Raw genomic sequence first — 115,343 nt, forward strand, 5'->3', positions numbered from 1 at the left:
AATCCCGAACTTTATCAGGAGAAAGTGACGGAAGCCTTCTTTAGCGCCCTGCCGCTGATGTTGAAAGGCGATCCGGTGATTACTATCGCGCCGCTAAGCTGGAAAAACAGTCAGGGTGAAAGTGCGCTGAATCTGTCGCTGTTCCTGAAAGATCCGGCAACGACTAAAGAAGCGCCGCAAACGCTGGCGCAGGAAGTAGATCGTTCGGTTAAATCTCTGGATGCGAAACTGACCATTCCGGTGGATATGGCAACTGAGTTTATGACTCAGGTAGCGAAGCTGGAAGGTTATCAGGAAGATCAAGCGAAAAAACTGGCGAAACAGCAAGTTGAAGGTGCATCAGCAATGGGGCAGATGTTCCGTCTGACCACCTTGCAGGACAATACCATCACCACCAGCCTGCAATATACTAACGGTCAGATAACGTTAAACGGGCAGAAAATGCCACTGGAAGATTTCGTTGGTATGTTTGCGATGCCAGCTCTTAACGTTCCGGCTGTACCGGCAATTCCGCAGCAGTAATTCACGGCCAAAACGCCGGAGAATTTTCACTTCGGCGTTTTCATCTGAAAACAAACCAGAGATTGCCTGATGCGCTACGCTTATCAGGCCTACCTTTTCCTGCAACACTTTGAATTTATGAGTTTTTGTAGGCTGGATAAGGCGTTTACGCCGCATCCGGCATAAAAAACGCGCACTTTGTCAACAATCTGAAACGCCGGAGGTTTTTCTCTCCGGCGTTATTTCTGACTTCAGCATAAAGTCATACTGAATACTCATTTTCACATCCCAGTAATTCAGGCGATCGCCCAGCGTACTGCCATCGCGCTTTTCCCGCCCTTTATCGGCAGCAAGAAAGAAATTCATCCCTTGTAACGGCCCTTCGCTGACCCGATAGTTCATACCACCTAAGATACCCGCGCCTTCAATCCGCACATCTCGTTTACTGGATTCATAGCCGCGAGTCACAATCTGTGCAAATGTCAGTGTAAATTGCGGCGTTAAACGATAGTTGACGCCCAATTGCCAGGACTGCATTCCTTCACGGTTACGATCAAGACTTAATGAAAAGGGATAGCCAATGTCGGTATCCACCACGGCACCATTCATTGCATGGCGCAAATAACCACCACTGCCAAATACGCTTCCCCACGGCGCATTCCAGGTCAATTGTCCACTAACCAACGCCGTTTCATTGGGCTGGCTGGTATTACGACTTAAACCTTCGAGCTGCGCGTAAAAGCCGAGCAACTCCCCTTTCAACGTATAATTCGGGTCGAGCGGTATGCTTTTCTCGAGAATACTTTGTATCTGATTGGAAACATCTTTCTGTACCGATGCCCCCAGAGAATAGCGACTGGTATCATCATGCCAACTGGCGGCTAAAAAAGAACGTGCGCGATGTTTATCGTATTTTCCCGTCTGGCTGTTATACACCCCTTCATCACGAATACCGGTTGTTGAATCAGTCCATAAAAATACTCGTGAACGCCACATTCCCCACAGATCAATATTTGGTGTTAAAGCCCAATAACCTAATGCTCCTTCAGAAACTGTCGGTAATGTACGTTGCGAACTGCCAGCCATTAACGGAATACGATAAGGTAAGCTACCATAACTATAATCCGTCCCGAAGCGACCTGATTTAAGCAGGCTATTTTCACTGGGTTTTATTTTTACTGCCCCTAGGGCAAAGCCAAAACTTTTATCACCATCAAGATACCACCGGGTACTCATATCAGCACGAGCACCTAATTTATAAACATAATATGCCCCGCCTTCAACGCCAATAATATTGGAATAATAACCACTATTGAAATCGAGCAATCCTCCCTGTACCCATGCGTAAATATCTCTTCCCGCGCCAGCACTGGGCTTATCCGCCCTGCGCAATTCGTTTTTCAGTCTGATGCGTAGTCCCGCCTCATCGTCAGCCAGTTGCGCCGCATAAGCAGAGATAAGGCCAGAGGCAGCCGTCAGGCAAATAACGGCCATGGCCACTATTTTTCTCATAGTTGCACCTTTGATGTTCTGATTATTTTTATTGATTATTAATTAGTGATATCGCTGATTAATTGCTGCTGCACTTTTTTACGATTATCAATTTCAACCACGATTTCTTTGAATTTTTTATCCGTAAGCGGATAAAACCAGATAATAACGAATGCCAGTAGCATAAATCCGCAAGGTACTAAGGCAATTGATGTGCGGATGCCCATAATAACTTCCGGCGTTTGCACCTGATTGGCAATATATCCGCTTAACCCCAAAATAAAGGCAGGAATTGAACCTCCGATTGCCTGACCGCATTTACGGGTAAATGAGAATAGTGAATAGGTGAGCCCTTCAATTCGCACGCCGGTCAGGTATTCACCGTATTCTACGGTATCAGCTTCCAGTGCCCACATCACTGTCATAGTAACGCCCTGACCAATTGAAGCGATGGCCAACGCAACCAACGCCACCGGCAGTGACCAGACGGAAACCCAGAAGAATAGCAGATAACCGCAGGTTCCCAGCAAAGCGCCAATCAGGAAGGTATTCTTTTTACCGATCCTCGCGACCATCCCCGGCACAAGCGGTGCCGATGCCACAGTACCAACCAGGTTTTGCACCAGTACCAGCACAGTGAACAGCCCGGTATCATTTAACACATAGCGCACGTAGAACAACGACGAGGCGCTGACCGCAAAGGTCGAAATCAGCACACACAGCGCACCGATGCACAACATAAACAGCGGGCGATTCCGTTTCAGGGTTTGCAAACTGATCTTCAATGACGGCTGCGCAACGATACGTACCACATTCTCACGCGTCGATTTGAAGCAGATGAAGTAAAGCACCATTCCGGCAATCGCCAGCACAATCGTCCAGAAATGGTATACCGACACCATCTCTTCCGGGCTGGAGTTCTTAATGCTCGGCCCTATCAGAAATGCCAGGCAGACAAAGGTCAATGAAGCGGCAATCCCACGAGCCGCGCCCAGACGGGCGCGGGATTGTGGTTGTTGGGTCATCGCGGTAGCAAGTGAACCATAAGGAATATTCACCAGGCTGTAGCAAAGCCCGAGGCCCATGTAGGTCAAATATGCATACACTACTTTGCGGCTATGGCTCCAGTCGGTCGGTACCCAGAATACCAGCACGCTGAAGATCATTAACGGCGCAGTACCGAAGAGTAAAAACGGGCGGAATTTTCCCCAGCGGGTATTCACACTGTCCACCACTCGTCCGGCAAAGACGTCGGCGAAGGCATCGAATACCCGCACCAGTAACAGCATGGTGCCCGCCGCAGCGGCACCGACGCCAGCGACGTCGGTGTAGTAACTCAACAGGAAGAGCACCCCCATTGCGAAGGCGAAGTTATTGGCGACGTCACCGAGGCTGTAGCCGACGATGGTGGGCCAGGAGAGTTGTTGATTCATTGTTTGCCTCCCTGCTGCGGTTTTTCACCGAAGTTCATGCCAGTCCAGCGTTTTTGCAGCAGAAAAGCCGCCGACTTCGGTTTGCGGTCGCGGGTGAAGATCCCCTTCTTGTTACCGCCAACGCGCAATATGCCTTGCGAGGTCGCAAAATCGGCGAAATTCCATACCTGTTCACCGACGACGGCGCTGACGCGATCAAAGACGCGGTGATACATATCCAGCCATGCACACTGATACTCTTCACTCCACATGTCGGTGTACATTGAGTGCAGCCCGGCTAACGTATCCACGCCGTATTCGGTGATGATAATCGGCTGATGCAGTTTCTCCTGCCAGGCCAGAAGTTCTTTTTCCAGTACCTTCTCTGCCGTTTCCAAATCGCCGCTTTGGACATACCATCCGTAATAACGGTTCAGGCACAGCACATCAAAGAGATCGCTGATGGTATCGGTGTGAGCGTCGCAGAACATTACATTGACGCAGGTGATCGGACGCGTCGGGTCGAGTTTACGCGTTGCTTCCGCCAGTGGCGCGAAATATTCCCGTGCACCTTGCGGACGGGTATCCGGTTCGTTGGCAATACTCCACATCACCACGCTTGGGTGGTTTTTGTCACGCGCTATCAGCTCTTTAATCGCCTGTAAGTGCGCTTGCTGAGTTTCCCCGTTGACTGCCTCTTCGCTGTACAGTTCTTTCGGCTTGTTGCCCGCTTCGAAACCAATGCCTAAAGAGAGGTTAAAGCCGACAGCAGCAGTTTCATCAATCACCACGATGCCATGTTCATCTGCCCAGTCGAGCATCTCTTCAGCGTAAGGGTAATGCGAGGTACGGTAGGAGTTGGCCCCAATCCAGTCCATTAATGCGTGGTCGTGCACCATCAGCACGTTATCGAATCCTTTGCCACGCAAGTCCGCATCTTCATGACGACCAAAGCCAGTAAAGTAGAACGGTTTGTGGTTAATCAGGAACTGTTCGCCCTTCACTGCCACTGACCGGATGCCGACGCGAAGCGGGTAGATATCACACTCTGTCTGGCTTTTGGCTGTGACGCACAGTTCATAGAGATAACCTTCACCCGGTTGCCAGAGGTGCGGATTCACCACTTGCAAAGTCCCGCTAGTGCCTTGTCCAGTTGCAACCACCTGTTGATCCGCATCACGCAGTTCAACGCTGACATCACCATTGGCCACCACCTGCCAGTCAACAGACGCGTGGTTACAGTCTTGCGCGACATGCGTCACCACGGTGATATCGTCCACCCAGGTGTTCGGCGTGGTGTAGAGCATTACGCTGCGATGGATCCCGGCATAGTTAAAGAAATCATGGAAGTAAGACTGCTTTTTCTTGCCGTTTTCGTCGGTAATCACCATTCCCGGCGGGATAGTCTGCCAGTTCAGTTCGTTGTTCACACAAACGGTGATACGTACACTTTTCCCGGCAATAACATACGGCGTGACATCGGCTTCAAATGGCGTATAGCCGCCCTGATGCTCCATCACTTCCTGATTATTGACCCACACTTTGCCGTAATGAGTGACCGCATCGAAACGCAGCACGATACGCTGGCCTGCCCAACCTTTCGGTATAAAGACTTCGCGCTGATACCAGACGTTGCCCGCATAATTACGAATATCTGCATCGGCGAACTGATCGTTAAAACTGCCTGGCACAGCAATTGCCCGGCTTTCTTGTAACGCGCTTTCCCACCAACGCTGATCAATTCCACAGTTTTCGCGATCCAGACTGAATGCCCACAGGCCGTCGAGTTTTTTGATTTCACGGGTTGGGGTTTCTACAGGACGTAACATAAGGGACTCCTCATTAAGATAAAAATACTGGTCAACCTTTAATCTGATTAGTTAACCAATTCTGTGTTGCACACAGTTATCTGTGAGAAACCCATGGAAGAGAAATGGAAATAAAAAGAACTGACACCGCGATCAAAAAACCAAAAACTGCAATACCCACAGCGTGATATTGATCGCATTAATCTTTAAAACGGCGTTGACAGAAGCCATAAAATAAGCAACCGAACGTTCGTTCGAGCATATTGGGAACGATAAACTCTCATGACATATGGCTACGGTGAATATTTTTGGGGGGGAATTCTCCGATCCCGGCTAGATTGTATTTTGTACAGGGAAATTAAAGTATGAAACGCGGGCACAGTTATCACCAGCCCGCGAAATGAGAGGATCAGGATGCGGTTAAGATACCGCCAATCATCGCGCGTAATCCCTGAGCAAACGACGCTTCACGCGCCAGATCTTCCGCTTCGATATCGGCCAGTACACCGTAGGTCAGATCCAGCAGTAAACGTGAAGTCATTGACGTGTTGATGTCTGGGCTTATCTCGCCTTTTTGCTGGGCATCACGCATCCGCTGGGCAACAAATTCCGTGATCGTCATATGCTTATTTTTAAGCATGGCGGCGACCTGTGGGTTACGCATCCCTTCCGCCATAATTTCGACCACCAGCGCCCGTTGCCCAAAGGCTTCATGGGTGAGAGAGACAATAGACTCGACCATATAGTCAACAAAATGAATCCCTTTAATCGGTTCCCGGAAACGAGCCAGCGCCCTCTCCTGGTCCTGTAAGATAATCGCCTGAATCAAGGCTTCTTTGGAGATGAAATGGTGATAGAGCGTCCCGGGACTAATGGCGCAAGATTTACAGATGGCTTTCATCGAGGCACTGTGAAATCCATTTTCTGAAAAAATCTCTCTGGCAGCATTGAGGATCCGGGTCCGTGTCGGTTGTGCTTCAGTCTGCATGTTATCCATCATTAAACCATTATAGTTAGCGTGAATAACTAGTTTACCGCGTTGTCAGGTGAGCGCCTATCATTGCTGTTGAATAGTGCGAAGGCACACTCTATTCGTATACTTTTCACTCTGAAATTGGTTAACCAATAGCCGTGATTTGGCTGCCAGTTATTTAGCAGAGACGTTGATGAGTTTATCCCGGTAAACAACACGCACGGTTGTTTACCGGTCCGTTAGTGTATTAATTGAGCTCCTGTACCCCACCACCGGAGACGGTGAGAATTTGTCCGCTTACCCAGCTCGCAGCAGGCGAGCAAAGGAACAGCGCTGCGTTAGCAATATCTTGCGGTTGGCCCAGACGTCTGATCGGCGTGTGCTGTAACATTTTTTGTTCAATTTCTGGTGTAATAACGGATTTCAGGGCATCGGTTAATATTGCCCCCGGCGCAATGCCATTTACCCGAATATTTTTTTCACCCAGGTCAAACGCCATATTTCTGACCAGATGACTGGCTGCAGCTTTAGATGATGCATAGGAAGTCATGTTTATATTTTTATTTTCTGCCGCCATAGAAGTGATGGTCAGAATAACGCCACCGCCATTTTTTTCCATTTCTGGCGCAACAAGTTGTGACAGATGGAAAAAAGAAAACACATTCAGTTCATAAGCACGGCGAAAATCCGCCATTGGCATATCAAACGGTTTAGGTCCACCGCCACCGGCGTTGTTAACCAGAATATCAACTTTACCCAGCTTACTGATAGCAAAGTCTGCCAGTGCAGAGAGTTCCTGTTCGGAAGTAATATCACAACGGCAGGCAAATGCCTGACCACCCAGTTGTTGAATTTCGTCTACAACATGGTTAGCTGCGTCGGCGTTAATATCACTGACCACCACAGATGCGCCAGCTGTCGCGAATGTAATGGCGATTTCTTTACCAATACCTGCACCCGCACCTGTGATGATGGCGCATTTTCCGTCGAGTGAGGTGTACTGGCAATAGCGGACACTACCATTTGTTCTTTTTTTAAGCAGCCATCTGATGATATTTTTCCCTGAAGGCTGCCGGGGAGATATTCCCCAGACGAGAGTGACGACGCTGACGATTGTAGAAAATCTCAATGTATTCCCGTATTACTGAGATGGCTTCATCCCGGTTATTAAAACGATAGTGGCTCAGGCTCTCATTTTTCAGCGTTCCCCAGAAGCTTTCCATCGGAGCGTTGTCGTAACAGTTACCTTTACGCGACATTGATGTTTTCAGACCAAACTGCTCCTGTATGACCCGGTAATCGTATGCGCAGTACTGTGAACCTCGATCAGAGTGGTGGATTAGCCCGGCAGGTGGGCGCTGGCTCCTGAGCGCCATAAACAGGGCTTTACCTGTCAGCTCTTTTGTCATGCGCTCTCCCATGGCGTAGCCGACAATTTCGCACGTATAAACATCTTTGATGCCAGCGAGGTACAACCATCCCTCCTGTGTGGCAACATACGTCAGGTCCGCCACCCAGACCTGATTTGGTGCTGTAGGAGCGAACGTCTGGTTCAGCAGATTTGGCGCAACTGGCAGATTGTGGTTCGAGTTCGTAGTCGCTCTGAACTTGCGTTTCTGCTTACAGCGTAGCCTTAGCTCCTTACGAAGACGTGCCAGTCGGTCACGACCAACGATGATGCCATTCTCTGCCAGCTCCGTCTGGAGCCGCCGGGTTCCATATGTTTCGCGAGTGCGGATATGTGCCACCTTAATCTCCAGTTTTAGCCGCTCATCACTTTGTTTTCTGTCTGAGGGTTCATGCTGTACCCAGTTGTAATAACCGCTCCTGGATACACCAAATACCTGACACATCGCTTCAATGGGAAATTGTTGTCGCCATTGTTCGATTAACGCGTATTTTTCAGCGACTCCTGTGCAAAATACGCTGTTGCTTTTTTTAATATATCTCGCTCAAGGCGAGCTTCATTTAACGCCTTACGCAGTTGCAGAATTTCAGATTCCAGTTCAGCCACCGTGCGGGAACCAGGAGTACCGAGCCCTTTTCTGGCGGCGGTAACCCATTGTCCTAAAGTGCCTTCAGGAAGAGATAATCGGGAAGCGCCTTCACTGATCGAAAGTTGATTTTCAAGAACCGTTCTGACAGCTTCGGCTTTGAACTCTTTAGAGTAACGTTGGGTTTTTCTGCTCATTATTAGCTCCTTCTGATGCCATTCTATTTCAGGAAGGAGTGTCCGTTAAACTCAGGCTACCTCAGAGTCTCAAGTTGTCAGAATTAAACACATAAACCTCCTGTGAACTTCAGTAAAAATAAAAGGCACCGCCTGTGTGTAATGCCAGTCAGTTAAGCAACTGACTGGCTCTTTTTCGGGGCTGTGGGGTATTTCCAGGGCCTCTCCTTTACCACTCTCGGGAAGGCCCTTTCCCTTCTCGTCGGTAATTTCACAAGTTGTCCCATACTTGCAAGATCGCGCATCAGCTCCGGTATACGTCCCGGTGAAGCGCCCTGCAATGTCATCAGCATTCTCATCACCATTCCGCATGATTCTGAGAAACTCAGTTGATTCGGCCAGTAACCTTTCAGATGTTCCGCCATTTTAATCATCTGATATCTCACCAGATTATAAGCCAGTAAGACACCCCACAGCTCTTGCTCCACAAGCTCCGGCTTTTTACTTCTCAGCGTCAGCCTGCTCAGTTGCATCGTCTGTTTTATCTCCCTGTATCCCAGTTCGATTTCCCAGCGATGACTGTACAGATCCGCCATTTCTCCTCCGGGGAAGCGCATGGCGTCCGTCATCGACGTCAGCAGATGGCAGACTTTTCCTTTGCGCGTCACGGTCAGCAGGCGGGCTGTCACTTCATTTCCCAGTCCCGGCCACTTTTTTCGTGCCTGCGGGCTGGTTTTCAGCTTCACCAGATGATCGCCTTTACCCAGTTTTCTGAGCTCTTCATATTGCGCTCCCTTTCTGAGAGGTATCATCCAGTGGCGGTGTTCTCCCGCCAGGCTCCAGGCATTTAACAGTCCCAGTGAGTAATAACCTTTATCCATTAACGTCAGAGTGTTATCGCCGGTTTGTTCTATAAGTTGCTCAGCAAGCTCATTTTCGCTGTTCTTCATCGTGCCGAAGGCTGCAGCCGTCAGCAGATGGCTGGTCAGTTCCATCTGGCAGACCATTTTGACCTGCGGGTAGAGCGCCGGGTTCCCGGCATGTGTCTGGCGGGGGAAGGCTGCATCGTTCTCTAGTGTATCCGGTGTGCGCCAGAACACACCATCGATGGCCAGCAGGGTCAGGCCGCACCAGTGCGGATGCGGCGTGGCGTTATGCCAGAGCTGCGCTGTTTTCGTGAACACGCGGCGGACAGCCTCACTTCCCAGGCGCTGGCGGGCCTGAATAATGGCACTGGGGGCAACGAAGGGGCGATTGCCCGGCAGCATGATGTCCAGGCGATTCACAATCTGGTGAAGAGGTTCTTTACGCTCAAGCGCCATGCCAACAATACACCAGACCATCATTTCGAGGGGAAGACGGCGCTTGCGTAGCGTTACAGTACCTGATTCGGCAAGGCAACGAGAGATGAGTTCGGGGTCGAGGTAATCCCCCAGAGAAGTCAGTGGGTTACGCAGAGAATCGTAACGGGATACCAGATCAAGAGCCTGTCCAATGTGCATAAAAAAATCCGGAAACAAGTGAGCGTTTCCGGATTCTTACACAGCCACTGGATCGGTCAACTGATCCTTAACTGATCGGCATTACACCGCCTGTGTGCCACATTTTTTATCATTAACCTTGAGGAAAGGACACTACCAGGTATAGCAGATAAAGAGAGGATTATTTCGCTGCAATGAGCCGGGCGGGAATAATAAGATTGCGTGAATGCGTCTCTTCATGGGTGATTTTTTGCATCATGCGATCCGCAAGTGTGGTACCAAGTTCCCGCGCAGGCGTGCTGGCCCAGGTAACGGGTATATCATCAAGTGTGGTTGGTGTCGCATCGGTAAATGCCGCCAGCGAAACTTGTTGCTCAAAGTAACGATCGACTCCGCTTTCCCCGCTTTGCCGCCCTGCTTTCAGCAAACCAAACCATGCCCCCATCGCAATAGTTTCGTTATAGCAAACCACAGCACTGATGGTCGGGTTATGACGTAAAAGCGCCGTGATAGCTTCCGCGGCTTGCTTCTGGCTGGATGTGCACTCCAGCACCCAATCGCTGTGAAACGGCAGGCCAAATTTTAGTAGAGTTGCACAATAGCCTCCCACCCGTTCTGCCCGGGTTAATGAGGAACTTTGCCCTCCCAGCCAGGCGATCCGCTGATGCCCATTGCGAATGAGATGCTCCGTCAACAACTGTGCAGCCTGCATGTTGTCCGGGCGAACCGTATCAACATCATCAAGATAACTGGCACGGGAAGCGAAAATCACCGGGATAGCTTTTTCTTCTGCCATCCGTCGCAGGTCATCGCTGCTTCCTGCAGCCCCGGCAATTACCACACCATCGACACCCTGATTCAGTAACAGTGAAAACCGCTGTGCCAGCTGCTCGCCGTCTTTACCGCCGTGAAGCAAAAAAACCATCCGTCCCTGCGCTTCCAGAGCTTCCGTCAATCCGGCCGTCAATTCGGCGTAAAACGGCGCAGATAAATCACGGACGATCAAACCAATGACGCCGCTTTGCCCGCCGCGCAGCGCCGACGCCTGGCGATTGCGCACAAATCCCAGCTCTTCAATGGCGGCGTTAACGCGTTCTCCTGTGGCGGTAGAGATTCGCCCTTTGCCACTAAGCACCAGCGAAACGGTACTTACCGACACGCCCGCAGCCAGCGCAACATCATGAATGGTTATTTTTTTGGCGGTAGCCATGCAGATGACCTACTCCCTGATTATGTGACAGATAAAACGTTTTACCTTTTATTTATCTTATACCCGCTATTATCGTTGCGTAATGTGATTTATGCTTCACTAAAATTTGATAAAACGTTTTATCTTCTCGCGCAATTTACTGAATCCAGATTGTTCTCTACGAGGAGTCGTTTTATGACGGCGAAAACAGCACCGAAAGTCACGCTGTGGGAGTTCTTCCAGCAGTTAGGCAAAACCTTCATGTTACCCGTGGCATTATTGTCGTTCTGCGGCATTATGCTCGGCATTGGTAGTTCTCTTAGTAGCCACGATGTCATCACCCTGATCCCGGTCCTGGGCAACCCCGTGTTGCAGGCTATCTTTACCTGGATGAGTAAGATTGGCTCGTTTGCTTTTAGTTTCCTGCCAGTCATGTTCTGTATCGCCATCCCGCTGGGTCTGGCACGCGAAAACAAAGGCGTAGCGGCATTCGCTGGCTTCGTCGGTTATGCGGTAATGAACCTCGCGGTAAACTTCTGGTTGACCAATAAAGGCATTCTGCCAACCACGGACGCCGCGGTTCTGAAAGCCAATAACATCCAGAGCATTCTTGGGATCCAGTCGATCGACACCGGGATCCTCGGTGCGGTGATCGCCGGTATTATCGTCTGGATGCTGCATGAGCGATTCCATAATATCCGCCTGCCGGATGCGCTTGCATTCTTCGGCGGTACGCGCTTCGTACCAATCATCTCCTCGCTGGTGATGGGCCTTGTCGGCCTGGTGATTCCATTAGTCTGGCCGATTTTCGCGATGGGTATTAGCGGCTTGGGCCATATGATAAACAGCGCGGGTGATTTCGGACCGATGCTGTTTGGTACCGGTGAACGTCTGCTGTTGCCGTTTGGTCTGCATCACATTCTGGTGGCATTAATTCGCTTTACCGACGCAGGCGGCACGCAGGAAGTCTGCGGTCAAACCGTCAGCGGCGCATTGACCATCTTCCAGGCGCAATTGAGTTGCCCGACCACTCACGGTTTTTCTGAAAGCGCCACGCGTTTCCTTTCGCAAGGCAAAATGCCTGCGTTTCTCGGCGGTCTGCCAGGTGCAGCGTTAGCGATGTATCACTGCGCGCGCCCGGAAAATCGCCATAAAATTAAAGGGCTGCTGATTTCTGGCCTGATCGCCTGTGTCGTTGGCGGCACGACCGAACCGCTGGAATTCCTGTTCCTGTTCGTGGCGCCAGTTCTGTATGTCATCCACGCGCTGTTAACCGGCCTCGGCTTCACTGTCATGTCTGTGCTCGGCGTCACCATCGGTAATACCGACGGCAATATCATCGACTTCGTGGTGTTCGGTATTTTGCATGGTCTGTCAACCAAGTGGTACATGGTGCCAGTGGTGGCGGCAATCTGGTTTGTCGTTTACTACGTCATCTTCCGTTTCGCTATCACCCGCTTCAATCTGAAAACCCCGGGGCGCGATAGCGAAGTGGCCAGTTCAATCGAAAAAGCCGTTGCCGGTGCGCCGGGTAAATCAGGTTACAACGTTCCGGCAATCCTCGAAGCCTTAGGCGGTGCCGACAATATTGTTAGCCTCGATAACTGCATTACCCGTCTGCGTTTGTCTGTGAAAGATATGTCGCTTGTTAATGTGCAGGCACTGAAGGACAATCGGGCAATTGGCGTAGTACAACTTAATCAACATAACCTGCAGGTTGTTATCGGGCCACAAGTTCAGTCAGTAAAAGATGAAATGGCCGGTCTGATGCATACTGTCCAGGCATAAGGATAAGATATGTTCGATTTTTCAAAGGTCGTGGATCGTCATGGCACATGGTGTACACAGTGGGATTATGTCGCTGACCGTTTCGGCACTGCTGACCTGTTACCGTTCACGATTTCAGACATGGATTTTGCCACTGCCCCCTGCATTATCGAGGCGCTGAATCAGCGCCTGATGCACGGCGTATTTGGCTACAGCCGCTGGAAAAACGATGAGTTTCTCGCGGCTATTGCCCACTGGTTTTCCACCCAGCATTACACCGCAATTGATACGCAGACGGTGGTGTATGGCCCTTCTGTCATCTATATGGTTTCAGAACTGATTCGTCAGTGGTCTGAAACAGGTGAAGGCGTGGTGATCCACACGCCCGCCTATGACGCATTTTACAAGGCCATTGAAGGTAACCAGCGCACAGTAATGCCCGTTGCTTTAGAGAAGCAGGCTGACGGCTGGTTTTGCGATATGGGCAAGCTGGAAGCCGTTTTGGCGAAACCAGAATGTAAAATTATGCTCCTGTGTAGCCCACAGAATCCTACCGGGAAAGTGTGGACGTGCGATGAGCTGGAGATCATGGCTGACCTGTGCGAGCGTCATGATGTGCGGGTTATTTCCGATGAAATCCATATGGATATGGTCTGGGGCGAGCAGCCGCATATTCCCTGGAGTAATGTGGCGCGGGGAGACTGGGCGTTGCTGACGTCGGGATCGAAAAGTTTCAATATTCCCGCGCTGACCGGTGCTTACGGGATTATAGAAAATAGCAGCAGCCGTGATGCCTATTTATCGGCACTGAAAGGACGTGATGGGCTTTCTTCCCCTTCGGTACTGGCGTTAACTGCCCATATCGCCGCCTATCAGCAAGGTGCACCGTGGCTGGATGCCTTACGCGTCTATCTGAAAGATAACCTGACGTATATCTCAGATAAAATGAACGCCGCGTTTCCTGAACTCAACTGGCAGATCCCGCAATCCACTTATCTGGCCTGGCTTGATCTACGTCCGTTGAATATTGACGACAACGCGTTGCAAAAAGCGCTTATCGAGCAAGAAAAAGTCGCGATCATGCCGGGGTATACCTATGGTGAAGAAGGTCGTGGTTTTGTCCGTCTCAATGCCGGCTGCCCACGTTCGAAACTGGAAAAAGGTGTGGCTGGATTAATAAACGCCATCCGCGCTGTTCGCTAACCCCAATTGCGCAACGTAAAAAATCGTTGCGCAATCGTGGATTTTTACCCTGCTTTGTTTTTATAATGGTGCGCACTTTTATATCCAGAAAAAGAGTGCGACCATGATTGATACCACCCTGCCATTAACTGATATCCATCGCCACCTTGATGGCAACATTCGTCCCCAGACCATTCTTGAACTTGGCCGCCAGTATAATATCTCGCTTCCTGCACAATCCCTGGAAACACTGATTCCCCACGTTCAGGTCATTGCCAACGAACCCGATCTGGTGAGCTTTCTGACCAAACTTGACTGGGGCGTTAAAGTTCTCGCCTCTCTTGATGCCTGCCGCCGCGTGGCATTTGAAAACATTGAAGATGCAGCCCGTAACGGCCTGCACTATGTCGAGCTGCGTTTTTCACCAGGCTACATGGCAATGGCACATCAGCTGCCTGTAGCGGGTGTTGTCGAAGCGGTGATCGATGGCGTACGTGAAGGTTGCCGCACCTTTGGTGTGCAGGCGAAGCTTATCGGCATTATGAGCCGAACCTTCGGCGAAGCCGCCTGTCAGCAAGAGCTGGAGGCCTTTTTAGCCCACCGTGACCAGATTACCGCACTTGATTTAGCTGGTGATGAACTTGGATTCCCGGGAAGTCTGTTCCTTTCTCACTTCAACCGCGCGCGTGATGCGGGCTGGCATATTACCGTCCATGCAGGCGAAGCTGCCGGGCCGGAAAGCATCTGGCAGGCGATTCGTGAACTGGGTGCGGAGCGTATTGGACATGGCGTAAAAGCCATTGAAGATCGGGCGCTGATGGATTTTCTCGCCGAGCAACAAATTGGTATTGAATCCTGTCTGACCTCCAATATTCAGACCAGCACCGTAGCAGAGCTGGCTGCACATCCGCTGAAAACGTTCCTTGAGCATGGCATTCGTGCCAGCATTAACACTGACGATCCCGGCGTACAGGGAGTGGATATCATTCACGAATATACCGTTGCCGCGCCAGCTGCTGGGTTATCCCGTGAGCAAATCCGCCAGGCACAGATTAATGGTCTGGAAATGGCTTTCCTCAGCGCAGAGGAAAAACGCGCACTGCGAGAAAAAGTCGCCGCGAAGTAACAAAAATGGATGGTGCAATTTGCACCATCCATTTTTCACGCAAGGCACAACGTCGCGCGATGTTTGGCGGATTCGATGCCCAGCTCAATCAACTCCATTACCTGGATTGCCTAGCTTGCCGGAACCGGATTTTCACCATCGCCATTTAACGCATCACGAATCGCCGCATAGTAAGCCGGATAATTCCCAGGCACCGTCAACAGCGTTTCTTCGACACGTTCCTCACCTTCCACGCGGGTAAGTACGCCATCACGCATATCGTAGCCCCAGTCTTCCTGCGGCAGACGCTCGCCATTTTTCAGACGTTCTTCCTGTGGATCGAGGCCATATTTCACATAACTGCCTCGGGATCCATGCACGATATACCGTGCTGACTCAGCGGCTGCCAGCATGGTACCGTGTAAAATGACTCGCCGCTGTGGATAGGACAAGATGGCGTGGAAATAATCGGTCGACTGCGCTCCGGGCCGTAACTGTGCCAAATCTACCGTCATGCTGACCGGTAAACCAAATAGCGTAATGGCCTGATCAAGAAGATGCGGTGCTAAATCGTACCAGATACCGCTGCCTGGGCCGCCCTGTTCACGCCAACGATCGCGCACCTGCGGACGGAAGCGGTCAAAATGAGACTCAAAGTAAGCAACTTCACCCAGCACGCCTTCCGCGAGCAAACCTTTTAGCGTCAAGAAATCGCTATCCCAACGACGGTTATGGAATACAGACAGCACACGCCCCAGGCTTTTTGCCAGCGCATCCAGCTCTCGCGCTTGTGACAGTGTCACGGTAAAGGGTTTATCAACGACCACATGTTTACCCGCCTCAAGCGCCGCTTTGGCTAACGGGAAATGGGTATCGTTGGGTGTAGGAATGACAATCAGGTCTATGTTGGGATCGTTAAACAGATGCTTCGGCTCAGAGACAACCGTAACCGTTGGCCAGTCGGCTTTTACTTTTGTTTCATCACTGCTGGAGATTACCGCCAGTTCCAGCCCGGGCGTGCCCGCAATCAGGGGCGCATGGAAGGTTTTGCTCGCATAACCATACCCAATCAACCCAACACGGATGTTGTCGCTCATGTCATTGCCTCTCATTGAAGTATGATGGCTATTTGACACTATCCTTTACCCACGCTCAACAGTTTAATAACCTGCCAGCAATAAGGGATGTTGTTTAACTTAAGTCAAAAAAAATAGCGAATTTTCCAACGACAAAAGCTAAATATCGCAAAAACCTCAGTAAAAATCTTGCTGGAGCTATTATTGCTAAGTAACATTTACCCCCTGAAGTTAATGGATCAATCAAGAGAGATGTGGGCTGTAATGAATCGTCTTATTGAATTAACAGGTTGGATCGTTCTTGTCGTTTCAGTCATTCTTCTTGGCGTGGCGAGTCACATTGACAACTATCAGCCACCTGAACAGAGTGCTTCGGTACAACACAAGTAAGCTCTGCACTTGTGGAGCGACATGCTGCCCGTCCGGGTGCATGTTTTCACTTGTCGGATATTAAACCAGGAATTTATTATCTTGTTCGATGTTGTTGGTGATTGTCAGGGATAGTAAAGCGCGTTACTCTTTTCAGAGCAGTTTTTCATCCCTGAATATTTGCCATCAGCGCATTCTTATTATTGTAATAACACAAGCGTTCACTTTTGGTGAAATTTTATCATCACTCTACCCCTTTGGTATTAATTATTTTATGGACCTTTTATGACTGTTCAGGACTACTTATTAAAATTTCGCAAAATCAGTTCACTCGAAAGTCTGGAAAAACTCTACGACCATCTTAATTACACCCTGACGGACGATCAGGAACTGATCAATATGTATCGTGCTGCCGATCACCGTCGCGCAGAGCTGGTTTCTGGCGGGCGTTTGTTTGACCTCGGCCAGGTACCGAAGTCCGTCTGGCACTATGTCCAATAAAGAAAGTAGCGATCGGTTATAAAAGCCTTATAATAACGCCCCTAAAATTAGATTTGCCTGTTTGCGTCGCTATTCTGGAGAACCTATGACCACCACAACGCCACAACGTATTGGAGGCTGGTTGCTTGGCCCGTTGGCTTGGCTTTTAGTCGCTCTGTTGAGTACGACGCTGGCGTTGTTGCTGTATACCGCTGCGTTATCTTCTCCGCAAACATTTCAAACGCTCGGCGGACAAGCACTGACGACACAAATCTTATGGGGCGTTTCTTTTATTACCGCTATCGCCATGTGGTATTACACACTGTGGTTGACCATCGCTTTCTTTAAACGTCGGCGTTGTGTTCCTAAACACTATATTATCTGGCTGCTTATTTCCGTATTGCTGGCAGTAAAAGCATTCGCTTTTTCACCCGTGGAAGATGGCATAGCCGTTCGCCAGTTGCTGTTTACTTTGTTGGCAACCGCATTGATCGTCCCCTATTTCAAACGCTCGTCGCGGGTAAAAGCGACGTTTGTGAATCCGTAATAACCTTACAGTTAACCTGTTGTCGCCTGCTCTGGATTAACGGATAATAGGCGGCTTTTTTATTTCAGGCCGAAAAATGACTGACTACCTGTTACTGTTTGTCGGAACTGTACTGGTCAATAACTTTGTACTGGTCAAGTTTCTCGGTCTCTGTCCGTTTATGGGGGTTTCCAAAAAACTGGAAACCGCGATGGGCATGGGGCTGGCAACAACGTTTGTGATGACGCTGGCGTCTATTTGCGCCTGGCTTATCGATACGTGGATTTTGATCCCACTTAATCTGATTTACCTGCGCACCCTGGCATTTATTCTGGTGATTGCTGTGGTCGTGCAGTTCACCGAGATGGTGGTGCGCAAAACCAGCCCGGTGCTTTACCGTCTGCTGGGGATTTTTTTGCCGCTTATCACCACCAACTGTGCAGTGCTCGGCGTGGCGTTGCTGAATATCAATCTCGGGCACAATTTCTTGCAGTCGGCGCTGTACGGTTTTTCCGCCGCTGTCGGTTTCTCGCTGGTGATGGTGCTCTTCGCCGCCATCCGCGAACGCCTTGCTGTGGCTGATGTCCCGGCACCTTTTCGCGGTAATGCCATTGCGTTAATTACCGCAGGTCTTATGTCTCTGGCCTTTATGGGCTTTAATGGTTTGGTGAAGTTGTAATGAATGCTATCTGGATTGCCGTTGCCGCCGTGAGCCTGCTGGGCCTGGCGTTTGGCGCCATTCTGGGTTATGCCTCCCGCCGTTTTGCGGTGGAAGACGATCCGGTCGTTGAGAAAATTGACGAAATCTTACCGCAGAGCCAGTGTGGTCAGTGCGGTTATCCCGGCTGTCGCCCCTACGCGGAAGCCATCAGCTGTAACGGTGAAAAAATCAACCGTTGCGCCCCAGGTGGCGAAGCTGTGATGCTAAAAATTGCCGAGTTGCTTAATGTCGAGCCGCAGCCGCTGGATGGCGAAGCGCAAGAGCTAACGCCTGCGCGGATGGTGGCGGTTATTGATGAAAATAACTGTATTGGCTGCACTAAATGTATTCAGGCTTGTCCGGTAGACGCCATCGTTGGCGCTACCCGTGCCATGCATACGGTAATGAGTGATCTCTGTACGGGCTGCAATTTATGTGTTGATCCGTGCCCGACGCACTGCATCTCGTTGCAACCGGTCGCAGAAACACCTGACTCCTGGAAATGGGATCTGAACACCATTCCCGTGCGTATCATTCCCGTGGAACACCATGCTTAAGTTATTCTCTGCATTCAGAAAAAATAAAATCTGGGATTTCAACGGCGGCATCCATCCACCGGAGATGAAAACCCAGTCCAACGGTACACCCCTGCGCCAGGTACCACTGGCGCAGCGTTTTGTTATTCCACTGAAACAGCATATTGGCGCTGAAGGTGAGTTGTGCGTTAGCGTCGGCGATAAAGTATTGCGCGGCCAGCCGCTTACCCGTGGTCGCGGCAAAATGCTGCCTGTTCACGCGCCCACCTCGGGTACCGTTACGGCTATTGCGCCCCACTCTACGGCTCATCCTTCAGCTTTAGCTGAATTAAGCGTGATTATTGATGCCGATGGTGAAGACTGCTGGATCCCGCGCGACGGCTGGGCCGATTATCGCACTCGCAGTCGCGAAGAGTTAATCGAGCGCATACATCAGTTTGGTGTTGCCGGGCTGGGCGGTGCAGGATTCCCGACAGGCGTTAAATTGCAGGGTGGCGGAGATAAGATTGAAACGTTGATTATCAACGCGGCTGAGTGCGAGCCGTACATTACCGCCGATGACCGTTTGATGCAGGATTGCGCGGCTCAGGTCGTAGAGGGTATTCGCATTCTTGCGCATATTCTGCAGCCACGCGAAATTCTTATCGGCATTGAAGATAACAAACCGCAGGCGATTTCCATGCTGCGCGCGGTGCTGGCGGACTCTAACGATATTTCTCTGCGGGTGATTCCAACCAAATATCCTTCTGGCGGTGCTAAACAATTAACCTACATTCTGACCGGGAAGCAGGTTCCACATGGCGGGCGTTCATCCGATATCGGCGTATTAATGCAAAACGTCGGCACTGCTTATGCAGTGAAACGTGCCGTTATTGATGGCGAGCCGATTACCGAGCGTGTTGTAACCCTGACTGGCGAAGCAATCGCTCGCCCGGGCAACGTCTGGGCACGGCTGGGGACGCCAGTGCGTCATTTATTGAATGATGCCGGATTCTGCCCCTCTGCCGATCAAATGGTGATTATGGGTGGCCCGCTAATGGGCTTTACCTTGCCATGGCTGGATGTCCCGGTCGTAAAGATTACCAACTGTCTGTTGGCTCCCTCTGCCAATGAACTTGGCGAACCACAGGAAGAACAAAGCTGCATCCGGTGTAGCGCCTGTGCTGACGCCTGCCCTGCGGATCTTTTGCCGCAACAGTTGTACTGGTTCAGCAAAGGTCAGCAACACGATAAAGCTACCACGCATAACATTGCTGATTGCATTGAATGTGGGGCTTGCGCGTGGGTTTGCCCGAGCAATATTCCCCTGGTGCAATATTTCCGTCAGGAAAAAGCTGAAATTGCGGCTATTCGTCAGGAAGAAAAGCGCGCCGCAGAAGCCAAAGCGCGTTTCGAAGCGCGCCAGGCTCGTCTGGAGCGCGAAAAAGCGGCTCGCCTTGAACGACATAAGAGCGCAGCCGTTCAACCTGCAGCCAAAGATAAAGATGCGATTGCTGCCGCTCTGGCGCGGGTGAAAGAGAAACAGGCCCAGGCTACACAGCCTATTGTGATTAAAGCGGGCGAACGCCCGGATAACAGTGCAATTATTGCAGCACGGGAAGCCCGTAAAGCGCAAGCCAGAGCGAAACAGGCAGAACTGCAGCAAACTAACGACGCAGCAACCGTTGCTGATCCACGTAAAACTGCCGTTGAAGCAGCTATCGCCCGCGCCAAAGCGCGCAAGCTGGAACAGCAACAGGCTAATGCGGAACCAGAAGAACAGGTCGATCCGCGCAAAGCCGCCGTCGAAGCCGCTATTGCCCGTGCCAAAGCGCGCAAGCTGGAACAGCAACAGGCTAATGCGGAACCAGAAGAACAGGTCGATCCGCGCAAAGCCGCCGTCGAAGCCGCTATTGCCCGTGCCAAAGCGCGCAAGCTGGAACAGCAACAGACTAACGCAGAACCAGAAGAACAGGTTGATCCGCGCAAAGCCGCCGTCGAAGCCGCTATTGCCCGAGCCAAAGCGCGCAAACTGGAACAGCAACAGGCTAATGCGGAACCAGAAGAACAGGTTGATCCGCGCAAAGCCGCCGTCGAAGCCGCTATTGCCCGTGCCAAAGCGCGCAAGCTGGAACAGCAACAGACTAACGCAGAACCAGAAGAACAGGTTGATCCGCGCAAAGCGGCAGTTGCCGCGGCTATTGCCCGCGCTCAGGCCAAAAAAGCCGCCCAGCAGAAGGTTGTAAACGAGGACTAAATGGTATTCAGAATAGCTAGCTCCCCTTATACCCATAACCAGCGCCAGACATCGCGCATTATGCTGTTGGTGTTGCTCGCAGCCGTGCCAGGAATCGCAGCGCAACTGTGGTTTTTTGGTTGGGGTACTCTCGTTCAGATCCTGTTGGCATCGGTTAGTACTCTGTTAGCCGAAGCTCTCGTACTCAAACTACGCAAGCAGTCGGTAGCCGCAACGTTGAAAGATAACTCAGCATTGCTGACAGGCTTATTGCTGGCGGTAAGTATTCCCCCCCTCGCGCCATGGTGGATGGTCGTGCTGGGTACGGTGTTTGCGGTGATCATCGCTAAACAGTTGTATGGCGGTCTGGGGCAAAACCCGTTTAATCCGGCAATGATTGGTTATGTGGTCTTACTGATCTCCTTCCCGGTGCAGATGACCAGCTGGTTACCGCCACATGAAATTGCGGTCAACATCCCTGGTTTTATCGACGCCATACAGGTTATTTTCAGCGGGCATACCGCCAGTGGTGGTGATATGAACACACTACGCTTAGGTATTGATGGCATTAGTCAGGCGACACCGCTGGATACATTTAAAACCTCTGTCCGTGCCGGTCATTCGGTTGAACAGATTATGCAATATCCGATCTACAGCGGTATTCTGGCGGGCGCTGGTTGGCAATGGGTAAATCTCGCCTGGCTGGCTGGCGGCCTGTGGTTGCTATGGCAGAAAGCGATTCGCTGGCATATTCCCCTCAGCTTCTTAGTAACGCTGGCGTTATGCGCAACGTTGGGCTGGTTGTTCTCACCAGAAACACTGGCAGCACCGCAAATTCATCTGCTGTCTGGTGCGACCATGCTCGGCGCATTCTTTATTTTGACTGACCCGGTTACCGCTTCTACGACCAATCGTGGTCGTCTTATTTTCGGCGCGCTTGCGGGCTTATTAGTCTGGTTGATCCGCAGTTTCGGCGGCTATCCTGACGGCGTGGCTTTTGCCGTCCTGCTGGCGAACATCACGGTTCCTCTGATCGATTACTACACGCGTCCGCGCGTCTACGGCCATCGCAAAGGGTAAACCATGCTGAAAACTATCCGAAAACACGGCATTACGTTAGCGCTATTTGCAGCGGGTTCAACAGGGTTAACTGCGGCCATCAACCAGATGACCAAAACGACGATTGCTGAACAGGCCAGTCTGCAACAAAAGGCATTATTTGATCAGGTGCTGCCAGCCGAACGCTATAACAATACGCTGGCACAGAGTTGCTATCTGGTAACTGCGCCAGAGTTAGGTAAAGGTGAGCATCGGGTTTACATCGCCAAACAGGATGACAAACCGGTAGCCGCCGTTCTGGAAGCAACCGCGCCAGATGGCTATTCCGGTGCGATTCAGCTGCTGGTGGGAGCCGATTTTAACGGCACGGTACTTGGCACGCGCGTGACAGAGCACCACGAAACGCCAGGGCTTGGCGATAAAATCGAACTGCGCCTTTCTGACTGGATCACCCATTTTGCGGGTAAAAAAATCAGTGGTGCGGATGATGCGCACTGGGCGGTGAAGAAAGATGGTGGTGATTTCGACCAGTTCACCGGCGCGACGATTACTCCCCGCGCGGTGGTTAATGCGGTAAAACGCGCCGGATTGTACGCTCAGACGTTACCGGCACAACTTTCTCAACTTCCTGCCTGTGGAGAATAAAGCGTGAGCGAAATTAAAGACGTTATTGTTCAGGGGTTGTGGAAAAACAACTCTGCGCTGGTCCAGTTGCTCGGCCTTTGTCCTCTGTTGGCGGTCACGTCCACTGCCACTAACGCTCTGGGTTTAGGACTTGCGACTACGCTGGTACTGACGCTGACCAACCTGACCATTTCGACGCTGCGTCACTGGACGCCAGCCGAGATCCGCATTCCCATTTACGTGATGATCATCGCCTCGGTGGTCAGCGCTGTACAGATGCTGATCAACGCCTACGCCTTTGGCCTGTATCAATCATTAGGGATTTTTATTCCGCTGATTGTCACTAACTGTATCGTTGTGGGCCGCGCTGAAGCCTTCGCCGCCAAAAAAGGTCCGGCGCTTTCGGCACTGGACGGCTTTTCAATTGGTATGGGCGCAACCTGCGCCATGTTCGTGCTGGGTTCACTACGCGAAATTATCGGCAATGGCACATTGTTTGACGGTGCAGATGCGCTGTTAGGTAGCTGGGCAAAAGTATTACGCGTGGAGATTTTCCACACCGACTCCCCTTTCCTGCTGGCGATGCTGCCACCAGGTGCATTTATTGGCCTGGGACTGATGCTGGCAGGAAAATACCTGATTGATGAAAGAATGAAAAAGCGCCGTACTGAAGCAGCTGCCGAACGTGCATTGCCAAACGGTGAAACAGGGAATGTCTGATGAACAAAGCAAAACGCCTGGAGATCCTCACTCGCCTGCGTGAGAACAATCCTCATCCCACCACCGAGCTTAATTTCAGTTCGCCTTTTGAATTGCTGATTGCCGTACTGCTTTCCGCTCAGGCGACCGATGTCAGTGTTAATAAGGCGACGGCGAAACTTTACCCGGTGGCGAATACGCCTGCAGCGATGCTTGAACTGGGCGTTGAAGGGGTTAAAACCTATATCAAAACGATTGGGCTTTATAACAGCAAAGCAGAAAATATCATCAAAACCTGCCGTATCTTACTGGAGCAGCATAATGGCGAGGTTCCGGAAGATCGTGCTGCGCTTGAAGCCCTGCCCGGCGTAGGTCGTAAAACAGCCAACGTCGTATTAAACACTGCATTCGGCTGGCCGACTATTGCTGTCGACACGCACATTTTCCGCGTTTGTAATCGTACTCAATTTGCGCCGGGGAAAAACGTCGAACAGGTAGAAGAAAAGCTACTGAAAGTGGTTCCGGCAGAGTTTAAAGTCGACTGCCACCATTGGTTGATCCTGCACGGGCGTTATACCTGCATTGCCCGCAAGCCCCGCTGTGGCTCTTGTATTATTGAAGATCTTTGTGAATACAAAGAGAAAGTTGACATCTGAAGAAAAGGGGTAACACCGATTACCCCATTGATAACCTTTCTTTATCCTCTTTTAAAACATCTTTTTAACGTGAATGATGCCATTGCTTAGCGTTATCATCAGGTAATCCGTTTGCGGATAACCAAAAATGCAGGTTAATTGTTTTTTTAATAGCGAAATTTTCTATTCATTCGTGATCAAGATCACGATGCTGTCGCAATGTAAAAACATTGCAAGAATCAGGTTAAAATAATTTAAATTTACACACGCAACAAATATTGACCTACAAAACATTACACTGGCTATTTTTCAGAAACTGGACTATCTCACTAGTAAAAACGCCAAATAGCAGAACATATCGCCGTTAAGCCATCACCCCCCCTCTCAGTGCAGTGAAAAAATCTGCCATTACGTTTTTTGAAAAATTTAACGCTGGATAACATTTCCCGGAATGGTTGAATTCCCCGCCTCAGTTATATGTAACAGATTATTACAAAGGACTTGTCTGAAAGTGCAAGATAGTGAACATTACCTGCCGTTTCCCCTCCCACTATAACAATTGCGCGTATGTTTTTTAGACATAACGCGAGAAAGCCCCCCCGTTAATATGGGATGTAAAAAAAGAGGTAAAAGTGTCCACTGCAAACCAAAAACCAACTGAAAGCGTCAGTTTGAACGCTTTCAAACAACCGAAGGCGTTCTATCTCATCTTCTCGATTGAGTTATGGGAACGTTTTGGTTATTACGGCCTACAAGGAATTATGGCTGTTTACCTGGTTAAACAACTGGGTATGTCTGAAGCGGATTCAATCACCCTTTTCTCTTCCTTTAGTGCCCTGGTTTATGGTCTGGTCGCTATCGGCGGCTGGTTAGGTGACAAGGTACTGGGTACTAAACGCGTAATTATGCTCGGCGCTATTGTGCTGGCGATTGGTTATGCTCTGGTTGCCTGGTCTGGTCACGACGCCGGTATCGTTTATATGGGTATGGCGGCTATTGCGGTCGGTAACGGCCTGTTTAAAGCTAACCCATCTTCTCTGCTTTCTACATGCTATGAGAAAAACGACCCGCGTCTGGACGGTGCATTCACCATGTACTACATGTCCGTCAACATCGGCTCTTTCTTCTCTATGATTGCTACGCCGTGGCTGGCCGCGAAATACGGCTGGAGTGTTGCGTTTGCGTTGAGCGTTGTAGGCCTGCTGATCACTATCGTTAACTTCGCCTTCTGCCAACGCTGGGTTAAACAGTACGGTTCAAAACCAGACTTCGAGCCTATCAACTACCGTAACCTGCTGCTGACCATTATTGGTGTTGTGGCACTGATCGCTATCGCCACCTGGCTGCTGCACAATCAGGAAGTTGCGCGTATGGCGCTGGGCGTTGTTGCCTTCGGTATCGTGGTTATCTTCGGTAAAGAAGCCTTCGCGATGAAAGGTGCTGCGCGTCGTAAAATGATCGTTGCCTTCATCCTGATGCTCGAAGCCATTATCTTCTTCGTGCTGTACAGCCAGATGCCAACGTCACTGAACTTCTTTGCGATTCGTAACGTTGAGCACTCCATTCTGGGTCTGGCCGTAGAACCTGAGCAGTATCAGGCACTGAACCCGTTCTGGATCATCATCGGTAGTCCGATTCTGGCCGCTATCTATAACAAGATGGGCGATACCCTGCCGATGCCAACCAAGTTTGCAATCGGCATGGTGATGTGTTCTGGTGCGTTCCTGATTCTGCCGCTGGGTGCGAAATTCGCGTCTGACGCTGGTATCGTGTCTGTAAGCTGGCTGGTCGCAAGCTATGGCCTGCAGAGCATCGGGGAACTGATGATCTCTGGTCTGGGTCTGGCAATGGTTGCACAACTCGTTCCGCAGCGTCTGATGGGCTTCATTATGGGTAGCTGGTTCCTGACCACTGCCGGTGCAAACCTGATTGGTGGTTATGTTGCGGGTATGATGGCTGTGCCGGATAACGTTACCGACCCGCTGATGTCACTGGAAGTTTATGGTCGCGTATTCTTGCAGATTGGTGTCGCTACTGCCATTATTGCAGTACTGATGCTGCTGACCGCGCCTAAACTGCACCGTATGACGCAGGATGACGCTGCAGACAAAGCGGCGAAAGCTGCTGTAGCGTAAAATTCAGGGAAACTCTTTTACAAGCCGCTAACTTTTCGTTAGCGGCTTTTTTTTGTTCAGCAACGCACTACCATACTTTAAACCACAGACAAAAGGAGTTACCGATGAAATTGTTCTACAAACCGGGTGCCTGCTCTCTCGCTTCCCATATCACCCTGCGTGAGAGCGGAAAGGATTTTACCCTCGTCAGTGTGGATTTAATGAAAAAACGTCTCGAAAACGGTGTAATGCCGATCAGTTAAGGATCAGTTGACCGATCCAGTGGCTGTGTAAGAATCCGGAAACGCTCACTTGTTTCCGGTTTTTTTTATGCACATTGGACAGGCTCTTGATCTGGTATCCCGTTACGATTCTCTGCGTAACCCACTGACTTCTCTGGGGATTACCTCGACCCCGAACTCATCTCTCGTTGCCTTGCCGAATCAGGTACTGTAACGCTACGCAAGCGCCGTCTTCCCCTCGAAATGATGGTCTGGTGTATTGTTGGCATGGCGCTTGAGCGTAAAGAACCTCTTCACCAGATTGTGAATCGCCTGGACATCATGCTGCCGGGCAATCGCCCCTTCGTTGCCCCCAGTGCCGTTATTCAGGCCCGCCAGCGCCTGGGAAGTGAGGCTGTCCGCCGCGTGTTCACGAAAACAGCGCAGCTCTGGCATAACGCCACGCCGCATCCGCACTGGTGCGGCCTGACCCTGCTGGCCATCGATGGTGTGTTCTGGCGCACACCGGATACACCAGAGAACGATGCAGCCTTCCCCCGCCAGACACATGCCGGGAACCCGGCGCTCTACCCGCAGGTCAAAATGGTCTGCCAGATGGAACTGACCAGCCATCTGCTGACGGCTGCAGCCTTCGGCACGATGAAGAACAGCGAAAATGAGCTTGCTGAGCAACTTATAGAACAAACCGGCGATAACACTCTGACGTTAATGGATAAAGGTTATTACTCACTGGGACTGTTAAATGCCTGGAGCCTGGCGGGAGAACACCGCCACTGGATGATACCTCTCAGAAAGGGAGCGCAATATGAAGAGCTCAGAAAACTGGGTAAAGGCGATCATCTGGTGAAGCTGAAAACCAGCCCGCAGGCACGAAAAAAGTGGCCGGGACTGGGAAATGAAGTGACAGCCCGCCTGCTGACCGTGACGCGCAAAGGAAAAGTCTGCCATCTGCTGACGTCGATGACGGACGCCATGCGCTTCCCCGGAGGAGAAATGGCGGATCTGTACAGTCATCGCTGGGAAATCGAACTGGGATACAGGGAGATAAAACAGACGATGCAACTGAGCAGGCTGACGCTGAGAAGTAAAAAGCCGGAGCTTGTGGAGCAAGAGCTGTGGGGTGTCTTACTGGCTTATAATCTGGTGAGATATCAGATGATTAAAATGGCGGAACATCTGAAAGGTTACTGGCCGAATCAACTGAGTTTCTCAGAATCATGCGGAATGGTGATGAGAATGCTGATGACATTGCAGGGCGCTTCACCGGGACGTATACCGGAGCTGATGCGCGATCTTGCAAGTATGGGACAACTTGTGAAATTACCGACGAGAAGGGAAAGGGCCTTCCCGAGAGTGGTAAAGGAGAGGCCCTGGAAATACCCCACAGCCCCGAAAAAGAGCCAGTCAGTTGCTTAACTGACTGGCATTACTCGAAAACGGTGACGATTACTTTGCCGTTAACCCTAAGGGGCAGGTGCCAGCATTGCTGCTGGATGACGGTACTTTGCTGACGGAAGGCGTAGCGATTATGCAGTATCTTGCCGACAGCGTCCCCGACCGCCAGTTGCTGGCACCGGTAAACAGTATTTCCCGCTATAAAACCATCGAATGGCTGAATTACATCGCCACCGAGCTGCATAAAGGTTTCACACCTCTGTTTCGCCCAGATACACCGGAAGAGTACAAACCGACAGTTCGCGCGCAGCTGGATAAGAAGCTGCAATATGTGAACGAGGCACTGAAGGATGAGCACTGGATCTGCGGGCAAAGATTTACAATTGCTGATGCCTATCTGTTTACGGTTCTGCGCTGGGCATACGCGGTGAAACTGAATCTGGAAGGGTTAGAGCACATTGCGGCATTTATGCAACGTATGGCTGAACGTCCGGAAGTACAAGACGCGCTGTCAGCGGAAGGCTTAAAGTAATAGCCATCGGCCCACAGGTCGTTGTGGGCCGAAATGTGATATTTCAGAGCTTTGTTGCGCTGAAGTAATGTTCTGGTTTGGCAATACGATCCTGAGCAGCCACCACTTGCAGCTCATATTCCTGCATTGCTTTGGTGGTCACCATGATTTCGTAGACTGCAGCGGTCACATGTTCCAGGACCTCCTGCAGCGTTGCCCCCTGAAGCAGTTTCACCAGCAGTAAACCGCTCGTCACATCACCAACACCTACCGGCTGGCGCATACCAAAATCCACCAGTGGACGGCTGATATGCCAGGCTTCATCGGCGGTGACCAGCAGCATTTCAAAACGGTCACGGCTGTAGCCAGCTCGCGCCAGGTGTTTAACCAACACAATTTGTGGCCCTTGCGCAATGAGTTCGCGCGCTGCCAGAACCGCTTCTTCGACGTTATTTACCGCATGCTCACAGAGTATTTCCAGCTCAACCAGATTCGGCGCAATGATATCGCTGGCAGGCAAACCGTGCCGCACATGAAACTCTGCGACACCCGGTGCAACGATACAGCCTTTTTCCGGATGCCCCATTACCGGATCGCAAAAATATTTCGCCTGCGGATTCGCTGCTTTCACCTGACGGACGATACCGAGGATATGTTCACCCTGCTCCGCCGATCCCAGATAGCCACTTAACACGGCATCACAGGTGTGTAATTTATCAATAGCGGCAATGCCTTGCACAATTTCGGTTAAATGGCTGGGCGGCATCACGCAGCCAGTCCATTTGCCGTATTGGGTGTGATTAGAAAATTGAACGGTGTTCAGCGGCCAGACGTTCGCGCCCAGGCGGCGCATCGGAAACTCTGCCGCACTGTTACCCGCATGACCATAAACAACGTGAGACTGGATAGCGAGAATATTTTTCATCATGTTCCCTGTATAAAAACCAGGGGGAGTGATTTCTCACTCCCCCTTTCCACTTAATGCATTATTTCCAGCAAATCAGACAGTAATTCTTTTTGCCGCGACGCAGTAAGGTAAAACGACCAAACAGACGATCTTCTTCTTTAAAGAAGTATTCAGGATCGGACTGTTTTTCACCGTTAATGGTGATGGCATTGGAGGCGATAGTTTTACGCGCCTGACCACGGGAAGGTTGCAGTTCAGAATCGACCAGCGCCTGCATCAGGTCTGCGCCCTTTTCCATCTCAACCATCGGTACGCCGTCCTGCGCCAGCTGTTCGAAGTCCGCTTCACTCAGCGCACTCAAGGAACCGCTGAACAGGCATTCGGTAATACGTTTTGCCGCCTGCAAACCTTCTTCACCGTGAACCAGACGAGTCACCTGCTCCGCCAGTACATACTGGGCGCGCGGTGCTTTACCGCTGTTTTTATCTTCTTCTTCCAGGGCGTTGATCTCTTCAATGCTCATAAAGGTGAAGAACTTCAGGAAGCGGTAAACGTCGGCATCCGCAGTGTTGATCCAGAACTGGTAGAATTTGTACGGGCTGGTTTTCTTCGGATCCAACCAGACTGCGCCGCCTTCAGTTTTACCAAATTTGGTGCCGTCTGCTTTGGTGATCAGCGGAACGGTCAGGCCAAACACCTGATTCTGATGCAGACGACGGGTCAGGTCGATACCAGAAGTGATGTTACCCCACTGGTCAGAACCACCAATTTGCAGCACCACACCGTACTGTTTGTTCAGACAGGCGAAGTCATAACCCTGCAACAGGTTGTAGGAAAACTCAGTGAACGAAATCCCCTGATCTTCACGGTTGAGACGCTGCTTAACCGCTTCTTTGTTGATCATCTGGTTAACGGAGAAGTGTTTGCCAATATCGCGCAGGAAGGTCAGCACATTCATATTGCCGAACCAGTCATAGTTGTTCGCCGCGATAGCAGAGTTTTCTCCACAGTCGAAATCGAGGAACGGGGCAACCTGCTTGCGGATTTTGTCCACCCACTCCTGAACAGTTTCTTCGGTGTTCAGCTTACGCTCGGCAGCTTTGAAGCTCGGGTCGCCAATCAGACCCGTCGCGCCGCCTACCAGCGCAACCGGCTTGTGGCCCGCCTGCTGGAAGCGTTTCAGGCATAACAATGGAACAAGATGCCCCAAATGCAAGCTGTCAGCGGTAGGATCGAAGCCGCAATAGAGCGCGATCGGGCCTTGCGCCAGTCGCTCTGCTAACGCTTCCTCGTCCGTCACCTGGGCTACCAGCCCCCGCTCTTGCAATTGTTTAATCAAGTTACTGCTTGCCATCAAAATCTCCATGTATATAACGACTGCACCTTTGCCGGTACACGACTTTTCGCCAGATGCGAAAGAGACATAGAATAAAGTGCCAGAATCAGGAGTACCAGCGATTAAAGCAAGATTTTTGCATCTTTTCAGGGTGCAAGACGATCAATCTTCCACGCATCATTTTCACGCTGGTACAAAAAGCGGTCATGCAGGCGATGCTCACCGCCCTGCCAGAACTCAATCTGTTCAAGGCTGACGCGAAAACCGCCCCAAAAGCTCGGCAATGGCACTTCGCCCTGTTGAAACTTCTGCTTCAGCTCCAGGAATTTACTTTCAAGGATACCGCGGGCAGAAATGCGACTGGACTGCTTCGAAACCCATGCACCAATCTGGCTATCACGCGGGCGGCTATGAAAATATTTCATCACTTCGAGAGTCGAAAGTCGTTCCGCTTTACCGATCACCATCACCTGGCGCTCAAGGGTATGCCACGGGAACAGCAGGCTAACGCGCGGATTATTTTCAATTTGATGTGCTTTACGGCTGCCGAGGTTGGTGTAAAACACCATGCCTTTTTCGTCGTAATGTTTGAGTAAAACGATGCGTTGATAAGGCTGAGCATGTTCATCCACGGTAGCGACCACCATCGCGGTAGGGTCTGCCAGTTTGGCTTCACACGCCTGAGAGAGCCAACGTTCAAAAAGGGTTAATGGATCGGCGGGAAGATCGCGACGGCGTAACCCGCCTTTGGTGTATTCACGGCGCAGATGCGCGATTTGCTGCAATTCGTCGTTATCAGACATGGTTTTCTTTACGGATTGTCAGTGGGTGACGCTATTGTGCGCCGCCCCTGGAAAAATCTCAACGCTGTGGATTTTGTAACTGACAGTTATTCAATACGATGCGGTCGCGTTTATAGACAGTCGCTTCATCGCCTTTCGACCAGAAAACATAGATTCCGTCAGTGTAACGTGCACCAGACGCTGAAATGCCCTGTTTGAGATGCAGTAGTTGATTATCGTAAACAAAACTGACTTCCTGGCGCGGATTATTCAGTTTGACCGTCAACGGTTTTTCATCACACTGGTATTCCAGCGTAGCGGTTTGCATGTGCTCAACCAGTTGATTGAACGCGCTACAGCCGGTGAGAAGCACCGGCAAACAGATCAGTAACAGTTTTTTCATAGACATTTCCCGAAGACTTTCCTGGTCTGGAGGGCAATACGCCCTCCCTAACGTTTCAAGTGTAACGGCAGACGCGGTAAGAAAAATTCAGTTAACTCTGATATCACGGGTTAGCAGGGAAAATAGCCCCCAGTACCGTCTCCTGGCTTGCGCCAGTGACGGAAGGCAGATTTCCTGGTAATCCCGCCAGCGTCCGCCAGGCAAGCCAGGCGAATGCCAATGCTTCCATGTCATCGCCACTAATGCCAACGGCATCGGTGGTGGTGACTTCTGTGCCTGGCAGTAATGCCGCCAGACGCGCCATGAGTAGCGGGTTACGACTACCTCCACCACATACCATCAATCGTTCGCAGCCACCGCTCAACAAAACTTGTTCAGAAATGGTCACGGCGGTGAGTTCTGCCAGTGTGGCCTGAACATCACGGGGATCAACACCCGGAAAATGGCGTAAATGGCGCTCCAGCCAGCCGTAGTTAAAGTATTCGCGTCCGGTGCTTTTCGGTGCAGGTTGCGAGAAATATGGGTCGCTGAGCATATTTTGCAGCAGTGGGAGAATAACTTTACCCGCCCGTGCCCACTCGGCATCTTTATCGTAAGGTTTACCGGCCTGACGCCAGATCCAGGCATCCATCAGCATGTTACCAGGACCGGTATCGTAGCCGCCAACCGGCTGCCCAGGAATGAGCAGTGACAGATTGGCGATGCCGCCAATATTGAGCACCATTCGTCGCTCGGTTGGGTGAGCCAGCAAGGCATGATGGAACGCAGGTACCAGCGGTGCGCCTTGTCCTCCCAAGGCAATATCGCGACGGCGAAAATCACCGACAACCGTAATTCCGGTGCGTGCCACAATTTGATTGTTATCGCCAATCTGTAAAGTGTGTGGTGCCACGCCCGTCGGTTCATGCCAGACGGTTTGACCGTGACAGCCGATCGCAACTATATCTCTCGCCTGCAGGTTTTGTTCCTTAAGCAAGGCATTGACCGCATCAGCAAAAAGTCGCCCGAGTTGAGTATCAAGCTGTCCAAACTGCGAAAGTGTAAGCTGCTGGCCCTGGCAAATATCCAGTACAGCCTGTTTCAGAGACACCGGGATCGGCCAGCTCAAGCTTGCCAGCTGTGCGACCCGGTGTTCATCTATTGTCGCCAACACAACATCAACACCATCAAGGCTGGTGCCTGACATAACGCCAATAAAGCGGCCCGATTTCATAGTTCATCCTTTTTCAATCTGACGTTTGCGCACCACTCAAACATAAACTTTTCGTGGATACCATGCGGAATGACCGATTTTTACCGTTGGTAGTAAAACATTATCTTCAAATCAATAATCATCATGAATGTTTTGTTTATAATTGGTTGATCCTACTTTCATTATGATTTGCTCATATTTGGTAGAACATGTAACCATGGATTCACATATGCCATATACTTTGACCATGAGGGATGCTTGCGTGGCGTTTCATGGTGAACAGGAGATTTTTCAATGATTAAACGCGTATTGGTTGTTTCAATGGTAGGTCTGTCTCTTGTCGGTTGTGTTAATAACGACACCCTGTCAGGGGATGTTTATACCGCTTCTGAAGCGAAACAAGTACAGAATGTCAGCTATGGCACCATCGTTAACGTACGTCCGGTACAGATTCAGGGCGGTGATGATTCCAACGTTATCGGTGCAATTGGCGGTGCTGTTCTTGGTGGTTTCCTGGGGAATACTGTTGGTGGCGGAACCGGGCGTTCTCTGGCTACTGCAGCAGGCGCTGTTGCAGGTGGCGTAGCTGGTCAGGGCGTACAGAGTGCAATGAACAAAACGCAGGGTGTCGAGCTGGAAATTCGTAAAGACGATGGTAATACCATCATGGTGGTACAGAAACAAGGCAACACTCGTTTCTCTCCGGGCCAACGTGTCGTACTGGCCAGCAATGGCAGTCAGGTGACCGTTTCTCCGCGCTAAATAAGTTTGCGTGTGGTCAGGTTACTGACCACACGCCCCCTTCATTTCACCCTTTGGCCTGTAACTCAATGATATTATGCTCAAGTTTTGCGATGAGCGTAATCAGTTGCTCCAGTTCCTCTGCGGAGATGCCATGTAATATTTCCGCGCGGGTTTTGTTAATAACAGCTTCCATTTCGCTGATCAGTGGCTCTGCCTTTTCCGTCAGTTTAATACGTTTAGCCCGACGATCGCTGGCACAAGTTTGACGCGAAATTAACCCTTTTTCTTCCAGTTGGTCCAGAGTACGGACCAGTGATGGCTGCTCGATGCCAATCGCTTTTGCCAGTTGAATTTGCGACTGGTCTGGAGGTAACTGATGGATATTGTGTAACGTAACCCAATGGGTTTGTGTTAACTCCAGCGGTTTCAGGCGATGGTCTATCAGAGCACGCCATATGCGCACCAACCGTGCCAGATCAGAACCTAGTGGCGATTCCAATTTCATCTCCTTATAATTAGCTTGCTAAGATATTATGCGGCTTTTAGAATAGTGTGCAGCAATTGTATTGCTAAAACAAATGTATTGCTGCATTTGGTTACCGTCAGACATATTTTTCAGAAATTGCGCGTAAATTTTTCGCACTTAAAGAATATTTATTAATCTAACGCAATATATTCGGTCGTAAAGGAATCTACTTTGTGAAGTTTATGCTCAATGCAACAGGATTGCCCTTACAAGATCTGGTGTTCGGTGCGTCCGTCTATTTTCCTCCGTTTTTCAAAGCATTCGCGTTTGGATTCGTCATCTGGCTTGTCGTACACCGCCTGCTTCGTGGCTGGATCTACGCCGGTGACATCTGGCATCCCTTGTTAATGGATTTATCGCTGTTTGCGATTTGCGTTTGCCTTGCTCTGGCAATACTGATTGCGTGGTAACTATGTCAATTAAAACAATTAAGTATTTCTCAACAATCATTGTAGCGGTAGTTGCGGTTCTTGCCGGATGGTGGCTGTGGAATTATTACATGCAATCTCCGTGGACACGCGACGGGAAAATACGCGCAGAACAGGTTTCTATCACCCCACAGGTGTCGGGACGTATTGTTGAGCTGAATATAAAAGACAACCAGCTGGTTAACGCAGGGGATCTTCTGCTCACGATCGATAAAACGCCCTTTCAGATCGCCGAGCTGAACGCACAGGCTCAGCTGGCGAAAGCGCAATCTGACCTCGCAAAAGCCAATAACGAAGCGAATCGTCGTCGTCATCTCTCACAAAATTTTATTTCTGCCGAAGAACTCGATACCGCTAACCTCAATGTTAAAGCGATGCAGGCCAGTGTTAATGCCGCACAGGCCACGCTGAAACAGACACAATGGCAACTGGCGCAAACGGAAATTCGCGCCCCGGTGAGTGGACGGGTGACTAACCTCACTACCCGCATCGGCGATTACGCTGACACCGGGAAACCGCTTTTTGCCCTTGTCGACAGCCACTCGTTTTACGTCATTGGTTATTTTGAAGAAACCAAGTTGCGCCATATCCGCGAAGGTGCACCAGCACAAATTACCCTCTATAGTGATAACAAAACGTTACAGGGTCACGTTTCCAGTATCGGTCGGGCGATTTATGATCAGAGCGTTGAAAGTGACTCAAGCCTTATTCCGGATGTGAAACCTAACGTCCCCTGGGTTCGTCTCGCCCAACGCGTTCCCGTCCGCTTTGCGCTGGATAAAGTTCCAGGCGATGTCACGCTGGTGTCGGGCACCACCTGTAGCATTGCCGTAGGTCAATAATGAACGCATCGTAATGGTCCTTGCGCAATTTGCCCTGGTTCAGGGCCACGCTGGCGCAATGGCGTTATGCGTTACGCAATACCATTGCCATGTGTCTGGCGCTGACGGTTGCCTATTATTTGAATCTGGATGAACCCTATTGGGCGATGACCTCGGCTGCAGTGGTTAGCTTTCCCACCGTTGGCGGTGTCATCAGCAAAAGCCTCGGACGCATCGCTGGCAGTTTACTGGGAGCCATTGCGGCACTGCTTCTTGCCGGACATACGCTCAATGAGCCGTGGTTTTTTCTATTGAGCATGTCGGCGTGGCTTGGCTTTTGTACCTGGGCCTGTGCGCACTTCACGAATAACGTCGCGTATGCATTTCAACTGGCGGGCTACACGGCTGCCATCATCGCCTTTCCGATGGTTAATATTACTGAGGCCAGCCAGCTGTGGGATATCGCTCAGGCGCGCGTTTGCGAGGTGATAGTCGGTATTTTGTGCGGCGGCATGATGATGATGATCCTGCCTAGCAGTTCCGATGCTACTGCCCTTTTAACTGCATTGAAAAACATGCACGCCCGATTACTGGAACATGCCAGTTTACTCTGGCAGCCTGAAACAAACGATGCCATTCGTGCAGCACATGAGGGGGTGATTGGGCAGATACTGACCATGAATTTGCTGCGTATCCAGGCTTTCTGGAGCCACTATCGTTTTCGCCAGCAAAACGCGCGCCTTAATGCGCTACTCCACCAGCAATTACGTATGACCAGTGTCATCTCCAGCCTGCGACGTATGTTGCTCAACTGGCCCTCACCGCCAGGTGCCACGCGAGAAATTCTCGAACAATTGCTGACTGCGCTCGCCAGTTCGCAAACAGATGCTTACACCGTCGCACGTATTATCGCCCCGCTACGCCCGACCAACGTCGCCGACTACCGGCACGTCGCCTTCTGGCAGCGACTACGTTATTTTTGCCGCCTTTATCTGCAAAGTAGTCAGGAATTACATCGTCTGCAAAGCGGTGTAGATGATCATGCCAGACTCGCACGGACATCCGCTCTGGCTCGTCATACCGACAACGCCGAAGCTATGTGGAGCGGGCTGCGTACATTTTGTACGTTGATGATGATTGGCGCATGGAGTATTGCATCGCAATGGGATGCCGGTGCCAATGCATTAACGCTGGCAGCAATTAGCTGCGTACTCTACTCCGCCGTCGCAGCACCGTTTAAGTCGTTGTCACTGCTGATGCGCACGCTGGTGTTACTTTCGCTATTCAGCTTTGTGGTCAAATTTGGCCTGATGGTCCAGATTAGCGATCTGTGGCAATTTTTACTGTTTCTCTTTCCACTGCTGGCGACAATGCAGCTTCTTAAATTGCAGATGCCCAAATTTGCCGCACTGTGGGGGCAACTGATTGTTTTTATGGGTTCGTTTATCGCTGTCACTAATCCCCCGGTGTATGATTTTGCTGATTTTCTTAACGAGAATCTGGCAAAAATCGTTGGCGTTGCGCTGGCTTGGCTAGCGTTCGCCATTCTGCGTCCAGGATCGGATGCTCGTAAAAGCCGCCGCCATATTCGCGCGCTGCGCCGGGATTTTGTCGATCAGCTAAGCCGCCATCCAACACTGAGTGGAAGCGAATTTGAATCGCTCACTTATCATCACGTCAGTCAGTTGAGTAACAGCCAGGATGCGCTGGCTCGCCGTTGGTTATTACGCTGGGGTGTAGTGCTGCTGAACTGTTCTCATGTTGTCTGGCAATTGCGCGACTGGGAATCGCGTTCCGATCCGTTATCGCGAGTACGGGATAACTGTATTTCACTGTTGCGGGGAGTGATGAGTGAGCGTGGCGTTCAGCAAAAATCACTGGCGGCCACACTTGAAGAATTACAGCGGATTTGCGACAGCCTTGCCCGTCATCATCAACCTGCCGCCCGTGAGCTGGCGGCAATTGTCTGGCGGCTGTACTGCTCGCTTTCGCAACTTGAGCAAGCACCACCGCAAGGTACGCTGGCCTCGTAATTACTTAATTACACCACAGGCATAGCGTTCACCGCCACCGCCCAGCGGTTTAGGTTGATCGGACATATTATCGCCGCCAACGTGGACCATCAGCGCCTTGTCTTTGATTTCATCCAGTGATTTCAGACGAGGCGCGATGACGGCATCGGTAGCTTTGCCGTCATTATTGACGACCAGTGCAGGCAGATCGCCTAAATGCCCGGTACCTTCTGGCCCTTCATGTTTACCGGTATTTTGTGGATCAAGATGCCCGCCTGCGGATTCCGCGGCGCTGGCTTTGCCATCTTTGGTGGCTGGCTGGCAGCTTCCTTTGGCATGAATATGGAAGCCATGTTCACCGGGGGGTAATGCTTTCAGATCGGGTGAAAACTCCAGACCTTTATCGGTTTCAGTAATGGTGACGCTACCAATTGACTGCCCAACCCCTTGCGACGTGACGAGGTTCATCTCGACTTTTTCACTGGCAGCTTGTGCGCCGGTCGCAACAACCAGCGCCAGAATGGCCAGACTAAAACGTTTCATAGGACCTCCGTTCATTGTGCATTCCTGAATAAGTGTAAACCAGTGACACATTTTTGAACGGCGGCTATTCCTAAAAGTGCTTACGGTACGTCGTACCCCAGTGCCGCTTTACGGATACGAAACCATTGTTGACGGGTCATTTTCAGTGTTTCTGCTTCGACAGCTGCCCGTACGCGCTCAATTTTACCTGAGCCGATAATTGGCAGCGGCTGCGACGGTAAACGTAATACCCAGGCGTAAACCACCTGTTCAATCGAGCCCGCGTTTAACTCCTCCGCCACCACAGCCAGTTCATCACGCAGCGGCTGGAAATAATCATCATTAAACAGACGACCACCACCAAGGCAGGACCACGCCATCGGACGAACACGCAGTTGTTGTAGTTGGTCGAGCGTGCCATCCAGCAGTAACGGCTGATGCACCGGGGATATTTCCACCTGATTAGTGGCAAGGGTAAACGGCAGACGTGATTTCAACAGGGCAAATTGCGCAGGCGTAAAGTTCGATACGCCAAAATGACGCACTTTGCCGCTCTGATGCAGATGTTTGAACGCGTCCGCCACTTCATCGGCATCCATTAACGGGTCTGGTCGGTGGATTAACAGCAGATCCAGATGATCGGTCGCGAGATTAATTAGCGACTGTTCGGCGCTCTTAATGATGTGATCGCGGTCAGTGATGTAATGACCAATGACGTTTTCTTCACGCGCGGTCGTCGCGATACCGCATTTACTGACGATTTCCATCCGTTCACGCAGGTGAGGTGCCAGTTTCAGTGCCTCGCCAAACGCCGCTTCGCACTGATAGCCACCATAAATATCAGCATGGTCCACGGTGGTCACGCCGAGATCCAGATGCTCTTCAATAAAACTGACCAGCTGGCGGGCGGACATATTCCAGTCCATCAATCGCCAGTAGCCCATCACAAAACGGGAAAACTCCGGGCCTTGCGGCGCAATAGTAATACGCTGAACCATAATCGCTTCCTCTTATCAGATATGAGAGGAGTATACGCAAGATTAGGTTCAAAAGAGTGATGGTTGCTCCGGTTCGTCTGATGACGCTGGCTTATTTGCGCGTAATTTGCGCATTAATCGCTGCCGACAAAGGCGCAGCACCTCTTGTTTTTCGCCATCGCTCATTTTATTCCAGTTAAAACGCTCATCCCGACTACGAAAACAGCCGCGACAAAACCCGCGTTCGTCAGACTGGCAAATTCCCCGGCACGGGCTCTGGACGGGAAAGAACTCTAATTGCTCCGCCACTTCGCCCTCCTCAAATAAGATTATTACCATTATTGAAGCTGTTAATGTCCAAAGTAGCAACTTTGCTTGCACTAGACCGACTGGTCTACTACACTCCAACGCATGAACAAACACACCGAACATGATACTCGCGAACATCTCCTGGCGACGGGCGAGCAACTTTGCCTGCAACGTGGGTTCACCGGGATGGGGCTAAGCGAATTACTAAAAATCGCTGAAGTGCCGAAAGGGTCCTTCTATCACTACTTTCGCTCTAAAGAAGCGTTTGGCGTTGCTATGCTTGAGCGCCATTACGCCACATATCACCAGCGACTGACTGAGTTGCTGCAATCCGGCGAAGGTAACTACCGCGACCGCATACTGGCTTATTACCAGCAAACACTGAACCAGTTTTGCCAACATGGAACCATCAGTGGTTGCCTGACAGTAAAACTCTCTGCCGAAGTGTGCGATCTGTCAGAAGATATGCGTAGCGCGATGGATAAAGGCGCTCGCGGCGTGATTGCCCTGCTCTCTCAGGCGCTGGAAAATGGCCATGAGAACCACTGTTTAACCTTTTGTGGCGAACCGCTGCAACAGGCACAAGTGCTTTACGCACTATGGCTGGGTGCGAATCTGCAGGCCAAAATTTCGCGCAATTCCGAGCCACTGGAAAACGCGCTGGCACATGTAAAAACCATTATTGCGACGCCTGCCGTTTAGCAGGCATTTTTTATCACCAGACGACCGGGAGCCTTTATGTCATCTGAAAAACTGTATTCCCCACTGAAAGTGGGCGCAATAACTGCGGCAAACCGTATTTTTATGGCACCGCTGACGCGTCTGCGCAGTATTGAACCGGGTGACATCCCTACCCCGTTGATGGAGGAATACTATCGCCAACGTGCCAGTGCCGGTTTGATTATTAGCGAAGCCACGCAAATTTCTGCCCAGGCAAAAGGGTATGCTGGTGCACCTGGCATCCATAGTCCGGAACAAATTGCCGCATGGAAAAAAATTACCGCTGGCGTTCATGCTGAAAATGGTCATATGGCCGTACAGCTGTGGCACACTGGACGCATTTCTCACGCCAGCCTGCAACCTGGCGGTCAGGCACCGGTAGCGCCTTCAGCACTTAGCGCGGGAACACGTACTTCTCTGCGCGATGAAAATGGTCAGGCGATCCGTGTTGAAACATCCATGCCGCGTGCGCTTGAACTGGAAGAGATTCCAGGTATCGTCAATGATTTCCGTCAGGCCATTGCTAACGCGCGTGAAGCCGGTTTTGATCTGGTAGAGCTCCACTCTGCTCACGGTTATTTGCTGCATCAGTTCCTTTCCCCTTCTTCAAACCATCGTACCGATCAGTACGGCGGCAGCGTGGAAAATCGCGCACGTTTGGTACTGGAAGTGGTCGATGCCGGGATTGAAGAATGGGGTGCCGATCGCATTGGCATTCGCGTTTCGCCAATCGGTACTTTCCAGAACACGGATAACGGCCCGAATGAAGAAGCCGATGCACTGTATCTGATTGAACAACTGGGTAAACGCGGCATTGCTTATCTGCATATGTCAGAACCAGATTGGGCGGGAGGTGAACCGTATACTGATGCGTTCCGCGAAAAAGTACGCGCCCGTTTCCACGGTCCGATTATCGGCGCAGGTGCATACACGGTAGAAAAAGCCGAAACGCTGATTGGCAAAGGGTTAATTGATGCGGTGGCATTTGGTCGTGACTGGATTGCGAACCCGGATCTGGTCGCCCGCTTGCAGCGCAGAGCTGAGCTTAACCCACAGCGTGCCGAAAGTTTCTACGGTGGCGGCGCGGAAGGCTATACCGATTACCCGACGTTGTAATCCAACATTGCGAGCGGCGTAAAGCCGCCGCTATACTAAAACAACATTTTGAATCTGTTAGCCATTTTTAGGATAAAAAGATGCGTCTTCTTCATACCATGCTGCGCGTTGGCGATCTGCAACGCTCCATCGATTTTTATACCAAAGTGCTGGGCATGAAACTGCTGCGTACCAGCGAAAACCCGGAATACAAATACTCACTGGCGTTTGTTGGCTACGGCCCGGAAACCGAAGAAGCGGTGATTGAACTGACCTACAACTGGGGCGTGGATAAATACGAACTCGGCACTGCTTATGGTCACATCGCGCTTAGCGTAGATAACGCCGCTGAAGCGTGCGAAAAAATCCGTCAAAACGGGGGTAACGTGACCCGTGAAGCGGGTCCGGTAAAAGGCGGTACTACGGTTATCGCGTTTGTGGAAGATCCGGACGGTTACAAAATTGAGTTAATCGAAGAGAAAGACGCCGGTCGCGGTCTGGGCAACTAATCTCCTGCCGGGCGTGAACTCATCGCGCCCGCATCTTTACTGCATCGACAAGTAATATTTGTCATAATGCGCGCTGCAATTTATCCGTATTAAGAGAATCAGATGTCCGATAACGCTCAACTTACCGGTCTGTGCGACCGTTTTCGTGGTTTTTATCCTGTTGTGATCGATGTTGAAACAGCCGGATTTAACGCCAAAACCGATGCGCTGCTTGAGATTGCCGCCATCACCCTGAAAATGGATGAACAAGGCTGGCTGATGCCGGACACCACATTACATTTCCACGTCGAACCATTTGTCGGCGCAAATTTGCAGCCAGAGGCCCTCGCCTTCAACGGCATTGACCCGAACGATCCCGATCGCGGCGCGGTCAGCGAATACGAGGCGCTGCACGAAATTTTTAAAGTTGTACGTAAAGGTATTAAAGCGAGCGGCTGTAACCGCGCCATTATGGTGGCGCACAATGCCAATTTTGATCACAGCTTTATGATGGCCGCCGCAGAACGCGCCTCACTGAAACGTAACCCGTTCCACCCTTTCGCCACTTTTGACACTGCTGCACTGGCCGGGCTGGCACTCGGACAAACCGTATTGTCAAAGGCTTGCCAGACCGCTGGCATGGACTTCGACAGCACCCAGGCGCACTCCGCGCTGTACGACACCGAACGCACTGCTGTGCTGTTTTGTGAAATCGTCAACCGCTGGAAACGTCTGGGAGGCTGGCCGCTACCTGCCGCCGAAGAGGTGTAATCGAGTCGATGCCTGATGACATGCAATGATTCAGGCATCTATAGTGAGGCTATTCCACGCATCAAGCATGATATTCACGGGGAATAGCGTTAATGGCAGATAATCCAGACCCTTCATCGCTCCTGCCGGACGTGTTTTCACTGGCGACCCGCGACTGGTTTCTTCGCGCCTTTAAACAGCCGACCGCTGTCCAGTCGCAAACCTGGCATGTGGCGGCGCGAGGCGAACATGCGCTGGTGATTGCACCGACTGGCTCCGGGAAAACGCTGGCAGCATTTCTCTACGCCCTCGATCGGCTCTTCCGCGAAGGCGGCGAAGATACCCGCGAGGCGCATAAGCGTAAAACCTCACGCATCCTCTATATTTCACCGATAAAAGCCCTGGGCACCGACGTTCAGCGCAACTTGCAGATCCCGTTGAAGGGTATTGCCGATGAACGGCGGCGGCGCGGCGAAACGGAAGTCAATCTTCGCGTAGGGATCCGTACTGGCGATACGCCTGCACAGGAACGCAGCAAACTCACCCGTAATCCGCCGGATATTCTGATCACCACACCCGAATCACTCTATCTGATGCTGACCTCCCGCGCGCGCGAAACGCTACGCGGCGTCGAAACGGTAATTATTGATGAAGTCCACGCGGTAGCGGGCAGTAAACGTGGTGCGCATCTGGCGTTAAGTCTGGAGCGGCTCGATGCGCTGCTCCACACCTCAGCACAGCGAATTGGCCTTTCTGCCACTGTGCGCTCAGCCAGCGATGTGGCAGCATTTCTTGGTGGCAATCGCCCGGTTACGGTAGTCAACCCGCCCGCAATGCGCCATCCGCAGATACGAATTGTCGTACCGGTCGCCAATATGGATGATGTCTCATCGGTCGCCAGCAGCACCGGCGAAGACAGCCATGCCGGCCGGGAAGGCTCCATCTGGCCATATATTGAAACGGGTATCCTTGATGAAGTGTTGCGCCATCGCTCGACCATTGTCTTTACTAATTCACGTGGGCTGGCGGAAAAACTGACGGCACGATTAAATGAGCTTTACGCCGCACGCTTACAGCGTTCCCCGTCTATCGCCGTTGATGCGGCCCATTTCGAGTCGACCTCCGGCGCAACCTCTAACCGTGTACAAAGTAGCGACGTTTTTATTGCCCGCTCACACCACGGCTCCGTCTCTAAAGAACAACGAGCAATCACCGAGCAGGCGCTGAAATCGGGTGAGTTACGCTGCGTGGTCGCAACCTCCAGTCTCGAACTGGGGATTGATATGGGCGCAGTGGATCTGATGATTCAGGTGGCAACGCCGCTTTCTGTTGCCAGTGGGTTACAACGCATTGGTCGCGCCGGACATCAGGTTGGCGGTGTATCTAAAGGGCTGTTTTTCCCTCGTACCCGGCGTGACTTAGTCGATTCCGCAGTCATTGTAGAGTGTATGTTCGCAGGCAGGCTGGAAAACCTGACACCGCCGCATAATCCACTCGACGTCCTTGCGCAGCAAACCGTTGCCGCCGCGGCGATGGATGCATTACAGGTAGACGAATGGTACTCCCGCGTACGCCGTGCCGCACCGTGGAAAGATCTGCCAAGACGTGTTTTTGACGCTACGCTGGATATGCTTTCCGGGCGCTATCCCTCTGGCGATTTTTCTGCTTTTCGCCCCAAACTGGTCTGGAACCGGGAGACCGGGATATTGACCGCCCGACCTGGCGCTCAATTGTTGGCGGTTACCAGCGGTGGCACCATTCCGGATCGTGGCATGTATAGCGTGTTATTACCCGAAGGTGAAGAACAGGCCGGTTCGCGGCGGGTGGGTGAACTGGATGAGGAGATGGTATATGAGTCGCGGGTGAACGACATTATCACTCTCGGCGCTACCTCATGGCGGATCCAGCAAATCACCCGCGATCAGGTGATTGTGACTCCTGCTCCGGGTCGTTCTGCCCGGCTCCCCTTCTGGCGTGGTGAAGGTAACGGACGTCCGGCTGAATTAGGCGAGATGATCGGCGATTTTCTTCATTTGCTGGCGGATGGCGCGTTCTTTTCCGGGACTATTCCCCCGTGGCTGGCAGAAGAAAATACGATCGCCAATATTCAGGGGTTGATTGACGAGCAACGCAACGCGACGGGCATCGTTCCGGGGAGTCGCCATCTGGTCCTCGAACGGTGCCGTGATGAAATTGGCGACTGGCGTATTATTTTGCACTCTCCCTATGGAAGACGGGTGCATGAACCCTGGGCGCTGGCGATTGCCGGGCGAATACATGCCCTATGGGGCGCTGACGCGTCTGTGGTCGCCAGTGATGACGGCATTGTTGCGCGCATTCCTGACACTGATGGTAAATTGCCCGACGCCGCGATTTTTTTGTTTGAACCAGAAAAGTTGCTGCAAATTGTCCGCGAGGCGGTAGGCAGCTCGGCACTTTTCGCCGCCCGTTTTCGCGAATGCGCCGCGCGGGCATTATTAATGCCGGGGCGCACTCCGGGCCATCGCACCCCGCTTTGGCAACAACGGCTGCGCGCCAGTCAGTTGCTGGAAATCGCTCAGGGATATCCGGATTTTCCGGTCATTCTCGAAACCCTACGCGAATGTCTGCAAGATGTTTATGATCTTCCCGCACTGGAACGTTTGATGCGTCGCCTGAACGGTGGCGAAATTCAAATATCCGATGTAACGACCACTACGCCCTCGCCTTTCGCCACAAGTTTATTGTTCGGCTATGTCGCGGAATTTATGTACCAGAGCGACGCCCCGCTGGCAGAGCGCCGGGCATCCGTACTGTCGCTGGACAGCGAGTTACTGCGCAATCTACTCGGACAGGTCGATCCGGGGGAATTACTCGACCCGCAGGTCATTCGCCAGGTGGAAGAAGAGTTGCAACGACTGGCTCCTGGCAGAAGAGCGAAAGGTGAAGAAGGATTGTTCGACCTGCTGCGCGAACTGGGGCCAATGACCGTTGAAGACCTGGCGCAACGGCATACAGGCAGCAGTGAAGAGGTTGCGTCGTATCTGGAAAATCTTCTTGCAGTAAAACGAATCTTCCCAGCGATGATTAGCGGACAGGAGCGTCTTGCCTGTATGGATGATGCCGCCAGGCTGCGTGATGCCCTCGGCGTACGACTACCAGAGTCATTGCCAGAGATTTATTTACATAGAGTCAGTTACCCGCTTCGCGACCTCTTTCTGCGCTATCTCCGGGCTCATGCTCTGGTCACGGCTGAACAACTGGCTCATGAGTTTAGTCTCGGTATTGCCATTGTCGAAGAGCAGCTTCAGCAACTGCGTGAACAGGGTCTGGTGATGAATCTGCAACAAGACATCTGGGTGAGCGATGAAGTATTTCGTCGTCTGCGTTTGCGCTCGCTGCAAGCCGCCAGAGAAGCGACGCGTCCCGTTGCAGCCACGACCTATGCGCGATTGCTGCTGGAACGTCAGGGCGTATTACCCGCCACCGATGGTAGCCCGGCGCTCTTTGCCTCAACATCGCCAGGCGTTTATGAGGGCGTAGATGGCGTGATGCGGGTGATCGAACAGCTTGCCGGAGTCGGTTTACCCGCCTCACTCTGGGAAAGCCAGATCCTGCCTGCCCGCGTACGCGACTATTCGTCAGAAATGCTCGATGAATTACTGGCAACCGGTGCGGTTATCTGGTCGGGGCAAAAAAACTGGGTGAAGATGACGGCCTGGTGGCACTGCATCTACAGGAATATGCTGCAGAATCGTTCACTCCCGACGAAGCGGATCAGGCGAATCGTTCGGCGCTGCAACAAGCGATAGTCGCTGTTCTGGCTGACGGAGGAGCCTGGTTTGCACAACAAATCAGCCAACGGATACGCGACAAAATCGGCGAATCGGTTGATCTCTCTGCCCTGCAAGAGGCGTTATGGGCGCTGGTCTGGCAAGGCGTCATCACCAGCGACATTTGGGCACCGTTACGCGCCCTCACCCGCAGCAGTTCCAACGCACGCACCTCAACTCGCCGCAGTCACCGGGCTCGTCGTGGACGTCCTGTCTATGCGCAACCCGTCTCGCCGCTGGTATCTTACAACACACCAAATCTGGCTGGATGCTGGCGCTGGCGGAAAATATGCTCGACCGCTACGGCATCATCAGTCGTCAGGCGGTGATAGCCGAAAATATCCCTGGCGGGTTTCCATCGATGCAAACGCTTTGTCGAAGTATGGAAGACTCCGGGCGAATTATGCGAGGTCGTTTTGTAGAAGGTCTGGGTGGCGCGCAATTCGCTGAACGTCTGACTATTGACCGATTGCGCGATCTGGCGACACAAGCCACGCAAACGCGCCACTATACACCAGTGGCGCTCTCTGCCAACGATCCGGCTAATGTGTGGGGAAATCTTCTGCCCTGGCCTGCACATCCGGCAACGCTGGTTCCAACGCGTCGGGCGGGTGCGCTGGTGGTCGTTTCTGGCGGCAAATTGTTACTCTATCTGGCGCAAGGTGGCAAAAAAATGCTGGTCTGGCAGGAAAAAGAGGAATTACTCGCCCCAGAGGTTTTCCACGCGCTGACTACCGCACTGCGTCGCGAACCACGGCTGCGCTTTACGCTAACAGAAGTGAATGATCTACCGGTCCGGCAAACGCCGATGTTTACGCTGCTGCGTGAGGCGGGATTTTCAAGTTCGCCACAAGGGCTGGATTGGGGATAGAGAAAGGACTGACGGATGCCCGTTCGCATCCGTCAGTATTGCAGGACGGATTATTCCGCGTCCGGCTCTTCAGACTTGTATTTAGCGGCAGTTTCTTTGATCAGCTGCTGCAGTTCGCCACGCTGATACATTTCGATCACGATATCACAACCGCCGACCAGCTTGCCGTCAACCCACAGTTGCGGGAAGGTCGGCCAGTTAGCATATTTCGGCAGTTCCGCACGAATGTCCGGATTCTGCAGAATATCAACATAGGCAAAACGTTCGCCACATGCGGCAAGCGCCTGGACTGCCTGGGCAGAGAAACCGCAGCTCGGCAGTTTCGGTGAACCTTTCATGTACAGCAGGATCGGGTTTTCAGCAATCTGGCGTTGGATTTTTTCGATAGTGGTGCTCATTGTCTTGCTTCCTCAAACTTCTTTACGGCAGTAATCTGACATTGTAGCGGGTCAGTGCGGCATCGGAAAATAACATTTTCATCACGCTTTTGCTATTTTATCCCTTTGCTCTATTTGTTGCATTTCAAATATTCGTTTCTTCTCTGATGCCGGCAAACTGGCGTATTTATAACCATTTTTAGCTTTCACTGCTGCATTTTTTTGCGCTCGCCAACGAAACGTATTTTTTAACAATAAAAGCTATTAACTTTCTCTTCTTCTATGCATTAGAATCATCAAGTTTTGTAAATCAGACGCAGGCATGATAGACCTGCCTTAACAGAGGGACGCTCAGTGGCGCGGATAAACCGTATTTCGATCACGCTCTGTGCTTTACTTTTTACCACCCTGCCTTTAACGCCTATGGCCCATGCTTCAAAGCAAGCCAGGGAGAGTTCTGCTACCACTCATATCACCAAAAAAGCAGATAAAAAGAAAAGCACGGCAACCACCAAAAAGACCCAGAAAACAGCGAAAAAAGCCGCCAGTAAAAGTACGACCAAAAGCAAAACCGCTTCTTCCGTTAAAAAATCTTCCATTACCGCTTCTAAAAACGCCAAAACTCGCAGCAAACACGCCGTCAATAAAACGGCCTCAGCCAGCTTTACCGAAAAGTGTACCAAACGTAAGGGCTATAAATCGCATTGTGTGAAAGTCAAAAATGCCGCGTCAGGAACTCTTGCCGACGCGCACAAAGCGAAGGTGCAAAAAGCTACGAAAGTGGCAATGAATAAACTGATGCAGCAAATTGGTAAGCCATATCGTTGGGGTGGCAGCTCACCGCGTACCGGTTTTGATTGCAGCGGCCTGGTTTATTACGCTTATAAAGATTTGGTGAAAATTCGTATTCCGCGTACGGCGAATGAAATGTATCACCTGCGTGATGCAGCGCCAATCGAACGTAGTGAACTGAAAAACGGCGACCTGGTCTTTTTCCGTACTCAGGGACGCGGCACAGCCGATCATGTCGGCGTGTATGTCGGCAACGGCAAATTTATTCAGTCACCGCGCACAGGTCAGGAAATTCAAATCACTTCTCTCAGTGAAGACTACTGGCAGCGCCACTATGTTGGCGCTCGTCGGGTAATGACCCCAAAAACACTTCGCTAAAACTTTACCCTGTTGTTACGGCAACAGGGTAAGTTCATCTTTTGTCTCACCTTTTAATTTGCTACCCTATCCATACGCACAATAAGGCTATTGTACGTATGCAAATTAATAATAAAGGAGAGTAGCAATGTCATTCGAATTACCTGCACTACCATATGCTAAAGATGCTCTGGCACCGCACATTTCTGCGGAAACTATCGAGTATCACTACGGCAAGCATCATCAGACTTATGTCACTAACCTGAACAACCTGATTAAAGGTACCGCGTTTGAAGGTAAATCACTGGAAGAGATTATTCGCAGCTCTGAAGGTGGCGTATTCAACAACGCAGCTCAGGTCTGGAACCATACTTTCTACTGGAACTGCCTGGCACCGAACGCCGGTGGCGAACCGACTGGAAAAGTCGCTGAAGCTATCGCCGCATCTTTTGGCAGCTTTGCCGATTTCAAAGCGCAGTTTACTGATGCAGCGATCAAAAACTTTGGTTCTGGCTGGACCTGGCTGGTGAAAAACAGCGATGGCAAACTGGCTATCGTTTCAACCTCTAACGCGGGTACTCCGCTGACCACCGATGCGACTCCGCTGCTGACCGTTGATGTCTGGGAACACGCTTATTACATCGACTATCGCAATGCACGTCCTGGCTATCTGGAGCACTTCTGGGCGCTGGTGAACTGGGAATTCGTAGCGAAAAATCTCGCTGCATAATAACTGATGGCAAATGCAGCATTGCCTGATGCGCTTCGCTTACCATGCCAACGCGGATGAGGCGTTAACAGCGCATTCGGCAAGATAAATCGCACGTTGTCAGCAACTGTAACGCAGAAGGTTATCCTTCTGCGTTTTTGTTTAATTAGCTGTTGGCAACGCAAACTGTTTCAGGTTGTTTTCTGGCTGACATAAACACCAGCAATAATGCCAGTCCCGCGACAATCGCCCCCATCACCGGCACAAAGCTGTATCCCAGCCCAGCGGAAATTACCGCACCACCAGCCGCTGCTCCCAGCGCATTTCCAAGATTAAAGGCACCAATATTGACTGATGAAGACAGACCTGGCGCTTCACTGGCGACACGCATCACGCGCATCTGTAACGGCGGTACGACCGCAAAGGTTGCTGCGCCCCACACCACCATGCTAATAGCTGCGCCGAACTCATTGCGGGCCAGGAACGGGGTTGCCAGCATAATCACCATCAGCAGCAACAAAAAGCCTTTCAACGTGCCGTTAACTGAACGATCTGCCAGTTTGCCGCCGAGATAGTTACCGATAGAGAATCCGACACCAATCAGCACCAGCATTGCCGTGACGAACACCGGTGTTGCGTGGGTAATACTTTGCAGTACCGGAGAGATATAGGTGTAGAGAGTAAACATTGCGCCAGCTCCCAGTACCGTCGTCAGCAATGCAGACAGCACCTGCGGACGCATTAATACCGCCAGCTCTTTTTTCACTTCAGGTCGTGCCCCTGTACCACCTTTAGGTAATGAGAAGAACAGACTTACCATTGAAATCACTCCCAGCCCCGCCGTTGCCAGAAATGACATCCGCCAGCCGATGGTTTCACCCAACCAGGTCGCCGCCGGCACGCCACCGATATTTGCCAGGGTTAACCCCATAAACATAGTGGCAACTGCGCTGGCCTGTTTATGTTTTGGCACCACGCTTGCGGCCACGACTGAACCCAAACCAAAAAATGCTCCGTGATTCAGGCTGGTCAAAATGCGTGAAAGCATCAGGGTCATATAATCCGGCGCGATGGCGGAAAGTACGTTGCCGAGCGTGAAAATTGCCATCAGGAAAATCAACGCACTGCGGCGGGCACGATGAGAAAGTAGAAGCGTCATCAGCGGCGCGCCCACCATTACGCCAACTGCATAGGCACTGATTAACATTCCGGCAGCGGGAATCGAGACATCCACACCGCGCGCAATGACGGGCAACAAGCCCATTGGCGAGAACTCCGTTGTCCCGATACCAAACGCGCCAATCGCCAGCGCCAGCGCCAGCAACGGATAGTTAATTTTCATGCCTTATCTCCACCTCTTCGCGTCATTACGCGATATTCATTAAAGTGGCGAAAGCATGACAGCAATCACAAAAAAATGAAAATAACAAAAAGAGAAAGCACTTTTGCCATTTTGCTAACAAACAGGAAGGAGATGCGAGGGAGAACGCGCTCCCTCGAGAGGAAATCAGTGCAGCGCGGCAGTCAAACCCACGGCTACGATCAAACCGAGGACGATAATCGTTGTTACCAGTGAAAATTTAAGGTCGGTGCTCATCAAGTTTTCTCCTTTTTTATTACCACACAAAAAGTGATATTACGCATTTTTACACACTGTGATGAAAAAATCTCCCGTCATTTATAATGATAAGTGTTTTTACCACTTCCCCTTTTCGTCAAGATCGGCCAAAATTCCACGCTTACACTATTTGCGTACTGGCCATTGACCCCTTCCTGACGCTCCGTGTCGTTTTTCCGGCGTACCGCAACACTTTTGTTGTGCGTAAGGTGTGTAAAGGCAAACGTTTACCTTGCGATTTTGCAGGAGCTGAAGTTAGGGTCTGGAGTGAAATGGAATGGCAACAATAAAAGATGTAGCGAAACGAGCAAACGTTTCCACTACAACTGTGTCACACGTGATCAACAAAACACGTTTCGTCGCTGAAGAAACGCGCAACGCCGTGTGGGCAGCGATTAAAGAATTACACTACTCCCCTAGCGCGGTGGCGCGTAGCCTGAAGGTTAACCACACCAAGTCTATCGGTTTGCTGGCGACCAGCAGCGAAGCGGCCTATTTTGCCGAGATCATTGAAGCAGTTGAAAAAAATTGCTTCCAGAAAGGTTATACCCTGATTCTGGGCAATGCGTGGAACAATCTTGAGAAACAGCGGGCTTATCTGTCGATGATGGCGCAAAAACGCGTCGATGGTCTGCTGGTGATGTGTTCTGAGTACCCAGAGCCGTTGCTGGCGATGCTGGAAGAGTATCGCCATATCCCAATGGTGGTGATGGACTGGGGTGAAGCAAAAGCTGACTTCACCGATGCGGTCATTGATAACGCGTTCGAAGGCGGCTACATGGCCGGGCGTTATCTGATTGAACGCGGTCACCGCGAAATCGGCGTTATCCCCGGCCCGCTGGAACGTAACACTGGCGCAGGCCGCCTTGTCGGTTTTATGAAGGCGATGGAAGAAGCAATGATCAAGGTGCCGGAAAGCTGGATTGTGCAGGGTGACTTTGAACCTGAATCCGGTTATCGCGCCATGCAGCAAATCCTGTCGCAGCCGCATCGCCCTACTGCCGTCTTCTGTGGTGGCGATATCATGGCAATGGGCGCACTTTGTGCTGCTGATGAAATGGGGCTGCGCGTCCCGCAGGATGTTTCGCTAATTGGTTATGATAACGTGCGCAACGCCCGCTATTTTACGCCGGCGCTGACCACAATCCATCAGCCAAAAGATTCGCTGGGTGAAACAGCGTTCAACATGCTGTTGGATCGTATCGTCAACAAACGTGAAGAACCGCAGTCCATTGAAGTGCATCCGCGCTTGATTGAACGCCGCTCCGTGGCTGACGGCCCGTTCCGCGACTATCGTCGTTAATCACCCGTTGCGGGAGTCTCTTCCGGCTCCCGCAGCCACTCCTTATTCAGCGTCTCACTATCGCCGAGATACTCAAGCAACCAGGTTAACGCAGGCGACATATCATTTTGCTGCCATGTCAGACAACATGCCGAATCCGGAAAGGGGTTTTCCAGTTCAAGTGCTACCCACTTCCCCTCATTAAGCCACGGTTTGGCGAAATGTGTTGGCACCATCCCTATGCATAATCCTGCCGAGATACAGGTTGCCGATGATTCCCAGTCAGGCACGACAACTCTTTTTTGGTTATCCAGCAACCAGGTAATACGTTTAGGTAGCGTTCGCGAGGTGTCTTCGCGCACCAACGACGGCCAGTTGCGCAACGTATCATCGCTGAACGGGCCATCCATCAACGCCAGCGGGTGATGGCTGGCAACAACGCAACTCCAGCTTAGCATCCCCATATCCCGGAAGGCATAACGACCGCCTACCGGAATCGCGCGTGTTGCGCCAATCGCCAGTTCCACGCGCCCGTCGGAAAGCGCATCCCAGACACCGTTGAACACTTCCTGAAAGACAAGAAGTTCGACATCATCAAAATGGCGATAAAAATCAACGATCATCTGCCGTGTACGTTCTGGCCTGACAATATTATCCACTGCGATAGCTAACTGACCGCGCCAGCCGTTCGCTATCTGCTGACATTGCTGGCGGGTGATCTGCATTTTTTTGACAACAGAGCGCCCTTCTTTGAGAAACCACGCTCCAGCAGCGGTCAGCTCCACATCACGGTGCCGTCGTTCAAAGAGCGGCACCGCCAGCCACTCTTCCAGCTGACGCACGGTATAGCTGACCGCAGAAGGAACGCGATGCAGCTCCTGTGCCGCAGCGCTAAAACTACCATTACGCGCTACCGCATCAACAACTTCGAGTGAATATTCTGACCACATAGTCTGCCTGCAAAATTTTTGAAACCAATCATCAAATATTACCGTTTCACAACACTAATTTCACTCCCTACACTTTGCGGCGGTGTTTAATTGAGAGATTTAGAGAATATACATGCAACCTGGGAAAAGATTTTTAGTCTGGCTGGCGGGTTTGAGCGTACTCGGTTTTCTGGCAACCGATATGTATCTGCCTGCTTTCGCCGCCATACAGGCCGACCTGCAAACGCCTGCGTCTGCTGTCAGTGCCAGCCTTAGTCTGTTCCTTGCCGGTTTTGCCGCAGCCCAGCTTCTGTGGGGGCCGCTCTCCGACCGTTATGGTCGTAAACCGGTATTATTAATCGGTATGACAATTTTTGCGTTAGGTAGTCTGGGGATGCTGTGGGTAGAAAACGCCGCTACGCTGCTGGTATTGCGTTTTGTACAGGCTGTGGGTGTCTGCGCCGCGGCGGTTATCTGGCAAGCGTTAGTGACGGATTATTATCCTTCACAGAAAGTTAACCGAATTTTTGCGACCATCATACCGCTGGTGGGTCTATCTCCGGCCCTGGCTCCTCTGTTAGGAAGCTGGCTGCTGGTCCATTTTTCCTGGCAGGCGATTTTCGCCACCCTGTTTGCCATTACCGTGGTGCTGATTCTGCCTATTTTCTGGCTCAAACCCACGACGAAGGCCCGTAACAATAGTCAGGATGGTCTGACCTTTACCGACCTGCTACGTTCTAAAACCTATCGCGGCAACGTGCTGATATACGCGGCCTGTTCAGCCAGTTTTTTTGCATGGCTGACCGGTTCACCGTTCATCCTTAGTGAAATGGGCTACAGCCCGGCAGTTATTGGTTTAAGTTATGTCCCGCAAACTATCGCGTTTCTGATTGGTGGTTATGGCTGTCGCGCCGCGCTGCAGAAATGGCAAGGCAAGCAGTTATTACCGTGGTTGCTGGTGCTGTTTGCTGTCAGCGTCATTGCGACCTGGGCTGCGGGCTTCATTAGCCATGTGTCGCTGGTCGAAATCCTGATCCCATTCTGTGTGATGGCGATTGCCAATGGCGCGATCTACCCTATTGTTGTCGCCCAGGCGCTGCGTCCCTTCCCACACGCAACTGGTCGCGCCGCAGCGTTGCAGAACACTCTACAACTGGGTCTGTGCTTCCTCGCAAGTCTGGTAGTTTCCTGGCTTATTAGTATCAGCACGCCATTGCTCACCACCACCAGCGTGATGTTATCAACAGTAGTGCTGGTCGCGCTGGGTTACATGATGCAACGTTGTGAAGAAGCTGGCTGCCAGAATCATGGCAATGCCGAAGTCGCTCATAGCGAATCACACTGATCTATATCGATATACTTATACTTAGGCTGCTAACAAAATTTTGTTGTATGATTGAAATTAGCGGCCTATACTAATTTCGAGTTGTTAAAGCTACGATAAATATTATGTTTTTACGGGGACAGGATCGTTCCCGACTCACTATGGATGGTCATTTCGGCAAGGGTTCCTCCTTTCCCTCTGTTCTACGTCGGATTATAGACTCGCGGTTTTTTCTGCGAGATTTCTCACAAAGCCCAAAAAGCGTCTACGCTGTTTTAAGGTTCTGATCACCGACCAGTGATGGAGAAACTATGAGTTCATCGTGTATAGAAGAAGTCAGTGTACCGGATGACAACTGGTACCGTATCGCCAACGAATTACTTAGCCGTGCCGGTATAGCCATTAACGGTTCTGCCCCGGCGGATATTCGTGTGAAAAACCCCGATTTTTTTAAACGCGTTCTGCAAGAAGGCTCTTTGGGGTTAGGCGAAAGTTATATGGATGGCTGGTGGGAATGTGACCGACTGGATATGTTTTTTAGCAAAGTCTTACGCGCAGGTCTCGAGAACCAACTCCCCCATCATTTCAAAGACACGCTGCGTATTGCCGGCGCTCGTCTCTTCAATCTGCAGAGTAAAAAACGTGCCTGGATAGTCGGCAAGGAGCATTACGATTTGGGTAATGACTTGTTCAGCCGCATGCTTGATCCCTTCATGCAATATTCCTGCGCTTACTGGAAAGATGCCGATAATCTGGAATCTGCCCAGCAGGCGAAGCTCAAAATGATTTGTGAAAAATTGCAGTTAAAACCTGGGATGCGCGTACTGGATATTGGCTGCGGCTGGGGCGGACTGGCACACTACATGGCATCTAATTATGACGTAAGCGTGGTGGGCGTCACCATTTCTGCCGAACAGCAAAAAATGGCTCAGGAACGCTGTGAAGGCCTGGATGTCACCATTTTGCTGCAAGATTATCGTGACCTGAACGACCAGTTTGATCGTATTGTTTCTGTGGGGATGTTCGAGCACGTCGGACCGAAAAATTACGATACCTATTTTGCGGTGGTGGATCGTAATTTGAAACCGGAAGGCATATTCCTGCTCCATACTATCGGTTCGAAAAAAACCGATCTGAATGTTGATCCCTGGATTAATAAATATATTTTTCCGAACGGTTGCCTGCCCTCTGTACGCCAGATTGCTCAGTCCAGCGAACCCCACTTTGTGATGGAAGACTGGCATAACTTCGGTGCTGATTACGATACTACGTTGATGGCGTGGTATGAACGATTCCTCGCCGCATGGCCAGAAATTGCGGATAACTACAGTGAACGCTTTAAACGGATGTTTACCTATTATCTGAATGCCTGCGCAGGTGCTTTCCGCGCCCGTGATATTCAGCTCTGGCAGGTCGTGTTCTCACGCGGTGTTGAAAACGGCCTTCGAGTCGCTCGCTAAAGGCTATTCTATCGCCCCCTCTCCGGGGGCGATTTCAGATCAGGCTTCTGTACCTGGTTGATTCATGGCATTTTCTCGTGCCGCCAGCACACGTTCTACCGTATCTACCACTGCCTGAGTTTGTGGATCAATTTCAATGTTGACGCGTGCGCCGAGTTTTTTCTTCCCAAGAGTCGTGCGTTCCAGAGTTTCCGGAATTAAATGGACGCAAAAACGCGTTGGCGTGACTTCGCCGACGGTCAGGCTAATACCGTCGATGCCAATAAATCCTTTGTACAGGATATATTTCATCAACTGACTATCCTGGACTTTAAACCAGATCTGGCGATTATTTTCCGAGGTTAATATTTTCGCCACTTCAGCGGTGGTCATAATATGACCTGACATTAAGTGTCCGCCAATTTCATCGCTGAATTTTGCCGCACGCTCAACGTTTACCCAATCCCCCACTTTTAAATCGCCAAGATTGGTAATGCGTAACGTTTCTTTCATCAGGTCAAAACTGACATGGTTGCCGTTAATTTCCGTCACGGTCAGGCAGCAACCGTTATGCGCCACGGAAGCACCTGTTTCCAGGCCGTCCAGCATGTGGTCGGGTAACTCCACCACATGCGTACGAAAATTTGGTTTCTCGTCAATCGACACCAGTTTTGCGGTGCCCTGTACAATCCCCGTAAACATACTTACAACTCCTGAAATCAGTTAAGACATTCTGTTCAGCACAATAGCAGGTGGAAAACGCCCTTACCAGTGAAGGGGTAAGAATGACTATTTTTTCACTGGAGAATTAATAAATCCTCGCTACAATAGACTGAATTTCCCCTGCTTCTTCTTTTTGCTGCCCATTCAGGCGGCTTTTTAGTCTCTCATATAACTACAAATAAAAGGTGTTCACGTGCAGAAGTATATCAGTGAAGCGCGTCTGTTATTAGCATTAGCAATCCCGGTGATTCTCGCGCAAATCGCCCAAACTGCGATGGGTTTTGTCGATACCGTGATGGCGGGCGGCTATAGTGCCACCGACATGGCGGCGGTCGCTATCGGTACTTCTATCTGGCTTCCGGCGATCCTCTTTGGTCACGGACTGCTGCTGGCATTAACGCCGGTTATCGCGCAATTAAATGGTTCCGGTCGACGTGAGCGCATTGCGCATCAGGTGCGACAAGGTTTCTGGCTGGCAGGTTTTGTTTCCGTTCTCATTATGCTGGTGCTGTGGAATGCAGGTTACATTATCCGCTCCATGGAAAACATCGATCCGGCTCTGGCGGACAAAGCCGTGGGTTATCTGCGTGCGTTGTTGTGGGGCGCGCCAGGCTATCTTTTCTTCCAGGTTGCCCGTAACCAGTGTGAAGGTCTGGCAAAAACCAAGCCGGGTATGGTAATGGGCTTTATCGGCCTGCTGGTGAACATTCCGGTGAACTATATCTTTATTTATGGTCATTTCGGTATGCCTGAGCTCGGTGGCGTTGGTTGTGGCGTGGCTACTGCGGCGGTGTATTGGGTTATGTTCCTTGCCATGGTTTCTTACATTAAACGCGCCCGCTCCATGCGCGATATCCGTAACAAAAAAGGCACCGCAAAACCCGATCCTGCGGTTATGAAACGACTGATTCAACTCGGTTTGCCGATTGCGCTGGCACTATTCTTTGAAGTGACACTGTTTGCCGTCGTGGCTCTGTTAGTGTCTCCGCTCGGTATTGTTGATGTCGCAGGACACCAGATTGCCCTGAACTTTAGTTCACTAATGTTCGTGCTTCCAATGTCGCTGGCGGCAGCGGTAACTATCCGCGTAGGTTATCGTCTGGGTCAGGGCTCAACGCTGGATGCGCAAACCGCTGCTCGGACCGGGCTTATGGTGGGTGTCTGTATGGCAACCCTGACGGCCATTTTCACGGTTTCACTGCGGGAGCAAATCGCCCTGTTGTACAACGACAATCCCGAGGTTGTAACGCTGGCTGCGCATTTGATGTTGCTGGCGGCGGTATATCAGATTTCTGACTCAATCCAGGTGATTGGCAGTGGGATTTTGCGTGGTTATAAAGATACGCGTTCCATTTTCTATATCACCTTTACAGCTTACTGGGTGCTGGGCTTGCCAAGCGGCTATATTCTGGCACTGACCGATCTGGTCGTTGAACCTATGGGGCCAGCAGGCTTCTGGATAGGCTTTATTATCGGCCTGACATCGGCAGCCATTATGATGATGCTGCGTATGCGGTTCCTGCAACGTATGCCGTCAGCCATCATTCTGCAACGAGCGTCCCGCTAATAAAGACAAGGCGCAACCTTCACGGGTTGCGCCTGTGTTTTTACGCAGGCTGGAGCGTTGCGCCAATCCCGTCTTCGTCTGGCTGTAATTTCAGAGCGTTACACAGAGTTTGCCGACTGGCATCTGTTATCTCAACGCGTATATCCCCGTTAACTTCCCCTTTCACATTGATGAAGTCAGGTGAAATTTCTTTCGCACTGGTTTGCAGGCAAATCGCTCCCTCTCCGCGCAGGCGTTTCACTTTCAGTTGCACATGCGTTGCCGCACCAGTGATCAGCCACAGTTTTCCGCCATTCAGATTGATGTTACCAACAATGAAAGTGACGCTGTCACCTTTTACCGTACTGCCGTCGAGAATCAACACACCGCCCTGCTGTACAGTAATCGTTGATTGTTGCAGCTCTGCGCCATAACCAATAATCATTGAAGCGCCGTCCAGTAATGCAACACTCCCGGTCAGTTCAACCGGTGCGCGATCTTCCTCTACGACAAAATTTTCGTCCGCGCTGGTGGGTGACAACAGGATCACTGTTCCACCTTGTATTACCGCATTTTCCAGCGTACCGGCATGCACTTCAGCCCGCCCCCCCACATTCACCGACAGGTTTTGCGTCTTACCGGAACTGTAGAGCTGAAGGCCATCCGTCCCCAGACGATAAATGGATCCATTCTCAACAATAGTGTCAGAGTCTTCACCACCGAGATTATTCATGGTGCCACCAGCAAGCAACGTATCACTGGCTTTCCCGGCCAGCATAAAAACGCCGCCCTGATTAATCTCACAATTGCTGGCTTCTCCACTTGGATACACCAACAATTCACCACCTTCATCTACCACGACCGCTGAGGTTGTCCCATTAACCAACAGGCCGCCCTCTTGATCGAGAATGATTTTTTCCGCGCGATGTCCTTCCAGTACACGCAGGTTACCGCCATTTTCCAGCAACAAACCGCAGGCATAACCCTGATCAACGCTGAATTCACCTTCGGGATGGCGGCCATTAACCGTAGCGAGCGTAGAGAGACTAATTGCGCCTCCCTCGGACTGAACAATATCTGTGGCAATGGCACCGTCGCTGACCGATAGCGTGCCATTGTTACCGTACTGTGTGCATTTGGCGATCCCACCGGTTGCCACTTTCAACCAGCCAGCCCCCGTGACCACGGTATTTTCGGCTCTTCCGCCAGCTTCAACAATCAACTCGCCTTCAGTAAGTTGCGTCGCGCCAATGACCTCGCCGGTCTTAACAATTTGCACATTCCCGTCGCTCATCAAGTTTTTCGCATCAGATCCCATGATTTATTCCTTTGCTGCATCTGTGTGCCTTTATTGCTACCTAAGTGTAAAGGCTACGGAGGATTTATCCACGACAGATTTGAGATGGTGGCAAACAATTCTGTTTAAACTCTGATACACGAATTATTGGGTTGTATCAGATGTAAATGCGATCCTGAATAAAAATCGCCCTTGCAAATCAACAAAATATAGCCAATTTGCTTAAAAGCTCTGCAAACGGTCGAAATAGCGCAGAAAATTACGTTTTGCCTCTTGCCACCTTTCCACTCTGCCGCTAATATTTGTCCCCGTTGTCACCTACAACGTTGCGTTCATAGCTCAGTTGGTTAGAGCACCACCTTGACATGGTGGGGGTCGTTGGTTCGAGTCCAATTGAACGCACCATCCTGCGTCCGTAGCTCAGTTGGTTAGAGCACCACCTTGACATGGTGGGGGTCGGTGGTTCGAGTCCACTCGGACGCACCAGATTTTCTTAATCTGGTCTTTTCCTTTTTCCCTCTGTTTATTCTCTGTATCCAATACGTTAAAAGATTTACACTGTCTTCGTATGCGTTATCAGAAGGAGAATCGCTATGGCAACTTTGTTACAACTTCATTTTGCTTTTAATGGCCCATTTGGCGACGCAATGGCTGAGCAGCTTAAACCACTTGCTGAGTCGATTAATCAGGAACCTGGTTTTCTGTGGAAGGTATGGACAGAAAGTGAAAAGAACCACGAAGCCGGTGGGATCTACCTTTTCACTGATGAAAAAAGCGCCCTTGCCTATCTGGAAAAACATACTGCCCGACTGAAAAATCTCGGCGTTGAGGAAGTTGTCGCCAAAGTTTTCGATGTCAATGAGCCACTTAGTCAAATCAATCAGGCAAAACTCGCCTGACAGAATTTAATCAAGGGCGGTTAGCGCCCTTTTCATCCCTGTCTGAAATTTCTCAAATTCTAAAAATCTCAACCAAACTTATCTGATAACACTAAATTCGAAAGAATGCGTACAGGTAAGTAACAATGAAAAAAATTGCTATTGTGGGTGCCGGGCCTACGGGGATCTACACCTTATTCTCGCTTCTACAGCAACAAACTCCACTTTCTATTTCTATCTTCGAGCAGGCTGACGAGGCCGGTGTCGGGATGCCATACAGTGATGAGGAAAACTCAAAAATGATGCTGGCAAATATTGCCAGTATTGAAATACCGCCGATTAATTGTACGTATCTCGAATGGCTACAAAAGCAAGAAGCCAGCCATCTCCAGCGTTATGGCGTTAAAAAAGAAACCTTGCACGATCGTCAGTTTTTACCGCGAATTCTGCTGGGCGAATATTTCCGCGATCAATTTTTACGATTAGTAGACCAGGCACGACAGCAAAAATTTGCAGTGGCTGTTTATGAATCATGCCAGGTTACCGATCTGCAAATTACAAATGCTGGCGTCATGCTCGCTACAAATCAGGATTTACCCAGCGAGACGTTTGATTTAGCGGTGATTGCCACGGGTCACGTCTGGCCTGATGAAGAAGAAGCAACCAGAACGTATTTTCCCAGCCCGTGGTCAGGCCTGATGGAAGCAAAGGTCGATGCGTGTAACGTGGGTATTATGGGAACATCCTTGAGCGGACTGGATGCGGCAATGGCAGTGGCTATTCAGCATGGTTCGTTCATTGAAGATGATAAACAACACGTCGTTTTTCACCGCGATAACGCAAGTGAAAAGCTAAATATCACGTTGATGTCGCGCACGGGTATTTTACCCGAAGCCGATTTCTATTGCCCTATTCCCTACGAGCCCTTACACATCGTCACCGATCAGGCATTAAATGCTGAGATTCAAAAAGGCGAATATGGCCTTTTGGATCGGGTATTTAGATTGATAGTAGAGGAAATCAAGTTTGCTGATCCAGACTGGAGCCAACGCATAGCCTTAGAGAGCCTGAATGTCGATTCCTTTGCTCAAGCCTGGTTTGCCGAGCGCAAACAACGCGACCCATTTGACTGGGCAGAAAAAAATCTCCAGGAAGTCGAACGCAATAAACGAGAAAAACATACTGTTCCCTGGCGTTATGTCATTCTGCGCCTGCATGAAGCCGTACAGGAAATTGTTCCACATCTGAATGAACACGACCATAAACGGTTCAGTAAAGGCCTTGCCCGGGTTTTCATCGATAATTATGCGGCAATCCCTTCAGAGTCTATTCGTCGGCTGCTGGCCTTACGTGAAGCGGGGATCATTCATATTCTCGCCCTCGGTGAAGACTACAAAATGGAAATTAATGAGTCGCGCACCGTCCTGAAAACGGAAGACAACAGCTACTCGTTTGACGTTTTTATTGATGCCCGCGGACAGCGTCCGCTTAAAGTGAAAGATATTCCTTTCCCTGGGCTACGCGAGCAATTACAGAAAACAGGGGATGAAATCCCTGATGTTGGCGAAGATTATACGTTACAGCAACCCGAAGATATTCGTGGACGCGTAGCGTTCGGCGCGTTGCCCTGGTTGATGCACGACCAGCCTTTCGTTCAGGGACTTACGGCATGTGCAGAAATTGGTGAGGCGATGGCTCGGGCGGTCGTAAAGCCTGCATCCCGTGCTCGTCGGCGTCTTTCGTTTGATTAAAGGTAAAGCTATCAGCACTCAACAAACTGATGCTGTTCATTAAGACGATAGCGGACTCCGGTTCGAATATTGTTTTCACCTTCAATGGCGACGGCGAAGCGAACTCTTTCGCCGTCATGATATGCCAGTGCGGCGCTTCCCCCTGGCCCGAGAATAATTGAGTCGACCACGCCCGTGCTCACTACCGTTGAATTTTCACCGCTGGCAATGATGTGTACATTGTCGCCGCTGTTGGCAATTCTGGCGTTTGCGCCAAAGCTGGCGATTTGCACCAGGTCACCATTACTGGCGACATGACACCGTTCACCCAATGTACAAACGCGTACTCGCATTCCGGTATTCGCAATCCGACTACTATCTCCAGCGCTGCTTATCCGCGAAGAATTACCGGTTACAGCAACCCGTGCGCGTTCACCGGAGCTGCCAATGTGACTGTTAAAGCCGACACTTCCAATCCGCACGCTATAACCCATACTGGCAATTTGCGCGGCATACCCAGCGGTTACGATTCGGGCGTTATCCTCACAACAGCCGATGCGAGCATGATCGTCGCTGCGGGCAAACTGACTGCAAAATGGTATCTCTCCGGGGTCTGTGGCCAGTTTTTGCATAGAGGAAACTTCCTGATGCGCGAAGTTTTCATCCGCCAGCCATTTTTTCCACGCATACTCAACCAGACTCTCCGCCCAGTCCGTATATCCTTCCTCAATCAGTGCATGATGAATATCGGCATAACTACCGCCGCGTGGGAAATGGCGCAGGAACCAGCGATACATCACCGCTCCGATACGCCATTCTCGCAGGTCTGCTCGTGTAATGATCATTCGTTAGTGCCGGTGATAGCCATCGACCATGCTTTTAAAGGTTTCGTGTGGCGTACGCCCCGTGGTGCAAAGATAAAGATGTCCGAAGATAAAAAAGAGGCTTATAAATGCCAGAGCAAAATGCGCCTGCAATAACCAGTATCTTACGCCAGGAAACACATCTCCCACGGCTTGCGGATAGAGACACAACAGCCCCGTCAATAGTAACAACGGCAGCAATCCACACATGACACCAACATAGGCGACCTGCTGTAAGGGATTAAATTTAGACTGTGTTGTTGCCGGGAAAGGATGTTCTTCCCCCTGCATAATGCCAAACAAATAAAATCGTGTTTGTTTTGCCGCTCGTTCCAGCCACCCCTGACGACGAATGCGATAGTGGTGACCATTATCCCCAACGGCATTGATCAGCACAAAGCCGAGCCAGCATGCCAGTAACAAAAATCCGCAAACTTCATGCACCGCAACCAGACTTTTAACCGCAGTTGCGCCCACCATCGCAAAGTGATTTATCAGCCCACTTGCCAGCAACAATACAAAGAGTAACGCATTCGACCAGTGCCATAATCTGACCGCTTTGCTGTAAAGATAAACCTTCTCACCATGATCGGTGGCTGATTTCTTCACGCCACGAGCACGAAGCAAGGCGTGCAGCCCCAACACCAACCACATCCCAACCAGCAATACTCCGGCAATGATCAACCACACCGGCCAAAATTCGGGAGTGAACTGTGGCACATAGTTCGCTAACTGGCTCTGAAACTGTTCAGCATGTTGCGACGGGTTCATACATTTTCCTTTTTAATCAAATGTTGACCGAACCGGCGATACAGATGCGGTTTCCCGGCACCAAGTAGCTGATATTGATAGTATTTATTTTCCTGCAACCACGCCTGAATTTCTGGGCTATCTTCGCGACCAAAGATCAATGCGTGTTCCGGACAGGCGCTGACGCAAATGGGCGGAAAGCCTTTTGCCAGTCGGGACTCAGCGCAGAAATCACATTTATCTGCCACTTTAGTGACAGGGTTAAGGTAGCGAACCTGGTACGGACAAGCGCCAATGCAATAACTGCAGCCGATGCACTGCGATTTTTCTACCCGCACGATCCCCTGCTCATCACGCCACGACGCCCCTGTCGGGCATACGTCGATGCACGGAGCATCTTCGCAGTGCTGACATGACTGGCGAAAAAAGTGATACTGCGTTTCGTTGTCGTTATCGGTGACTGGAATGTGTGCTATCGATAAACGGCTTCCCTGAGCGGGGACGTGGTTAGTTTTACGGCATGCGCGGGCGCAAATATTACAGCCATTGCACCGTGACTCGTCATGAATCATGGCATACCGAACTTCCTTTTCTTGCCTCGTGTTCGCTAACAGAGAAGACGCAGAACCAGTAAAAAAGATTACTGTTCCCATCCCCAGAACAAATTTGCGTCGAGTGAAGGACATCTGATTATCCCCTAATGCAGTGGCTGCAACTGTCCACCCTATCCATGACATCTCCCTGAAATTTCAGGGGTTCTGAAACTGCTCTACCTCGAACCATTCGCATAAGCCATAAGCCTTGCCATAGGTCATAAATCGCTCGCTAAACAAGTACAACACCGCCGTCGATGACTCCACCTGCCGTATATCGGCATATTCAGGTGCAACATCCATCGCGGCGATCGCGGCTTCAATCTGCGCTTCCTGGAAGTAATATGGCGCTTGCATCAGCATGGCGACTTTGTAAGGACGAGGATACGTCTGGCACTCAAAACGAACGGCGTGTGCAATGGCGCGACAAATGTCCTGCTCCACAACTTGCAAAGACATCGCCGCGTAGTTTTCACTCATGGCCTGCGTTGAGTAATAGTAATCATCCTGACTTCCCGTCATACAAGCGATATCCGCGTAGTCTCCGTTCTGCTTAATGCTTTCCAGCAAAACTGACAGTTCCTCTTCTGCAACCGAATAGGGTGGCGAGAGAAACACGGTGCGCGCCACCAGCTGCCCAGCCGCAGAATGCTGGCGAATGAACTCAGCCAGGATTTCAGCAGGTTCCGGTTCGGTTACCGTATCAACGGGGTGACGCATCCCCTGCAACCATTGCCGCTTCGCCTCGTCAACTTCGCTGACTTTCGCTAACGGCAATTCATCCTGATGGTTCATCTTACCCATTCCTTACGCAGGCAGTAGATTGTGTGCTGCCAGATCGGCGGCAATATCTTCCAGCCCCAGACGCTGCAATGTTTCGCGGGTTGGACAACCAAGCTGTGGGTCCCAGCCCATTTCTTTGTAGAACATCGTGAGCGAAGCATGCATATCGTCACGATCCATTTTGTCAGTACCTTCAGTAAAGACCGGGATCTGCGGATCCTTGTCGAAAACCCAGGAACAGATAAGATCGTGTTCATTACGCATATCTTTGGTTTGCATCAGTTTTACCGTGTAGGCACGATGCAACGTAAAGATACGCTCTGCAGCTAAATCTAATTTTTCCTGAGTCATCTCTTCGCCGGTGATCGCTTTGAAGAATTTGGCTTCAAGCGCCAGATCGCCCCGGTAATTACGGCTTTTCAGCGGCGAAACGGTCATTGGCCAGACCCAGTTGCACAGGGTGACGGCGTTATGCAAACAGACCCGCAACAGCGACCACTTTGCATATTTAATTTTTGCGTCATTGATTGGCGTGTAGTTTTTGGTTTCATCGTAAGCATCTTCAGAACCAAAAAGTTCTTTCGCCACTTCACGTTGCAGTTTCAATGGCAAGCCGGAACCAATAAAGTTGATATGGGTATGCGTCATGCAGTCACGGTTGAACATACAGTTAACAATGGAACCGACCTGCGCTGACGCTTCATTGGCATGGTGAACCGGATAGCCAAACGGCGACCAGAGTTTATTTTTCGCGTAGCCCCAGTACTCTTCACCCAAATTCCAGCGTTCTGCGATGGCATATGAACCATCAGCCAGGTGACTCAGCTCACCCACACGATGCGCCAGACGGTAGTAAAAATCTTTAATGAAGTTAACGTCACCCGCTTCCAGTTGATCCCAGCGAATTTCCGCATACTCTTCAGCAGGCAGAACACGCTTGAACACACCTTTGCTGTAACAATAGGTAAAGTCGCGATGCAACTGCCCGTAGTTACACCATAGGCCGTAGTCATCGAACAGATTCAGACCCACCAGGTTACCAATCACACGACCATCGTCTTTATCTTCAAAATCTTTCGGACCGTTCGGGAAGATGGTGGTATGGACAAAGTTGGCTACACAAGTGTTACCACCTGTGCTGGGCACGCCAAACTCTTTCACCCGAGGAATATTCATTTGGGTCATACAACGGATCGGGCAAGAGTGGCAGCCACTCATTTTTACTGTGTATTTCTCTGCCGCCGGACCTAAGTCAAAAACGGATTTATAGGTACGAAAGCCGACCGTGTTCTGATTGCCTGGCGGAATTTCCCCCGTTTCAATCGGACCACCTTCAGCCGCGCCCCAAAACAGCCCTTTACGTGCTGTCCAACGTGACTTGGGATCTGAATACTCTGCCCACGATTGCGGCGTACTTGGCACGACATGGTTGTTATTCGCACCAATAAGTTCAGTCATCATGTAATCGTTGAGACGCTTCATCTCCTGACGATCGGCAATGTTGACCCCTTTCGTCCCTTCAACCGCAATCGCTTTCAGGTTTTTCGAACCCATTATTGCGCCAGTTCCCGCACCGCCGCTGTGGTTACGGCTATTCAACATGCCAGAGAGAGGAACAAGGTTTTCCCCAGCCTGACCAATAGCCGCCACACAGGTTTCCGGACTGGTCAATCGACAAATTTCTTCCGTCGTTGCGCGCGTCCCTTTTCCCCATAAGAAATCGGCTTTTTCCAGGCTAACTTTGTCATCTTTAATCTTCAGCCATACCGGTGATTTCGCCTTCCCTTCGATAATAATGACGTCGTATCCAGCGAATTTCATTTGCGCTGCAAAAAAGCCACCCATATGGGCATCGACGACTAAATTTCCTTTGGTAAAAGTAGAAAGTGAGGTGATATTTACGCGAGAACTACAGGGGGCACCAGATCCAGTTAATGGGCCGGTAGCAAAGACTAATTTATTCGCTTCATCGAAAGGTTTCGTGCCTGGCGGTACTTCGTCATACATAATTTTGTAGCCGAAGCCCATGCCACCGACAAAACTTTTAAACTTACTGGAATCTTCGAGGGTAATATTTCCTGTCGTGAGATTGACTCTTAATATATTACCTGTCCAACCGTTAGCCATGATTTTTTCCTTTGCAAGATTCACACAGTAATATCTTTCCACTCGATAATTTTTAACGCCCCTGTTGGGCAGGCGTTTGCGCATTCACCGCATAACACACATTTCGAGGATTTTTTACTTTCGGTATTTACGGTGGCCATCATCCACGGGCATGCCGTAGTACAGGCGCTACAGCCAATACAGCGTTTATGATCGACGGTAATACAGCCTTCTTTCTGCTGCCAGGTAATCGCACCAATCGGGCAGACGTTCATGCATTGCGGCTCTTTGCATTGACGGCAGGTGTCCGCGGTATAGTTGAGATCGCCATACAGGCCGCCGCCAGAGCCAACCCCGTTGTCGCCAAAGAAATAATTGCGATGGATTTTGATACGGGAGAAGAATGTCCCTACTGAGCCATCGTTGAAGTTGGTACAAGAGATTTCACAGCGGTGGCAACCCGTGCATCGCGCTCGCTGGGTCACCAGCACCCCTTTGGGTGTATTTATCAACCCTACTGTGCCGCTATCAATATCTTCCTGTTTGCAACCCAAAAGTGACAGTAACGCAGGGGCAATTGTTAGACCAGCAAGGCCTTTTCCTGATATACGCAAGAATTCTAATCGCGTTAAGCCAATATCTAATAGTGGACGATCAACCGGGTTCATTTATTTCGCATCCTCTTCGCAAACACAGTGCTGACAATTCAGCAGCCTGATATTAAGCATTCAACTAATACGCTGCTGACTCTGTCCCCAACACCAGATATTTTCCCTAACCCGATAGTGTATGAGAAAAGATTTAACGCCGATAAACCAATCCTTTATGGTTAGGAGAAAAAATAATGTGATTATTCTGAGCCCTTAACATTGATCGTTATCAATTAAAATTACAAAGCAAGAAATTATAAGTGAACTGATATTTATTATCAATTGAAATAAATTTAACTTAAGCGACAATTATTTGTGACGTTCATTGCAGAAAATAAAAATAATATTATCGTTATAGATTAAAATACATACCGCAATTCGTATAATTTCAGCAGTTGTTATTTAGAATGATTAACTGGACCGCAACTGAAGCAAGAATATCAGGATGAAGCTTACCGCCTCATCCTGAATGGTCATTTTACCAGTGCGTTAATGACGGTTTCCATCGCCTGCTTTTCCAGCTCACTGCGCTGAATGCGTTTATTGGCTAATGCAGTACGTAATACGCCTGCGATAACAATATGCTTTGGTTCCTGCCCCAGATCGCGCATTTCCAGCACAACTTTACCGACAACTCTGCACATTTCTCGGTACAGTTCATCCTCTTTTGTCCGATTTCCCATTCTTTATACCTATTTATCATGCCAACTATCAGCATATATCAATCTAACCAATTAAACAAAAATCAAACAAAATCAGACAAATAACGCGATAAATTATTTTAACTGTAGCAATTGAGCGATGATATATTTATACACCGGATGAACTTTCACTTATCCTCACACTGACAACTTCGGCACCAGACGTTGCGCAAACAGCGAAGTTTTTGCGTAACCTTTTCCCTGGAACGTTAAATCTTTGATAACAATTTATTGTCTAACAAGTTGTATATTTTTTGAAACGCTGTTTTTGTTTTCCTTTTGGATTAATTTCAGCGTATAATGCGCGCCAATTGACTCTTGAATGGTTTCAGCACTTTGGACTGTAGAACTCAACGACTCAAAAACAGGCACTCACGTTGGGCTGAGACACAAGCACACATTCCTCTGCACGCTTTTTCGATGTCACCTATCCTTAGAGCAAGGCACCACCACTTTCGTAATACCGGATTCGCTTTCCGGCAGTGCGCCCAGAAAGCAAGTTTCTCCCATCCTTCTCAACTTAAAGACTAAGACTGTCATGAAAAAGACCAAAATTGTTTGCACCATCGGACCGAAAACCGAATCTGAAGAGATGTTAGCTAAAATGCTGGACGCTGGCATGAACGTTATGCGTCTGAACTTCTCTCATGGTGACTATGCAGAACACGGTCAGCGCATTCAGAATCTGCGCAACGTGATGAGCAAAACTGGTAAAACCGCCGCTATCCTGCTTGATACCAAAGGTCCGGAAATCCGCACCATGAAACTGGAAGGCGGTAACGACGTTTCTCTGAAAGCGGGTCAGACCTTTACTTTCACCACTGATAAATCTGTTATCGGCAACAGCGAAATGGTTGCGGTAACGTATGAAGGTTTCACTACTGACCTGTCTGTTGGCAACACCGTACTGGTTGACGATGGTCTGATCGGTATGGAAGTTACTGCCATTGAAGGTAACAAAGTTATCTGTAAAGTGCTGAACAACGGCGACCTGGGCGAAAACAAAGGTGTGAACCTGCCTGGCGTTTCCATTGCCCTGCCAGCACTGGCTGAAAAAGACAAACAGGACCTGATCTTTGGTTGCGAACAAGGCGTAGACTTTGTTGCTGCTTCCTTTATTCGTAAGCGTTCTGACGTTATCGAAATCCGTGAGCACCTGAAAGCGCACGGCGGCGAAAACATCCACATCATCTCCAAAATCGAAAACCAGGAAGGCCTCAACAACTTCGACGAAATCCTCGAAGCCTCTGACGGCATCATGGTTGCGCGTGGCGACCTGGGTGTAGAAATTCCGGTAGAAGAAGTTATCTTCGCCCAGAAGATGATGATCGAAAAATGTATCCGTGCACGTAAAGTCGTTATCACTGCGACCCAGATGCTGGATTCCATGATCAAAAACCCACGCCCGACTCGCGCAGAAGCCGGTGACGTTGCAAACGCCATCCTCGACGGTACTGACGCAGTGATGCTGTCTGGTGAATCCGCAAAAGGTAAATACCCGCTGGAAGCGGTTTCTATCATGGCGACCATCTGCGAACGTACCGACCGCGTGATGAACAGCCGTCTCGAGTTCAACAATGACAACCGTAAACTGCGCATTACCGAAGCGGTATGCCGTGGTGCCGTTGAAACTGCTGAAAAACTGGATGCTCCGCTGATCGTGGTTGCTACCCAGGGCGGTAAATCTGCTCGCGCAGTACGTAAATACTTCCCGGATGCCACCATACTGGCACTGACCACCAACGAAAAAACGGCTCATCAGTTGGTACTGAGCAAAGGCGTTGTGCCGCAGCTGGTTAAAGAGATCACTTCTACTGATGATTTCTACCGTCTGGGTAAAGAACTGGCTCTGCAGAGCGGTCTGGCACACAAAGGTGACGTCGTAGTTATGGTTTCTGGTGCACTGGTACCGAGCGGCACTACTAACACCGCATCTGTTCACGTCCTGTAATATTGCTTTTGTGAATTAATTTGTATATCGAAGCGCCCTGATGGGCGCTTTTTTATTTAATCGATAACCAGAAGCAATAAAAAATCAAATCGGATTTCACTATATAATCTCACTTTATCTAAGATGAATCCGATGGAAGCATCCTGTTTTCTCTCAGTTTTTTTATCTAAAACCCAGCGTTCGATGCTTCTTTGAGCGAACGATCAAAAATAAGTGCCTTCCCATCAAAAAAATATTCTCAACATAAAAAACTTTGTGTAATACTTGTAACGCTACATGGAGATTAACTCAATCTAGAGGGTATTAATAATGAAAGCTACTAAACTGGTACTGGGCGCGGTAATCCTGGGTTCTACTCTGCTGGCAGGTTGCTCCAGCAACGCTAAAATCGATCAGCTGTCTTCTGACGTTCAGACTCTGAACGCTAAAGTTGACCAGCTGAGCAACGACGTGAACGCAATGCGTTCCGACGTTCAGGCTGCTAAAGATGACGCAGCTCGTGCTAACCAGCGTCTGGACAACATGGCTACTAAATACCGCAAGTAATAGTACCTGTGAAGTGAAAAATGGCGCACATTGTGCGCCATTTTTTTGTCTGCTATTTACCACTACTGCGTCGCGCGTAACATATTCCCTTGCTCTGGTTCACCATTCTGCGCTGACTCTACTGAAGGCGCATTGCTGGCTGCGGGAGTTGCTCCACTGCTCACCGAAACCGGATACCCTGCCCGACGATACAACGCTTTATCGACTAACTTCTGATCTACAGCCTTATTGTCTTTAAATTGCGTAAAGCCTGCTGGCAGTGTGTATGGCATTGTCTGAACGTTTTGCTGTTCTTCTGCTGATAGTGGTCGATGTACTTCAACATAACGCATCCCGTTAGGTTCCACGGAATATTTCACCGGTTCGTTGATCACTTTCACCGGCGTTCCCGTCCGCACGCTGGAGAACAAGGCTTTAATATCCGGTGCATTCATGCGAATACACCCTGAACTGACGCGCAAACCAACGCTGTCCGGCGCACTGGTGCCATGAATGAGGTATTCGCCATTACCATGCGCGAGGCGCAGTGCGTAACGTCCTAGCGGGTTATTTGGTCCGGCAGGAACGACTGGCGGTAATTTAATGCCACGCTCCAGCGAACGCTGACGAATGCCTGCCGTAGGCGTCCAGGTTGGGTTAGGGATTTTCTGCCCAACACGCGTTTCCATCACCGGCGTTTCCAGCCCCTGCAATCCAATACCTATTGGATAAACCTGCACAATATTTTCTCCCGGCGGATAATAATAAAGGCGCAGCTCTGCAAGGTTAACGATAATCCCCTGACGCGGTGCATCAGGTAATAACAGTTGTGAAGGAATAGTTATCGTCGTACCAGGTTTTGGCACCGGGACGATAGTGTTATTGGCTTCAAGGATCAACATTGCCGCAGTATCAAAACGTCGGGCAATAGCCTGAAGGTTTTTATCCCCTTCTTGCACCGTATACGTTTGATTTTGCCCAACCAGTCGGCTTCCGGTTGGTGGTAGCGGATAATCAACCGCCCAGGCAGCCTGGATGGCGCTAAAAGCGCCGATAAGCGTGAGTGTAAGCAAAGACGCGCGTTTCATTGTAAACCTCCTGTATTTGCCGGAGACTCACGCTGAAACGTCGGATGGCGCTTATGTTCACCTGAAACCAAAACACTCCTGTGCAGGTCAGTGTAAACATTGACCATCCGGCAATGTGAGCCAACCGGATGAAAGCTGTCCCTTTAGTTTAGCTAAGTGCAGCGGCTTTGGCGCGAATTGCGCGAATCATCGCTTCCAGACCTTGTGAACGAGATGGGGTGAGATGTTGGGTGAGTGCCATTTTTTCAAACCACGGACGCACATCGAAACTGACAATATCCTGCGGCGTCATCTGATCGTAGAGAATAAAGACTACCGCAATAAGCCCTTTCACAATCGCCGCATCGCTGTCGCCCTGCAATTCAATAATTCCGTGCGCATTCTGGCGCATGACAATCCACACCTGACTCTGGCAGCCCTGAATGCTATTTTGTGGGCTTCGGTCTTCGTCGCGTAATTCAGTCAGACGCTGGCCCAGCTCAATAATGTAGAGATATTTCTCTTCCCAGTTGGCGCAGCGTAAAAAATTACGCAGCAATTTTTCTTTATCCGGCAATAAAGCCATAGTGCCTCCCTGTTATCCCAGCAAACGGTGAATACGTTGCAGGCCGGTCACCAGACGATCCACTTCTTCATGGGTGTTATACATGGCCAGCGACGCCCGACACATCGCAGGGACGTTGTAATAGGCCATTAATGGCATAGCGCAGTGATGTCCGGTACGCACAGCAATGCCGTAATTATCGAGAAAACTGCCAACATCATAGGCGTGGTGTTTACCGAGATTAAAAGCAATAACGCCAAGCCTGTTTTGTGGGCCATAGAGAGTGAGATCCGGTACAGATTCCAGCTGTGATAGCGCATAATGCATCAGATTCTGTTCATACTCGGCTATGTTATTAAGCCCCAGCGCCGAAACATACTCCAGCGCCGCGCCAAGACCAATAATGCCCCCGGTATTGGGTGTACCGGCTTCAAACCGCCATGGTGCTTTGGTCCAGGTAGTGCCTTCACTCAGGCTGACGGTGGCGATCATAGAACCGCCCCCTTCCCACGGCGGCATCTCCTGCAACAAGGCTTCTTTCACATAAAGAATGCCAATTCCGGTGGGGCCATACAGTTTATGCCCGGAGAACACGTAAAAGTCGCAATCCAGCGCCTGAACATCCACCGGATGATGCATCACCGCCTGAGCGCCATCCACCAGCACTTTTGCGCCATGCTGGTGCGCAAGCGTGATTATTTCCGCCAGCGGATTTTCTGTTCCCAGCACGTTGGAGACATGAGTAATTGCCAGCAGGCGAGTTTTCTCATCAAACAGCGTAGGCAGCGTCTCCAGTTGCAGCGTACCGTCGGGGTTGAGAGGGATCACACGCAGCTCTGCGCCAACGCGTGCGCAAAGCATCTGCCAGGGAACAATGTTAGCGTGGTGCTCCATCTGACTGATGATGATGTTATCGCCCGCCCGCACGTTGCTGTTGCCCCAACTATTGGCGACCAGATTGATCCCTTCCGTCGTGCCGCGGACGAACACCAGCTCTTCCGCCGAACGGGCATTAATAAACAGCGATGCCCGCTTGCGCACGTTCTCCATTTTCTCGGTCGCCTGGGCGCTTAAGGTATGAATACCGCGATGCACCGCCGCGTAGCCGTGACGATAAAACTCAGCCTCGGCGTCAATCACCTGGCTTGGTTTCTGCGCACTGGCGGCGCTGTCGAGATAAGCCAGCGGCAAACCGTTCACCTCACGAGAAAGCACCGGAAAGTCGGCCCGCACTTTGTCGACGGAAAAAGTCATCTTGCACCTCCTGGCAGCCGTTGACCGATTCGGGCCAGCACCTGCTGTTTAAGCCCCTCATCACGCAGTGCTTCCGTCAGTTCGGCAGCAAAGGCGTAAATGATCATCTGCTGGGCATCCTGCTGATTGATCCCGCGCGAGCGCAGATAGAACATCTGTTCATCATCAATACGCCCCACCGTCGCGCCGTGGCTGCATTTCACATCATCTGCATAGATTTCCAGCTGCGGTTTTGTATCCACTTCCGCCATTTTGCCCATCAGCAGATTATTGTTGGTCATCTGACCATCCGTTTTGATGGCGTGCTGCGCGACGTTGATCAAACCGTTAAATACCGCGCGGCCTTTGTCGCTGACGATAGTTTTGTGCAACTGTCGGCTGTTACAAAAACCTTTATTGTGTTCCAGCCAGGTACGGGTATCACACACCTCGTTTTTCACCGGCATCGCCAGGCTATTGATCCGCAGCGTGCTGTTTTCGCCATTGAGTTGCGTACTGGTGTTGTGTCGTAACACTGCGCCACCCAGCAGGAAACTATGGCTAAATGCGGTGGCATCCTCAGCCAGCAACAAATCGTTATGAGCAAAGTGGTGACTGAGCGGGTTTTCAAACGCCAGCTTGATATGCTGCAAGTGGGCGTTCGCTGCGACATTGATAGTGAACCGTGCCCCGGTAAAATGACGAGCATCATTAAGGCTGACAAAATGTTCGATCACCGTTGCTTCGGCACCTTCCGCCAGATCCAGATGATGCCGGTAATGGGCAGTGTTCACCTCTTCACCTGCCACGCCCTGGGTGATATGCATTAACAGCAATGGCTTTGCCGGCCGTTGACCGCGCTTCACGGCGATATGCGTCACGCTTTGTGCCAGGCTTTCCGTCAAATGCAGAAACACTTCCGCCTGAATAGCGTCGGGTAACCCCTGACGGTCGTCGTTAATGCTCACTTCATATCCGCTGCCTTCAATTGCATCGCTCAGCGCGGGCACGTAACGTCCATCGACAAACACCAGCCGCACGGCGTCTAACGTTAACGCTAAGGCATCACGCTGCTGTGGGGATATATCTCCCGCAATGCTGACAAACTGACTATTGGTCAGCCCTTCCAGCGGCGTATATTTCCAGTTTTCATGTTTACGTGTCGGCAGTCCGGTACGCAGCAATTGTTGTAAATGCTGCTGTGCTTGCGGTGAGCGTTTTGTCCCTTCAGCTTCAAACAAGTGATGCCACTGTTGCAGCGCATTACTGCTGTTCGGTAAGCCAGCCATAACCCTGCTCCTCCAGTTGTTTGACCAACGTGAAATCGCCGGATTTCACAATTCGTCCCTGATATAGCACATGGACGTAATCAGGCTTGATGTAGTCGAGAATGCGTTGGTAGTGCGTAACAATGATGAATGAGCGCTTGCCGTCACGCAGCGAGTTCACGCCATCGGCAACCACTTTTAATGCGTCAATATCCAGCCCGGAGTCCGATTCATCAAGAATGCATAACTCCGGTTCCAGCACCGCCATTTGCAAAATATCGTTGCGCTTTTTCTCGCCGCCGGAAAAACCAACGTTTACCGAACGGGTTAATAAATCTTCCGGCATCTTCAGGAGAGCGATTTTCTCTTCCATCAAATCCTGAAAATCAAAGCGGTCGAGCGTTTCCTGGCCGCGATAGCTGCGCACCGCATTAAGTGCCGTTTGCAGGAAAAACTGGTTACTGACGCCGGGAATCTCCACCGGATACTGGAAGGCCATAAAGATGCCTTCGCCTGCACGATCTTCCGGCGACAGCGCAAGCAAATCTTTGCCTTTGAACTCAACCGTGCCGCCCGTCACTTCATAATCTTCTCGCCCGGCAAGCGTTGCCGATAAGGTACTTTTGCCCGAACCGTTTGGCCCCATAATGGCGTGAACTTCGCCGGGACGAACGTCGAGGCTTAATCCACGCAGGATAGCTTTATCTTCCACGCTGACGTGTAAATCTTTAATACTTAACATGTTTATTCCTTATCCGACGCTGTGTTCAAGACTGATGGCGAGGAGTTTTTGTGCTTCAACGGCAAATTCCAGCGGCAGTTCTGAGAACACGTCTTTGCAGAAACCGTTAACAATCATCGAGATGGCGTCTTCTTCGCTAATCCCGCGTTGCAGGCAGTAAAACAGTTGATCTTCACCAATACGTGATGTCGTTGCCTCGTGCTCCAGTTGTGCGCTGTTATTGCGACATTCGACATACGGGAAGGTATGCGCCCCACAATTAGCGCCAATCAGCATTGAGTCGCACTGAGTGAAATTGCGCGCATTGGTTGCCGTCGGCATGATTTTCACTAAGCCGCGATAACTGTTCTGACTATGTCCGGCAGAGATCCCTTTCGAGATAATGGTCGATTTGGTGTTTTTACCGATGTGGATCATCTTGGTGCCGGTATCCGCTTGCTGATGACCGCTGGTCAGCGCCACTGAGTAAAACTCACCAATGGAGTTATCGCCGCGCAAAATGCAGCTGGGATATTTCCACGTAATCGCTGACCCGGTTTCTGATTGCGTCCATGACATTTTGCTGTTTTCGCCTTCGCACAAAGCACGCTTGGTGACGAAATTGAGAATACCGCCGGTGTTGTTATCGCCAGGGAACCAGTTTTGTACCGTGGAATATTTCACCTCGGCGTTTTTATGGATGATGACTTCCACCACCGCCGCGTGTAACTGATAGCTGTCACGCACCGGAGCGGAACAGCCTTCAATGTAGCTGACGTAGCTGTCTTCGTCGGCCACCAGAATGGTGCGCTCAAACTGCCCGGTTTTTTCCGCGTTAATGCGAAAATAGGTGGAAAGTTCCATCGGGCAGCGCACGCCTTTAGGCACATAAATAAACGTACCGTCAGAGGCTACCGCCGCATTAAGCGCGGCAAAGAAGTTGTCATTTCCCGGCACCACAGTGCCGAGATATTTACGCACCAGTTCCGGATGATCGTGGATCGCCTCACCAAAGGAACAGAAAATAATTCCCTGCTCCGCCAGTTTTTCGCGATAAGTAGTGGCAACCGAAACAGAGTCGAAAATGGCATCCACCGCCACCTCTTTGCCTTCCCGCACGGGAACGCCCAACTGCTCAAACGCCGCCTCCACCTCTTTACTTAAAAAGGCGTTCGCGCCAGTTTGCTGCACCGCGCCAGGTTCAGACGCGCAAGTGTCGTCACAATTACCGCACGATGGTGCTGAGTAGTAACTGTAATCCTGATAATTCAGCTTGTCGTAGTGCGCTTTCAACCAGTGCGGTTCTTCCATCTCCAGCCATGCGCGATAGGCGTTTAGACGAAACTCCAGCATCCACTCCGGCTCATTACGCTTCGCCGAAATTGCGCGCACCACCTCTTCGTTTATCCCCTTTGCCAGCTCATCGGTGGCTAACTGGGTGAAGAATCCTTCTTTATAATTCAGCGGGCCGCCGGTCCAGGTTTTGACATCGTCAGTTGCTTCAGTATTACGAGACATAGTACCGCCTATACCCCAAAGCTTTCGCCACAGCCACATTCATTCTGGGCTTTAGGGTTGTGAAATTTGAATATCTGATTAAGTCCTTCACGAACGAAATCGACTTCCGTGCCATCAATAAACGGCATCGCTTGCAGCGGGACAAACAGCTTCGCGCCGTCGTGTTCAAACAGCAGATCGTCTTTGTCCGGCTCGCTAACACTGTCGAGCACATAGCCAAAGCCCGCGCAGCCCGTTTGCTTCACGCCTAAGCGCACGCCGACCATACCCGGCTGCTTTGCCACCAGCTCACGGATGTGTATCGCCGCTGCGGGTGTCAGCGTTAAGCCTTGCCAGGCGAAATCTTGTGGGTTAAAGGTTCCTGAATGCATGTCCATCGATTTACCTCACTTCATCGCTTTCAGCGTATAACAGCATGCTAGTGATAATGATTATCAGTTCAACCCAGCAAACGCAGGGGCTTTACCGTAAAACATGCTTTTTGCCTGCTTTTAATAAGCATAGACCCTGATGTGTGGGTTAACAGGCACGCTAAGAATTAGGTATCTCATTGTTAGATAATGGTTATTATCTAAGGAGCATTAAGGCTGTGATGAAAAAGAAAAAGTTGTATTGAAAATGACTATTTAAGAGATAGGTAAAAAAGTGCAGCGTTCAGAAATAAGAAAACCCTTAAGTCTGTGCGACACAGGCTTAAGGGTTTCTACCCCATCCGGCGCTTATCTCCGGCACTCTCAGTGGCTTAGCTCTTGAAGGGGCGATAAGAATAATCTCATAAAGCTAACCCGCCGTTTTAACACAAACTGCGATTAGTATTATTTTTGAACAATATCAGGCGGTAGATAAGCAGTATTAAGAAGGTCATCGAACCTGGACGGAGGTTAATCCAGGTCGATTTGGCGAACTTGCGGCATTAAGTCAGGATCAATGCACGCCCAGACGCCAGGCAAAGTAGATTTCTTCTTTTAATTCAGTAGAAGAGAGAGTAAGCAGGTCAGCAAATTCAAGTTCTAGTTGTTTCAGACGTTTGAGATATTGGGCAGGTGAAAGATTGCTCTGGTCACGGCGTAAAAATTCAATGGCCAGCTGGGTGGGATCAAGTTGAGTAGACATAGCATCCTCGCTTTTAGACAAGACGTGCACAGTATACCACCGTTTACTGTGCAGATAATGACCAAAAGCAATATGCGTCACACTTTTCTGGTGACAACGTCACAAAATGGCGGTCGTCAATCGTGACGAACAGCACAAACGCCCTTTCTCATCGAAGATTTCAATCTGCCAGACCTGGTGACGCGAACCGAGATGCAACGGTTTACATATGCCGCGCACCCGCCCTTCTCGTGCCGAGCGGACGTGATTAGCATTGATTTCCAGACCAACCACTTTTTGCTCACCTTCGGTACATAAATAACCGGCAACGGAACCGATACTTTCGGCCAGTACCACGGATGCTCCTCCATGCAGCAACCCGAAAGGCTGCTTTGTCCGCGAGTCTACTGGCATTGTCGCTTCAAGGGTGTCATCACCAATATGTTCAAAGCGAATATCCAGGAACCCCACCATGTTTCCTTCACCCATAGCATTCAGTGCTTCCAGGGTGATTTTCCGTTTCCATATCATTTAATAATCTCCAGTAAAGCCTGCACAGGATGGCGTACCCCCGTGCCTTCAACCCGTTTTACCTGGCTACGGCAGGAATATCCGGTCGCCAGACAGCGGTTACGCGGCAGTCGCTGCATAGCCTGATGCCAGGATAACTCATAGATCCCGAGCGAATTTTCATGGTTTTTCGCTTCATGTCCGTAAGTCCCTGCCATGCCGCAGCAACCCACGCTGACATTTTCCAGTTTCGCGCCAAAACGGGCAAATATCGCGGCCCATTGTGCTGGCGCGCCCGGCAAAGCGGTAACCTCGGTACAGTGACCAAAGAAATACCATGATTCACCGCTGACTGTAGCCACTGGATGTGACTCAAGTGCGCTTGCCAGCCATTCATTCGCAAGTAAGACGTTAAACTCGCCACGTTCCTCGCCCAGCGCCAGTTTATATTCATCGCGATAACAAAGTACCAGCGCCGGATCGACGCCCACCATTGGCATCCCAAGCTTAGCCATACGGTTGAGGAAATCCGCCGTCTTTTTCGCCGTCTTCGCAAAACGATTAAGAAAGCCTTTGATATGCTGGGCTTTGCCATTTGGCGAAAATGGCAGTAACACAGGCTGGAAACCTAATTTTTCAACCAGACGGACAAAATCCGCCACCACTTGCGCATCGTAATAGCTGGTAAAGGGGTCCTGCACCACCAACACCGTGCGCGCTTTCTGCTCTGCATTGAGAGCTTCAAGCTGTTCCAGCGTCATGTTTGCCGAGCGATGCCCCACCATTTGTTGTTGTAGCGAGGGGACCGACAGCAGTGGCAAATCAACCATGCCGATATGTTTTTCCGAGAGTTTGCGCACCAGCGGCTGGTTAATGAAGAAGTTAAAGGTTTTCGGCGCGCGTGCCATCAGCGGTGCGTAGCTCTCGACCGTAGCGACGAGGTGGTCGCGCAGCGGGCGTAAATAACGGGTGTGATAGAGCTGCAGGAAACGAGAGCGAAACTCCGGCACATCAATTTTGATGGGGCACTGGGTCGAACACGCTTTACAGGCCAGACAGCCCGACATCGCCTCTTTGACTTCGTGTGAGAAGTCATATTCGCCTTTATTCGCATGCCAGCTATTGCGCGTGCGGGCAATTAACGTCCGTAAACTGACGCCGGATTCAGGCAGTTCTTGTTCCAGTTTGAGTGGATCAACGCCGCGATCCGCCAACAAACGCAGCCATTCACGCACCAGCGTTGCGCGCCCTTTCGGTGAATGAATCCGGTTCTGGGTGATCTTCATCGACGGACACATCGGACTACGGGCATCAAAGTTGAAGCATAAACCGTTGCCGTTACACTCCATCGCACCGCGCCACTGCTGGCGTACCGCAATGGGGATCTGCCGATCGAATGTACCGCGCTTCACCGCGTCCACTTTCATCATCGGCGCATCGAGACCTTCTGGCGGGCAAATCTTCCCTGGGTTGAGTCGGTTATGCGGGTCAAATGCCGCTTTCACTTTGCGCAGTTCTGCAAAAAGTTCCTCACCGAAAAACGCCGGGCTGTATTCAGCGCGAAAACCTTTGCCGTGCTCGCCCCACAACAAACCACCGTATTTCGCAGTCAGCGCCACCACGTCATCAGAGATTTGCTTCATCAAAATCTCTTGTTGCGGATCGCACATATCCAGTGCCGGACGGACGTGCAAAACACCTGCGTCGACGTGACCGAACATACCGTAGCTTAAGCCGTGGCTGTCGAGCAGCGCGCGAAATTCAGCAATATAATCGGCCAGATGTTCCGGCGGTACGCAGGTATCCTCAGCAAACGGAATTGGCTTAGCGGCACCTTTGGCATTGCCAAGCAGACCAACGGCTTTTTTGCGCATTGCATAGATACGTTCAACCCCCGCCAGCTCGCGGCACACCTGCCAGCCAATCACACCTGCCTGTTGGCTGGCAATCAGCTCATCAAGCCGCACACAGAGTGCATTAACTCGCTCGTCAATCAGCGCCTCATCATCACCAGCAAATTCCACAATGTTCAGCCCGAGCATCTCTTTGTCAGGCACATCGGTAATCAACTCGCTGACGGAATGCCAGACAATATCTTCCCGCGCCAGATTCAGCACTTTTGAGTCCACCGTCTCTACCGAAAGCGCCCGCGCCTCAACCATAAACGGCGCGTTACGCAGCGCGGAGTCAAAAGAGTCATATTTGACGTTCACCAGACGGCGCACTTTAGGCAAGGGCGTAATATCCAGCCGCGCTTCGGTAATAAAGGCCAGCGTCCCTTCTGAACCCGTCAGAATGCGCGTCAGGTCGAACTCGGTCATCTCATCGTTAAAGACATGACGCAGATCGTAACCGGTAAGAAAGCGGTTAAGTTTGGGGAAGTTGTCGATGATTAACTGGCGTTGCAGACGGCAACGTTGATAAACCGTGTTATAAATTCGCCCGATTGTGGTATTGGTTTTACCCAGCGTTTCCGCCAGTTCGACGGGTAAAGGTTGCGTATCGAGAATATCGCCCCCCAACAACACCGCGCGTACGCCAAGTACGTGATCTGACGTTTTGCCATAGACCAGCGATCCCTGACCGGATGCATCGGTATTGATCATCCCGCCGAGCGTTGCCCGGTTGCTGGTCGAAAGTTCTGGTGCAAAAAAGTAGCCGAACGGTTTCAGGTACTGATTGAGTTGATCTTTTATCACCCCGGCCTCAACGCGCACCCAGCCCTCTTCAGGGTTAATTTCGATGATGCGGTTCATATGGCGGGACATATCAACAATAATCCCCTGGTTGAGCGCCTGACCGTTAGTGCCGGTGCCGCCGCCGCGGGGGGTAAAGATCAGCGATGAATAGCGTTCCTGCGCGGCAAGACGGGCGATCAGCGCCACATCTGCGGTTGAACGCGGAAATACCACCGCATCGGGGAGAAGTTGGTAAATACTGTTGTCGGTCGACATTGTCAGACGATCGGCATAACTTGTCGCCGTATCGCCGGTAAAACCTTGTTGCTCCAGCTCTTGCAAAAAATTAAGCACCAGTTGAACGACGCCGGGTGCCTGGGAAATCTGTGGAATCATTATATTGACCCTTTCCTGCGGTCTGTGATGTAGGTCGATACACTATTCTTTCAGGCGGCTGCAATAGCGCACTGAAAGGTGATGTTTATTTACTCTATGGATTTCGAGTTGCAGGAAGGCGGCAAGCGAGTGAACTCCAGGAGCTTACAATAGTAAGTGACTGGGGTGAACGAACGTAGCCGCAGCGCATGCAACTTGAAATACGACGAGTAAATCGTTTGCGTGTTGCCTGAGTTGTTGTACCACATTTTTTTCTAACACGCCCATCAGAATTAAGGGCAGAATCGGCCTGTTAAAAACCGCTGAAATTGCTCATCATTATGCAGGTGAGTTTCGCGTGTTCACGTCGCGTCGACGATTTGACGCACAAAAAAGGTGAAAAGTAGTTATGGTAAATGTTCGTCAGCCCAGGGATGTCGCACAAATTCTGCTTTCGGTGCTGTTTTTAGCCATCATGATTGTGGCATGTCTGTGGATTGTTCAACCCTTTATTCTCGGCTTTGCATGGGCCGGTACGGTGGTTATCGCCACCTGGCCGGTATTGTTACGTTTGCAAAAGATCATGTTTGGCCGCCGCTCTCTCGCCGTTCTGGTGATGACGCTGTTATTAGTGATGGTGTTTATCATCCCTATTGCTTTGCTGGTTAACAGTATCGTCGACGGCAGCGGCCCGCTAATTAAAGCCATTTCCAGCGGCGACATGACGTTACCCGATCTGGCGTGGCTTAATACCATTCCGGTGATTGGCGCGAAGCTGTATGCAGGCTGGCACAACTTGCTGGATATGGGGGGTACGGCGATCATGGCGAAAGTCCGCCCTTATATTGGCACCACCACCACCTGGTTCGTTGGGCAGGCGGCGCATATCGGGCGCTTTATGGTGCATTGTGCGCTGATGCTTCTCTTCAGTGCCCTGCTGTACTGGCGCGGTGAACAGGTGGCACAAGGCATTCGCCATTTTGCAACCCGTCTGGCAGGCGTTCGCGGAGATGCCGCCGTGCTGCTGGCGGCACAGGCTATCCGCGCGGTGGCGCTGGGTGTGGTGGTGACGGCGTTAGTACAGGCAGTGCTTGGCAGTATCGGCCTCGCCGTATCCGGCGTACCTTATGCAACGTTGCTAACGGTGTTAATGATCCTCTCCTGCCTTGTCCAGCTTGGCCCGTTGCCGGTACTGATTCCGGCGATTATCTGGCTCTACTGGACCGGCGATACCACCTGGGGAACGGTATTGTTAGTGTGGAGCGGTGTGGTTGGCACGCTGGATAACGTCATCCGCCCAATGTTAATTCGCATGGGTGCCGATTTACCGCTGATCCTGATCCTCTCTGGCGTTATTGGTGGTTTGATTGCTTTCGGGATGATCGGTCTGTTTATTGGTCCGGTTCTGTTAGCCGTTTCCTGGCGTCTGTTTGCCGCGTGGGTGGAAGAAGTCCCGCCGCCGACGGACCAACCGGAAGAAATTCTCGAAGAACTTGGCGAAATCGAGAAACCGAATAAGTAATTTCTCATCAGGCGGCTCTGCCGCCTGATTGTTAATCACCGCTAATTGATATTTGCTTGCTCTTCCCCATATTTTCCTGCTTACCGCCATTCAGCTGGTAGGTGATGCTGCCAACTTACTGATTTAGTGTATGATGGTGTTTTTGAGGTGCTCCAGTGGCTTCTGTTTCTATCAGCTGTCCCTCCTGTTCAGCTACTGACGGGGTGGTGCGTAACGGCAAAAGCACTGCCGGACATCAGCGCTATCTCTGCTCTCACTGCCGTAAAACATGGCAACTGCAGTTCACTTACACCGCTTCTCAACCCGGTACGCACCAGAAAATCATTGATATGGCCATGAATGGCGTTGGATGCCGGGCAACTGCACGCATTATGGGCGTTGACCTCAACACGATTTTACGTCACTTAAAAAACTCAGGCCGCAGTCGGTAACCTCGCGCATACAGCCGGGCAGTGACGTCATCGTCTGCGCGGAAATGGACGAACAGTGGGGCTATGTCGGGGCTAAATCGCGCCAGCGCTGGCTGTTTTACGCGTATGACAGTCTCCGGAAGACGGTTGTTGCGCACGTATTCGGTGAACGCACTATGGCGACGCTGGGGCGTCTTATGAGCCTGCTGTCACCCTTTGACGTGGTGATATGGATGACGGATGGCTGGCCGCTGTATGAATCCCGCCTGAAGGGAAAGCTGCACGTAATCAGCAAGCGATATACGCAGCGAATTGAGCGGCATAACCTGAATTTGAGGCAGCACCTGGCACGGCTGGGACGGAAGTCGCTGTCGTTCTCAAAATCGGTGGAGCTGCATGACAAAGTCATCGGGCATTATCTGAACATAAAACACTATCAATAAGTTGGAGTCATTACCCAGCTGGTAGTACCTGTCGCAAATTCTTTACAGTTTTTAAACTAATGAGACGAATCTGATCGACGCAAAAAGTCCGTATGCCTACTATTAGCTCACGGTTATAAATCAACATATTGATTTATAAGCATGGAAATCCCCTGAGTGAAACAACGAATTGCTGTGTGTAGTCTTTGCCCATCTCCCACGATGGGCTTTTTTTTAACATTTTTCCGCTTCGCTACCTCGCCCCTCACTCTTTCCAATAATGTTGCACAAGATACTGTGACTCTCTTCAAGCCGTCAGCAGGCTGATAATGTTATTTATATTTTATTGTTTATTTCATGCAGCCATTACACGATGAACGCTTATGAACTCCAGGCACTCCGCCATATTTTTGCCATGACTATTGATGAATGCGCGACCTGGATTGCCCAGACCGGTGACAGTGAAAGCTGGCGTCAGTGGGAAAATGGCAAATGCGCCATTCCTGATTGTGTAGTCGAGCAACTGTTGGCTATGCGTCAGCAACGAAAAAAACATCTTCATGCCATCATAGAGAAAATAAATAACCGCATCGGCAACAACACCATGCGTTTTTTCCCCGACTTAACCGCGTTTCAACAAGTCTACCCTGATGGCAATTTTATTGACTGGAAGATCTATCAATCGGTAGCCGCTGAATTATATGCACACGATCTGGAGCGGCTTTGTTAATTTTTCCACAGAAAGGAATTGTCGTTGTTACAACAATAATGAATGGATACTGACACAACATCGCTACACTTTTTAAAGCACCTTTGCTAAGTAGAACCTATGAAAAATCCCTATTACCCTACCGCACTTGGGTTGTATTTTAATTACCTGGTGCATGGTATGGGCGTCATTTTGATGAGCCTGAATATGGCCTCGCTGGAGACACTTTGGCAGACTAATGCCGCGGGTGTCTCGATAGTTATCTCATCGCTGGGCATTGGTCGATTAAGTGTCTTGCTTTTTGCAGGATTATTATCCGATCGCTTTGGTCGCCGCCCTTTTATCATGCTCGGGATGTGCTGCTATATGGCCTTCTTTTTTGGCATCCTGCAGACCAATAACATCATTATCGCTTATGTTTTTGGCTTTCTGGCGGGAATGGCAAACAGTTTTCTCGATGCAGGCACTTATCCCAGTTTGATGGAAGCTTTTCCACGCTCACCTGGGACAGCCAATATTTTAATTAAAGCATTTGTTTCCAGCGGACAATTTTTATTACCGCTAATCATTAGCCTGTTAGTGTGGGCTGAACTGTGGTTCGGTTGGTCCTTTATGATTGCTGCAGGCATTATGTTTATTAACGCTCTGTTTTTATACCGTTGTACGTTCCCACCCCATCCGGGTCGTCGCTTACCTGTCATAAAGAAAACCACCAGCTCTACGGAACATCGCTGTTCAATTATCGATTTAGCCAGTTATACCTTATATGGCTATATCTCAATGGCAACGTTTTATCTGGTTAGCCAGTGGCTGGCACAGTACGGACAATTTGTTGCAGGCATGTCATACACTATGTCGATCAAACTACTCAGTATCTACACCGTGGGTTCGCTGCTTTGTGTATTTATTACCGCTCCACTCATTCGTAATACCGTTCGCCCAACAACATTACTGATGCTGTACACCTTTATCTCATTTATTGCTCTGTTTACCGTCTGCCTGCATCCCACATTTTATGTGGTGATAATATTTGCTTTTGTCATTGGTTTTACCTCTGCTGGAGGTGTTGTGCAAATTGGCCTGACGTTAATGGCTGAACGTTTCCCTTACGCTAAAGGTAAAGCTACAGGGATCTATTACAGTGCGGGCAGTATTGCGACCTTTACTATTCCGTTGATTACGGCTCATCTGTCCCAAAGAAGTATTGCCGATATTATGTGGTTCGATACCGCCATCGCTGCCATCGGTTTTTTACTGGCACTGTTTATCGGCTTACGCAGCCGCAAAAAAACGCGGCATCACTCGCTAAAGGAAAATGTCGCTCCGGGTGGGTAATGCAATATTCTTTTCAGGTCATGCAAGATCTTACGGATAAATAACTCTTTCTGCGCTAACTAAGGAAAATCGCGATCAAAAACAAACTATGACATGCAATATTCCTGGAAACATAAACTTTATGCCATGTACCCAGGGAAAATCATCTTCAGTATAGTAATTATGTAAACCGTCGGAGAACAATACGTACGGTAACGAAATTATCTTTCAGCAAGGAGCTGTGAAAATGTCTCAAAATAAGGCTTTCAGCACGCCATTTATCCTGGCTGTTCTTTGTATTTACTTCAGCTATTTCCTGCACGGCATTAGTGTTATTACGCTTGCCCAAAATATGACATCTCTGGCAGAAAAGTTTTCCACTGACAACGCGGGCATTGCCTATTTAATTTCCGGTATCGGTTTGGGGCGATTGATCAGTATTTTATTCTTCGGTGTGATCTCCGATAAGTTTGGTCGTCGGGCGGTGATATTAATGGCAGTAATAATGTATCTGCTATTCTTCTTTGGTATTCCCGCTTGCCCGAATTTAACTCTCGCCTACGGTCTGGCAGTGTGCGTAGGTATCGCTAACTCAGCGCTGGATACGGGTGGCTACCCCGCGCTCATGGAATGCTTTCCGAAAGCCTCTGGTTCGGCGGTCATACTGGTTAAAGCGATGGTGTCATTTGGGCAAATGTTCTACCCAATGCTGGTGAGCTATATGTTGCTCAATAATATCTGGTACGGCTATGGGCTGATTATTCCGGGTATTCTGTTTGTACTGATCACGCTGATGCTGTTGAAAAGCAAATTCCCCAGCCAGTTGGTGGACGCCAGCGTAGCTAATGAATTACCGCAAATGAACAGCAAACCGTTAGTCTGGCTGGAAGGTGTTTCATCGGTACTGTTCGGTGTAGCCGCATTCTCGACCTTTTATGTGATTGTGGTGTGGATGCCCAAATATGCGATGGCTTTTGCTGGTATGTCAGAAGCTGAGGCATTAAAAACCATCTCTTATTACAGTATGGGCTCGTTGGTCTGTGTCTTTATTTTTGCCGCACTACTGAAAAAAATGGTCCGGCCCATCTGGGCTAATGTATTTAACTCTGCGCTGGCAACAATAACAGCTGCCATTATCTACCTGTACCCTTCTCCACTGGTGTGTAATGCCGGCGCCTTTGTTATCGGTTTCTCAGCAGCTGGCGGCATTTTACAGCTCGGTGTTTCGGTCATGTCAGAGTTTTTCCCCAAAAGCAAAGCCAAAGTCACCAGTATTTATATGATGATGGGTGGACTGGCTAACTTTGTTATTCCGCTGATTACCGGTTATCTGTCGAACATCGGCCTGCAATATATCATTGTTCTCGATTTTACTTTCGCGCTGCTGGCCCTGATTACCGCAATTATTGTTTTTAGCCGCTATTACCGCGTTTTTATTATTCCTGAGAATGATGTGCGGTTTGGCGAACGCAAATTTAGCACCCGGTTAAACACAATTAAGCATAGAGGTTAAAGGAGTTAATTATGGATGTTACCGCAAAATACGAATTGATTGGGTTGATGGCTTATCCTATCCGCCACAGTTTATCGCCTGAAATGCAGAATAAAGCCTTAGAAAAAGCGGGATTGCCATTTACCTATATGGCCTTCGAAGTGGATAACGATAGCTTTCCCGGAGCAATTGAAGGATTAAAAGCCCTCAAAATGCGCGGAACTGGTGTGTCGATGCCGAACAAACAACTGGCGTGTGAATATGTTGATGAATTAACGCCAGCAGCCAAACTGGTGGGTGCCATCAACACCATCGTTAATGATGATGGCTATCTGCGTGGCTATAACACCGACGGCACGGGCCATATTCGCGCCATTAAAGAGAGCGGTTTTGATATCAAAGGCAAAACGATGGTGCTGTTAGGGGCCGGAGGTGCCTCAACAGCGATTGGCGCGCAGGGGGCAATTGAAGGTTTAAAAGAAATTAAACTCTTTAACCGTCGGGATGAGTTCTTCGATAAAGCCCTCGCCTTCGCGCAGCGGGTTAACGAAAACACCGATTGTGTCGTCACGGTTACCGATCTCGCCGATCAGCAAGCCTTTGCTGAAGTCCTGGCTTCCGCCGACATTTTAACCAATGGCACAAAAGTAGGTATGAACCCCCTTGAGAATGAATCATTGGTTAATGATATCAGTCTGTTACATCCGGGACTGCTGGTCACTGAATGCGTGTATAACCCGCATATGACGAAGTTATTGCAGCAGGCACAACAAGCAGGTTGCAAAACGATTGATGGATACGGCATGTTGTTGTGGCAAGGGGCTGAACAGTTCACGTTATGGACTGGCAAAGATTTCCCTCTGGAATATGTTAAACAGGTCATGGGGTTCGGTGCCTGACAGGCTGACCGCGTGCAGAAAGGGTAAAAAATGAAAACCGTAACTGTAAAAGATCTCGTCATTGGTGCGGGCGCACCTAAAATCATCGTCTCGCTGATGGCGAAAGATATCGCCCGCGTGAAATCCGAAGCTCTCGCCTATCGTGAAGCGGACTTTGATATTCTGGAATGGCGTGTGGACCACTTTGCCGACCTCTCCAATGTGGAGTCTGTCATGGCGGCGGCAAAAATTCTCCGTGAAACCATGCCAGAAAAACCGCTGCTGTTTACCTTCCGCAGTGCCAAAGAAGGCGGCGAGCAGGCGATTTCCACCGAGGCTTATATTGCTCTCAATCGTGCAGCCATCGACAGCGGCCTGGTTGATATGATCGATCTGGAGTTATTTACCGGCGATGATCAGGTTAAAGAAACCGTCGCCTACGCCCACGCGCATGATGTGAAAGTTGTCATGTCCAACCATGACTTCCATAAAACGCCGGAAGCCGAAGAAATCATTGCCCGTCTGCGCAAAATGCAGTCCTTCGACGCCGATATTCCTAAGATTGCGCTGATGCCGCAAAGTACCAGCGATGTGCTGACGTTGCTTACCGCGACCCTGGAGATGCAGGAGCAGTATGCCGATCGTCCAATCATCACGATGTCGATGGCAAAAACTGGCGTAATTTCTCGTCTGGCTGGTGAAGTATTTGGCTCGGCGGCAACTTTTGGTGCGGTAAAAAAAGCCTCTGCACCAGGGCAAATCTCGGTAAATGATTTACGCACGGTATTAACTATTTTACACCAGGCATAAGCAATAATATTTCGGCGGGAACACCCTCCCCGCCGAACTTAAAAAATATATTTAACCGTATTTAATAAAAATATTTCGTGAGTCTCTGTGCGCTAATTCTCCATCTGGCGTAGGGAAAATCACATCTGAATCAGGAATTAACAATGAAACCTGTAAAACCACCTCGTATTAATGGACGAGTGCCGGTCCTGTCGGCACAGGAAGCGGTGAATTATATTCCCGACGAAGCAACACTTTGTGTGTTAGGCGCTGGCGGCGGTATTCTGGAAGCCACCACGTTAATTACAGCTCTTGCTGATAAATATAAACAGACTCAAACGCCACGTAATTTATCGATTATTAGTCCGACAGGGCTTGGCGATCGCGCCGACCGTGGTATTAGTCCTCTGGCGCAAGAAGGTCTGGTGAAATGGGCATTATGTGGTCACTGGGGACAATCGCCGCGTATTTCTGAACTCGCAGAACAAAATAAAATTATTGCTTATAACTATCCACAAGGTGTACTTACACAAACCTTACGCGCCGCCGCAGCCCACCAGCCTGGTATTATTAGTGATATTGGCATCGGGACATTTGTCGATCCACGCCAGCAAGGCGGCAAACTGAATGAAGTCACGAAAGAAGACCTGATTAAACTGGTCGAGTTTGATAACAAAGAATATCTCTATTACAAAGCGATTGCGCCAGATATCGCCTTCATTCGCGCGGTAATGACTCCAACTTATTGATAGTGTTTTATGTTCAGATAATGCCCGATGACTTTGTCATGCAGCTCCACCGATTTTGAGAACGACAGCGACTTCCGTCCCAGCCGTGCCAGGTGCTGCCTCAGATTCAGGTTATGCCGCTCAATTCGCTGCGTATATCGCTTGCTGATTACGTGCAGCTTTCCCTTCAGGCGGGATTCATACAGCGGCCAGCCATCCGTCATCCATATCACCACGTCAAAGGGTGACAGCAGGCTCATAAGACGCCCCAGCGTCGCCATAGTGCGTTCACCGAATACGTGCGCAACAACCGTCTTCCGGAGACTGTCATACGCGTAAAACAGCCAGCGCTGGCGCGATTTAGCCCCGACATAGCCCCACTGTTCGTCCATTTCCGCGCAGACGATGACGTCACTGCCCGGCTGTATGCGCGAGGTTACCGACTGCGGCCTGAGTTTTTTAAGTGACGTAAAATCGTGTTGAGGCCAACGCCCATAATGCGTGCAGTTGCCCGGCATCCAACGCCATTCATGGCCATATCAATGATTTTCTGGTGCGTACCGGGTTGAGAAGCGGTGTAAGTGAACTGCAGTTGCCATGTTTTACGGCAGTGAGAGCAGAGATAGCGCTGATGTCCGGCAGTGCTTTTGCCGTTACGCACCACCCCGTCAGTAGCTGAACAGGAGGGACAGCTGATAGAAACAGAAGCCACTGGAGCACCTCAAAAACACCATCATACACTAAATCAGTAAGTTGGCAGCATCACCCGGCGGCGGTACAGACGAAATTATGATTTACGTAGCAGGTCGGCAGATCCTGAAAGACTATCAGAACAAATAATCTGCAGGCGGCGCAGCTTTTTAACAAAGTGCGCCGCCAGATTTATCCGGCAAGACTTACCGGTTGAGGAAATTCAGATAAGATTTCTTGTTCCGCAAAACAATTTTTAAATTGCCTACGGTAATCGCTGGGCGAACAACCGACATGGCGCAAAAACAGTTTGGCAAAGTGATCGACATTTTCATAACCCACACGCCAGGAGATCTCTGCCTGTGATAATTCAGTATTAGTGAGTGACCATTTTGCTTCCGTCATACGCCGTTGAATAACATAGTTAATAGGGGAAATACGATACTCTTTGGTAAATTCATGGCAAATATAACTGACGCTGGCACGAAATTTTTTCGATAACTGTTCTAAAGTGATTTTTTCGCGATAATTATTATTCAGATAGAAAAGAATATCTTTTATCAGAACATCTTTTTTAATATACCCCTGCTCCGAACGATAAGCATTTTTAAAGTTTTCGTAGTAAAGAATTGCTAATGTATAGGCAAATGCATCCCATAACGAAGATGTTTGGCTATTTTTACTTTGCGGCAAAATCACACTTAGCTCATTAAATAAGGTTTTAATGACTTCTTTTCCCTGCCCTGCGGCAATTACCGGGCAAGAATGCGGTTGCAGTAGCTGATTTTCCTCAGCCCCCTGAAACTGAAAGCCGTACAGCGCACAGGTACACGTCGTTGCTGGATCGTTAACGTCAGAGGCCACCGCATGCAGCCTGCCACGTTCTATCACCACAATGTCATCGGCGTGCGCGACATATAACGAAGAATCGATGGTAAACCTTGCTACCCCTTTCTTGACGTAAATCAACTCGGTTTCATTGTCATGAACGTGGGTGATGCTGCCAACTTACTGATTTAGTGTATGATGGTGTTTTTGAGGTGCTCCAGTGGCTTCTGTTTCTATCAGCTGTCCCTCCTGTTCAGCTACTGACGGGGTGGTGCGTAACGGCAAAAGCACTGCCGGACATCAGCGCTATCTCTGCTCTCACTGCCGTAAAACATGGCAACTGCAGTTCACTTACACCGCTTCTCAACCCGGTACGCACCAGAAAATCATTGATATGGCCATGAATGGCGTTGGATGCCGGGCAACTGCACGCATTATGGGCGTTGGCCTCAACACGATTTTACGTCACTTAAAAAACTCAGGCCGCAGTCGGTAACCTCGCGCATACAGCCGGGCAGTGACGTCATCGTCTGCGCGGAAATGGACGAACAGTGGGGCTATGTCGGGGCTAAATCGCGCCAGCGCTGGCTGTTTTACGCGTATGACAGTCTCCGGAAGACGGTTGTTGCGCACGTATTCGGTGAACGCACTATGGCGACGCTGGGGCGTCTTATGAGCCTGCTGTCACCCTTTGACGTGGTGATATGGATGACGGATGGCTGGCCGCTGTATGAATCCCGCCTGAAGGGAAAGCTGCACGTAATCAGCAAGCGATATACGCAGCGAATTGAGCGGCATAACCTGAATCTGAGGCAGCACCTGGCACGGCTGGGACGGAAGTCGCTGTCGTTCTCAAAATCGGTGGAGCTGCATGACAAAGTCATCGGGCATTATCTGAACATAAAACACTATCAATAAGTTGGAGTCATTACCATGAACGTGATGTCCGGACTCCCATTTTGGATCATCGCTAAATGCAAAACGTGAAAGCCGTGGCGTTTTACCGACGACAAACAGCGTTTCACTGGCGTTATCAAAACAGCGTTGATACATGACAACCTCCCTATTCCATGAGCAAGCAAAAACAATATATGCCGGATAAAATACGGCGTGTATTGCGGTTATACAACCGCGTTTAGCGAGAGCTAAACAAGATTATTTACACTGAATGCAAGATTGTACGGTCATGGAATAACTATATTGCCGCAAATTGCACTTTTGTTTTAGCGATCGCATTTTTTTTGCAAGATTGTTGGCAAGGAAAACAGCTTGCTCCGTCGAAAACCCCGCACCGCTATCGCACACTATTTTCAGGCCATTTTTACCTTCCATCGGAGATGGTTCCGTATGCGACTCACAGGAGAAATCATGAAAATAATAACCTGCTTTAAGCTGGTGCCTGAAGAACAGGACATTGTTGTCACTCCAGAATACACCCTGAATTTCGACAATGCCGACGCCAAAATCAGCCAGTTCGATCTCAATGCCATTGAAGCTGCAAGCCAGCTTGCAACAGATGACGATGAGATAGCCGCGCTGACCATTGGTGGCTCATTGTTGCAGAACTCGAAAGTGCGCAAAGACGTGCTATCCCGCGGGCCGCACAGCCTGTATTTGGTGCAGGATGCGCAACTTGAACATGCACTGCCTCTCGATACCGCAAAGGCGCTGGCGGCAGCAGTTGAAAAGATCGGCTTCGATTTACTGATCTTTAGTGAAGGTTCCGGCGACCTTTATGCCCAGCAGGTTGGCTTGCTGGTCGGAGAAATTCTGCAACTTCCGGTGATTAATGCAGTGAGTGCTATTCAGCGTCAGGGCAATACACTGGTGATTGAACGCACGCTTGAAGATGATGTTGAAGTTATTGAGCTCTCTGTTCCAGCCGTGCTCTGCGTCACCTCCGATATTAACATGCCACGTATTCCTTCGATGAAAGCCATTCTCGGCGCGGGTAAAAAACCGGTAAATCAGTGGCAGGCAAGTGATATTGGCTGGAGCCAGAGCGCGCCACTTGCTGAACTGACCGGCATTCGCGTACCGCCGCAAACAGAACGTAAGCACATCATTCTCGATAACGATTCGCCGGAGGCCATTGCCGAGCTGGTGGAACATCTGAAGAAAGCCCTGGTGATGCTGCCAACTTACTGATTTAGTGTATGATGGTGTTTTTGAGGTGCTCCAGTGGCTTCTGTTTCTATCAGCTGTCCCTCCTGTTCAGCTACTGACGGGGTGGTGCGTAACGGCAAAAGCACTGCCGGACATCAGCGCTATCTCTGCTCTCACTGCCGTAAAACATGGCAACTGCAGTTCACTTACACCGCTTCTCAACCCGGTACGCACCAGAAAATCATTGATATGGCCATGAATGGCGTTGGATGCCGGGCAACTGCACGCATTATGGGCGTTGGCCTCAACACGATTTTACGTCACTTAAAAAACTCAGGCCGCAGTCGGTAACCTCGCGCATACAGCCGGGCAGTGACGTCATCGTCTGCGCGGAAATGGACGAACAGTGGGGCTATGTCGGGGCTAAATCGCGCCAGCGCTGGCTGTTTTACGCGTATGACAGTCTCCGGAAGACGGTTGTTGCGCACGTATTCGGTGAACGCACTATGGCGACGCTGGGGCGTCTTATGAGCCTGCTGTCACCCTTTGACGTGGTGATATGGATGACGGATGGCTGGCCGCTGTATGAATCCCGCCTGAAGGGAAAGCTGCACGTAATCAGCAAGCGATATACGCAGCGAATTGAGCGGCATAACCTGAATCTGAGGCAGCACCTGGCACGGCTGGGACGGAAGTCGCTGTCGTTCTCAAAATCGGTGGAGCTGCATGACAAAGTCATCGGGCATTATCTGAACATAAAACACTATCAATAAGTTGGAGTCATTACCGAAAGCCCTGAACTGAAGCCTACGGAGAAGAAACGATGAGTCAATTAAACAGCGTCTGGGTCTTTAGCGATAATCCTGAACGTTATGCTGAACTGTTTGGCGGCGCGCAGCAATGGGGCCAACAGGTGTATGCCATTGTACAAAATACCGACCAGGCGCAGGCAGTTATGCCTTATGGTCCAAAATGTATTTATGTTCTTGAGCAAAATGATGCGCTGCAACGTACTGAAAATTACGCCGAAAGCATTGCTGCCCTGCTGAAAGATAACCCCCCCGCTATGTTGCTGCTGGCCGCGACGAAACGTGGTAAAGCGCTGGCAGCACGGTTAAGTGTGCAACTGAATGCGGCGCTGGTGAACGATGCCACGGCAGTGGATATTGTCGATGGTCACATTTGCGCCGAACACCGGATGTATGGCGGGTTAGCGTTCGCTCAGGAAAAGATCAACAGCCCGCTGGCGATCATTACCCTTGCACCCGGTGTTCAGGAACCGTGCACCAGTGATACCTCTCATCAGTGCCCGACAGAAACGGTACCTTATGTTGCCCCGCGTCATGAAATTCTCTGTCGCGAACGCCGTGCGAAAGCGGCAAGCAGCGTGGACCTGAGCAAAGCAAAACGTGTGGTTGGCGTCGGTCGTGGTCTGGCAGCGCAGGATGACCTGAAAATGGTCCACGAACTGGCGGCGGTGCTGAATGCTGAAGTCGGCTGTTCACGTCCAATTGCCGAAGGCGAGAACTGGATGGAGCGTGAACGTTATATCGGTGTCTCCGGCGTGTTGCTGAAATCCGATCTCTACCTGACGCTGGGGATCTCCGGGCAGATCCAGCATATGGTTGGCGGCAACGGCGCAAAAGTGATTGTCGCCATCAATAAAGATAAAAATGCGCCAATCTTCAATTATGCCGACTACGGTCTGGTGGGCGATATCTACAAAGTCGTCCCTGCCCTGATTAGCCAGTTGAGCCGCTAATTCCCCTTTCAACCACATCTCCCGCTGTAAACGCAGCGGGAAGGGAGCATAACGCATGTCGGATGACAAATTTGATGCCATTGTGGTCGGTGCGGGCGTTGCTGGTAGCGTTGCCGCACTGGTCATGGCGCGAGCCGGGCTGGATGTCCTGGTGATAGAACGCGGCGACAGTGCCGGATGTAAAAACATGACCGGCGGGCGTCTTTATGCCCACACACTTGAAGCAATCATTCCAGGCTTTGCAGTATCAGCGCCGGTAGAACGCAAGGTCACACGCGAGAAAATCTCCTTCTTAACCGAAGAAAGCGCCGTTACCCTCGATTTTCACCGCGAGCAGCCAGATGTTCCGCAACACGCATCTTATACCGTATTGCGTAATCGTCTGGACCCGTGGTTGATGGAACAAGCCGAGCAGGCGGGCGCGCAGTTTATCCCAGGCGTTCGCGTCGATGCGCTGGTTCGTGAAGGAAACAAGGTAACTGGCGTGCAGGCTGGGGATGATATTCTCGAAGCGAATGTGGTGATTCTGGCTGATGGCGTTAACTCGATGCTTGGCCGCTCGCTGGGAATGGTTCCCGCTTCCGATCCGCATCATTACGCTGTTGGTGTTAAAGAGGTTATTGGCCTCACACCAGAACAGATCAACGATCGCTTTAATATTACGGGCGAGGAAGGTGCCGCCTAGCTGTTTGCCGGTTCCCCTTCTGACGGCCTGATGGGTGGCGGATTCCTCTATACCAACAACGATTCCGTATCGTTGGGGCTGGTTTGTGGATTGGGTGATATCGCCCATGCGCAAAAAAGCGTGCCGCAAATGCTGGAAGATTTTAAACAACACCCCGCCATTCGCCCACTAATTAGCGGCGGCAAACTGCTTGAATATTCCGCGCATATGGTGCCGGAAGGCGGTCTGGCGATGGTGCCGCAACTGGTTAACGAGGGCGTGATGATCGTTGGTGACGCCGCAGGCTTCTGTCTGAATTTGGGTTTTACGGTCCGCGGCATGGATTTAGCCATTGCATCGGCTCAGGCTGCCGCCACAACGGTGATCGCCGCCAAAGAACGCGAGGATTTCTCCGCCAGCAGTCTGGCGCAATACAAGCGTGAGCTGGAACAAAGCTGCGTCATGCGTGATATGCAGCATTTTCGCAAGATCCCGGCGCTGATGGAAAACCCGCGCCTGTTTAGCCAATACCCACGAATGGTAGCCGACATCATGAACGAGATGTTCACCATCGACGGCAAACCAAACCAGCCGGTACGAAAAATGATCATGGGACATGCGAAGAAAATTGGGCTGATCAACTTGCTGAAAGATGGCATTAAGGGAGCAACCGCGCTATGAGCCAGAACGCTACGGTTAACGTCGACATCAAATTAGGCGTCAATAAATTCCATGTTGATGAGGGCCACCCGCATATCATTCTGGCGGCAAATCCCGACATCAATGAATTCCGTAAATTAATGAAAGCCTGCCCTGCCGGACTTTATAAGCAGGATGACGCCGGCAACATTCATTTTGATTCTGCCGGTTGTCTGGAGTGCGGCACCTGTCGGGTGCTGTGCGGTAACACTATTCTCGAACAGTGGCAATATCCCGCAGGCACCTTCGGTATTGATTTTCGCTACGGCTAATCATGCATCCCACAGGCCCGCATCTCGGGCCTGATGTTCTGTTTCGAGAGTCCAACATGAAAGTGACATTAACGTTCAACGAACAACGTCGTGCGGCGTATCGTCAGCAAGGGCTATGGGGCGATGCTTCGCTGGCCGATTACTGGCAGCAGACCGCTCGTGCGATGCCAGACAAAATTGCCGTGGTCGATAATCATGGTGCATCGTACACCTATAGCGCGCTCGATCACGCCGCGAGCTGTCTGGCAAACTGGATGTTAGCGAAGGGTATTGAATCAGGCGATCGCATCGCATTTCAACTGCCAGGCTGGTGTGAATTTACCGTTATCTATCTTGCCTGCCTGAAAACCGGTGCGGTTTCCGTGCCGCTGTTGCCTTCCTGGCGGGAAGCAGAACTGGTGTGGGTGCTCAATAAGTGTCAGGCAAAAATATTCTTTGCACCGACGTTGTTTAAACAAACGCGTCCGGTAGATTTAATCCTGCCGCTGCAAAATCAGCTTCCACAACTACAACAAATTGTCGGCGTGGACAAACTGGCTCCCGCCACCTCTTCCCTCTCATTAAGTCAGATTATCGCCGACAATATCCCACTGACCACGGCGATAACGACCCACGGCGATGAATTAGCTGCGGTGCTGTTTACCTCCGGAACCGAGGGTCTGCCAAAGGGCGTAATGCTAACGCATAACAATATTCTCGCCAGTGAGCGGGCTTATTGCGCGCGGCTGAATCTGACCTGGCAGGATGTCTTTATGATGCCTGCGCCACTTGGTCACGCAACGGGATTTCTGCATGGCGTAACAGCACCATTTTTAATTGGTGCTCGCAGCGTGTTGTTAGATATTTTCACTCCTGATGCATGTCTCGCGCTGCTTGAGCAGCAGCGTTGCACCTGTATGCTCGGCGCAACGCCGTTTGTCTATGATCTTTTGAATTTACTAGAGAAACAACCCGCAGACCTTTCAGCGCTGCGCTTCTTTCTTTGCGGCGGTACCACAATCCCCAAAAAAGTGGCGCGCGAATGCCAGCAGCGCTGGCATTAAATTATTAAGTGTTTATGGTTCCACAGAAAGTTCGCCGCATGCGGTGGTGAATCTCGATGATCCTTTGTCGCGCTTTATGCACACCGATGGTTACGCTGCCGCAGGTGTAGAGATTAAAGTGGTCGATGACGCACGCAAGACCTTACCGCCAGGTTGCGAAGGTGAAGAAGCCTCGCGTGGCCCCAATGTGTTTATGGGGTATTTTGATGAACCTGAATTAACCGCCCGTGCGCTGGATGAAGAAGGCTGGTATTACAGCGGCGATCTCTGCCGTATGGATGAGGCTGGCTATATAAAAATTACGGTAATGACTCCAACTTATTGATAGTGTTTTATGTTCAGATAATGCCCGATGACTTTGTCATGCAGCTCCACCGATTTTGAGAACGACAGCGACTTCCGTCCCAGCCGTGCCAGGTGCTGCCTCAGATTCAGGTTATGCCGCTCAATTCGCTGCGTATATCGCTTGCTGATTACGTGCAGCTTTCCCTTCAGGCGGGATTCATACAGCGGCCAGCCATCCGTCATCCATATCACCACGTCAAAGGGTGACAGCAGGCTCATAAGACGCCCCAGCGTCGCCATAGTGCGTTCACCGAATACGTGCGCAACAACCGTCTTCCGGAGACTGTCATACGCGTAAAACAGCCAGCGCTGGCGCGATTTAGCCCCGACATAGCCCCACTGTTCGTCCATTTCCGCGCAGACGATGACGTCACTGCCCGGCTGTATGCGCGAGGTTACCGACTGCGGCCTGAGTTTTTTAAGTGACGTAAAATCGTGTTGAGGCCAACGCCCATAATGCGTGCAGTTGCCCGGCATCCAACGCCATTCATGGCCATATCAATGATTTTCTGGTGCGTACCGGGTTGAGAAGCGGTGTAAGTGAACTGCAGTTGCCATGTTTTACGGCAGTGAGAGCAGAGATAGCGCTGATGTCCGGCAGTGCTTTTGCCGTTACGCACCACACCGTCAGTAGCTGAACAGGAGGGACAGCTGATAGAAACAGAAGCCACTGGAGCACCTCAAAAACACCATCATACACTAAATCAGTAAGTTGGCAGCATCACCAAAATTACCGGACGCAAAAAAGATATTATTGTCCGCGGCGGCGAAAATATTAGCAGCCGTGAAGTAGAAGATATTTTATTGCAGCATCCTAAAATTCACGATGCCTGTGTGGTTGCAATGCCCGATGAACGTTTAGGTGAACGATCATGCGCTTATGTCGTGCTGAAAGCGCCGCATCATTCATTATCGCTGGAAGAGGTGGTGGCTTTTTTTAGCCGTAAACGGGTCGCAAAATATAAATATCCTGAACATATCGTGGTAATCGAAAAACTACCGCGTACTGCCTCAGGTAAAATACAAAAGTTTTTGTTAAGAAAAGATATTATGCGGCGGTTAACTCAGGATGTCTGTGAAGAGATTGAATAAGTTTCATCTTCGGGGATCACATAACCCCGGCGACTGAACGCCGCCGGGGATTTATTTTATTTCTTCAGTTCAGCCAAGCTTAACCAGGTTTGCACCACGGTGTCCGGGTTCAGAGACAGGCTATCGATCCCCTCTTCCATCAACCATGCGGCAAAGTCTTCGTGGTCGGACGGACCCTGACCGCAAATCCCGACATATTTGCCCTGTTTCTTCGCGGCACGGATAGCCATCGACAGCAGTGCTTTCACCGCATCGTTGCGCTCATCGAACAATTCAGACACCACGCCGGAGTCACGGTCCAGACCGAGCGCCAGCTGCGTCATATCGTTTGAGCCAATTGAGAAGCCGTCGAAATATTCGAGGAACTGCTCGGCCAGCAAGGCGTTGGACGGGATTTCACACATCATGATGATTTTCAGCCCGTTCTCACCACGCTTCAGCCCCTGACGCGCCAGTTCCTCAACCACCGCTTTCGCCTGATCTACGGTACGCACGAACGGGATCATGATCTCAACGTTGGTCAGCCCCATGTCGTTGCGCACACGTTTCACTGCTTCGCACTCCAGCGCGAAGCAGTCGCGGAAGCTGTCGGAAACATAGCGTCCCGCGCCACGGAAGCCGAGCATCGGGTTCTCTTCATCTGGCTCGTAACGCTCACCACCGACCAGGTTGGCATATTCGTTCGATTTAAAATCAGAGAGACGGACAATGACGCGCTTCGGATAAAACGCGGCACCCAGCGTCGCGATCCCTTCAGTCAGACGACCAACGTAAAATTCACGCGGAGAATCAAAACCTTTCATCATCTCGCGGATTTCATTTTGCAACTGCGGTTCCTGATCGTCAAACTCAAGCAGTGCGCGTGGGTGGACGCCAATCATACGGTTGATGATAAATTCCAGACGCGCAAGGCCCACGCCTTCGTTCGGCAGGCAGGCGAAGTCGAAAGCACGGTCCGGGTTACCGACGTTCATCATCACTTTCAACGGCAGATCCGGCATCATTTCTACGCTGGAGCTTTTCACGCTAAATTCCAGCAACTCCGCATAGACGTAACCGGTATCACCTTCGGCACAAGAAACAGTGACGTTCTCACCGTCTTTCATCCGTTCTGTTGCATCACCACAGCCCACTACCGCCGGAATGCCCAGTTCACGAGCGATGATCGCCGCGTGACAGGTACGACCGCCACGGTTGGTGACGATGGCAGATGCTTTCTTCATGATCGGTTCCCAGTCCGGGTCGGTCATGTCAGTGACCAGCACGTCACCAGGTTCGATGCGGTTCATTTCGCTGATCTCATGGATGACTTTCACCGGACCCGCGCCGATGCGATGACCGATAGCACGGCCTTCGGCGATAATCTTACCCTGTGAATGCAGCGTATAACGCTCCATGACCTGACCGCGTGAGCGCACGGTTTCCGGACGCGCCTGCACAATGAACAGTTTGCCAGTGTGGCCATCTTTCGCCCACTCAATATCCATCGGGCGACCGTAGTGTTTCTCAATTTGTACGGCCTGTTTTGCCAGTTCCTGCACTTCTTCGTTGGTCAGCGAGAAGATGTCACGCTGTTCCTGCGGTACGTCTTCGATTTTAACCTGCTTGCCGTGCTCCTGGGTCGGCGCGTAAACCATGCGGATTTTTTTCGACCCCATGGTGCGACGCACGATAGCCGGGCGATTCGCCGCCAGTGTCGGTTTATGGACGTAAAACTCATCCGGGTTAACCGCACCCTGCACGACCATTTCCCCAAGGCCCCATGCGGAAGTGATAAACACCACCTGGTCAAAGCCGGATTCGGTATCAATGGAGAACATCACGCCAGAAGATGCGAGGTCGGAGCGCACCATCCGCTGAACACCGGCAGAGAGCGCCACGCCACGGTGATCGTAACCCTGGTGCACACGATAAGAGATGGCGCGATCGTTAAACAGAGAAGCAAATACATGCTTCACTGCCACGAGAACGGCGTCAAAACCCTGAACGTTGAGGAAGGTTTCCTGCTGACCGGCAAAAGAAGCGTCCGGCATATCTTCTGCGGTGGCGGAGGAGCGCACCGCAAAAGAGGCGTTTTCGTCATCGGCGGAAAGCTGTGCATAGGCTTCGCGGATGGCGTTTTCCAGCTCAGGCTGGAAGGGAGTGTCGATAATCCACTGGCGGATTTGCGCGCCCGCTTTCGCAAGCTGAGTAACATCGTCAATATCCGTTTTATCCAGCAGTTCATAAATGCGCTGGTTTACGCCGCTTTGGTCCAGAAACTGGTTAAACGCGTCGGCGGTTGTGGCGAAACCATTCGGAACGGAAACACCCATTCCGGAAAGGTTAGTAATCATTTCACCCAGGGAGGCATTTTTGCCCCCAACCCTGTCTACATCATTCATGCCGAGTTGGTTATACCAAAGCACCAGCGGTGACGAGCCATTGTTGGACATCGAACAATCCTTTTGTGATAAATGAACGGTTTGAGAAACACATTTCTGCGCATTTATCTTTGCATATTTAACCGGATGAAAAAAACGGTGAATCGTTCAAGCAAATATATTTTTTTACTTTTTAAGACTGATCCCAGCGTTGCGCAAATCTGCTCTCTTCGACAATTTCCACATAAACCATCGGTATAAACGAAACCATAAAAATGAAATGCTGTTTTCATAAAAAATAAAATTGAAGGTTCATTTTATAAACCAGACATAACGTCCTACGCTTCTGTGCGTTTTTAATTTATGCTTTCATAGAATTATGTCTGCATCACGGGAAGAACAAAATGGATAATGCTGTTGATCGCCACGTTTTTTATATTTCTGATGGTACGGCAATAACTGCGGAGGTATTAGGACACGCAGTAATGTCACAATTTCCCGTCACTATCAGCAGCATTACGCTGCCGTTTGTCGAAAATGAGAGCCGTGCACGGGCAGTGAAGGATCAGATTGACGCAATTTATCACCAGACAGGTGTGCGCCCGCTGGTCTTCTACTCCATCGTGTTGCCGGAGATTCGCGCCATCATCTTGCAAAGTGAAGGCTTTTGCCAGGATATCGTTCAGGCGCTGGTTGCCCCGCTACAACAAGAGATGAAACTGGATCCAACGCCGATTGCTCATCGTACCCATGGCCTTAACCCTAATAATCTCAATAAATATGATGCGCGCATTGCGGCGATTGATTACACCCTCGCCCACGATGACGGCATTTCGTTGCGCAATCTGGATCAGGCTCAGGTGATCCTGCTCGGTGTTTCTCGCTGTGGTAAAACCCCCACCAGTCTTTATCTGGCAATGCAATTTGGTATCCGCGCGGCAAACTACCCCTTTATTGCCGACGATATGGATAATCTGGTGCTACCCGCGTCGCTCAAACCGCTTCAGCATAAATTGTTCGGCCTGACTATCGACCCGGAACGTCTGGCGGCGATTCGCGAGGAACGTCGGGAGAACAGTCGCTATGCCTCGCTTCGTCAGTGCAGGATGGAAGTCGCGGAAGTGGAAGCGTTGTACCGTAAAAATCAGATCCCGTGGATTAACAGTACCAATTATTCGGTAGAAGAGATTGCCACCAAGATCCTCGATATCATGGGCCTTAGTCGCCGAATGTACTAGAGAACTAGTGCATTAGCTTATTTTTTTGTTATGATGCTAACCACCCGGCGAGGTGTGACACACCTCGCACTTGAAATCAGCAGCGATTGGTTTATCGTGATGCGCATCACTTCCCGGCAGTCCTGCCGTAGAAGCAACAAATTTCTGAGACTTGTAATGAACAGAACTGACGAACTCCGTACTGCGCGTATTGAGAGCCTGGTAACGCCCGCCGAACTCGCGCTACGGTATCCCGTAACGCCTGGCGCCGCCACCCATGTCACCGACTCCCGCCGCAGAATTGAAAAAATACTCAATGGTGAAGATAAGCGACTGTTGGTCATTATTGGCCCCTGCTCGATCCACGATCTCACCGCTGCAATGGAGTACGCCCCCCGTCTGCAGTCGCTGCGCAACCAGTACCAGTCACGGCTGGAAATCGTAATGCGCACCTATTTTGAAAAACCACGAACTGTTGTCGGCTGGAAAGGACTAATCTCCGATCCAGATTTAAACGGCAGCTATCGGGTAAATCACGGTCTGGAGCTGGCGCGCAAATTACTTTTACAGGTAAATGAGCTGGGCGTCCCAACCGCGACTGAGTTCCTCGATATGGTGACCGGTCAGTTTATTGCTGATTTAATCAGTTGGGGCGCGATTGGCGCACGTACTACCGAAAGTCAGATCCACCGTGAAATGGCTTCGGCACTCTCCTGTCCGGTAGGTTTTAAAAATGGTACCGATGGCAATACGCGGATTGCTGTGGATGCTATCCGCGCAGCCCGCGCCAGCCATATGTTCCTCTCGCCAGACAAAAATGGTCAGATGACCATCTATCAGACCAGCGGCAACCCGTATGGCCACATTATTATGCGTGGCGGCAAAAAACCGAATTATCATGCCGATGATATCGCCGCAGCCTGCGATACGCTGCACGAGTTTGATTTACCTGAACATCTGGTGGTGGATTTCAGCCACGGTAACTGCCAGAAGCAGCACCGTCGCCAGTTAGAAGTTTGTGAGGATATTTGTCAGCAAATCCGCAATGGCTCTACGGCGATTGCTGGAATTATGGCGGAAAGTTTCCTGCTCGAAGGAACGCAAAAAATCGTCGGCAGTCAGCCGCTCACTTACGGTCAATCCATTACCGACCCGTGTCTGGGCTGGGAAGATACCGAACGCCTGGTCGAAAAACTCGCCTCTGCGGTAGATACCCGCTTCTGAATGCGTGCCCATTCCTGACGGAATGGGCATTTCTGCGCAACTTGTTGTCTTCTCAACAAATTACTGCTTGCTCTGGCCTGCCATAATATTGATAATAAGAATCATTGTTATATCAATTATTATTAATCTTTATGCGTTATACGGATAGCAGAAAACTCACGCCTGAAACGGACGCCAATCACAAGGCCGCTTCCCCGCAGCCCATCCGGCGAATTACCAGCCAGACACTGTTAGGTCCGGATGGCAAACTGATTATCGATCATGACGGGCAAGAATATCTGCTCCGTAAAACTCAGGCTGGCAAGCTGCTGTTAACTAAGTAGCCTTTAACTCGAGCAGCTGACTTCCAGCCGTTTACCCCAGTCAGGTGGACGACTGACATAGTCATCATCTCTATCGCTGAAAGGATTTCGCAACGCCCCATGCAGGCGGTGCAATTCCGTCATATCACCCTTTTCTGCCGCTTCAATCGCCCGTTGCGCCAACCAGTTGCGCAATACCAGAGCGGGGTTAACGCTTTGCATCAACTGCTGACGCTCACTATCGCTAACCTCGTCTTGTTGCAAACGCCCCCGATAACGGGCAAACCAGCCATCAAATGCCGCACGATCAATAAACTCATCACGTAGCGGTGACGCCGTGCTGTGCTGCTCGGTCAGACTCAGCATGCGGAATGTGCGGGTATAATCGCTGCGCTCTCGCGCCATCAGACTGAATAATTCATTCAGTAGCGCGTTATCCTCTTTTTGCTCCGTGATGAAGCCCAGTTTCTGCCGCATCCGTTGTCCATAATGCGTCAACAAAACCTGCTGATAGCTGTCCAGGGCCTCATTCAGGGCATCTACGGCAACAAATGGTGACAATGTCTGCGCCAGACGCTGTAAATTCCACAACGCGACAGCAGGTTGATTATCAAAACTATAACGCCCTTGATGATCCGAGTGATTACAAATAAAACCGGGTTCGTAATCATCAAGAAAACCAAACGGCCCGTAATCAAGCGTCAGTCCCAGCAGCGACATGTTGTCGGTATTCATCACCCCATGTGCAAAGCCGACCGTCTGCCATTGGGCAATTAACGACGCGGTACGTGCGACAACATCGCTAAACCAGAGACGGTATTTGTCCTCATCATCTTCAAGATGTGACCAGTAATGACGAATAGCAAAGTCAGCTAACTGACGAACCTTTTCCGACTCGCGGCGGTAGTAAAAATGTTCGAAATGACCAAAGCGCAGATGACTTGGTGCCACACGCATCAGCATCGCGCCTGGCTCCGCCGTTTCCCGATACACTGGCGAATCGCTGGTGACGATACTTAACGCGCGGGTCGTCGGAATGCCCAGATAATGCATCGCCTCACTGGCGAGACTTTCTCGTATCGTCGAACGTAAAACCGCCCGTCCATCACCCATTCGCGAATAAGGCGTCAGGCCAGCACCTTTCAGATGCCAGTCCATTGTAGTGCCATCAGCAAGCAGTTGTTCGCCGAGTAAAATGCCGCGCCCATCACCCAGTTGGCCCGCCCAGACGCCGAACTGATGACCACTGTAAACCTGCGCCAGTGGTGACATACCAGGCAGTAGGGCTTCGCCGCCCCAGACACCTGCGCCATTTTTAAACAGCGACGATGGAATACTCAGCGTGTTAGCCAGTTCGGTATTATGCCAAATCAGCCGGGCATTATTTAAAGGCGTAGGGGAAAGTGCTGTATAGGTTTCTGGCAATTCATCGCGCCAGCGGGTAACAAAAGACAGGGTCATAGATCCTCCTGTTTGATAGTGTAGACGGTTACTCTCGTCTTAAACACCAGCAAACAGAAGGGTTATCGCTGAACCAACGTCGTTATCTGATTTATGGGAACGGCAGGCCACAGGCATCCCTGGAGAGCATGGAAATCGAAGGGGGTAATCTGTGCCAATATTTCTGCCGTATCAATGCCTCCCGCAATGATGCAATTGCAACAAGGGGAAATTTGCGCCTGGATCGCACGAATAAACGGTTCGAAGGAGCGGTGCGTGATTTGTTGCTGAATAAAACTTTTATCCAGCATGACGCGGGTGAAAAGACCATCAAAAACCGCTTTCATTGTGCTATTGCCTGCTCCCAAATTACCTAACACAAGGGGATACACTTGCGATAAGGATAAAAGACCGCGATTATCTTTTCCTTCATTGAGATGCGGGTAATTCTCATTAATCAACAGTTCAATAAACGGATATTTTAATAGTTCGCCTGCGTAATTATCCCTCTCTAATAATAATGTAGCCACTTGTGGCGTTAAATTAAGCCAGGCAAAGAGTTTATGTTGAATAAAAAAATGTTGGCATGATTTTAGTAATTCCAACTGCTCTGAAAATAATTGCCAATGTTGCTCCTCGGTAAGTTGCGCTATAACCCGACTCGTCGGGATACGCACCGTGCCATCTTCACTGGAGAAATGGGTAATTAACTCAACGCCGACAAGGACTTGCTGGTTATCTCTTATCGGCAGGAAATAGCAATCAGAATGATAAAGATTCTCCAAAAAAATCTTCATGGTAACCGTCCCTCTCGAAGGATGTTTTTCAGTATCCGGCTAAAAGGGATGAGGCCATAAGACATAACAATTACAGAAGGAGTAACTTTCATTTGTTCCATGTTAACCACTTTTTCAGGGGTCCTTTTTTTAGATTATCCTGATTATAAACGAATAATCCATTTACGGAATTTTTGTCTGCAAAATACTACTGTATTCAGGAGTAAATGGACGGCGATGTATCATCGCCGTCCATTTTTCGACATACTAAATAGCTGCGCTTAATACCGCTACACTTTTGCCAGCCCATGTTTGCCTCCGGGGAATGGGCTGACGGTTTCCATAAAATGGCGAACTTTTTTCAACAGTTGCCACATTGAGCTGCACTGATGATTACGCGTTATTGTGTCGTGAAGTGCCTGCCATAGCCGTTCAACATGATTCACCCATGGCGAGTAAACCGGCTGATAAATGACCCTGAACTTCGGGTTCTCCTTCAGCCAGCTCTGTGTTTCCCGGCTTTTGTGGATAATGTAGTTGTCCACGATCAGCGTGATGGTTTTCGCCCGACGGTATGTCGCTTTAAGCCGCTTCAGCAGGCTGATGAACAGCGCCGAACTTTTGCTGTTGCCGCCCACACAGCTGACTTTACCTGTCCCGCTGTGCAGCGCTCCGGCCAGATAATATTTTTCATTCTGTCCCGGCGTGACCACCCGTTTTTGCTGTCCGCGCAGTTGCCAGTCCGCACCGATTTTGGGATTAAGATGGATATCCACTTCATCTTCATAAAAGACCGGATGCTCTGCGCTGCATTCGTCCAGTGCTTTATGGATTGCTGCCATCTTTTCATCTTTATGCGGGTCACGGATACGCAGAGTTGGCGCAGCCCTTCGCCACACAATCCCCGCAGACGGCAACCAGCGGCGAACGGTTCCGGCATTTAACTGGCAACCGGTTATCTCATTGATTTTTATTGCCAGCAGTTCTGTACTCCAGCGTGAACGCTGGTAGCCAAAGTCGCCGGGAGAATGTTTTACCAGCTCACGTAACAGTGTGCAGATATGCTCAAACGGCCAGCGACGGGCACGCCCGGCAGGTAATGATTTCAGTCCCTCAACACCCGACTGCGTGAACCAGTTAATCCAGCGTCCAACAGAGGAACGGGCGCAGCAGAGCGTTCTGGCAACGTCGCTGACACGGTCGCCCCGGTGCAGCATCAGCATGGCAGTCAGTCTGCGGGCATAATTTTTATCGTGTGTTTTATGGATGGCTTTCTGCATCAGGCGTCGTTCGTCACGGGAAATTGGTGCTATGATCGGCATTGCTCAGTCCGGTTGGTGATTTGTTTTGATTTGGCGATTGATCAGATCGCACAATCCGGGCTAAGTTCCCTCAAAGTGATCTACTATTCCGCGCAGCTATTTAGATTCGTCTCGCCTGCCAGAAATTTTTCTGCCAATAGACATTATCAAGTGAGGAACGCATCACTCCCTTGCTGGTAGAGGCGTGGATAAATTGGTTGTTGGTATCGTAAATACCTACATGCAAACCATTTTGTCCGGAACCCGTTTTGAAAAAGACCAGGTCACCAGGCAGCAACTCGTCTTTATCAATTTGCGTGCCGATAGAGGCTTGTTCTTTGGTTTCTCGGGGCAGCTGCAAATCGAAACGATCGCGCATCGTTACAACCACAAATCCCGAACAGTCCACACCGCGCCGCGTCATGCCACCATAACGATACGGCGTGCCATGCCAGCTTTGTAGCTGGTCGTTCAAACCGGCAATAACGGTAATCGAATCAGAAAGTCTGGCATTTGGCGGCGGTGCTTTATGGTGGCTACACCCGGCCAGAAACAGTGCTGTGATCAAAATAAGGCAGAAACGCATTCCGTACGGTTCCTCTGTTTTTTATTCTTGCATTAATTTAGCGTCGTAATTACCCGATTTTCAAGATACTAATGAAATCAGATGGTCGAAATCAGCATTCTGTGACCTTCGATATCCAGACGGCGAAAATTCATCCCATAGGCCTGCGCCAGATTTGGCGGCGTGAGCACCTCTTCTCTGCGTCCACTGGCCAGCATTTTTCCACCTTTTAGCAACCACGCCCGATGCGCATGACGCAATGTGTGGTTGAGATCGTGACTGCTCATCACAATCGCCAGTCCTTGCTGACACAGAGCGCTCAGAATTTTGTCTAACGCACTTTGTTGCGCAACATCAAGACTGTTCATCGGCTCATCAAGAAGCAGCAATTGGCCTGCGGGATTGGCTTGTGGTGTGATTTGCAGCACCACCGCAGCAAGACGTACGCGTTGCCATTCACCGCCGGAAAGTTGATTGGTGCTACGTCCGAGTTTGTCATCAAGAGCCAGCGCCCCTGCGACATCATTCAGTAGTTCGGTACGCGTTTTATCGTGCTGATGCAGTGTCAGATAGTGCCAGACCGGCATTGCAAACGGCGGCGTCTGCTGTTGTGAAAGATAGGCGCGATGCAGCGCGAGTTTTGTTGCGGACCATGCTTCCAGTGGTTGCCCCGCGAACTGAATACTTCCCTTACCGCTGGTCATTCCGGCCATTCGTGCCAGTAAGGTACTCTTACCCGCGCCATTCGGCCCCACCAGGTGCAGGATCTCCCCAGCCCGAACCTCGCCAGAAAGTGGCCCCAGGCGGGTAGATTCCGCAACATCCTGTAACTGCATCACAATAGACATTATTTTGCCAACGCCAGTTTAATGCTTTCCATCACAATGGGGTCTTCCGGCGTCATATCCGGGGAAAAACGCTGGATGACCAATCCGTCCCTGCCAACTAAAAATTTCTCAAAATTCCATAAAATATCATCAGGGTACAGCGGTGCACGACCTTTGCTGACCATACGGGCATAGAATCCGCTCTCTTCCGGCGCGACTGCGGTCGGCGCTGCGGCAATCAATTTTTGATACAGCGGATGGCGTCCTTCGCCGTTAACTTCAATCTTACTGAACATCGGGAACGTCACCCCCCATGTGGTGGTACAGTAAGTTTTAATCTCTTCATCGCTGCCCGGTTCTTGTTCCAGAAACTGGTTGCACGGGAATCCCAGCACCACAAAACCTCGATCGGCCCAGGCTTTCTGAATATTCTCCAACTGCTCATATTGCGGCGTTAAGCCACACTTTGAGGCGACATTGACAATCAACAGCACATTACCGGCGTACTTCTCCAGCGTGGTCACTTCACCGTCGATATCTTTCACTACGGTCGTCAGAATGGAATCTTGCATCGTTTCTCCTGGGTGTGGTCAGTAAAAATCTTAGCTTTTAATCATAGACCGTCTTTTTGCGGCTAACGTCCTGCTTTTAACAATAACCAGATAAACACCGGCGCACCCAACGTTGCGGTGACCACGCCAATAGGCAGCTCTGCGGCAGCTAATGCCAGGCGCGCTACAATATCGGCCAGCAGCACTGCGCTCGCCCCTGCCAGCGCGCAGCCGGGAAGTAATACGCGATGATCGGTTAAACCACACAACCGAAGAATATGTGGGATCACCAGACCAATAAAGCCGATAGCACCCGCCAGCGCCACACTGACGCCAACCATCCAGCCGGTCGCTGCCACCAGCACATTGCGCCAGAACCACAGGGGTAAACCCAGTTGCCGCGCCGAGATCTCGCCAAGTGCTAACATATTCATCGGCCTGGACTGACAACAGATCCACAACAACACGGGGATCAATGCCAGCATCAGCCAGCTTTGCCGCCAGTCTACGCCGCCAAAACCGCCCATCATCCAGTACATCAGCTGACGTAAATCAACAGAGGTGGAAAAGTAGATAGCCCACGTCATTAGTGCGCTACAGATAATCCCTAATGCAACGCCAGCCAGCAATAACCGACTGGTCGAAAGATGACGACGGGCGAAACGTAAGAGTATTAAAGTGATGATAAGCGCGCCAGCAATCGCACACAGCCCTAGCGCCCAGTTGGGGAGTTGCCCTTGCCCAAGCAATACCGCGGCGATAAGCCCCACGCCTGCGCCGTTAGAGACGCCAAGTAGTCCAGGTTCTGCCAGAGGATTTTCAAACAACGCCTGCATTACAGCGCCGGATATAGCCAGCGCCGCACCAACCAGCAATACAGCCAGCGTACGTGGCAGGCGAATTTGCCAGACGAACAGTTCGCCACGAGGAGTAAACCAGTCACCTGGCGAAATCCATTGTTCACCGGCGCAAAGGCTTAAGAGAAGCGCCAGCAGCATCAAAACTGACAGGCATAATAACCAGCGAATATTTTGTCGCTGTTGTTGGCGGGCAAGTGTCAGCATGGTATCCGTTCTGCTGAAGTGTCATGGCGTTGATTTTACGGTGACTCTTCGACAGTGAAAAGAAAAAAGGCCGCAGAGCGGCCATAAACACAAACAAAAATCAATAAGTTAGGTAATTATCAAAGACTTACAGACACACAAAAACACAGCCAACCACAACAAATAACAGAGATGTGGTCAATTTGTGGATCATCAGCCAACAAATTTAGCAACAAATACAGCAACCGCCGCTGTGAAAATGGTTGTGCACACTGGCACAATAATGCCACTCCAACGCCACTTCGTATTATCATCAACCTTGTCAAACCGCCGATTCATCTCATCCATAATCTTGTCAAAGCGTTTATCCATCGCTTCGGTAAGCTCACCCTTCAGGCTGTTAATGTCTGATTTGAGCTGCTCTTTCAGGTTAGCTGTATCAGATTTAAGCTCACCTTTCAGATTCGCAATATCGCATTCAAGATCACCTTTCAGATGTGCTATGTCTGCTTTGAGTTCACCTTTCACCTCACCAACATCGGCTTTAGTTGAGAGGTTTGTAGTGCGTTCAGCAAGCGTCGCAAGGTCGTTTCTTGTTAGCGATAAATCACCTTCGAGCCGCTCAATTCGCCTTTCAAGTTTATCTGACATTCCGCCTCCACTACTGCCGCCATCGCCACCATGATAAAGCACATCACGCTCAGAATGCGACACACTACCTGCTGAATTACCGAAAAGATTTCTTGCTACATTACCCATTATCACCATCCTGCGCTTTGTCTTTCTCCAACCACTTCAGCACCGCAGACGTACGATAAAGGCTCAGGTAACCACAATTCAGGCAATGCAGCGTGTAATAAGTTTTGCGCATATCAGGTATGCTCTTAACATCACCCAAAAAAGCATAAGATACATAATGCTTTATGTTCTCTTTAATTAACTCACTCTGTTCCTCCAGGGGTAGATTGTTAAAATTTTCTGGTTTCTTATTTTTATCCCAGCAAAGATCCATACTTTCTGGAACAGATAATCGCGACGATCCACATGAAGGGCAGACACTGGAGACCCCCTTCTCAGACAAGAAACGGAAGAAGATTTCTGGCGTAATCTCCATCAGCCGCTCTTTATGTTTTTTGACACGACTCATCGACTTCTTATTGATTTCATCAGCTTCTTCTTTGCATTTATCTTCTATATATTTCGATAGTAAATAGTCATATAACTCTTTTTTTGTAGGTTTTTTTATTTCCATAGTTACATTCCTCCCAAGGGATTAAACCTCACCGCATCCTGCAAGTAATCCGGCGCAAGATGGGCATAAATCATCGTTGTCTGAATCTTTGCGTGCCCCAGAATTTTCTGGAGCGTCAGAATATTGCCGCCGTTCATCATGAAATGACTGGCGAAGGTGTGGCGCAGCGCATGAACAGCCTGGCCGTCAGGAACATCAGGTGCGACCGTTTTGATGACATCGCGAACCAATGAATAATCCAGCGTCGGAAACACCAGTTTCCCGCCCCGTTTTTTGATCTTTTCAAACAGGCTTTCAGAAATAGGAACGGTACGGTTTTTGCTGTTCTTCGTTTTTGAAAAAGTGATTCGACAATGAAGAACACGGCGCTGCTCCAGTGCCGCTACCTCGCCCCATCGCGCCCCGGTCGACAGAAGGATTTCGACGGCCAGCCGTTCATCGGGATTTTCAGCCAGTGCATCCAGCAACTGAACACATTCAGACTTACTCAGATATCCCATTTCACGCTCGTTAACCTTCATTCCTTTAAGGCCTTGAACGGGGTTATCGTTAAGAAAATGGCCGGATGAGATGAGTGCGGTAAACATCGCGCTTAACGCCCCAATCTCTCGATTTATGGTGCTGGGCTGTATCCCCTGCTCTATCCTGGACACACGTAGCTCGGTGAGCATCGTTGTATTAAGTTTATGCACGCACGGGTCATCCATTGCCTCACTCAAGCGCAGCAATTTAAGGCGCGTGTTATGCCCTGACTTCATTAGCTGGCCGTGGTATTTCCACCACAAGTCAATAAGCACTGACAGCGGACGGCGATCAATGGAGTTTCCTTTCCACTCATTGTTATGCTGTTGCGCCAGCACCCACCGCTCATATAAAACTGCATCCGATTTCGTTTTAAATTTTTTGCGAATGCGTTTGCCTTTACGCCCCTCAGGACGCATGTCAAGAAGATACCCTCCCGGAATTGATTTTATGCTCATTCGTGAAGCCCCAGCGTTACAAGACCACCATGCCCCCAGCGTTCCATGATTAGCCGGGCTGTGTGCCAGTCTTGCGGGATTTTTGAGAAGACGATGTGTTTTCTGGCCCATCAGGGGAGAGAGAAGGACTGATCTGCCCAGCAGCCTCATTTGTTTCGTTACTCATCAACCACGTAGTGTATTTTTTAAATTCCGGGTGCATTGTGATTTTCAGTAAAACCTCCGTTCCCACACCTCGAATACCAGTCTCGTATTGCTTAACCGTACCAACCGCAATACCTATTGAATCCGCGAACTTTGCCTGACTAAGCCCCTCAGATTCTCGAATTGCTTTTAGCTTCTTTGATATCTCTATTGACATGGTGTGCACCTGAATACTATATTGGTTATCAGTTGAGTACCACTTGACGCTACAAAGAGCCACAAATAGCACCAGATTGAATAGGTTATCACACCATGGCAAAAGTCCTTAACACATACGAACAAGCGGATTTTGAGCGTTTGGCGGCGTTCTACCCATACCGTAATGAACATGGGCTACCGGTACTTGAAGAAAGCCTAGAGGATTATGCGAAACGCACAAATCAAAGCATTCTCGCTGTAAGAAGGCAGGCTGATAGATCGGTAATTCCCGTTACTCAAGAAGGAAGAAACACAAAACGCAAAGTAAATCTCTTCGCAATTTTCCTGAAAACCATCAGAAACGCAGAGAAATACGTGCAGATGACAAAATAACGAGGTGTCATTTTATGCTGAAGCAACGCCGTAATTTTTGTACCGGAACAGAACGCCACGCTAACCGTTTCACTACCAGTGCATCACGCAGCAACATCCGCTACAGCCTGAGTGATACACACGCAACGCCGGATGGCTACCCAGTAAAACAAATCGGCGAGCACGCCTGGCTGATTGAGAAAGCTGGAATCGTGATCCACAAATGCCCACGCAATCCGTTTACCGGAAACCGCATTTTTGCACTGAGCTGTGGCGACAATCAGTTCGGGCAGGATTTCACATTGAGGTAGCCTGAGTTTAACGGACACTCCTTCCTGAAATAGAATGGCATCAGAAGGAGCTAATAATGAGCAGAAAAACCCAACGTTACTCTAAAGAGTTCAAAGCCGAAGCTGTCAGAACGGTTCTTGAAAATCAACTTTCGATCAGTGAAGGCGCTTCCCGATTATCTCTTCCTGAAGGCACTTTAGGACAATGGGTTACCGCCGCCAGAAAAGGGCTCGGTACTCCTGGTTCCCGCACGGTGGCTGAACTGGAATCTGAAATTCTGCAACTGCGTAAGGCGTTAAATGAAGCTCGCCTTGAGCGAGATATATTAAAAAAAGCAACAGCGTATTTTGCACAGGAGTCGCTGAAAAATACGCGTTAATCGAACAATGGCGACAACAATTTCCCATTGAAGCGATGTGTCAGGTATTTGGTGTATCCAGGAGCGGTTATTACAACTGGGTACAGCATGAACCCTCAGACAGAAAACAAAGTGATGAGCGGCTAAAACTGGAGATTAAGGTGGCACATATCCGCACTCGCGAAACATATGGAACCCGGCGGCTCCAGACGGAGCTGGCAGAGAATGGCATCATCGTTGGTCGTGACCGACTGGCACGTCTTCGTAAGGAGCTAAGGCTACGCTGTAAGCAGAAACGCAAGTTCAGAGCGACTACGAACTCGAACCACAATCTGCCAGTTGCGCCAAATCTGCTGAACCAGACGTTCGCTCCTACAGCACCAAATCAGGTCTGGGTGGCGGACCTGACGTATGTTGCCACACAGGAGGGATGGTTGTACCTCGCTGGCATCAAAGATGTTTATACGTG

General features: G+C 50.4%; 105 protein-coding genes, 2 tRNA genes, 1 other RNA gene and 13 pseudogenes (2 of these 121 cut by a window edge). 64 read left to right on the forward strand and 57 right to left on the reverse strand.

The window, feature by feature from the left end; all coding sequences use genetic code 11:
• Positions 1-522, forward strand: partial view of a YdgA family protein gene (locus C1P89_RS07020; RefSeq protein WP_001043340.1) — the 3' end only. The gene continues 987 nt to the left of window position 1, outside the view; only the last 522 of its 1,509 coding nucleotides appear in the window; its start codon lies off the left edge, out of view; the stop codon is at positions 520-522.
• Positions 523-702: 180 nt separating this feature from the next.
• Here the strand turns inward: C1P89_RS07020 and uidC are convergent, their stop codons facing one another.
• From uidC to malI, 8 genes are all read right to left on the reverse strand, one after another.
• Complete coding sequence (gene uidC, locus C1P89_RS07025; protein ID WP_001226995.1) at positions 703-2,013, reverse strand: glucuronide uptake porin UidC; 1,311 nt, start codon at positions 2,011-2,013, stop codon at positions 703-705.
• Between the two features lie 38 nt (positions 2,014-2,051).
• Positions 2,052-3,425: a glucuronide transporter gene (gene uidB / locus C1P89_RS07030; protein ID WP_052973705.1), complete on the reverse strand. Its 1,374-nt coding sequence runs from the start codon at positions 3,423-3,425 to the stop codon at positions 2,052-2,054.
• Positions 3,422-5,233 (reverse strand): beta-glucuronidase, encoded by a 1,812-nt coding sequence (gene uidA, locus C1P89_RS07035; RefSeq protein WP_000945878.1) that lies wholly within the window; start codon positions 5,231-5,233, stop codon positions 3,422-3,424. Before uidA ends, uidB begins: the two co-directional genes overlap by 4 nt.
• Before the next feature lie 388 nt (positions 5,234-5,621).
• On the reverse strand, positions 5,622-6,212 hold the full coding sequence (gene uidR, locus C1P89_RS07040) for a DNA-binding transcriptional regulator UidR (protein WP_005136436.1): 591 nt from the start codon (positions 6,210-6,212) through the stop codon (positions 5,622-5,624).
• Between the two features lie 220 nt (positions 6,213-6,432).
• Positions 6,433-7,227, reverse strand: a complete 795-nt coding sequence (gene hdhA / locus C1P89_RS07045; RefSeq protein WP_049801001.1) for a 7-alpha-hydroxysteroid dehydrogenase — start codon at positions 7,225-7,227, stop codon at positions 6,433-6,435.
• Positions 7,220-8,376 (reverse strand): IS3-like element IS600 family transposase gene (locus C1P89_RS07050; protein WP_085948186.1). Its coding sequence is split into 2 segments (ribosomal slippage): positions 7,220-8,127 and positions 8,127-8,376, totalling 1,158 coding nucleotides; the frame shifts between segments, so codons are not numbered across the junction. Before C1P89_RS07050 ends, hdhA begins: the two co-directional genes overlap by 8 nt.
• Before the next feature lie 152 nt (positions 8,377-8,528).
• Entirely contained in the window at positions 8,529-9,875 is a 1,347-nt protein-coding gene (locus C1P89_RS07055; protein ID WP_243666941.1) for an IS4-like element IS4 family transposase, read from the reverse strand.
• A gap of 142 nt (positions 9,876-10,017) precedes the next feature.
• Positions 10,018-11,046 (reverse strand): mal regulon transcriptional regulator MalI, encoded by a 1,029-nt coding sequence (gene malI, locus C1P89_RS07060; protein ID WP_000179513.1) that lies wholly within the window; start codon positions 11,044-11,046, stop codon positions 10,018-10,020.
• A gap of 174 nt (positions 11,047-11,220) precedes the next feature.
• Between malI and malX the strand changes: the two genes are divergently transcribed.
• The 3 genes from malX to add all read left to right on the forward strand — a co-directional run bounded on the left by malX (position 11,221) and on the right by add (position 15,100).
• Positions 11,221-12,813, forward strand: coding sequence for a PTS maltose transporter subunit IICB (gene malX / locus C1P89_RS07065; RefSeq protein WP_000125609.1), 1,593 nt, complete (start codon positions 11,221-11,223; stop codon positions 12,811-12,813).
• 9 nt (positions 12,814-12,822) lie between these two features.
• A complete protein-coding gene (gene malY, locus C1P89_RS07070; protein ID WP_000459410.1) occupies positions 12,823-13,995 on the forward strand; it encodes a bifunctional maltose regulon transcriptional repressor/cystathionine beta-lyase MalY in 1,173 nt (390 codons plus the stop codon).
• Positions 13,996-14,098: 103 nt separating this feature from the next.
• Complete coding sequence (add, locus tag C1P89_RS07075) at positions 14,099-15,100, forward strand: adenosine deaminase (protein WP_000567513.1); 1,002 nt, start codon at positions 14,099-14,101, stop codon at positions 15,098-15,100.
• Between the two features lie 35 nt (positions 15,101-15,135).
• Here add and C1P89_RS07080 read toward each other — a convergent pair.
• Positions 15,136-16,176: pseudogene (locus C1P89_RS07080) on the reverse strand (oxidoreductase).
• A gap of 243 nt (positions 16,177-16,419) precedes the next feature.
• On the opposite strand from C1P89_RS07080, the gene blr reads away from it, so the two are divergent.
• The 14 genes and pseudogenes from blr to gstA all read left to right on the forward strand — a co-directional run.
• Positions 16,420-16,545, forward strand: a complete 126-nt coding sequence (gene blr / locus C1P89_RS07085) for a division septum protein Blr (protein WP_001300888.1) — start codon at positions 16,420-16,422, stop codon at positions 16,543-16,545.
• A gap of 264 nt (positions 16,546-16,809) precedes the next feature.
• Positions 16,810-17,025: a transcription modulator YdgT gene (gene ydgT, locus C1P89_RS07090; protein WP_000217950.1), complete on the forward strand. Its 216-nt coding sequence runs from the start codon at positions 16,810-16,812 to the stop codon at positions 17,023-17,025.
• An 85-nt stretch (positions 17,026-17,110) separates the two neighbouring features.
• The gene (locus C1P89_RS07095; protein ID WP_000214176.1) at positions 17,111-17,551 is read left to right on the forward strand and encodes a DUF2569 domain-containing protein; all 441 of its coding nucleotides are present in this window, start codon (positions 17,111-17,113) and stop codon (positions 17,549-17,551) included.
• A 76-nt stretch (positions 17,552-17,627) separates the two neighbouring features.
• Entirely contained in the window at positions 17,628-18,209 is a 582-nt protein-coding gene (rsxA, locus tag C1P89_RS07100) for an electron transport complex subunit RsxA (protein ID WP_000133192.1), read from the forward strand.
• Positions 18,209-18,787, forward strand: a complete 579-nt coding sequence (gene rsxB / locus C1P89_RS07105) for an electron transport complex subunit RsxB (protein WP_000991809.1) — start codon at positions 18,209-18,211, stop codon at positions 18,785-18,787. The genes rsxA and rsxB overlap by 1 nt, the downstream gene beginning before the upstream one ends.
• Complete coding sequence (gene rsxC, locus C1P89_RS07110; protein WP_000915765.1) at positions 18,780-21,002, forward strand: electron transport complex subunit RsxC; 2,223 nt, start codon at positions 18,780-18,782, stop codon at positions 21,000-21,002. Before rsxB ends, rsxC begins: the two co-directional genes overlap by 8 nt.
• Positions 21,003-22,061 carry an electron transport complex subunit RsxD gene (rsxD, locus tag C1P89_RS07115; protein WP_000231955.1) on the forward strand — a complete coding sequence of 353 codons (1,059 nt, stop codon included), beginning with the start codon at positions 21,003-21,005 and terminating at the stop codon, positions 22,059-22,061.
• Between the two features lie 3 nt (positions 22,062-22,064).
• Positions 22,065-22,685, forward strand: a complete 621-nt coding sequence (gene rsxG / locus C1P89_RS07120) for an electron transport complex subunit RsxG (protein ID WP_000920806.1) — start codon at positions 22,065-22,067, stop codon at positions 22,683-22,685.
• Positions 22,686-22,688: 3 nt separating this feature from the next.
• Complete coding sequence (gene rsxE, locus C1P89_RS07125) at positions 22,689-23,384, forward strand: electron transport complex subunit RsxE (protein ID WP_001289657.1); 696 nt, start codon at positions 22,689-22,691, stop codon at positions 23,382-23,384.
• Positions 23,384-24,019, forward strand: a complete 636-nt coding sequence (nth, locus tag C1P89_RS07130) for an endonuclease III (protein ID WP_001030339.1) — start codon at positions 23,384-23,386, stop codon at positions 24,017-24,019. The genes rsxE and nth overlap by 1 nt, the downstream gene beginning before the upstream one ends.
• A gap of 611 nt (positions 24,020-24,630) precedes the next feature.
• A complete protein-coding gene (dtpA, locus tag C1P89_RS07135; RefSeq protein ID WP_000100931.1) occupies positions 24,631-26,133 on the forward strand; it encodes a dipeptide/tripeptide permease DtpA in 1,503 nt (500 codons plus the stop codon).
• Between the two features lie 104 nt (positions 26,134-26,237).
• A pseudogene (locus C1P89_RS07140) lies at positions 26,238-26,357 on the forward strand (glutathione transferase GstA); the annotation flags it as partial.
• Between the two features lie 67 nt (positions 26,358-26,424).
• A pseudogene (locus tag C1P89_RS07145) lies at positions 26,425-27,770 on the forward strand (IS4-like element IS4 family transposase).
• 13 nt (positions 27,771-27,783) lie between these two features.
• Positions 27,784-28,281, forward strand: a pseudogene (gene gstA / locus C1P89_RS07150) (glutathione transferase GstA); the annotation flags it as partial.
• Between the two features lie 43 nt (positions 28,282-28,324).
• Here gstA and pdxY read toward each other — a convergent pair.
• From pdxY to anmK, 5 genes are all read right to left on the reverse strand, one after another.
• The gene (pdxY, locus tag C1P89_RS07155) at positions 28,325-29,188 is read right to left on the reverse strand and encodes a pyridoxal kinase (RefSeq protein ID WP_011310203.1); all 864 of its coding nucleotides are present in this window, start codon (positions 29,186-29,188) and stop codon (positions 28,325-28,327) included.
• A 58-nt stretch (positions 29,189-29,246) separates the two neighbouring features.
• Positions 29,247-30,521, reverse strand: a complete 1,275-nt coding sequence (gene tyrS, locus C1P89_RS07160) for a tyrosine--tRNA ligase (protein WP_001295400.1) — start codon at positions 30,519-30,521, stop codon at positions 29,247-29,249.
• A 128-nt stretch (positions 30,522-30,649) separates the two neighbouring features.
• Positions 30,650-31,306 (reverse strand): pyridoxamine 5'-phosphate oxidase, encoded by a 657-nt coding sequence (gene pdxH, locus C1P89_RS07165; RefSeq protein WP_001282313.1) that lies wholly within the window; start codon positions 31,304-31,306, stop codon positions 30,650-30,652.
• A gap of 58 nt (positions 31,307-31,364) precedes the next feature.
• Complete coding sequence (mliC, locus tag C1P89_RS07170; protein WP_000061968.1) at positions 31,365-31,694, reverse strand: C-type lysozyme inhibitor; 330 nt, start codon at positions 31,692-31,694, stop codon at positions 31,365-31,367.
• 97 nt (positions 31,695-31,791) lie between these two features.
• On the reverse strand, positions 31,792-32,901 hold the full coding sequence (anmK, locus tag C1P89_RS07175) for an anhydro-N-acetylmuramic acid kinase (protein WP_000835077.1): 1,110 nt from the start codon (positions 32,899-32,901) through the stop codon (positions 31,792-31,794).
• 273 nt (positions 32,902-33,174) lie between these two features.
• Between anmK and slyB the strand changes: the two genes are divergently transcribed.
• Entirely contained in the window at positions 33,175-33,642 is a 468-nt protein-coding gene (slyB, locus tag C1P89_RS07180; RefSeq protein WP_000597196.1) for an outer membrane lipoprotein SlyB, read from the forward strand.
• Between the two features lie 46 nt (positions 33,643-33,688).
• Here slyB and slyA read toward each other — a convergent pair whose 3' ends face one another.
• Positions 33,689-34,123, reverse strand: a complete 435-nt coding sequence (gene slyA / locus C1P89_RS07185) for a transcriptional regulator SlyA (protein WP_001296943.1) — start codon at positions 34,121-34,123, stop codon at positions 33,689-33,691.
• 200 nt (positions 34,124-34,323) lie between these two features.
• Between slyA and C1P89_RS07190 the strand changes: the two genes are divergently transcribed.
• From C1P89_RS07190 to C1P89_RS07200, 3 genes are read left to right on the forward strand one after another with little or no spacing between them, the layout of a single operon-like run.
• Positions 34,324-34,560 carry a DUF1656 domain-containing protein gene (locus C1P89_RS07190; RefSeq protein ID WP_000670998.1) on the forward strand — a complete coding sequence of 79 codons (237 nt, stop codon included), beginning with the start codon at positions 34,324-34,326 and terminating at the stop codon, positions 34,558-34,560.
• 2 nt (positions 34,561-34,562) lie between these two features.
• Positions 34,563-35,420 carry an efflux RND transporter periplasmic adaptor subunit gene (locus C1P89_RS07195; RefSeq protein ID WP_005136442.1) on the forward strand — a complete coding sequence of 286 codons (858 nt, stop codon included), beginning with the start codon at positions 34,563-34,565 and terminating at the stop codon, positions 35,418-35,420.
• Between the two features lie 20 nt (positions 35,421-35,440).
• A complete protein-coding gene (locus tag C1P89_RS07200; protein ID WP_005153666.1) occupies positions 35,441-37,432 on the forward strand; it encodes an FUSC family protein in 1,992 nt (663 codons plus the stop codon).
• Here the strand turns inward: C1P89_RS07200 and sodC are convergent, their stop codons facing one another.
• The 3 genes from sodC to C1P89_RS07215 all read right to left on the reverse strand — a co-directional run bounded on the left by sodC (position 37,433) and on the right by C1P89_RS07215 (position 39,219).
• Positions 37,433-37,954: a superoxide dismutase [Cu-Zn] SodC gene (gene sodC, locus C1P89_RS07205; RefSeq protein ID WP_005050299.1), complete on the reverse strand. Its 522-nt coding sequence runs from the start codon at positions 37,952-37,954 to the stop codon at positions 37,433-37,435.
• An 80-nt stretch (positions 37,955-38,034) separates the two neighbouring features.
• Positions 38,035-38,931 (reverse strand): aldo/keto reductase, encoded by an 897-nt coding sequence (locus C1P89_RS07210; RefSeq protein WP_000250646.1) that lies wholly within the window; start codon positions 38,929-38,931, stop codon positions 38,035-38,037.
• 48 nt (positions 38,932-38,979) lie between these two features.
• On the reverse strand, positions 38,980-39,219 hold the full coding sequence (locus C1P89_RS07215) for a DUF1289 domain-containing protein (RefSeq protein ID WP_000840481.1): 240 nt from the start codon (positions 39,217-39,219) through the stop codon (positions 38,980-38,982).
• 102 nt (positions 39,220-39,321) lie between these two features.
• Here C1P89_RS07215 and nemR point away from each other — a divergent pair, with 102 nt between their 5' ends.
• The 5 genes and pseudogenes from nemR (at position 39,322) to C1P89_RS07240 (ending at position 46,955) form a co-directional block, all read left to right on the forward strand.
• Positions 39,322-39,921 (forward strand): DNA-binding transcriptional regulator NemR, encoded by a 600-nt coding sequence (gene nemR, locus C1P89_RS07220; RefSeq protein ID WP_001032925.1) that lies wholly within the window; start codon positions 39,322-39,324, stop codon positions 39,919-39,921.
• 36 nt (positions 39,922-39,957) lie between these two features.
• Positions 39,958-41,055: an N-ethylmaleimide reductase gene (gene nemA, locus C1P89_RS07225; RefSeq protein WP_000093626.1), complete on the forward strand. Its 1,098-nt coding sequence runs from the start codon at positions 39,958-39,960 to the stop codon at positions 41,053-41,055.
• A gap of 80 nt (positions 41,056-41,135) precedes the next feature.
• On the forward strand, positions 41,136-41,543 hold the full coding sequence (gene gloA, locus C1P89_RS07230) for a lactoylglutathione lyase (RefSeq protein WP_001237796.1): 408 nt from the start codon (positions 41,136-41,138) through the stop codon (positions 41,541-41,543).
• Between the two features lie 102 nt (positions 41,544-41,645).
• Positions 41,646-42,293: a ribonuclease T gene (gene rnt / locus C1P89_RS07235; protein ID WP_001282281.1), complete on the forward strand. Its 648-nt coding sequence runs from the start codon at positions 41,646-41,648 to the stop codon at positions 42,291-42,293.
• Positions 42,294-42,385: 92 nt separating this feature from the next.
• Positions 42,386-46,955 (forward strand): annotated as a pseudogene (locus tag C1P89_RS07240) (ATP-dependent helicase).
• A 50-nt stretch (positions 46,956-47,005) separates the two neighbouring features.
• On the opposite strand, the gene grxD reads toward C1P89_RS07240, so the two are convergent.
• Entirely contained in the window at positions 47,006-47,353 is a 348-nt protein-coding gene (gene grxD, locus C1P89_RS07245; RefSeq protein ID WP_000108174.1) for a monothiol glutaredoxin 4, read from the reverse strand.
• A gap of 333 nt (positions 47,354-47,686) precedes the next feature.
• Between grxD and mepH the strand changes: the two genes are divergently transcribed.
• Positions 47,687-48,502 (forward strand): peptidoglycan DD-endopeptidase MepH, encoded by an 816-nt coding sequence (gene mepH, locus C1P89_RS07250; RefSeq protein WP_000101193.1) that lies wholly within the window; start codon positions 47,687-47,689, stop codon positions 48,500-48,502.
• A gap of 127 nt (positions 48,503-48,629) precedes the next feature.
• Positions 48,630-49,211, forward strand: a complete 582-nt coding sequence (sodB, locus tag C1P89_RS07255; RefSeq protein ID WP_000007283.1) for a superoxide dismutase [Fe] — start codon at positions 48,630-48,632, stop codon at positions 49,209-49,211.
• A gap of 145 nt (positions 49,212-49,356) precedes the next feature.
• Here the strand turns inward: sodB and C1P89_RS07260 are convergent, their stop codons facing one another.
• Both C1P89_RS07260 and cydH read right to left on the reverse strand, forming a co-directional pair.
• Positions 49,357-50,532, reverse strand: coding sequence for an MFS transporter (locus tag C1P89_RS07260; protein ID WP_000701073.1), 1,176 nt, complete (start codon positions 50,530-50,532; stop codon positions 49,357-49,359).
• 165 nt (positions 50,533-50,697) lie between these two features.
• Complete coding sequence (cydH, locus tag C1P89_RS07265; RefSeq protein ID WP_000102278.1) at positions 50,698-50,787, reverse strand: cytochrome bd-I accessory subunit CydH; 90 nt, start codon at positions 50,785-50,787, stop codon at positions 50,698-50,700.
• Positions 50,788-51,085: 298 nt separating this feature from the next.
• Here cydH and purR point away from each other — a divergent pair, with 298 nt between their 5' ends.
• Positions 51,086-52,111, forward strand: coding sequence for an HTH-type transcriptional repressor PurR (purR, locus tag C1P89_RS07270; RefSeq protein ID WP_000190988.1), 1,026 nt, complete (start codon positions 51,086-51,088; stop codon positions 52,109-52,111).
• Here the strand turns inward: purR and punR are convergent.
• Complete coding sequence (gene punR / locus C1P89_RS07275; RefSeq protein ID WP_000269501.1) at positions 52,108-53,040, reverse strand: DNA-binding transcriptional activator PunR; 933 nt, start codon at positions 53,038-53,040, stop codon at positions 52,108-52,110. The genes purR and punR overlap by 4 nt on opposite strands.
• A 112-nt stretch (positions 53,041-53,152) precedes the next feature.
• On the opposite strand from punR, the gene punC reads away from it, so the two are divergent.
• On the forward strand, positions 53,153-54,364 hold the full coding sequence (punC, locus tag C1P89_RS07280; protein ID WP_001182380.1) for a purine nucleoside transporter PunC: 1,212 nt from the start codon (positions 53,153-53,155) through the stop codon (positions 54,362-54,364).
• A 290-nt stretch (positions 54,365-54,654) separates the two neighbouring features.
• Positions 54,655-55,803: a cyclopropane fatty acyl phospholipid synthase gene (gene cfa, locus C1P89_RS07285; RefSeq protein WP_000098896.1), complete on the forward strand. Its 1,149-nt coding sequence runs from the start codon at positions 54,655-54,657 to the stop codon at positions 55,801-55,803.
• Positions 55,804-55,842: 39 nt separating this feature from the next.
• Here cfa and ribE read toward each other — a convergent pair whose 3' ends face one another.
• Positions 55,843-56,484 (reverse strand): riboflavin synthase, encoded by a 642-nt coding sequence (gene ribE, locus C1P89_RS07290; protein ID WP_000493947.1) that lies wholly within the window; start codon positions 56,482-56,484, stop codon positions 55,843-55,845.
• A gap of 214 nt (positions 56,485-56,698) precedes the next feature.
• On the opposite strand from ribE, the gene mdtK reads away from it, so the two are divergent.
• Complete coding sequence (gene mdtK, locus C1P89_RS07295; protein ID WP_001174956.1) at positions 56,699-58,072, forward strand: multidrug efflux MATE transporter MdtK; 1,374 nt, start codon at positions 56,699-56,701, stop codon at positions 58,070-58,072.
• A 40-nt stretch (positions 58,073-58,112) separates the two neighbouring features.
• Here mdtK and C1P89_RS07300 read toward each other — a convergent pair whose 3' ends face one another.
• Positions 58,113-59,369 carry an AIDA repeat-containing protein gene (locus C1P89_RS07300; protein ID WP_000534300.1) on the reverse strand — a complete coding sequence of 419 codons (1,257 nt, stop codon included), beginning with the start codon at positions 59,367-59,369 and terminating at the stop codon, positions 58,113-58,115.
• 307 nt (positions 59,370-59,676) lie between these two features.
• Between C1P89_RS07300 and C1P89_RS07305 the strand changes: the two genes are divergently transcribed.
• From C1P89_RS07305 to C1P89_RS07320, 4 genes are all read left to right on the forward strand, one after another.
• Positions 59,677-59,753: transfer RNA gene (locus C1P89_RS07305), tRNA-Val, on the forward strand.
• Positions 59,754-59,757: 4 nt separating this feature from the next.
• A tRNA-Val gene (locus C1P89_RS07310) sits at positions 59,758-59,834 on the forward strand.
• 107 nt (positions 59,835-59,941) lie between these two features.
• A complete protein-coding gene (locus C1P89_RS07315) occupies positions 59,942-60,247 on the forward strand; it encodes a monooxygenase (protein ID WP_000212657.1) in 306 nt (101 codons plus the stop codon).
• A gap of 125 nt (positions 60,248-60,372) precedes the next feature.
• A complete protein-coding gene (locus tag C1P89_RS07320; RefSeq protein WP_000716916.1) occupies positions 60,373-61,977 on the forward strand; it encodes an FAD-NAD(P)-binding protein in 1,605 nt (534 codons plus the stop codon).
• Positions 61,978-61,988: 11 nt separating this feature from the next.
• On the opposite strand, the gene ydhT is transcribed toward C1P89_RS07320, so the two are convergent.
• From ydhT to fumD, 7 genes are all read right to left on the reverse strand, one after another.
• Positions 61,989-62,801 (reverse strand): protein YdhT, encoded by an 813-nt coding sequence (ydhT, locus tag C1P89_RS07325; protein WP_000587565.1) that lies wholly within the window; start codon positions 62,799-62,801, stop codon positions 61,989-61,991.
• A gap of 3 nt (positions 62,802-62,804) precedes the next feature.
• Positions 62,805-63,590 carry a thiosulfate reductase cytochrome B subunit gene (gene phsC, locus C1P89_RS07330; RefSeq protein ID WP_001069984.1) on the reverse strand — a complete coding sequence of 262 codons (786 nt, stop codon included), beginning with the start codon at positions 63,588-63,590 and terminating at the stop codon, positions 62,805-62,807.
• Entirely contained in the window at positions 63,587-64,255 is a 669-nt protein-coding gene (locus C1P89_RS07335) for a 4Fe-4S dicluster domain-containing protein (RefSeq protein ID WP_049792786.1), read from the reverse strand. The genes phsC and C1P89_RS07335 overlap by 4 nt, the downstream gene beginning before the upstream one ends.
• A 63-nt stretch (positions 64,256-64,318) precedes the next feature.
• Entirely contained in the window at positions 64,319-64,957 is a 639-nt protein-coding gene (locus C1P89_RS07340) for a YdhW family putative oxidoreductase system protein (protein ID WP_001344535.1), read from the reverse strand.
• 12 nt (positions 64,958-64,969) lie between these two features.
• A complete protein-coding gene (locus C1P89_RS07345) occupies positions 64,970-67,072 on the reverse strand; it encodes an aldehyde ferredoxin oxidoreductase (RefSeq protein ID WP_001273527.1) in 2,103 nt (700 codons plus the stop codon).
• A 20-nt stretch (positions 67,073-67,092) separates the two neighbouring features.
• Positions 67,093-67,719, reverse strand: coding sequence for a ferredoxin-like protein (locus C1P89_RS07350; protein ID WP_001070230.1), 627 nt, complete (start codon positions 67,717-67,719; stop codon positions 67,093-67,095).
• A gap of 455 nt (positions 67,720-68,174) precedes the next feature.
• Complete coding sequence (gene fumD / locus C1P89_RS07355) at positions 68,175-68,384, reverse strand: fumarate hydratase FumD (protein WP_000528342.1); 210 nt, start codon at positions 68,382-68,384, stop codon at positions 68,175-68,177.
• Positions 68,385-68,738: 354 nt separating this feature from the next.
• On the opposite strand from fumD, the gene ynhH reads away from it, so the two are divergent.
• The 3 genes from ynhH to lpp all read left to right on the forward strand — a co-directional run bounded on the left by ynhH (position 68,739) and on the right by lpp (position 70,899).
• Entirely contained in the window at positions 68,739-68,933 is a 195-nt protein-coding gene (ynhH, locus tag C1P89_RS25875; RefSeq protein ID WP_240806354.1) for a protein YnhH, read from the forward strand.
• A gap of 7 nt (positions 68,934-68,940) precedes the next feature.
• Positions 68,941-70,353: a pyruvate kinase PykF gene (gene pykF, locus C1P89_RS07360; RefSeq protein WP_001295403.1), complete on the forward strand. Its 1,413-nt coding sequence runs from the start codon at positions 68,941-68,943 to the stop codon at positions 70,351-70,353.
• A 309-nt stretch (positions 70,354-70,662) separates the two neighbouring features.
• On the forward strand, positions 70,663-70,899 hold the full coding sequence (gene lpp / locus C1P89_RS07365) for a murein lipoprotein Lpp (protein ID WP_000648420.1): 237 nt from the start codon (positions 70,663-70,665) through the stop codon (positions 70,897-70,899).
• A 62-nt stretch (positions 70,900-70,961) separates the two neighbouring features.
• Here lpp and ldtE read toward each other — a convergent pair whose 3' ends face one another.
• The 10 genes from ldtE to ydiJ all read right to left on the reverse strand — a co-directional run bounded on the left by ldtE (position 70,962) and on the right by ydiJ (position 81,926).
• On the reverse strand, positions 70,962-71,966 hold the full coding sequence (gene ldtE / locus C1P89_RS07370) for a L,D-transpeptidase LdtE (protein ID WP_000817121.1): 1,005 nt from the start codon (positions 71,964-71,966) through the stop codon (positions 70,962-70,964).
• A 148-nt stretch (positions 71,967-72,114) separates the two neighbouring features.
• Positions 72,115-72,531 carry a cysteine desulfuration protein SufE gene (sufE, locus tag C1P89_RS07375; protein ID WP_001196535.1) on the reverse strand — a complete coding sequence of 139 codons (417 nt, stop codon included), beginning with the start codon at positions 72,529-72,531 and terminating at the stop codon, positions 72,115-72,117.
• A 12-nt stretch (positions 72,532-72,543) separates the two neighbouring features.
• Positions 72,544-73,764 carry a cysteine desulfurase SufS gene (gene sufS, locus C1P89_RS07380; protein WP_000144563.1) on the reverse strand — a complete coding sequence of 407 codons (1,221 nt, stop codon included), beginning with the start codon at positions 73,762-73,764 and terminating at the stop codon, positions 72,544-72,546.
• On the reverse strand, positions 73,761-75,032 hold the full coding sequence (sufD, locus tag C1P89_RS07385; RefSeq protein WP_000907985.1) for a Fe-S cluster assembly protein SufD: 1,272 nt from the start codon (positions 75,030-75,032) through the stop codon (positions 73,761-73,763). The genes sufS and sufD overlap by 4 nt, the downstream gene beginning before the upstream one ends.
• Positions 75,007-75,753, reverse strand: coding sequence for a Fe-S cluster assembly ATPase SufC (sufC, locus tag C1P89_RS07390; RefSeq protein WP_000948872.1), 747 nt, complete (start codon positions 75,751-75,753; stop codon positions 75,007-75,009). Before sufC ends, sufD begins: the two co-directional genes overlap by 26 nt.
• Before the next feature lie 9 nt (positions 75,754-75,762).
• Entirely contained in the window at positions 75,763-77,250 is a 1,488-nt protein-coding gene (sufB, locus tag C1P89_RS07395) for a Fe-S cluster assembly protein SufB (RefSeq protein WP_000089364.1), read from the reverse strand.
• 8 nt (positions 77,251-77,258) lie between these two features.
• On the reverse strand, positions 77,259-77,627 hold the full coding sequence (gene sufA, locus C1P89_RS07400) for a Fe-S cluster assembly scaffold SufA (protein ID WP_000367160.1): 369 nt from the start codon (positions 77,625-77,627) through the stop codon (positions 77,259-77,261).
• Between the two features lie 547 nt (positions 77,628-78,174).
• Complete coding sequence (locus C1P89_RS07405; RefSeq protein ID WP_005136461.1) at positions 78,175-78,363, reverse strand: YdiH family protein; 189 nt, start codon at positions 78,361-78,363, stop codon at positions 78,175-78,177.
• A 99-nt stretch (positions 78,364-78,462) separates the two neighbouring features.
• The gene (gene menI / locus C1P89_RS07410) at positions 78,463-78,873 is read right to left on the reverse strand and encodes a 1,4-dihydroxy-2-naphthoyl-CoA hydrolase (RefSeq protein WP_000637981.1); all 411 of its coding nucleotides are present in this window, start codon (positions 78,871-78,873) and stop codon (positions 78,463-78,465) included.
• Positions 78,870-81,926, reverse strand: a complete 3,057-nt coding sequence (gene ydiJ / locus C1P89_RS07415) for a D-2-hydroxyglutarate dehydrogenase YdiJ (RefSeq protein WP_000613020.1) — start codon at positions 81,924-81,926, stop codon at positions 78,870-78,872. Before ydiJ ends, menI begins: the two co-directional genes overlap by 4 nt.
• Before the next feature lie 388 nt (positions 81,927-82,314).
• On the opposite strand from ydiJ, the gene ydiK reads away from it, so the two are divergent.
• The 9 genes and pseudogenes from ydiK to C1P89_RS07460 form a co-directional block, all read left to right on the forward strand.
• Positions 82,315-83,427: an AI-2E family transporter YdiK gene (gene ydiK, locus C1P89_RS07420; RefSeq protein ID WP_000248642.1), complete on the forward strand. Its 1,113-nt coding sequence runs from the start codon at positions 82,315-82,317 to the stop codon at positions 83,425-83,427.
• A 155-nt stretch (positions 83,428-83,582) separates the two neighbouring features.
• Positions 83,583-84,280 (forward strand): IS1-like element IS1A family transposase gene (locus C1P89_RS07425; protein ID WP_243461343.1). Its coding sequence is split into 2 segments (ribosomal slippage): positions 83,583-83,832 and positions 83,832-84,280, totalling 699 coding nucleotides; the frame shifts between segments, so codons are not numbered across the junction.
• 109 nt (positions 84,281-84,389) lie between these two features.
• Positions 84,390-84,497: antisense sRNA RprA (rprA, locus tag C1P89_RS07430), an RNA gene on the forward strand.
• A 135-nt stretch (positions 84,498-84,632) separates the two neighbouring features.
• Positions 84,633-84,989 (forward strand): YdiL family protein, encoded by a 357-nt coding sequence (locus tag C1P89_RS07435; RefSeq protein WP_001301287.1) that lies wholly within the window; start codon positions 84,633-84,635, stop codon positions 84,987-84,989.
• A 99-nt stretch (positions 84,990-85,088) separates the two neighbouring features.
• A complete protein-coding gene (locus C1P89_RS07440) occupies positions 85,089-86,303 on the forward strand; it encodes an MFS transporter (RefSeq protein ID WP_000795599.1) in 1,215 nt (404 codons plus the stop codon).
• Between the two features lie 226 nt (positions 86,304-86,529).
• Positions 86,530-87,795: an MFS transporter gene (locus C1P89_RS07445; RefSeq protein WP_005142470.1), complete on the forward strand. Its 1,266-nt coding sequence runs from the start codon at positions 86,530-86,532 to the stop codon at positions 87,793-87,795.
• An 11-nt stretch (positions 87,796-87,806) separates the two neighbouring features.
• Positions 87,807-88,673, forward strand: coding sequence for a quinate/shikimate dehydrogenase (gene ydiB / locus C1P89_RS07450; RefSeq protein ID WP_000383476.1), 867 nt, complete (start codon positions 87,807-87,809; stop codon positions 88,671-88,673).
• 30 nt (positions 88,674-88,703) lie between these two features.
• Positions 88,704-89,462: a type I 3-dehydroquinate dehydratase gene (gene aroD, locus C1P89_RS07455; protein ID WP_000860166.1), complete on the forward strand. Its 759-nt coding sequence runs from the start codon at positions 88,704-88,706 to the stop codon at positions 89,460-89,462.
• Between the two features lie 143 nt (positions 89,463-89,605).
• Positions 89,606-90,169 (forward strand): annotated as a pseudogene (locus tag C1P89_RS07460) (CoA-transferase); the annotation flags it as partial.
• A gap of 14 nt (positions 90,170-90,183) precedes the next feature.
• Here C1P89_RS07460 and C1P89_RS07465 read toward each other — a convergent pair.
• A protein-coding gene (locus C1P89_RS07465) for an IS1-like element IS1A family transposase (RefSeq protein WP_094096600.1) occupies positions 90,184-90,881 on the reverse strand; the annotation gives its coding sequence in 2 pieces (ribosomal slippage) (positions 90,184-90,632 and positions 90,632-90,881; 699 coding nt in all).
• 56 nt (positions 90,882-90,937) lie between these two features.
• On the opposite strand from C1P89_RS07465, the pseudogene C1P89_RS07470 reads away from it, so the two are divergent.
• Positions 90,938-91,009, forward strand: a pseudogene (locus C1P89_RS07470) (hypothetical protein); the annotation flags it as partial.
• A gap of 42 nt (positions 91,010-91,051) precedes the next feature.
• On the opposite strand, the pseudogene C1P89_RS07475 reads toward C1P89_RS07470, so the two are convergent.
• A pseudogene (locus C1P89_RS07475) lies at positions 91,052-91,852 on the reverse strand (AraC family transcriptional regulator); the annotation flags it as partial.
• A gap of 55 nt (positions 91,853-91,907) precedes the next feature.
• On the opposite strand from C1P89_RS07475, the gene C1P89_RS07480 reads away from it, so the two are divergent.
• Positions 91,908-92,605 (forward strand): IS1-like element IS1A family transposase gene (locus C1P89_RS07480; RefSeq protein WP_094096600.1). Its coding sequence is split into 2 segments (ribosomal slippage): positions 91,908-92,157 and positions 92,157-92,605, totalling 699 coding nucleotides; the frame shifts between segments, so codons are not numbered across the junction.
• Here the strand turns inward: C1P89_RS07480 and C1P89_RS07485 are convergent.
• A pseudogene (locus C1P89_RS07485) lies at positions 92,594-92,740 on the reverse strand (hypothetical protein); the annotation flags it as partial. The gene C1P89_RS07480 and the pseudogene C1P89_RS07485 overlap by 12 nt on opposite strands.
• Positions 92,741-93,055: 315 nt before the next feature.
• Between C1P89_RS07485 and C1P89_RS07490 the strand changes: the two are divergent.
• From C1P89_RS07490 to fadK, 6 genes and pseudogenes are all read left to right on the forward strand, one after another.
• Positions 93,056-93,835, forward strand: a complete 780-nt coding sequence (locus tag C1P89_RS07490; RefSeq protein ID WP_000692127.1) for an electron transfer flavoprotein — start codon at positions 93,056-93,058, stop codon at positions 93,833-93,835.
• A gap of 33 nt (positions 93,836-93,868) precedes the next feature.
• A protein-coding gene (locus C1P89_RS07495; RefSeq protein WP_094096600.1) for an IS1-like element IS1A family transposase occupies positions 93,869-94,566 on the forward strand; the annotation gives its coding sequence in 2 pieces (ribosomal slippage) (positions 93,869-94,118 and positions 94,118-94,566; 699 coding nt in all).
• Positions 94,567-94,616: 50 nt separating this feature from the next.
• Positions 94,617-95,555 (forward strand): electron transfer flavoprotein subunit alpha, encoded by a 939-nt coding sequence (locus tag C1P89_RS07500; RefSeq protein ID WP_000080717.1) that lies wholly within the window; start codon positions 94,617-94,619, stop codon positions 95,553-95,555.
• Between the two features lie 55 nt (positions 95,556-95,610).
• Positions 95,611-96,900, forward strand: a pseudogene (locus C1P89_RS07505) (FAD-dependent oxidoreductase).
• Complete coding sequence (locus C1P89_RS07510; RefSeq protein ID WP_000081071.1) at positions 96,897-97,190, forward strand: ferredoxin family protein; 294 nt, start codon at positions 96,897-96,899, stop codon at positions 97,188-97,190. The pseudogene C1P89_RS07505 and the gene C1P89_RS07510 overlap by 4 nt, the downstream one beginning before the upstream one ends.
• A gap of 164 nt (positions 97,191-97,354) precedes the next feature.
• A pseudogene (gene fadK, locus C1P89_RS07515) lies at positions 97,355-98,558 on the forward strand (medium-chain fatty-acid--CoA ligase).
• Here fadK and C1P89_RS07520 read toward each other — a convergent pair.
• Positions 98,552-99,249 (reverse strand): IS1-like element IS1A family transposase gene (locus tag C1P89_RS07520; protein WP_094096600.1). Its coding sequence is split into 2 segments (ribosomal slippage): positions 98,552-99,000 and positions 99,000-99,249, totalling 699 coding nucleotides; the frame shifts between segments, so codons are not numbered across the junction. The pseudogene fadK and the gene C1P89_RS07520 overlap by 7 nt on opposite strands.
• 55 nt (positions 99,250-99,304) lie before the next feature.
• Between C1P89_RS07520 and C1P89_RS07525 the strand changes: the two are divergent.
• Positions 99,305-99,670 (forward strand): annotated as a pseudogene (locus tag C1P89_RS07525) (AMP-binding enzyme); the annotation flags it as partial.
• Positions 99,671-99,726: 56 nt separating this feature from the next.
• Here C1P89_RS07525 and ppsA read toward each other — a convergent pair.
• On the reverse strand, positions 99,727-102,105 hold the full coding sequence (ppsA, locus tag C1P89_RS07530) for a phosphoenolpyruvate synthase (RefSeq protein ID WP_000069389.1): 2,379 nt from the start codon (positions 102,103-102,105) through the stop codon (positions 99,727-99,729).
• Between the two features lie 332 nt (positions 102,106-102,437).
• Here ppsA and ppsR point away from each other — a divergent pair, with 332 nt between their 5' ends.
• The 3 genes from ppsR (at position 102,438) to hemP (ending at position 104,797) form a co-directional block, all read left to right on the forward strand.
• Positions 102,438-103,271: a posphoenolpyruvate synthetase regulatory kinase/phosphorylase PpsR gene (ppsR, locus tag C1P89_RS07535; protein ID WP_000368046.1), complete on the forward strand. Its 834-nt coding sequence runs from the start codon at positions 102,438-102,440 to the stop codon at positions 103,269-103,271.
• Positions 103,272-103,427: 156 nt separating this feature from the next.
• Positions 103,428-104,474, forward strand: coding sequence for a 3-deoxy-7-phosphoheptulonate synthase AroH (gene aroH, locus C1P89_RS07540; protein WP_001082203.1), 1,047 nt, complete (start codon positions 103,428-103,430; stop codon positions 104,472-104,474).
• 131 nt (positions 104,475-104,605) lie between these two features.
• The gene (hemP, locus tag C1P89_RS07545) at positions 104,606-104,797 is read left to right on the forward strand and encodes a hemin uptake protein HemP (protein WP_005136485.1); all 192 of its coding nucleotides are present in this window, start codon (positions 104,606-104,608) and stop codon (positions 104,795-104,797) included.
• A 3-nt stretch (positions 104,798-104,800) separates the two neighbouring features.
• Here hemP and selO read toward each other — a convergent pair whose 3' ends face one another.
• From selO to C1P89_RS07600, 11 genes are all read right to left on the reverse strand, one after another.
• On the reverse strand, positions 104,801-106,237 hold the full coding sequence (gene selO, locus C1P89_RS07550; RefSeq protein WP_000175707.1) for a protein adenylyltransferase SelO: 1,437 nt from the start codon (positions 106,235-106,237) through the stop codon (positions 104,801-104,803).
• 62 nt (positions 106,238-106,299) lie between these two features.
• Positions 106,300-107,013, reverse strand: a complete 714-nt coding sequence (gene ydiV, locus C1P89_RS07555) for an anti-FlhDC factor (RefSeq protein WP_001300634.1) — start codon at positions 107,011-107,013, stop codon at positions 106,300-106,302.
• A 269-nt stretch (positions 107,014-107,282) separates the two neighbouring features.
• Positions 107,283-108,314: an IS630-like element IS630 family transposase gene (locus C1P89_RS07560; RefSeq protein ID WP_005136263.1), complete on the reverse strand. Its 1,032-nt coding sequence runs from the start codon at positions 108,312-108,314 to the stop codon at positions 107,283-107,285.
• Positions 108,315-108,414: 100 nt separating this feature from the next.
• Positions 108,415-108,879 carry an NlpC/P60 family protein gene (locus C1P89_RS07565; RefSeq protein ID WP_001209780.1) on the reverse strand — a complete coding sequence of 155 codons (465 nt, stop codon included), beginning with the start codon at positions 108,877-108,879 and terminating at the stop codon, positions 108,415-108,417.
• Positions 108,880-108,956: 77 nt separating this feature from the next.
• On the reverse strand, positions 108,957-109,706 hold the full coding sequence (gene btuD, locus C1P89_RS07570; RefSeq protein WP_000029466.1) for a vitamin B12 ABC transporter ATP-binding protein BtuD: 750 nt from the start codon (positions 109,704-109,706) through the stop codon (positions 108,957-108,959).
• Positions 109,706-110,257 (reverse strand): bifunctional thioredoxin/glutathione peroxidase, encoded by a 552-nt coding sequence (btuE, locus tag C1P89_RS07575; protein WP_001154187.1) that lies wholly within the window; start codon positions 110,255-110,257, stop codon positions 109,706-109,708. Before btuE ends, btuD begins: the two co-directional genes overlap by 1 nt.
• Positions 110,258-110,319: 62 nt before the next feature.
• Positions 110,320-111,300 carry a vitamin B12 ABC transporter permease BtuC gene (gene btuC / locus C1P89_RS07580; protein WP_000956531.1) on the reverse strand — a complete coding sequence of 327 codons (981 nt, stop codon included), beginning with the start codon at positions 111,298-111,300 and terminating at the stop codon, positions 110,320-110,322.
• Positions 111,301-111,492: 192 nt separating this feature from the next.
• The gene (locus tag C1P89_RS07585) at positions 111,493-111,930 is read right to left on the reverse strand and encodes a CCDC90 family protein (RefSeq protein ID WP_005142454.1); all 438 of its coding nucleotides are present in this window, start codon (positions 111,928-111,930) and stop codon (positions 111,493-111,495) included.
• A gap of 100 nt (positions 111,931-112,030) precedes the next feature.
• On the reverse strand, positions 112,031-112,531 hold the full coding sequence (locus tag C1P89_RS07590) for a hypothetical protein (protein ID WP_000403440.1): 501 nt from the start codon (positions 112,529-112,531) through the stop codon (positions 112,031-112,033).
• A gap of 2 nt (positions 112,532-112,533) precedes the next feature.
• Positions 112,534-113,511, reverse strand: a complete 978-nt coding sequence (locus C1P89_RS07595) for a phage integrase (protein ID WP_032156149.1) — start codon at positions 113,509-113,511, stop codon at positions 112,534-112,536.
• A 49-nt stretch (positions 113,512-113,560) separates the two neighbouring features.
• On the reverse strand, positions 113,561-113,872 hold the full coding sequence (locus C1P89_RS07600) for a helix-turn-helix transcriptional regulator (protein ID WP_000021112.1): 312 nt from the start codon (positions 113,870-113,872) through the stop codon (positions 113,561-113,563).
• Positions 113,873-113,967: 95 nt separating this feature from the next.
• Here C1P89_RS07600 and C1P89_RS07605 point away from each other — a divergent pair, with 95 nt between their 5' ends.
• The 3 genes and pseudogenes from C1P89_RS07605 to C1P89_RS07615 form a co-directional block, all read left to right on the forward strand.
• On the forward strand, positions 113,968-114,246 hold the full coding sequence (locus C1P89_RS07605; protein WP_001151412.1) for a hypothetical protein: 279 nt from the start codon (positions 113,968-113,970) through the stop codon (positions 114,244-114,246).
• Between the two features lie 14 nt (positions 114,247-114,260).
• Positions 114,261-114,530, forward strand: a pseudogene (locus C1P89_RS07610) (DUF4761 family protein); the annotation flags it as partial.
• Positions 114,531-114,592: 62 nt separating this feature from the next.
• Positions 114,593-115,343 (forward strand): IS3-like element IS600 family transposase gene (locus tag C1P89_RS07615; protein WP_087879964.1). Its coding sequence is split into 2 segments (ribosomal slippage): positions 114,593-114,842 and positions 114,842-115,343, totalling 1,158 coding nucleotides; it runs 406 nt beyond the window's last position; the frame shifts between segments, so codons are not numbered across the junction.

Origin of the sequence: Shigella sonnei (assembly GCF_002950395.1) — a bacterium.
GTDB lineage: Bacteria > Pseudomonadota > Gammaproteobacteria > Enterobacterales > Enterobacteriaceae > ECMA0423.

Bases quoted from the DNA above. Each gene is read 5' to 3' on its own strand.
- ppsR (WP_000368046.1), top strand. From the start codon at position 102,438: ATGGATAATGCTGTTGATCGCCACGTTTTTTATATTTCTGATGGTACG.
- C1P89_RS07300 (WP_000534300.1), bottom strand. From the start codon at position 59,369: ATGGGATCTGATGCGAAAAACTTGATGAGCGACGGGAATGTGCAAATT.
- sufC (WP_000948872.1), bottom strand. From the start codon at position 75,753: ATGTTAAGTATTAAAGATTTACACGTCAGCGTGGAAGATAAAGCTATC.
- malI (WP_000179513.1), bottom strand. From the start codon at position 11,046: ATGGCTACCGCCAAAAAAATAACCATTCATGATGTTGCGCTGGCTGCG.
- sodB (WP_000007283.1), top strand. From the start codon at position 48,630: ATGTCATTCGAATTACCTGCACTACCATATGCTAAAGATGCTCTGGCA.
- rsxG (WP_000920806.1), top strand. From the start codon at position 22,065: ATGCTGAAAACTATCCGAAAACACGGCATTACGTTAGCGCTATTTGCA.
- C1P89_RS07590 (WP_000403440.1), bottom strand. From the start codon at position 112,531: ATGGAAATAAAAAAACCTACAAAAAAAGAGTTATATGACTATTTACTA.
- ydiK (WP_000248642.1), top strand. From the start codon at position 82,315: ATGGTAAATGTTCGTCAGCCCAGGGATGTCGCACAAATTCTGCTTTCG.
- rsxD (WP_000231955.1), top strand. From the start codon at position 21,003: ATGGTATTCAGAATAGCTAGCTCCCCTTATACCCATAACCAGCGCCAG.
- C1P89_RS07600 (WP_000021112.1), bottom strand. From the start codon at position 113,872: ATGTCAATAGAGATATCAAAGAAGCTAAAAGCAATTCGAGAATCTGAG.
- sufB (WP_000089364.1), bottom strand. From the start codon at position 77,250: ATGTCTCGTAATACTGAAGCAACTGACGATGTCAAAACCTGGACCGGC.
- btuE (WP_001154187.1), bottom strand. From the start codon at position 110,257: ATGCAAGATTCCATTCTGACGACCGTAGTGAAAGATATCGACGGTGAA.
- C1P89_RS07585 (WP_005142454.1), bottom strand. From the start codon at position 111,930: ATGTCAGATAAACTTGAAAGGCGAATTGAGCGGCTCGAAGGTGATTTA.
- aroH (WP_001082203.1), top strand. From the start codon at position 103,428: ATGAACAGAACTGACGAACTCCGTACTGCGCGTATTGAGAGCCTGGTA.
- selO (WP_000175707.1), bottom strand. From the start codon at position 106,237: ATGACCCTGTCTTTTGTTACCCGCTGGCGCGATGAATTGCCAGAAACC.
- C1P89_RS07320 (WP_000716916.1), top strand. From the start codon at position 60,373: ATGAAAAAAATTGCTATTGTGGGTGCCGGGCCTACGGGGATCTACACC.
- cydH (WP_000102278.1), bottom strand. From the start codon at position 50,787: ATGAGCACCGACCTTAAATTTTCACTGGTAACAACGATTATCGTCCTC.
- aroD (WP_000860166.1), top strand. From the start codon at position 88,704: ATGAAAACCGTAACTGTAAAAGATCTCGTCATTGGTGCGGGCGCACCT.
- uidR (WP_005136436.1), bottom strand. From the start codon at position 6,212: ATGATGGATAACATGCAGACTGAAGCACAACCGACACGGACCCGGATC.
- C1P89_RS07500 (WP_000080717.1), top strand. From the start codon at position 94,617: ATGAGTCAATTAAACAGCGTCTGGGTCTTTAGCGATAATCCTGAACGT.
- C1P89_RS07350 (WP_001070230.1), bottom strand. From the start codon at position 67,719: ATGAACCCGGTTGATCGTCCACTATTAGATATTGGCTTAACGCGATTA.
- add (WP_000567513.1), top strand. From the start codon at position 14,099: ATGATTGATACCACCCTGCCATTAACTGATATCCATCGCCACCTTGAT.
- hemP (WP_005136485.1), top strand. From the start codon at position 104,606: ATGCGTTATACGGATAGCAGAAAACTCACGCCTGAAACGGACGCCAAT.
- uidC (WP_001226995.1), bottom strand. From the start codon at position 2,013: ATGAGAAAAATAGTGGCCATGGCCGTTATTTGCCTGACGGCTGCCTCT.
- malX (WP_000125609.1), top strand. From the start codon at position 11,221: ATGACGGCGAAAACAGCACCGAAAGTCACGCTGTGGGAGTTCTTCCAG.
- ydgT (WP_000217950.1), top strand. From the start codon at position 16,810: ATGACTGTTCAGGACTACTTATTAAAATTTCGCAAAATCAGTTCACTC.
- rnt (WP_001282281.1), top strand. From the start codon at position 41,646: ATGTCCGATAACGCTCAACTTACCGGTCTGTGCGACCGTTTTCGTGGT.
- ydiV (WP_001300634.1), bottom strand. From the start codon at position 107,013: ATGAAGATTTTTTTGGAGAATCTTTATCATTCTGATTGCTATTTCCTG.
- grxD (WP_000108174.1), bottom strand. From the start codon at position 47,353: ATGAGCACCACTATCGAAAAAATCCAACGCCAGATTGCTGAAAACCCG.
- pdxY (WP_011310203.1), bottom strand. From the start codon at position 29,188: ATGATGAAAAATATTCTCGCTATCCAGTCTCACGTTGTTTATGGTCAT.
- C1P89_RS07345 (WP_001273527.1), bottom strand. From the start codon at position 67,072: ATGGCTAACGGTTGGACAGGTAATATATTAAGAGTCAATCTCACGACA.
- phsC (WP_001069984.1), bottom strand. From the start codon at position 63,590: ATGAACCCGTCGCAACATGCTGAACAGTTTCAGAGCCAGTTAGCGAAC.
- C1P89_RS07565 (WP_001209780.1), bottom strand. From the start codon at position 108,879: ATGCGTTTCTGCCTTATTTTGATCACAGCACTGTTTCTGGCCGGGTGT.
- rsxA (WP_000133192.1), top strand. From the start codon at position 17,628: ATGACTGACTACCTGTTACTGTTTGTCGGAACTGTACTGGTCAATAAC.
- C1P89_RS07195 (WP_005136442.1), top strand. From the start codon at position 34,563: ATGTCAATTAAAACAATTAAGTATTTCTCAACAATCATTGTAGCGGTA.
- sodC (WP_005050299.1), bottom strand. From the start codon at position 37,954: ATGAAACGTTTTAGTCTGGCCATTCTGGCGCTGGTTGTTGCGACCGGC.
- C1P89_RS07510 (WP_000081071.1), top strand. From the start codon at position 96,897: ATGAGCCAGAACGCTACGGTTAACGTCGACATCAAATTAGGCGTCAAT.
- malY (WP_000459410.1), top strand. From the start codon at position 12,823: ATGTTCGATTTTTCAAAGGTCGTGGATCGTCATGGCACATGGTGTACA.
- C1P89_RS07210 (WP_000250646.1), bottom strand. From the start codon at position 38,931: ATGGTTCAGCGTATTACTATTGCGCCGCAAGGCCCGGAGTTTTCCCGT.
- slyB (WP_000597196.1), top strand. From the start codon at position 33,175: ATGATTAAACGCGTATTGGTTGTTTCAATGGTAGGTCTGTCTCTTGTC.
- punC (WP_001182380.1), top strand. From the start codon at position 53,153: ATGCAACCTGGGAAAAGATTTTTAGTCTGGCTGGCGGGTTTGAGCGTA.
- C1P89_RS07435 (WP_001301287.1), top strand. From the start codon at position 84,633: ATGAACGCTTATGAACTCCAGGCACTCCGCCATATTTTTGCCATGACT.
- punR (WP_000269501.1), bottom strand. From the start codon at position 53,040: ATGTGGTCAGAATATTCACTCGAAGTTGTTGATGCGGTAGCGCGTAAT.
- rsxC (WP_000915765.1), top strand. From the start codon at position 18,780: ATGCTTAAGTTATTCTCTGCATTCAGAAAAAATAAAATCTGGGATTTC.
- pykF (WP_001295403.1), top strand. From the start codon at position 68,941: ATGAAAAAGACCAAAATTGTTTGCACCATCGGACCGAAAACCGAATCT.
- pdxH (WP_001282313.1), bottom strand. From the start codon at position 31,306: ATGTCTGATAACGACGAATTGCAGCAAATCGCGCATCTGCGCCGTGAA.
- gloA (WP_001237796.1), top strand. From the start codon at position 41,136: ATGCGTCTTCTTCATACCATGCTGCGCGTTGGCGATCTGCAACGCTCC.
- C1P89_RS07335 (WP_049792786.1), bottom strand. From the start codon at position 64,255: ATGTCCTTCACTCGACGCAAATTTGTTCTGGGGATGGGAACAGTAATC.
- ldtE (WP_000817121.1), bottom strand. From the start codon at position 71,966: ATGAAACGCGCGTCTTTGCTTACACTCACGCTTATCGGCGCTTTTAGC.
- ydiB (WP_000383476.1), top strand. From the start codon at position 87,807: ATGGATGTTACCGCAAAATACGAATTGATTGGGTTGATGGCTTATCCT.
- sufD (WP_000907985.1), bottom strand. From the start codon at position 75,032: ATGGCTGGCTTACCGAACAGCAGTAATGCGCTGCAACAGTGGCATCAC.
- sufE (WP_001196535.1), bottom strand. From the start codon at position 72,531: ATGGCTTTATTGCCGGATAAAGAAAAATTGCTGCGTAATTTTTTACGC.
- btuC (WP_000956531.1), bottom strand. From the start codon at position 111,300: ATGCTGACACTTGCCCGCCAACAACAGCGACAAAATATTCGCTGGTTA.
- C1P89_RS07315 (WP_000212657.1), top strand. From the start codon at position 59,942: ATGGCAACTTTGTTACAACTTCATTTTGCTTTTAATGGCCCATTTGGC.
- lpp (WP_000648420.1), top strand. From the start codon at position 70,663: ATGAAAGCTACTAAACTGGTACTGGGCGCGGTAATCCTGGGTTCTACT.
- btuD (WP_000029466.1), bottom strand. From the start codon at position 109,706: ATGTCTATTGTGATGCAGTTACAGGATGTTGCGGAATCTACCCGCCTG.
- ppsA (WP_000069389.1), bottom strand. From the start codon at position 102,105: ATGTCCAACAATGGCTCGTCACCGCTGGTGCTTTGGTATAACCAACTC.
- ydhT (WP_000587565.1), bottom strand. From the start codon at position 62,801: ATGATCATTACACGAGCAGACCTGCGAGAATGGCGTATCGGAGCGGTG.
- C1P89_RS07260 (WP_000701073.1), bottom strand. From the start codon at position 50,532: ATGAAAATTAACTATCCGTTGCTGGCGCTGGCGCTGGCGATTGGCGCG.
- cfa (WP_000098896.1), top strand. From the start codon at position 54,655: ATGAGTTCATCGTGTATAGAAGAAGTCAGTGTACCGGATGACAACTGG.
- sufS (WP_000144563.1), bottom strand. From the start codon at position 73,764: ATGACTTTTTCCGTCGACAAAGTGCGGGCCGACTTTCCGGTGCTTTCT.
- anmK (WP_000835077.1), bottom strand. From the start codon at position 32,901: ATGAAATCGGGCCGCTTTATTGGCGTTATGTCAGGCACCAGCCTTGAT.
- uidB (WP_052973705.1), bottom strand. From the start codon at position 3,425: ATGAATCAACAACTCTCCTGGCCCACCATCGTCGGCTACAGCCTCGGT.
- C1P89_RS07340 (WP_001344535.1), bottom strand. From the start codon at position 64,957: ATGAACCATCAGGATGAATTGCCGTTAGCGAAAGTCAGCGAAGTTGAC.
- menI (WP_000637981.1), bottom strand. From the start codon at position 78,873: ATGATATGGAAACGGAAAATCACCCTGGAAGCACTGAATGCTATGGGT.
- C1P89_RS07405 (WP_005136461.1), bottom strand. From the start codon at position 78,363: ATGTCTACTCAACTTGATCCCACCCAGCTGGCCATTGAATTTTTACGC.
- ribE (WP_000493947.1), bottom strand. From the start codon at position 56,484: ATGTTTACGGGGATTGTACAGGGCACCGCAAAACTGGTGTCGATTGAC.
- sufA (WP_000367160.1), bottom strand. From the start codon at position 77,627: ATGGACATGCATTCAGGAACCTTTAACCCACAAGATTTCGCCTGGCAA.
- rsxB (WP_000991809.1), top strand. From the start codon at position 18,209: ATGAATGCTATCTGGATTGCCGTTGCCGCCGTGAGCCTGCTGGGCCTG.
- nth (WP_001030339.1), top strand. From the start codon at position 23,384: ATGAACAAAGCAAAACGCCTGGAGATCCTCACTCGCCTGCGTGAGAAC.
- C1P89_RS07605 (WP_001151412.1), top strand. From the start codon at position 113,968: ATGGCAAAAGTCCTTAACACATACGAACAAGCGGATTTTGAGCGTTTG.
- C1P89_RS07560 (WP_005136263.1), bottom strand. From the start codon at position 108,314: ATGCCGATCATAGCACCAATTTCCCGTGACGAACGACGCCTGATGCAG.
- purR (WP_000190988.1), top strand. From the start codon at position 51,086: ATGGCAACAATAAAAGATGTAGCGAAACGAGCAAACGTTTCCACTACA.
- ydiJ (WP_000613020.1), bottom strand. From the start codon at position 81,926: ATGATTCCACAGATTTCCCAGGCACCCGGCGTCGTTCAACTGGTGCTT.
- mliC (WP_000061968.1), bottom strand. From the start codon at position 31,694: ATGTCTATGAAAAAACTGTTACTGATCTGTTTGCCGGTGCTTCTCACC.
- uidA (WP_000945878.1), bottom strand. From the start codon at position 5,233: ATGTTACGTCCTGTAGAAACCCCAACCCGTGAAATCAAAAAACTCGAC.
- C1P89_RS07440 (WP_000795599.1), top strand. From the start codon at position 85,089: ATGAAAAATCCCTATTACCCTACCGCACTTGGGTTGTATTTTAATTAC.
- C1P89_RS07595 (WP_032156149.1), bottom strand. From the start codon at position 113,511: ATGAGCATAAAATCAATTCCGGGAGGGTATCTTCTTGACATGCGTCCT.
- nemA (WP_000093626.1), top strand. From the start codon at position 39,958: ATGTCATCTGAAAAACTGTATTCCCCACTGAAAGTGGGCGCAATAACT.
- fumD (WP_000528342.1), bottom strand. From the start codon at position 68,384: ATGGGAAATCGGACAAAAGAGGATGAACTGTACCGAGAAATGTGCAGA.
- tyrS (WP_001295400.1), bottom strand. From the start codon at position 30,521: ATGGCAAGCAGTAACTTGATTAAACAATTGCAAGAGCGGGGGCTGGTA.
- nemR (WP_001032925.1), top strand. From the start codon at position 39,322: ATGAACAAACACACCGAACATGATACTCGCGAACATCTCCTGGCGACG.
- blr (WP_001300888.1), top strand. From the start codon at position 16,420: ATGAATCGTCTTATTGAATTAACAGGTTGGATCGTTCTTGTCGTTTCA.
- C1P89_RS07445 (WP_005142470.1), top strand. From the start codon at position 86,530: ATGTCTCAAAATAAGGCTTTCAGCACGCCATTTATCCTGGCTGTTCTT.
- C1P89_RS07095 (WP_000214176.1), top strand. From the start codon at position 17,111: ATGACCACCACAACGCCACAACGTATTGGAGGCTGGTTGCTTGGCCCG.
- C1P89_RS07490 (WP_000692127.1), top strand. From the start codon at position 93,056: ATGAAAATAATAACCTGCTTTAAGCTGGTGCCTGAAGAACAGGACATT.